This is a genomic window from Bacillus sp. Cr_A10 (assembly GCF_029222665.1).
In the GTDB taxonomy this organism is placed as follows: Bacteria; Bacillota; Bacilli; order Bacillales_A; family Planococcaceae; genus Psychrobacillus.
Genome location: NZ_JARHXR010000009.1, coordinates 807,402 through 922,744 on the forward strand (window position 1 = coordinate 807,402; position 115,343 = coordinate 922,744).

Sequence of the window (115,343 nt, forward strand, 5' to 3'; positions counted from 1 at the left end):
CTTATACACAAGACCGTAAGAGAAAAAGTAACTTACTGTCCCATAGGACAGCTTATCCGACTACCAAGGTGCAAATCTGAATAATAACTGAGCTTTCATTTAAAAAGCTGACCTATAAGGTCAGCTTTATTTTTACTTATTCAGAAGCTCCAAAACAACTTCTTTAGCTTTTTGTAATTGCGGATCATCTTCTAATACTTTTGCACGAAGTTTATCCATTAATAAATAAGAAGTTTCTCCTGATAGTTCACCAGTTGATTCAAGCTTGTTTTCAGCTTGGAATTTTTTCACTGCTATAGTCATTTGATTATCGAAGTTTTCGTTTATTTCACCAACTTCATATCCAACTGCTTTTAACATTTCTTTAGCATTTTGAATAACTTCTGAAGATTGGCCTTCTTTTAAAGTTTCAGCAGGATCTAATGGTGCAAGCATTGCATAGGTTGGGTATTCGACAGCATAATCAGGGGCAATCCCTTTCTCATGTATCCAATTACCGTCAGGCGTTAACCATTTAGCAGTCGTAATTTTAATGTTCGATCCATCTGGTAAATCATTAACTGATTGAACTGTACCTTTACCAAATGAATTTAAACCAACTAATGGGATATCTGCAGATTCACTTAATGCGCCAGCTAAAATTTCTGATGCGGATGCACTACCTTCATCAATGATCAAGGATACTGGTACCTTAACCTTCTCACCTGGGGAAGCTGAATAAACAAACGGTTTTCCTTTTTCTTGTATTTGGACGATTGACTTTCCATCTTTTAAGAAAAGATTAGAGATATCAATAGCACTATCAAGAAGACCACCTGGGTTTTGACGAACATCAATAACCAATGCCTTCATTCCTTGATTTTCCATCTCGCTAATAGCGGTCAAAAGTTCATCATATGTGTCTCTAGAGAAGCTAGAAATAATAATATGTGCAACATTATCACCAACCATTTCAGCATAAACCGTTTCGATTGGAATATCATCACGAACTATTTTAATATCCATTGTTTCACTTTCTCCACGTTGTATGGAAAGTGTAACTTCTGAACCTTTATTACCACGTATTAGAAGCACGGCTTCAGAAGCAGTATATCCTTTTATATCTTTTCCATCTACTGCAAGAATTTTGTCATTAGGCAATATCCCTGCTTTTTCGGCTGGAGAATTCTTAATAGGAGATACTACAGTTATCACACCATCTCTTTCTTGAATCTCTGCACCAATCCCTTGGAAGCTAGAAGATATACTCTCATTAAACTGGGAGGCTTCTTCTTTATTCATATAATCAGAATATGGATCTTCCAGTGCATCAATCATTCCATTAATGGCACCGTTAACTACTGAATCTTGATCAATATCTTTATAGTATTCTTCTTTTAACTTATCATATGCCATATAAAGTTTAGAGAACTCAGTTCTTTCTGATTCGGGTAATTCTTCGCCTAGGACATTACTTTTGCTAACATTTAAAATCATCATCGTTAGTGCAGCTGTTGCGACGATTAATGCTAAAATCATTACGAAAAAACCAAATGGCTTTATCTTTATATAACGTGATGCAGGTTTCTCTTCAGTAGATTCCACTTCATCATTTGATTGTTTTTGTTCGTCCAAATTTTTCACCCTTTTCTTCCAAAAATCTTATAAAATAGACTGTCATCTCCATGACAGTCTATTTATCAAGATAATCTAGTTAAGAAGTAAACTCTTCGAAAAGACAGGTTAGTCTTGAATAGCTGCTTCTAGCGCAACAACTACCATATCGTTAAACGTAGTTTGACGCTCTTCAGATGTCGTTGCTTCACCTGTAATAATATGATCGCTTACAGTTAGAACTGAAAGAGCTTGACGACCAAATTTAGCAGCTAGAGTATAAAGTGCAGCTGATTCCATTTCCACTGCCAATACACCATAACTTGCCCATTTTTCATTTTGTGCATTTTCGTTATAGAATAAATCTGCTGTAAAAACATTACCTACTCTTAAATTTAACCCTGCTTCTTTTCCAGCATTATATGCTTTATATAATAAATCGAAATCTGCAGTTGGAGCATAGCTTACATCATCTAATAAAACTTTGTTTAACGTAGAATCTGTTGAAGCACTTTGAGCAAGAATAACGTCACGTACTTTCACGTCTTTTTGAATTGCTCCACATGTACCTACACGAATCAATTTTTGTACATCATAATCATTCATTAATTCATGAACATAAATTGAAATAGAAGGTACGCCCATCCCAGTACCTTGTACTGAAATTCTTTTTCCCTTATATGTACCAGTATATCCAAACATGTTACGAACCTCATTATATTGGACAACATCTTCTAAAAATGTTTCTGCAATATATTTTGCACGAAGTGGATCTCCGGGTAGTAAAATTGTATCTGCAATTTCACCTTTTTTTGCTCCAATGTGTATACTCATTTAAATACCTCATTTCTATAACGTTTCGGCTTAATGATACCGTTTTTTTAGTTTAAATGCAACGATATTGCTAGCGTACCGCTTCATAATATGACTCCCAAAGTTCATCAAAAACTGTCGCACTCATATCAGGATGTGCAAGTTCTTCAATATACTTAGAGAGCTCATCAAATGAAGTCTCTGCTTTTGGAAAATCATGTTGATTAAACATCGTTTCTGCAAACAAACTCTTTTTATCCTTCTTTCCTCCTCCTCGGTATTTTAAAACATATAAATAAAATGATTGTTTCATATTACACCTCCAACTTTAGTCATGAAGTCATAGATTTCAAAAAAACATGTAGATAATTCTATCTAAAACAAGTAAACTTTAAAGTAATCAAAAAGCATTACAATTAAAGGGGTTGGTATGATTGTTAAAGAGGTTCAATAAAAAAATTAAACCTATGAATTCAACAAAAAAGAATAAAAAAGAAAAGAAGACCTTAAAGATTAAGAAAATACCTTCATTAAATTTATTTAGTAAAAACAAAAAAGCGAAAAATTTCACTTCCATCTCTTCCAAAAGGAATATTGTAAACTCAATTAGAGGTAGAGTAATTATTATCTTTTCAGTGCTAATAGTAATCTTAATATCCATGTTAGTATTGACCTCTAATAAAATGTATACATCTCAAAAAGCTCTCGAGAAATTTACGAACGTTGATATTAAAGAACAAATGATGGTAAATCAAATTTCAACGGAAATTGCTCAACTAGCTAACGCAGAACAGAGCTATATCATAACCGGTAAGTCAAATTATATGGCAAGTCATAAGAAATATAAAGATGCAATCATAACACACATTAAAGAATTGAATAAAACATATAGAAATCGACCAGAGGAATTACAAAAAATATTATCAATTGATCAGTTTTTTACAACCTACCTACAATATTCAGATCGTGTAATTAATATCCGAGATGAGCAAGGCATTGAATCTGCACAAAAACTAGTAAACGCAGGTAACGGGAAAACAGCAATGAATTATATTGATGTACATATAGCTGCAATGAACGAACTACTAGCCGAAAAAAATGCAAATCAAATTGCCCTTTTAAAAAAGGAAAATAATACTGCAATGTATTTGTTCATTGCTCTAACGGTATTCTCAGTAGCTTTAACATTATCTTTTGGTATTTACTTATTCTATTCCATCAAACGTAGTACGAATTCTATTAACCGATCTATATTAGATATAGCTCAAGCTGGCGGTGACTTGACTAGAAGAGTAAAAGTTAGATCAAAAGATGAATTTGCTGAAATTGCTGAAAGTACAAACGTTTTAATCGCCTCTATCGCAAATTTAGTAAAACGTGTAAGTTTACTGACTGAGAATGTTTCTGCAAGCGGACAAGAGCTCATGGCTTCTTCTGATGAAACGGCAATAACAATTCAATCGATAGCTGATTCTACGAACGAAATCGCTGCAGGAAGTGAACAAACAATACGTAGTATGAATGTTGCCATTCAAAAGATGAATTTACTAGAAGAAGCAACAAGATATTTGAACAATGATGCACAAGCAGTTAAAGATGCAACAGATCAAATGATGACAGCTGCACGTAAAGGTGGAGAATCAGTACAGCACTCTTCTAATGTGATGATGAGCATTGAAGAGACAATGGCCAACACTTCTCAAACTGTACAAGCACTTGGTACAAAATCGTATGAAATCACTTCTATCATTAAAACGATTACCGCAATTGCTGAACAAACAAACCTTCTTGCCCTAAATGCAGCTATTGAAGCTGCTCGAGCTGGAGAACATGGACGAGGCTTTGCCGTAGTTGCCGATGAGGTTCGTAAACTTGCTGAGCAATCTCAAAATGCTGCAAAAGAAGTTACAGGAATTGTTACCTCCATTCAATCCGAAGTTACTTCCATCGTAAAACAAAACCATGAAGGTGTAGAAAATGTAATTCGTGGTGTGGAAGTAGCAAATGAAACAAATGCATCATTAGAGCAAATAATGAATCAGACAAATGAAACGATTACAATCATCGATAAAATGGTAAAACAAATTGAAGAAACGCTTAACTTTAGTCATGAAGTTGCTGCTTCTTTCATTGAAGTTAATCAGATTGCTGAAAATACAGCAACTAATACAGAAACATCTGCCGCCGCAGCTCAGGAAGGTTCAGCTGCAATGGAAGAAATTAATGCTTCTGCTGTAGAGTTATCAAATCAAGCAGATGAGCTTAGAAATGTTGTCAATGAATTTAAGTTATAATAATAAAAGCACAGAAGATATTGCTCTTCTGTGCTTCTTTTTATTAGCGCTTGCCGCAAGATAAGTCGCTTCTTAGTCGCCACTTTATTTAAAATAATTTAACGTATTCTTCGTAGCCTTCTTCGATAAGCTTTTCTTTAGGAATAAATCGTAATGCAGCAGAATTAATGCAATATCGAAGTCCTGTTTCTTCTTGTGGACCATCAGGGAAAACATGTCCTAAATGTGAATCAGCTGTTTTACTTCTTACTTCTACTCTTCTCATACCGTGACTATCATCAAATTTTTCTATAACCTCTTGATCCTCAATTGGTCTAGAAAAGCTTGGCCATCCACACCCTGCATCATACTTGTCTTTTGAATGAAACAAAGGTTTGCCAGAGACAACGTCTACATATATACCTTCTTCAAAATGCTTATCATACTCATTTTGAAAAGGAGGCTCTGTACCATTTTGTTGTGTTACATAAAACTGCATGTCTGTTAATTTTTCTTTCATTATATTTACCCCCAATTTTTTTCTTTGAAAGCTGCTCTTCCAGATCCAACATAATAACGATTATAATGGGTAGGATTTTTTTTGTAATAATCTTGATGATAAGCTTCGGCTGGATAAAACTCTTTAGCCGGAAGTATTTTTGTAGCCACTTTTGTTTGAAACTTATTCGATGCATCTAAATCAGCTTTTGATTTCTCTGCTTGAACTCGTTGTTGCTCAGAATGATAGAAAATAGCTGTCTGATAGGAAGAGCCTCTATCGAAAAATTGACCATTATTATCTGTCGGATCAATATTCATCCAAAATATTTCTAATAATTTTTCATAAGGAAATATTTCTGGATTAAACGTTATTTGGACTGCTTCATAATGACCGGTTGCATTGGAACAAACTTGTTCATACGTCGGATTTTCAATATGGCCACCTGTATAACCAGAGATCACTTGTTCAATTCCATCATAAGTATCAAATGGCTTCACCATACACCAGAAACAGCCTCCTGCAAATGTTGCTTTTTCCATTTCTTTTTCCTCCTTACTCAGATGGGATAATTATTTCTAAAGTAATGATATCTTCCTCTAGATTTAATTCTTTTGCTCGAACACGGACTCCTGAAGACATCGGTATGCTGGCTAATTGGATAAGAACTTCCTCTTCTTCCGGTTTTACGATCATCCATTGTGGCAGCTGAATTGAATCTTTTAATACTTTTAGCACTGTTTCTGGAGGAAGCTGTAGTTGCCCAATTTCTACAGAAGATTGCTCCAAACGAATATTCCCATTTTCCTCAACAAAAGGTTCAAAGAATAATTTTACAGGAAGAACAGTTGAGAAAATTGTTAACTCTGAGGAAAGTATCACCTGATCTTCTATAGTCAAATTCACCGGAAGCGGTTTTCCCTCCATAGCTTTCTTCATAAAAGTATTAGCAAGTCCTTCAAAATCCTCTTTTGTCGCGTTAACTGTAAGGACATTTCCTGTAACATTTGGAGTTTCTAATAGGACATCTGATGATTCAGATGGAGTAGAAATCCAATAAAAAAGTCCGATTATTGACCCTACTATTAATAGTATTAATAAAAAAAATGCAATCTTCCATTTGTTCATCTCTCTCAACTCCCTAAAACAACAATTCCCTATTTTGCTCATCAATAAAACCACAATTATTTAAGGAGCTTATGATAGAATCTTTCATTAATTGATATCCCTTACTATTGGGATGAAAAAAGTCTGTATGATACACTAAATTGGCATTTGTATCAAAATGCTTGTCAATAGGTATGTAACATGCATTTTTGTCCTCTTTTGCTATCATTTCGATAGTACTATTCCATTCCTCAATTATTGTTTTAAATTCATTCTCTTCATTCGATACGACGGTTAGAGGGTTATAAATTCCTATTAAAACTATTTTACCATTACTATTAATCTCTCGAATCTTCTTCATGATTTTCACATAATTATTCTCGAATGCATCTAATCCCTTTTGGAATGGCTCAACTTTTAAATCAAATAATTCTTTTTTAACGATTTTCATCAAATCGTTTCCACCGATCGTAAGAGTTATTATATCTGCATTTCTAATAGCATAATCAAAGTCACCGTTATTCATAAGTTTTAATAATTGGTCGCTTCTTCTACCTCTTAATGCAGTATTGGTTAAAATAACATCTTCTATTCCTTTATATTGTAATAGTTCTGTCTTTAATCTTCCAATATATCCATCTCTTTTCAATTCATCTCCAACACCTTTCGTTAGAGAATCTCCCATTCCGACTAATTGTATAGTCCTAGGAAAAAAAGTATAAGGAATTACATACTCCTCGAATTGAATCGCTTCTTTTTTGGTAAATTCTATAGCAAATTGTTCCTTATTTGTACAACCGGTTAAAAATATAATAATACAGAATAAATATAGGACGTACTTCATTCCTATCCCCTTTCGATAAAATAAAAGCAGGGACAAATCCCTGCTTTTCCTACGTAAGTTAATCAGTCATATACATAAAACCAATAGCTCCTGGACCTGTATGTGTACTTATTACAGGGGAAGTAAATGATACTTGAATATTCTTAAAACCAGTTTCCTCTATTAGTTTCATTAAAGGTGTTGCCATCGAAAATCCATTTGCATGCGAAATCCCAACAGCTTTTACTATTTTTCCTTTTGTATCTTCTGTAAATTGTTTAAACAAATGACTAACTACTTGTTTATGACTTCTTACTTTTGCAATTGGTGTATATACACCATCTGTTAAATTAGCAATCGGTTTTATAGAAAGTAGTGACCCTATTATTGCGGTGCCTTTACCAATGCGACCACCTTTTACTAAGTTATCTAATGTATCAACTACGACATATAAATTTGTGTTTGACCGTATTTTTTCAATTCTATTTAAAATAACTTCTAAACTTTCACCATTTTTAGCCATTTTAGCAGCCTCTTCAACTTGAAAAGATAAAGCAAAGGAGATAAATTTAGAATCAAAAACTGTTACATCAGAATCAGTCATTTCAGCAGCAGCTTGAGCGGATTTAACTGTTCCACTCATTCCACCTGTCATATGTATAGATAATATTTGATCTCCATTTTCTCCTAACCTATCATACAGCTCTTTAAAAATACCTACTGCAGGTTGAGAAGACTTTGGTAAATCCTTTGATGATGCCATTTTTTCTAAAAACTCTTCTGGATTTATATCTACACCATCGGTATATGATTCACCATCAATTTGTATCGTTAGTGGTACTACATGAATATTGAAGGCTTCAATCAGCTCTTTTGATAAATCAGCTGTTGAATCCGTTACAATATGAATTTTAGACACATGATCCCTTCCTTCCTATATATCTTTATTATAAGAAGAAGTGAAGTGTTATGTAAACTATTTGCTATTTAAATTCATTTCAAAGTAACGTTTATTAATAATAGAATGAACCTCTTCTAAGACAATTTTAGAATCCTTCATTTGAATACTTTCTACACTATATGATGGTAGTATAGAAATTTGAACTTTTGCTGCACGAATTTTGTTGTTATTTTTCTCCATAATATATGAAGTACCTTGTATAACAATTGGTACAATAGGTACTCCTGCATCCTTAGCTATTCGAACAAATCCTGATTTAAATTCTCCGAGACCATTACCTTTGTTTCTCGTCCCTTCTGGAAACATTAAAATAGAATGGCCATTTCTAAGATGCTTCACTGTATCATTTATAGACTGATAAGCGCTTTTTCTGTCAGTTCGGTCCAAAAAAATGCAGTTCATCTCAGTCATCCACTTTGCTATTAATGGAATTTTCTTCACTTCTATTTTGGATATAAATCCAAAAGGTTTAGGTATATAAGTAATTAATGCTGGGATATCAAAATTTCCTTCATGATTGCTTATAAAAAGTACTGGTCCTGTTGGAATATTTTCTAGACCAGTAACTTCGAATGTACTTTTTGTTCTTTTTAATATTCCAGAAGCCCATCTTTTTGGTGTTTGTTGCACAAGTTCATCATACTTTTCGATAGACAATTCGTTTTTTTGAGCTTTTACTTGATGAAGTATCGGCATACTTGCAGGTAAGTAAGCAAATAAAAACCCAAATGTTCTTAAAGAGGTAAACAACTTAGTCATTTACCTTTCTTTCGTAAACTAAATAGGCGAATGTAATGCCTTCAGGCGTTTGAAAATCCTCCGAAGTATCAACAAGGTCCCATTCGTCAGAACTATACGTCGGAAAAAAAGTGTCCCCTTCAAAAACATTTTGTATAAATGTTATATAGAGTCGATCCGCTTTTGGTAAAACTGCTCTAAAAATTTGTTCTCCACCAATTATCATAACTTCCTCGTGGAAATCCTTCGCAATATTAATCGCTTCTTCGATCGTACTTACTACATCTGCACCTCCTACTTTATAAGAAGGATTTCTTGTAATCACAATATTTTTTCTTCCAGGAAGAACTCTTCCTATCGATTCAAAAGTTTTTCTACCCATTACCATTGCCTTGCCCATCGTTTTATTTTTAAAATAAGCTAAATCTCCAGGAATATGCCAAGGCATCTCGTTGTTTAAACCGATTACTCTGTTTGGATCATGTGCTACGATTAATGAAATCATCATTTTATCTCCTTTACTCCCTTACACCGCAATAGGTGCTTTAATACGAGGATGTGGATCATATCCATCTAAAGAAATATCCTCTACTTCAAAGTCAAAAATAGAATTTTTATCATTAGAAAGTAATAGTGTAGGTAACTTTTTTGGCTCACGTTGTAGCTGCGTTTCGACTTGATCCATATGATTTAAATATAAATGAGCATCTCCAAGTGTATGAACGAATTCTCCAACTTTCAATTGACATTCTTTTGCTATTAAATGTGTTAATAATGCATACGAAGCTATATTAAAAGGAACACCTAAAAATACATCTGCACTTCGTTGATACAATTGACAGGATAGCTTCCCATTCGCCACGTAGAACTGCATGAAAGAATGACATGGTGGTAGTGCCATATCATCTACTTCTGCAGGGTTCCATGCTGTAATAATATGTCTTCTCGAATCTGGATTGTTTTTTAACTGATTAATAAGATTTTGAACTTGATCTATCGTTTGTCCATCATTACCTGGCCACGATCTCCATTGTTTTCCGTAAACTGGACCTAAATCACCAAATTCATTTGCGAATTGATCATCAGAAAGTATTTTAGAACGGAAAATCTCCATTTGTTGTTCTACAATTGTCTTAAATGTATGGTCATTCTCTGCTCTTACACCAAAGTTGGTCATATCTGGCCCTTGGTAGTTTGGACTATTTACCCATTTCTCAAAAGCCCATTCATCCCAAATATGATTATTTTCCTTCATTAATGTTTTCACATTTGTGTCCCCTTTAAGGAACCATAATAATTCACTCACAACTAATCGAAATGCTGTCTTTTTCGTTGTTACAAGTGGAAAACCTTTCTCTAAATCAAAACGCATCTGATAACCAAAGACACTTTTCGTGCCAATACCTGTTCGATCTTCCTTTATAACCCCATTATCTTTAATATATCTGCATAAGTTTAAGTACTGTTCCATTGGAATTCCCCTTTTTTTAATTTCTATTCATTCTAAGCTTCCTATTATAATAAAAAAGCTCTCATTTATGAGAGCCACTTAGGAGGTGTATTTTTTGACCAATAAATTTCTCCTAATGCATAATGCTTTGAATATTTGTCTTCTGCAAGATGATAATGAAAATTAAAATAATACCCATCTTGTGGTTTTTTATCTGTTCTCACATGAAATCGGATTAAATCTTTTCTAGTTTCATTATTATAAATGTTAAATATTTTCTCGTGATATTCTCCTGATGGCTGCTCGGTTATAGCCAAATTTATGACTTTATCTTGAGCCACTTTAGCAACCGTTGTATCAATCACTTCCTGTATACGTGGGAAGATGATTTCATCAAATTCATTTTGGATTACAGGACCTATACGCTCGCCAAACTTTATGTATGATTGTTCTCTTGCTGCTGTGGAAATAGAATCCGTTAATGCTAGACCCTCATCAATTTCTACCTGTTCATAACCGATGTTCTCTACATTTGAATGAAAAGACTTTTCTGGATTTTTGTTGTCTAATAAATGCTCCCAAATAAGATGATCCGGAGAGATTAGACCGAATGTTAGCAATGCTACCGTAATAATAATTGATTTTTTAATCCATTTCTTCAACAAATATCACCTTCAATTTTGACCATTTTTTAAAGACCCATTATGATTATAAACGTTTTGGAGAACAAAAGGTTTCTAAATCCTCTCTTTCATTGTACAATAAATGTTGTAAACATACAGTACGTTTTTTGAATAAGGAGGAGAATTTATTATGAGTACAAGCTTAGTAATTGGAATTGGATTTTTATTTTTATTAGGATATTTAACTTCTCTAAACTTTACTGACTAAGTTCAAACGTTCTCGGTTTGTTTTGGACAGATTTTTCCGCGTGTTTTTTATAAAAGAGAGTCGTGACGATAGTCACAACTCTCTTTTTTTCGATACATATATGGCTACCACGTATACAGACAACAACTAAAAAGAAACGCTTTACGTTTAGCAAAGCGTTTCTTTATATTTCAATGATGCCATAATGAAATTTAGAGGTCTGTCGGGTAAGTCTATGAAATCCAAATCTTTCAAATAAATCCGAACGGAAATGAGCTTTTACAACTACTCTTTTCTTTGCAACTCTTTTGGCTTCTTCCACCCACTCCAGTGTTAATAAGTGATGTTGCCCAATTGCTCGGAGTGGTTGAAAGTTTGAGGACTCCTCAATTAACTCTTCAAACATCGGGTCCATATATACTACATCAAATGAGTTGCTTTCTGTTGCTTTTAATGCTTCCACAGCATTCACATGTGCTAATTTCACATTTCTCATACATGTTTTTAACTCAACAAAATCAGTCTCATAATTTTTTAAACCAACTGACACAATATAGGCAATGATTTCATTTACTTCACATGCATATACAGTACCCATATCCCCAGTTGCATAAGCAGCAATTATGCTATCCGAGCATAATCCAGCAGTTGCGTCGAAAAAACTATTCCCTCTTTTCAGATTTGTTGCTTCTAAAAAGGAATCAGATTCACCTTTTAGAAGCCTTTTCAACCGAAATGCAGCGGAATTTGGATGAAAGAAAAAAGGAATATTTGAGCCATTAGCGTAGAACTCTAGTCTTTCCTTGCTAACTACTAATAAATCCGAGTCATATTGTTCATGCATAGCTCTTACAGATTTCTTACTCCGATTTACATAAGATATAGAAAGCTCAGTTGCAATAGTTTGTGCTTTTTCAATAAATGATTCATTTGTTCTTCCAGCTGTAGTTACGATTGTTTTCATGAAGAAACGATTTGGGTAAGCACACCAGACAAATGATCTTTAATAGTTTCCATCGAATTACTTTCTATTTGTTCACGTGGGATAAAGTATGCCAATTCTTTATCTTTCCATATTGCAATTGAAGGTGAGCTTGGAGGAATCTCCTCGAAATAACTTCTCATAGTCGCTGTAGCATCTTGGTCTTGTCCGGCAAATACTGTTACTAGATTATCCGGTTTTTTGTCTAACTCATTAACTGCGGCAACTACTGCTGGTCTTGCTAAACCTGCAGCACATCCACACACTGAGTTAATCATTATTAAGGACACTCCCTCAGCGTTAGCCATATGATTCTGTACATCCTCAGGGGTTACTAATTCTTTAAACCCAGCATCTGTTAACTCACTTCTCATTGGTTTTACTACTTGTTTCATATATTCATCGTACGCGTTCATCTATTCTCCTACTTTCGTTGATTCTCAATTTCCCTTTAACTTAAGGGATTTCTAATTTATATTCTACTCATGTTTTCTTGTTTTTTCACTTTTTTTCACTTATTATTTTTATTTTCGTACAAAATCATTTTTAATAGAGCCAAATAAAAAAACACCGTTCAGTTTTGAACGATGTAATTTACTACCCTAGTTAATGGATAAACTTTTATTGACTATTATCTTCTTGCTGTTCTGTTGGTTCTTCACTTGGATCTGGTTCATCTTCATCTACACCATTGCATCCAAACATTAAACCTGTTGATAAAATAACAGTCATAATTGAAAGCACATATTTTTTATAATTCATTCTAAACCCTCCATACTTTATTTACTCTTGTTAATGTTCTCTTAAAACTGAAAAATATGCATAATACATTTAAAAATTTCGAAATGTTTATGATTCATCATTTCTTTCTTAATGGAACTAATAACCCTATACCAAATAAAGTATAAAAATAAATACAAAGAAAAAAAATGATAGCAAAATAACTTCGTGATTTGCTATCATTTTTTAAGTTGGTTCAAAGATTATTTAGAGAGTTCCTTATATGCTAATACTTTTAATGCTAACATTTCTTCTTCTGTTAAAGTACTTTCAAGTTTATTAAAAATCTCCTGTTTTTCCTCTGCTGACATACCATCTTGTGATTTTGCTTGAATATCTTGAATATCACTGATTTTAAACTTTTTGGCTAATACTCTAGTTGCTTCTTCTTTTGTTTGGAATGGAAGTTTGCTACTATCTACATTTTTACCTTCCTCAATAAACGCCTGTAACTGAGGATCATTGCTGATTTCTTGTTTAATATTCTCGAGCTGACCACTATTTTCTAATTCTACTGCTACCTTATCCATTACTTGATCGGCAACTAGTTTTGGAGCAAAATAGTATGCAGCAATAGCTATTATTCCTACAATAACTATAATACTTAAAAGAACTTTAATAAATTTCATCCTTATCCCCCATCTACATTAAGAATTTTCACTTTCGAACACTGTTATTTATACAAATAGACCTTCAGTTCCTCATTGCTATCAATCGTTGCTAATAGTATATCATGTATAGGTACATTTAGTGTTATCGCTCTATTCTCTAACCAAGTAATATCCTTACCTGCTTGTTTTAAATACTTGTACTCAACCTTACCATTTTTTATAACTGTTAATGGTAAACAAAAAGGATTTTTAACCATCTTCATATCAGATGGAGTTAAAGGTTGAAATTGCGGTGACATGAAAAAAGAGATTGTTCCATCGGGCTCCCAGATTGCTAGAGCGACTTGGTCAATTTCTTCTATACTTGCTTTTCTTGCTTCGGATAATAAGTGGTCCAATGTAATTCTTGCTTTCGTCAGACCCTTATACTTTATTTCTCCATTTTTTATTAAAGGAAAAGGATTCGGCTCCAGCCATTTTCTAAAAGTATTTGATTTTAAACTCAAAAGTACAATAGTCAAATACAAAATAGTTAATACTGCTGTAGTAATAAGGGATCCTTCTAATCCTAATTTTTCGTCCGATAGTGGATGTGCTAATATGTTTCCAAGTACTAAAGCAATAGTGAAATCAATTAATCTTAACTGAGAGATAGATCTCCTTCCCATAACTTTAGTTGCTAGTAACAAGAAACCGAATGAAACAATTGCTCGCAATATCCACTGGATTGCTGTCAGAGACTCTTGTGCATAAAAAAAATCCATTTTTACTCCCCACTTCATATCCAACGACTTAATTTATTATAGAACTTTATTGTTTTTTGCTTTATATTCTGAAACTTTATAATCTAAAAATGCACCACTAAGACCTAAAGGGAGTCCTCCAGCTGTTATCGAAAGAACAATAATAAATAAATTTAAGCTCTCTACTTTATTGCTTAACAATAAGAAAATAAACAGACTTCCTAGAATAGTGAACAATACGGAGAAATGGTAGGTGATATGAAGTTCATCCTTAACTAATTGTTCTTCTTTTTCATTTTGCTCATTCATATACTCCCTCTTCTCCGTCTAAGTCTTTTTATTATTAGCTTATTTTCAATTATTTACTCATTTTTTTCCTAAATTGTAAAAACACCTTCAAATGTTCGAAGGTGTTTCATTTTAAGCATATTTGTAAATAGAATCCGACCAAGCTGCTTGATTTAAAAATTCGTAGACATCCTCGCATACTTTATCTTTTTCTTTTCCTACAGTAATAATATGTCCAGACTCTTTATACCAAATTATATTTTTTTCGTTTGCCTCCACGTGTTCATGGATAAACGTTGCACTTTCTTTATAAATTTGATCATCTAATGCTCCTTGAAGAACAAGTGTTGGTGAAGTGATGGAGTTCAATTGCTCACATGTAATTTCTGTTAGCTCTGTAATTCCATTTAATGAATCGAGCGGTCTATTTTTTAATTCTTCTATTTCTTCTATAATTTCATCTCTTGATTTGCCCTCAAAAGACTTATATATCTTCGCATAGTTATATAATCTTTCAAACAAACCATTTGAACTGTTTCTCTTTATAGGTGCACACATAGTGACAACTGCTTTTACTGGAAATTCCTCCGCAACTTTTAATGAAAATACACCACCTAATGAAATACCAGCTACGGCTATTTCATCATATCCTTTATTTTTTAAATGATGATAACCTTCAACAGCGTCTTTCCACCAGTCTAACGGACTAGTTTGTAACAATTCTTCAGGCGTTACCCCGTGCCCGCTATACATTGGAGCATGGCAAGTATATCCCCTTTTTTGCAGATATTCCCCTAATCTTTTTACATCTTTTGTGCTACCAGTAAAACCGTGAAGTAATAATACAGCTCTCTTTCCTCCTTCAAACGTTAAAGATTTAGGTGCGACTACTTTCATTGGAATTTCCCCTTTATCAAGTTAAAGTGTTAAATTATTAAGATAATACTATCATTGACAACCAATAAAGTATAATTTATTATTTGTATCAAAATGATGCATAAAATGCATTAATTACTGGAGTCGATTTTTTTGGAATGGCAACGTTTAGAATATTTTCATACACTAGCAAAAATACAACATATGACACATGCAGCTGAAATGTTATCTATTTCCCAACCAGCTTTGAGTCGCTCTATAGCGGGACTAGAAGAGGAAATAGGTGTACCGTTATTTGATAGACAAGGTCGGTCTATTGTATTAAATCGCTATGGTCATATGTTTCTTCTTCGGGTGGAGAGAATTTTGAAGGAGATGAACGAGGGATTAGAAGAAATAAAACAATTGATTGATCCGGAGGAAGGAGAAGTGTCCCTTGGATTTTTACATACACTTGGTACAAGTTCCGTTCCAAATATTATTCGGGCATTTCACGAGCAATTCCCAAAGATTACATTTCAATTTACACAAAATCATACACATACACAATTAAAACAACTACTTACAGGAGATTTGGACCTTTGCTTACTCGCTTCGATGGTTGAAGAAAGTTCAATAGAATGGACAGAGTTATGGCGTGATGAACTTTATGTTATTGTACAAACTAATCATCCACTTGCTAATCGAGAAAGCATTACGCTAAAAGAAATAGCAGATGAATCATTTATTTCTATGAAAAAAGGGTATGCTCTTCGAAAAACAACAGATGAGATTTTTCAAGAAGCAGGTGTTACTCCAAATATTTCTTTTGAAGGGGATGAAGTAGCTACTATTGCTGGCTTCGTTGCCGCAGGGCTAGGTTTTTCTATACTTCCTGATGGTGGAGAAATAAATTCAAATAAAATAGCTAAACTACGTGTAAAGGAAGTTACATGCGAGAGGATTATTGGAATGGCGGTAGTAAAAAATCGTTATTTATCTCCTGCTGCCAAACAATTTCAGCATTTTGTACTTAATTATTTTCTGTATCAATAAAAAAGAAGCTCTTCTCTTGAGAGGAAAGCTTCTTTTTTTCTATCGTTTTTATTATTTTCGAGCATCATTCATTTGCTTCCAAACGGAACCTTTTGCTTCTTCCCCTTCTTCAATTCGAGCAATAGCCATTCGAATTTGGAGTTTAACTTCATATTCCTTGTCATCAATTGCTTCTTTAAGTGTCTGCAGTGCATCAATAGTACCTACTTCATAGAAATACATTGCTGCTCTCCAACGAACTAGTTTATTTTTGTCGAATAGAGCAACCTTCATCGCATCTGCAAATTGGTCAAATCCTAAATCACTCATTGCATCTCCAGCAGTTCTTCTAACAGCTGCACTTTTATCCTTTAACGCTATTTCTAAATAAGGAATTACTGCCTCATCCTCAATTAAACCTAGATAAACGGTAGCAAGTCTGCGAATGGACACCTGCTCGTCTTGAATTGCTTTAGCTAGTATTGGTAAATCTATTAATTCGGGATTGATCAAGTTATTAAGTAATTGGAATCTTTGTTCCCATTCGCTCGCTTCAAATTGTTCCAATGTAAATGGAACACGAATTGCAGATTTTTCATCACTAGGATGATCCTTCTCATCAATTAGTTGTTGAAGTTTACTTTGCGGAAATGTTGCTTCAAGCTCTTTAACTATTTGCTCGCCTATTTCTTTTTGCTCTCCGTAACGAACACCGAAATCTACCCACTTGCGTAATAAGATATAATTTTCTTTGTCACCCTCCATCGCGGTATCCAATGCATTTATGAATCGTTCGGATAAACCATAACGTGAATCAGATTCACTGTCAAAAACTTTTACTTGAAGAGGGATGCCTTTATATTGTTGTACATGTACATATACTTCACCGTAGTGGTCTATTGGCTTTTCACTAATAGTAGAATCATTTTCAGCACCAAAAACATTTTCAACAGAAGCTAAAATGGATTCCCAAGAAAACTTTGCGTTTCTTTCAAGTGCTAAGAAATCTGCAACATGGTAAACACCTTTCACACCTTCGATTTCCATAATTTTTTGGATTTCAATTGGTGCTCCATCGATATTATCTATTTTATAATTATGACTTTTGCCAAATGGTAGTTCTTTGTCGATTACTACTTTCATCGTATTCGGACTTGGTGTTGGTTCAATTGTTATTATTTTCACTTTGTACCCTCCAATTATCTTTTAAGAAGAAGCAAGCTCTTCTAAATAAGACCAACGTTCGATTAATTGCTCATATTTCTCATTTTCCTTATCCAATTGCTCCGTTAACTCTTGTAGTAAAGTAAAATCTGAGCCGGCTTTTGAAAGTTTTTCTTCTATTTCAGCTATAAGCTTTTCTACCTTTTCAATATCGACACTAATAGTTTCAAATTCACGCTGTTCTTTATAGGACAGTTTTTTCTTCTCTTTAGTCGTTGTTTTTATTTCGATTTCTTCTACTCTAACTTCCTCCAATTGTGAAGGATTCATTTTTTTTTCCTCTAAGTAATCCGAATATATCCCTAACCATTCTTTGACAGTACCATCTCCATTTAATATCCACAGCTTTTTCGCAATTCTGTCTAAGAAAAATCTATCATGGGAAATAGTAATTATTACGCCAGGGAAAGTTTCCATAAAGTCTTCTAAAACGGACAATGTTTGAATGTCTAAATCGTTTGTTGGTTCATCTAGTAATAACACATTAGGTTGTTCCATCAGCATTTTTAACAAAACTAGTCGTTTCTTCTCTCCACCAGATAGCTTGCCAATTTGTGTACCATGAGTATTTAAAGGGAACAAAAATCTTTCAAGCATCTGGGCAGCAGAAAATTTCTCTCCAGATCCCGTTTCGATTAAATTAGAAGACTCACGAACATATTCAATCATTCTCGTCTGCTCATTCATTTCAGGTAATTGTTGCGTAAAATGCATAAGCTTTACTGTTGAACCAACAATAATATCACCAGAATCCATTGGTATTTCACCAGCAAGCATTTTCAAAACTGTACTTTTCCCTACCCCATTTGGTCCAACAATTCCAATTCGATCTCCAGCTTGTAAAAGAAAATTAAATTCATCTACTATTTTTTTCGTTCCAAACTGTTTAGTAATAGAATTTCCTTCTAGTACTTGCTTACCTAATCTTGTCGTTGCAAGCTCCATTTCTAAATTCTGATTAGAATTGTCACGATCTATTTTTGATCCTATTTCTTCAAATCTATCTTTTCGAGCTTTTTGTTTCGTCGACCTTGCTTTTGCCCCTCTTCGAATCCATTTCAATTCGTTACGGTATAGATTTTGTAATTTTTGTTGAGAAGATGCATTCATTTCTTCGCGAATCGCTTTAGACTCTAAATAATCAGCATAATTACCGGAATGCGTGTATAGCGTTTTATCAGCTAATTCATAAATATGTGTTGCGACAGCGTCGAGGAAGTAGCGATCATGTGTAACAAATATAATGGCACCTTCTACCCGTTGAAGCATTTCCTGTAACCAGTCAGTAGACTCTTTGTCTAAATGGTTTGTTGGTTCATCTAATAGAAGTAAGTCAGCAGGTTCAATCAATACCTTTGCAAGTGCAACTCTTTTTTGCTGACCACCAGATAGATGTAAAACAGAATCTTCAAATTGGGTAATACCCAATTTCGTTAATGCTGTTTTCGCTAATGCATTTACATCCCAAGCTTGTAGGTCATCCATTTGTGATTGTAAATTCATCAATTTATCTTGTAATGCAGTTGAGTTGGAGTCTTCCATTAAAGCAACTAACGCTTCTTCATATTCACGGTTTATTTTTAATATAGGTGAATCTCCACCAAATACTGCTTGAAGGACCGTTTCCTCTTTCTCAAAGATAGGCTGCTGCTCTAAATAAGCAATTCGATATTTGTTTGGATTGTCACGCTCTATTGAATCCGCTTCTAACTGCCCCGCTATAATAGATAGAAATGTAGACTTGCCAGTACCATTTATCCCTATTAATCCTGCACGGTTCTGATTATTAATCGTAAATGCTATATTTTCAAACAGTGTTTTTTCTCCAACTGTTTTCGTTAAGTTTGAAATTATTAAATGACTCATATCGTTTCCCCAGTTTCTTTTCTTAAGTTTTGCAAAAAAGACTCCATAAAAGCATGTCTTTCTTGCGCAAGCTCTTTCCCTTTTTCCGTAAGCATTCCATCAGCAAGTAATAATAATTTTTCATAAAAATGAGTAACAGAAGCTGTTTCTGTTGATCGATATTCTTCAACGGACATATTTGCTCTAGGTGTTTCACGAAAGTCATAAAGCTTTCTACCTTTTGCTCCGCCATAGGCAAAAGTTCGAGCAATACCCACCGCCCCTATTGCATCCAACCTATCAGCATCTCGAACAATTTTCGCTTCTATTGTTTTAGGCTCTACTTCATTTCCACCATTAAATGAAATCGATCGAATTACTTCTTTTATATGGCTTACTTTATCATCTGGCAAATGTAGTAATTCGATAATACGATTTTCTTCGGATTTCTCATTGTCATTAGCATATTTAGGATCACTGACATCATGTAATAGTACTGCAAGCTCAACTATTTCTTGTTCTGCATGTTCACATGATTCTAAAATTTCTAATGCATTCTTTCTAACTCTTTCAATATGTTGAAAGTCGTGACTAGCATCAAAATGCTTGTACACTTCTTTGACTAATCGTTCACATTTTTCAATTGTATTCATCCTATCTAACTCCTTAAACGAACTCATCTTCTTATTATATACAATAACATAGTTGAACTGTATTAAGATGTATTATTATCGCTAAATCCTTGTAATATCAGGGTTACGAAGAGTAAAATAAGTATTTGAAATCAATTTATAAGGTTAATATAAATACAATAACGACGTATATACAAAAATAAGTGAGTATTGAAGGCAAAATATTAATATAAATGGTAATGATAGTTTATTAAAACCATTTTATTTTGTGTTGATTTTTTCTATTTAAATACACATATGAAAAGCGACTGACTCTATATAGAGAAAGTCGCTTTTTCTGAAGAGGAGATTTATAAAGAGATTGTATTGATATCATTTTTTATTACTTAATTAATAATATCTTTTAGTTCGTTTTGTAATTTAGAAAAAATATACCTTACGACTAAAATGAAATGTTGTACAAGCTTAAGCTTTCTGACCTAACTCCAACATACTTCCTTTAATAAATAAAAGATGCCCCAACAATTATAAGTAGGATAAACAATACAACTATTAAAGCGAAGCTGTTGTTTCCGTATCCACCATTTTCGCATCCACCATAACCGGACATTCTTAACCCCCTCCTTTCCTAATAATATTTATAAGTTATGAAAAGATTAAGAAATGGATAAGGTAATTTATCTCATATTAAAAATTAAATTTAAAATCTTTCTGCCCTTCTAATTAAGTATTGAGGTAATTACTCACAAATAAAAAGCATTAAAAAGTAAAAGTCTTTGAAGCCTTTTAGTAAAGCAAAGTTAGACAAGTGAATAAGAAATTAATTTTCGCATTGTTTAATCAGCTTTTAGAACCAAGTGCGGATACATTCGAGTAAATTACACTCGTAACCATTCGCAACGACGACATTCCATAAAAAAAGACTGCTAATTGAGCAGTCTTTTAAAAACGTTAAAACAATCCTATAGCTTCTCCTTTTTCATCAACATCCATGCTCAAAGCTGCTGGTTTTTTAGGTAAGCCAGGCATTGTCATAATATCTCCAGTTAAACATACTAGAAATCCCGCACCAAGTTTAGGTATTACTTCACGTACAGTAATTGTAAAGTCAGTTGGTCTTCCCATGAGCTTCGGTTGGTCGGATAAAGAATATTGTGTTTTTGCCATACAAATCGGTAATGCATCCCAGCCGAATGATTTAATTTGATCAATTTGTTTTATGGCTTCTTCCGTAAACACTACATTTTTCCCGCCGTATACTTTTTTTACAATAATTAAAACTTTTTCCTCGATTGTTTGTGTTACATCGTATAAAGGGGAAAAATGATTAGGCTTTTCCAATTGTTTTAATACGAGTTCTGCAAGATCTATTCCGCCCGCTCCCCCTTTTTCCCAAACTTCCGTTAGCGCAATAGCTATGTTCTTCTCTTTACACCAAGAAAGCATTGCATCTATTTCTGCTGGTGAATCTGTTATAAATTTATTTAATGCAACCACTGGTTCGATTCCAAATGCTTGTATCGTTTCAATATGCTTTTCTAGGTTTTTGATACCAACTAAAAGTGCATTTACATCTTCTTCCTTCAAGGCATCCTTTTGCTTTCCACCTTGCATTTTAAGTGCACGAATAGTTGCCACAATTACTACGGCATCTGGAGAAAAACCACCTTGTCTTGATTTAATGTGCATGAACTTCTCAGCACCCAAATCTGCTCCAAAACCAGCTTCTGTAATAACGATATCCGCTAAGTTTGTTGCTGTTTTTGTTGCAATAATGGAGTTACACCCATGTGCAATATTTGCAAATGGACCTCCGTGAATAATTGCAGGAGTTCCTTCTATTGTCTGCACTAAATTAGGTTTAAATGCATCTTTTAACAAAAGTGTGAGTGCACCTGCTACACCTAACGATCGAACTGTTACTGGTTCCTTATCATATGTATATCCGATTACAATCTGTGAAAGTCTTTCTTTCAAGTCTTCTAAATCCTTTGCAAGGCATAGCACGGCCATTATTTCAGAAGCTACAGTAATATCGAAACCATCTTCACGAGGAACCCCTTGTTTAGGACCACCGAGACCAATTGTAATATGACGTAATGCACGATCATTCATATCCATTACTCGTTTCCAAATAATCCTTCTAGGGTCTAAATTTAAATCATTTCCTTGAAAGAGGTGATTATCAATAAATGCAGACAAAGCATTATTAGCAGTAGTAATGGCATGAAGATCTCCATTAAAATGAAGATTAATTTGTTCCATTGGTAAAACTTGAGCAAATCCACCACCTGTAGCCCCACCTTTAATACCCATAACTGGTCCCAGTGAAGGTTCTCTTAGCGCAACAGCAACCGACTGACCTAACTGTTGTATTGCATCCGCGAGCCCAACAGTTACAGTTGATTTCCCTTCTCCTGCAGCGGTCGGATTAATAGCTGTTACTAATACAATTTTACCAGGGGTAGCTTTTTTAGAAATTTTAGTAGGATCTATTTTTGCTTTATAATTTCCATATAATTCTATAGCTTCTTTCGGTATTCCAATTTTTTCACTAATTTGATGAATTGGTTTCAATGTTGCATTTTTGGCAATACTTAAATCAGATGGTGTTTCTATTTTAGCATTCATATTTATCCCTACTTTTTTATTTTATTATATCCATATAAAAGTATATAAGAACGAAGCAAATTCGACATATTATTGACGATTCCTGGCATTTAATGGTATAGTTAAACTATCCATTCTCAGAATATTTAGTGGATCGAGGGAGGAACTATTATGCAACAGGGGAAAGTAAAATGGTTCAACAATGAAAAAGGCTACGGATTTATCGAGTACAACGATGGAGAAGACGTATTTGTCCATTTTACAGGTATTCAGGGAGATGGATTTCGAGCTTTAGAAGAAGGACAAGATGTATCTTTCGATATAATAGAAGGAAACCGCGGACCTCAAGCTGCAAATGTCATTAAAAACAGTTAATACAGTTCTTCCTGCGACAATTGGTCGTGGGACTTTTTTATTTAGAATTTAGTTTCTCTCCTACCTGTCTTATTTCTTCTCCCACTGTGCAAGAATGAATACAGAAATCATGGGCGACAGTCTTACCTTTTTCTTTGCGTAATAAGGTTTTTACAAAACAACCTTCGCAATAGGTATTTAATAAATAATCTATTTCATTTATTATTTGACTATATTTCATATTAATTCTCCTCGCTATAATAAATTTGATTGTACTATTTGAATGCTTCTATTTGCAAGTAAGCAACATGCAAACAAGTACATTCTGAAAAAAAATGATGAAAATCAGGTGATACAAATGCTTGAAGTGTATATTGATGGATCCACAACAGGAAATCCAGGGCCAAGTGGTATTGGTGTTTTTATTAAAGGGGAAGGTCATCATATTAAGATAAGCGAATATATAGGTATATATTCAAATCATACGACAGAATTTTTAGCATTGCTTAGAGGACTTGAAGAGGTACAAAAACTTACTTCGTCCATCATTTCAGTACGGACCGATTCACAAATTGTTTGTGCTGCGGTAGAAAAAAAATATGCTAAAAATGCAGAATTCGCAGCAATATTAGAAAAAATATTAAAGATCAGCGATACATTTGATTTTTTCTTTATAAAATGGATTCCAGATGAACAAAATAAAGCAGCGCACGCATTAGCTAGAGAAGCTGTATTAAAAAAACTGCCTTAAAAGGCAGCTTTTTTTCGTTTAATTGTACTTTCTTCTGATTCCTATAGTACCCCATTCTCAATTACTTTAACGGATCCAACATTTACCGTAGCCTGCTCTAATGTAAAATAATCAAACCGAAAAAATTTATGTATAACGAAAAATTGTAACTTAACTTTTTCTAAACATCACTTTAGGCTATATATTTTTAGCTGCTATTAAATCTTGTAACAAAGCCTATTACATCTATGCTTCTTCATTTTTATAAGCAGTTTCTATTTTCTCTTTAGTTCGAGACATGAATCTATCCACAACGTCAGAATTACCAAACAATTGAAATATACTTAATAAAATATTTTTAGGTTTGTTAATGGATGTGTATATAAATTTTGTTGATGTTTCATTTTGATTTTCCAATTCATATTCAATGGTCATACGAAATCGGTCATTGAGTAAAAAGCTCTCTTGATACGATTTGTAATTTTGTTCATTTATGTACTTTTTGATAGTTAATTCATATTGTTCATTTAAAGAACCATTTTGGTAGGTTTGTGTTATAACCGTCCCAACTACTTGGTCTGTTTGCTTAATGATATTTTCATCTATTACTTTTGGGAATATCATTTTCTTTTTATGTAAGTCACCGTAAAAAAATTGCCAAACATATTCAATTGGTGCATTGATTAGAATTTCTTTTTTCCACTTTTTCATTTAACCAACTCCCATTTCTAAGTAACAACACTATTGAATGTTATAACATATCATAACACAAAAAAACAGACTCCCTAATAGAGAGTCTGTTAAAGTTTTAGGTTTAAAATTAAGCTTTAACTACGTTAGTAGCTTGAAGACCACGTTGGCCTTGCTCGATTTCAAAAGTTACTTCTTGACCTTCGTCAAGAGATTTGAAACCTTCGCTTTGGATAGCTGAGAAGTGTACGAATACGTCGTCTCCGCCTTCGCGTTCGATAAATCCGAATCCTTTTTCTGAGTTAAACCATTTTACTTTACCTTGTTCCATGTGTGTTTCCTCCTCGCATGCAGTTGCTGCATACATTGTGTTACTATCCTTGCTCAACACTGTTAAGTAAAAGTGTTGCCACCTACTAACTAACCGAACAAAAATAATCCTCTTTAAATATAACATGCATCATTATTTATTGCAACACTTTTACTCAAAGAAATTAAATACTTTCCAGTAAAGCTCCAATTGCCCCACTATACCCATGTTTTTCTAAGAAAAATGGTTTTTTCTCTTTCAATACTGTATAGCTTTCCATTATATTCTTTAGTAATTCATTATTTTCTAATGTTGAACCAATATAAATAATGTTGTCAATAGAGTGAGCATCTGCTGCTTGTATACATAAAGATGCAACAACTTCACCAATTATACCTTGTACTCCTGATAAATAGTCCTCATACCTTCTATTTAAGTTCCCTTTAAGTGCTACACCACCAAAATTACTTGCTGTCAGAGAACCATTAATCGGTAATTTATTGTTTTCGTAAATATCACTTACTAGAATATCAATGGAAGATCTATTGCCTAAGTCGGATAGCTCTATCATCTCTTTATAATCGGTTATCCCAGTTAAAGCTTGTCCCAATCCAACTAGAGTTCCCCCACCAATTCCAGTACCACCAAGTCGACTATGTGAATTTTCTTTCATTATATGTATAGATGTCCCAGTTCCAATGTTCGCTATAATCGCTTTCTCACATTCAATATTTTCTTGTTTTAATTGATACATAACTCCAGCCATTGTAGCATCAAATTCAACTATGTATGGTATGTCCAATGAAGAAAGAAAATGTTTCTTTAATTGTTCAGCACGGCCACCGGTAAGACAAATGGAAGCTAACGAGTGATTAGTATCAATCCAATCCTTTACTGCTTGCATATCTGATGATAGGAAGCTGATTAATTGTAAATTCAAATGTTCATCAAAATAAGCTATTTTCGTTAACGTTCCACCTGCATCAATACCGATCTTTGTAGCCATTAAAAATTCCCCTTTTATTTAATCCAAGAACCTACTATAGGATAATTAAATGTACTTCCATTAACTGCTTTTACAATTCCGATAATTGGTACAACAAATGCCATTATACCAAAAATAATTATCATTGGTATACCGATTAAAAAAATAATTAGTATAGCAGAAATAAAAATTAAAGCACCGATTACTAATTGGAAAATAATTGCTTGAATGGATAGTTTTTTGATTTCTGCATCATCAATTACTAAATACAAAATAAATGGAACTAAAAATGGCGCAAACCAAGTACTAGCATGTAGCAATACTTTTAAACCTGTGTTTTCCATAAGACTCATACTCCTTTCGATGAATTTATAGTATATATACGTAGCAATTAATTATTCGTTTCATTTTCTACTAAACTATTATTTTTGTAGACTATCTCACCTGCGACAATGGTTTCTAAAATAGATGCTTTTAGAAAAGTCGTTTTGTTTAACTCTGTGCTTACTACAGTAAAATCTGCATCATAACCAGGTAATATTTTTCCTCTTACATTTTCTTTGCCAATAGCTTTTGCACTACCGGTTGTAAACAAAGAAATTGCTTCAAACGCAGAAAGAGATTGCTCGGGTAGATAGGAGTTATTTACTGCAGCGTCCATTCCTAAAAGAGGATCAGCCACTTCTACAGGAGAATCAGATCCACCAGAGCATTCAAACCCTCGATCAATTAGTGTTTTCCAAGCGTATGCCCATTTTAAACGATTGTTACCAAGTCGATCGATAACCCAAGGAAAATCAGAAGGTACAAAAATTGGTTGGAGATCAAGGACCACTGGTAATTTAATCATTCTTTCCATTAACTCTTCGCTTAGAACGTTCACGTGTATCAGTCTATCCTTCTTTCCAGCCGGAGCAGGATACTTTTCTATTAAGCCGACAATTATTTCTGTTGCCTTATCTCCGATAACATGAACAGCAATTGTTTCGTTAAATTTTCTTGCTAATTGTACCAATTGCTCCAGTTTACCTGGGTCATGGACTGCTACACCTTTATTTCCTGGATTATCGGAATAATCTTCCGACAATAGTGCGGTATGACCACCTAAAGAACCATCTACAAATATTTTCATAGCTCCAAATTCTATAAATTCGCTTGGTTTCTCTCCTTGCATCTTCTCGAAAGCGTCATGATGTCTTAAAAGATGTACTCTAAAATTTTTATCAATTGCTTCTCGATAGGCTTGTAAAGGTATTGTATAAGGTCCATAATACGCCATTTCTTCCGTATGTACACCAGTTAAACCTTTTGCTTGTAAGTCACTTACGCTGTTTTTAATCACATCTACTAAATACTCTGTTGTTGCAGGAGGTATTTTTGAAGTGATTAATTGTTGTGCTTCATCATAAAATAAGCCATTTAAGTTCCCATCTGAATCCTTGCCGATAATCCCTCCGGTTGGATTTGGAGTATCTTTTGTTATTCCAGCAAGTTCCATTGCTTTTGAATTTGCTACTAGCACATGTCTACATACTCTCTTTAAAACAATAGGCGTTTCAATAATATGATCTAAATCTGAACAATAAATCTGTCTTCCTTCTATTAATTTGTTGTCATTCCATCCTTCTGCAACGTACCATTCGTTACCATCAACTCGTTGAGCCACCTCTTTTACAATCTCATTAATAGAAGTAAAGGTAGACAAGTCTAAATAAGCTAATTTTTCCCCATGCATAACCAAATGAATATGACTATCAACAAATCCCGGGTACATAGTAGCTCCATTTAGAGAATTCACCTTATTTGCAAGTGGTAAAAGAGATTCTTTTGAACCCGTTCGGATAATTTTTCCATCTTCAACTAACACAGCTTCTATCTTTTGGTCTTCCTCATGCATTGTGAAAATATTTCCATCTGTCCATAAAGTTTTCATTATTTTTCCCCCTTTATTTTATTGTTTTCCAATAAATCATCTACTAGTATCTCAGCAGCTTTTCTATATGCATTACTTATATTAGCTAATGCTGAAATAAATAATACCTGTTTTAGTTCTTCATCAGTCGTTAGCTGTTCTATTTCTTGTTCTTGTCTCTTGATTTGATCCGTTATGTTATTAGTATTCTTTTGCTGCAATTCTATTAATGTAGAATAGAAACTTTCTAGTTCAAATTTTTCCGTTTCTATTCTTTCATTTACAGGGGCAAGTATAGCTTTAATATCATTTATTGAAAGCGCCCCTTTTAATTGGTAAATCATGCTTATTAACATAATATGCTCTTTCGAATATTTTTTATTTTTAATTGGAATAAAAAGCTTCCCTTTTGCATAGTTATTTATCATTGTTTTTGTTAATACTTTCTCTTCTGTATTTCGAAGAGATTTTTCAAACTTTGCGTCAAATAACTGTATGACTTGGTCCATATACAAATCAATATCGGGTATTTCTTCTTGCCTTATATTTGATTCGAGTGCTAGCTTTTGAAGTATATCAGCTGAATTAATCACTTAAGTCCCTCCGAAAAAGTTATTTCATTTATCGTATCGCAAATTTCACTATCAGTAAACATTGACTATTAAACGTGTTAGTTATATTATATTAAGTAGTTATATAAACTACATGGTGTAATAGGAGGAATTATTTTGAATCAATATATTAGAGAACCATTTAACGGATTATCACATTTATTTGGAGCTATACTGTCATTATTAGGTCTGACTGCAATGCTTGTTAAAGTAACGATAAATGGCGATTCCTTTTTAACAATTATTGCAATAATAATATTTGGAGTAAGCATGATTTTACTTTATTCCTCCTCAGCAACCTATCATATGGTAATAGCAAAGGATAGTATCATCCAGTTTTTAAGAAGATTAGATCATTCGATGATCTATTTATTAATTGCTGGAACATATGCCCCATTCTGTTTAATAACTTTAAAAGGAACTACTGGTTACATACTATTTATCATCATTTCTATTATTGCAATTTGCGGTATATTATTTAAAATGGTGTGGTTCAATTGCCCTAGATGGATATCAACTGCTCTATATATTGGAATGGGATGGATTATTATATTTTTAGCCTCGCCATTATCAGAAAAAATTGGTACTCAAGGAATCTTCTATTTAATTATAGGTGGAGTATTATATACAATTGGTGGTATAATCTATGGCTTAAAGCCTAAGATTGCATTTATTAAAAAACTTGGTTTCCATGAGATTTTCCATATATTTATTCTACTTGGTACGCTTTGTCACTTCATATGTGTTTTCTCATATGTCATATAAATTAAAACCGCCCATTTAAAATAGGGCGGTTACATTATTTTAATAATTTTTGAAACTCATCATTTGGTGAATCTATACGCATCTGTTCAAGTTGGAGTCTCATTTTTTCTGTTTCGATAATAAAATTATCATATTTTAATTTTTCTAATTCAAGTTCATCCTTTACTCTCGCACCTTTTATTTGTTCTTTGTTTTCAAAATGCGTTGTAATTAGTTTGATAATTGGAACGGAAAATATAAGAATAACAGCGATTGTGCCGGTCATGACCCATCCTCACTTTACAAGTATTTGAATATTTAAATTATACATCAAATAACATAAAAGCTATTCATTTATTGTTAAAATAGTAGGTTTAAGTTCAATTTCTACATTTCCTCTTAAAGCTTTACTGATCATACAGGTTTGCTCCGCTTTTACCACAATTTTTTCTGCTATTACTTTGTCTTTTTCATATGTTAAAACGATGGTTGGACGATGAATTATTTTTTTATACGTAAATATACCATTCGTCACATCAACAATTGCTGTGGAATCCATATCTAATCTCTCTTTTAAAATTTTACTTCTTTCCATCATTGCAGCTAGCGTTATAATATAGCAAGTAGCAGCTGCACCTAATAACATTTCGTCTGGATTAGTGCCTTCTCCAGGTCCTTCCATTTCTTTTGGAATAGATATTCGAGTTTGTAAATTTTCTGCTCGAATCTCCCCTATATCATTTCTGTTGCCTGGCCAATTGGCTTTTAAATGAAACAAATGCTCTGTCACTGTATTATCTCCTTCCTCATTTTAGCTTGTTGGAATATATTGATTTAAAGTATGATGTATTTAAGAAAGTGGGCGATTATGTTGTTAAGGAATTATGGGAAAATAGCTGGATTTACAGTTGTCCTTTCACTCTTTTTACTAATACTTGGAGTAAAATATGTACTTGGACAGGATTTAGTAATCCGTAATTTTATTGCATTTACTGTTATCTCCGTTTTAGTTGGGACAATTTCAGGAGCATTATTATTTTATAAATTGAAAATAGCTTATTATCTATTTACGGCCGGACTTCTAATTGGTTTCATTGAACTTTTCCGTTCCTTCATTTCTGGATTAGAAGGTTGGGGAGACCTAGTTGGTATTCTTTCTTTGTTTATTTTTACTGCATTTGGCTTAGTAGTAGGTCTGATTACAGAGGGCATTGTATATATGATAAAGAAAAATAAATAAAAAAAGAAGTTTTTCCGCTTTTTTGCGAGAAAAACTTTTTTTATTTAGAAATAACTGTTTTGTTTCTTCCCTCAGATTTTGCCATATAAAGTGCCACGTCAACTCTGTTCATTACATCAGTTATACTTTCAAAACTATTCCTATATTCAGCCACTCCCAATGAAATGGTTATTTTCTTATTTGTTGGTGGGATACTTATTTCTATATCTTTTCTTAGTTTTTCAGCAATCGTATATGCCTCTGAAAGAATACAGTTTGGAAGTAAGACGATAAATTCTTCTCCGCCAAGCCTAATACAAACATCATGATCTCTTGTAAAAGATTTCATTTTGCTCGCTAGAAACTTTAATACTTCATCTCCTGCATTGTGACCAAATTCATCATTAACTAATTTAAAATGATCTATATCAATCATCATTATTGAAAATTGCTGATTAGATTCTATTAAATCTGTAAAAACAAATTCTGAATACCTTCTATTTTTTAGGCCAGTCAAAGGATCAGTTAAAGATTGGTGTTTAAAGTCTGCGACAGTTTCTTGTTGCATTTTATGATAGTTATTAATCGTTTCTGTTAATTGTTTGGCCTCAAAATACCAAGTAGATATTTTAAAGTTTTCGATGCTTATATCTTCTTTATGAGAATTTAACGTAAACAAAGCTAACTTTTTTAAAGGGGAGGCTAAACGTTCTGAAATATAAAATGCTAATATGTAAAAAATTAATAAGAAAGGTAAGGCATACAATAACATTTTCAAAATAATACCTTTTAAAGGATTTAAACTGCTATCAAATGGTGTTTGAGAAACAACCCCCCACCCACTTGCTGCAATATAAGAATAGCCAGCTAAAACATGTTCACCTTTTGTATTAAAGATTTCTTTTGACCCATTTTCTTTATTCATTAAATTTTCTACTACCTTATTTTCACTTACCTTTTCGCCAATCCGATTTTTTTCAGGATGATAAATTAAAGTACCTTCCTTATCTACTACGAACACATAGGAACCATCTTCATTAAAATGCTCAGCTAATATATTTTGAATAAAGTTATCTTCTTGTAAATAAATTGTCCCGTTTAACATTCCTATGTAATTATTCGCACTATTAAATAAAGGAATAGATACTAAAACTAATAGACGCCCTGTAACTGCTCTATACGGAGTAGTAATTATACTCTCCTTCTTAGTTAAAGCTTCCTTTACTCCGTGGGAATCAATTTTATTGCCTGCTATACCAACATTCGGCGAGGTTGCTATAGCAATTCCATCACTCCCTATTACAGAAAGTGAGTTAAAATTCTTTCCACTTATAAGTAGTTGATCTAAAATCTCTGTAAGCACTTTTGAATCATGCATATTATCAATGACATCTAGTTTCCTTGATTCTAAATTAGCTTGCATTGATTCAAACACTTCTTCTGTCATTTGTGAAAGTTTTAAAGAATATACTTCATTTTGTTCTAATGAATTTTCTATTAAAGTTTTTTTCGTTACGATATAACTTGAAAATAAAGAACTACTTAATATTGCAACCATTGAAAATGTAATTAATGTCAATATCCAAAATCTTAGGGTTTTATTCATCTTTCCTCCAAAAAAATACATATTCATCTAGTATAACATGTAATATGTAAGTTTGAACTACACAAAAAAGCTTTCATTAGATACTAACTAATGAAAGCTTCTTTATATTAATGACCACCTAAATATGCCTGTCTCACTTCTTCACTTGTCTGTAATTCATGAGCAGAACCAGACAGCACTACCCTACCTGTCTCAATTACATACCCTCTACTTGCAACAGATAGTGCCATGTTCGCATTTTGTTCTACTAACAATACAGTCGTGCCATCACGATTAATATCTTCAATAACTTGGAAAATTGTTTTCACCATTAATGGAGCAAGACCCATTGATGGTTCATCAAGGAGTACAAGCTTGGGCTTCGCCATAATTGCACGACCCATTGCCAACATTTGTTGTTCCCCACCAGAAAGAGTTCCCGATAATTGTTTTTTTCGCTCAAGTAGTCTCGGAAAAATCTCATAAACCTTCTGAAGATCTGAATTAATGCCAGCTTTATCTTTTCTCAAAAAAGCACCAAGCTCAAGATTTTCTTCTACTGTCAAATTTGCAAATACTCTTCTTCCTTCAGGAACATGTGAAATTCCTGATTTTACAACTGCTTGTGCTTGTTTTCCCGCAATCGATTTATCAAGAAATTCAATTTTTCCTTTTTTAGGCTTTAGGAGACCTGAAATAGTTTTTAATAGAGTGCTTTTTCCAGCACCATTTGCACCTATAAGCGTAACTATTTCCCCTTCGTTTACTTCAATAGAGACCTCTCTAAGTGCTTGGATGTTCCCGTAAAAAACATCAATATTTTCAACCTTAAGCATTGTCATTGTGAACTTCCTCCCCTAAATACGCTTCAATAACCTTAGGATGGTTACGAATCACTTCTGGTGATCCTTCCGCAAGAAGTTGACCATGATCTAGTACATAAATTCTTTCACAAACACCCATAACCAAATTCATATCATGTTCAATAAGTAATATTGTCAAATCAAATTTATTTCGAATAAATCCGATTAAATCCATTAAATCTTTTGTTTCTTGTGGATTCATTCCCGCCGCAGGTTCATCTAATAAAAGAAGTTTAGGACCAGCTGCCAAAGCACGTGCAATCTCTAACCTGCGCTGCTGGCCATAAGGTAAATTTTTAGCCAACTCATCCTTATATTTATCCAAACCAAATATTTTTAAAAATTCTATAGATTTTTCTTCCATTTCTTGCTCGCCTTTAAAATGTGATGGTAAACGAAATATTGAACTCACCATCGTATGCTTCGCAAGTGAATGATAAGCAACCTTCACGTTATCTAATACAGATAAATCATTAAATAGACGAATATTTTGGAATGTACGACTAATCCCTTTTCGAGTAACTTTAAATGGCGGTAATCCATTGATTCTTTCCCCATCAAATAATATATCGCCTTCTGTTGGTACATAAACTCCAGTTAATAAGTTGAAACTAGTAGTTTTCCCAGCACCATTTGGACCAATAAGACCAACTAGTTCACCACGATTTAGTACCATATTTAAATTTTGGACTGCCTTTAAACCACCGAACTGAATACCAGCGTTTTTCACTTCCAATATCGGCTTACTTTCCATGTTGCCCGCCCCCTTTTGGCGTTCTCCATATCTTGAAGTAATCTGTAATTTCCATCGTACCCATCAAACCTTTTGGACGATATAACATTACCAAAATTAATACAAGACTATAAATAATCATACGAGTCTCAGGATATCCTTGCAGATAAGTAGAGACTACCGTTAGCAAAATCGCAGAAAGCACTGCTCCTGAAAGACTACCTAATCCACCTAATACAACGAATATTAAAATATCAAATGACTTTAAAAAGCCGAACTGACTAGGCTGTATAATGTAAAAGTTATGAGAATATAAAGCCCCTGCTACTCCGGCAAAGAACGAACCAATTGTAAATGCAACAACTTTATAATAAGTTGTATTAATACCCATAGCATCCGCTGCAATTTCATTTTCTCGAACTGATATAGCAGCAATTCCATGTCTTGAATTAGTAAAGTTAACAATCACTAAAATAGTAATGAACAAACTTACAAATGCATATGTCCAATTAGTTAAATGGGAGACTTGCATACCTGCTGCTCCACCAACATAATCAATATTCAAGAAAACTATTCGAATTATTTCAGCAAACCCAAGCGTTGCAATTGCTAAATAATCCCCTTTTAATCGTAAACTTGGAATACCAACAATTAAACCAGCTAGAGCTGCAACAATTCCCCCTACAATAATGGCCAATATAAATGGAAGTCCCAACTTCATTGTTATAATAGCTGAGATATATGCGCCTACAGCTAAAAATCCTGCATGCCCTATTGAGAATTGCCCCGTGATACCAATTACTAAATGTAGGCTGACCGCTAATATTATGTTGATAGCAATATAGATTAGCGTATTAGAATAGAATTGATTCATTATTCCATTGGATATGAGAAGTTGAACAATCACATAAACTAATACAGACGCTATAACAAATGGCCAAAATTGTTTAGACTTTTTCTTCATTATGTACCACCTACACTTTCTCTCGTGTATTTTTTCCAAAGATTCCTGCTGGTCTAAAAATTAGTATAAGAATTAAGATAATAAATGCAGCAGCATCTCTCCATAACGAGAACCCTAATGCACTAACAATCGTTTCAACTACTCCTAATACTAATCCACCTACCATAGCTCCAGGTATTATTCCAATACCTCCAAGAACTGCGGCAACAAATGCTTTCACACCAGGAATAACACCCATTAGCGGATCTATCTTTGTATAATACACACCAAAAATTACACCTGCTGCTCCAGCTAATGCAGAACCAATTGCAAAAGTAGCAGAAATAGTATTATCTACATTAATACCCATTAGCTTTGCAGCCTCAGTATCATGAGAAACCGCTCTCATCGCTTTACCAGTTTTCGTTTTATGAACAATAAATTGCAATAATATCATCAATACAACTGAAACAGACAAAATTAAAATAGACTGAACGCTTATTTGCGCTCCTAAGATATCAAAAGAACGATTTGAAAACACATCTGGGTAAGCTTCTGGTTGAGCACCTCTAATGTAAATTACACCGTATTCTATTAATAGAGATACACCAATAGCAGTAATAAGAGCAGCAATTCTTGTAGCATTTCTTAATCGCTTGTATGCAATGCGTTCAATAATTACACCAAAGAGTGCACAAGCTGCCATTGATAGAATAAGTGCTGGGAAGAATCCTAATCCAAACACAGTAATCGAATAGAACCCGATAAAAGAGCCTACCATGAACACGTCACCATGGGCAAAGTTAATCAATTTAATTATTCCATAAACCATTGTGTAACCTAGGGCGATTAATGCGTATATACTGCCGAGTGAAATACCGTTAATCAATTGTTGTAACCATTCCATAAAGTTTCACTCCTTTAATTCAAAGTTTCTAGAAATAGAAAAGGAGGGATATAATCCCCCCTATATAAAACATGTTAATCTTAAGGATTAACTTTAGTGTTAAACACTTGCTCACCATTTACGAATTCGATGATAGTTGCTGATTTAATAGGATGATGAAATTCGTCTACAGAATACAATCCTGTAACTAGTTCTAAGTTGTCTGTAGCTTCAAGCGCTTCTTTAATTTTTGTTCCATCTAATGAACCAGCACGTTCAATCGCATCTTTCAAAAGATAAACTGTATCATATCCAAGTGCGTGGAATGAGTTTGGTGCTTCTCCATACTTTTCAGTAAACTTGTCAGCAAATTCTTTCGCTTTACCATCTGGATCTTCAGCAGAATAAGCAGTAATAATAAAAGTATTATTTAATGCATCTGCTCCAGCTAAGTCCACAATAGTTGGTGAATCCCAACCATCAGCACCCATTAATGGAACTTCTATTCCCAATTCACGAGCTTGCTTTACAATTAAACCAACTTCTTCATAATATCCAGGAATAAAAACAAAATCCGGATTAGAACCTTTAATACGAGTTAGTGTAGAACGGAAATCAGTATCTTTTGCTACATATGATTCTTCCGCAACAATAGTACCTCCTGCTGCTTCAAAGTCTTTAATGAAAGATTCTGCAAGACCTTTCGCATAATCACTCGCATTATCTGCATATACTGCTGCAGTTTTAACTTTTAGTTCGTTTGCAGCAAAGTTTGCTGCTACAGTACCTTGGAATGGATCGATAAATGCCGTACGGAATGTAAATGGATTTACTTTTCCATTTTCTCCAACAGTTACTGTAGTACTAGTCCCAGAAGGAGAAATCATAGGAGTTTTATTGTCCGTCGCAATTTGTACTTGAGCCACTGAGTTCCCGCTAGTTGCAGCACCGATTATAGCTGTAACTTTGTCTTGACTAGTTAACTTAATAGCTGCACTTGTTGCTTCTGCAGCATCAGACTTGTTATCTACTTTAATAAGTTCAATTTGTTTTCCATCAATACCACCGTCAGCATTGATCTCCTCAACAGCTAATTCTATTGCGTCTGCCTCGGATGAACCATAGGAAGCTACAGCTCCAGAAAGTTCTAAGTTGGCACCGATTTTTATAGTATCTCCCCCATCGGAACTACTACCCTCTTCTCCACCTGAACATCCAGCAAGCACTCCTGCTAAAAGGGATGATGCAAGGAAAAGTGAAGCAAATTTTTTTGACTTCATAAATATTTTACCCCCTGTTTTTTGATAGTTCTGAAAATATAAGCTATACTACTTTTCTTTTTTATAAGTATTCTCTCAGACTATCAATATATTGTTTAGAACAATCTCATTGTAAAACAAACTTCAAATTCAGTCTATACTAATTTTTCGATTAATTCTCAAATTTCTATCATTAGGTTAATATAGTATTTTGACTCACCTCAAAAGTCCTTGATAATACTACGTTTGCTTTATTTCGTAACCCTCAATATAATACTTTCGAATCATTTATATTATTCATTTATTATTAAAATTTCTATCATTCTCACTAATAAATTCTTTAATTCACAGAAAAATTTAAATAAAATGATTGTTTTTACTTTTTCATCTCTGTTCGTTATACTATTAATTAGTTCGACATCCGTAATATTAAGGAGTGATAAAATGGTTAAAAGTTTACCAATTAGATCAGATGTAAAATTAGAAGAAACATGGAATTTGAAAGACTTGTTTAAAACAGAAGAAGATTTTAACGATTCTTTAAAGGAAATAGAGAAACTTGCAGATTATTTTGAAGAGAAATATAAAGGAAAAATCAATCAGCCGTCTATTATTTTAAAGGCTTTAAAAGATTATTCTGCTTTATATGAAAAACTAACACCAGCTGGAACTTTTGCAAGTTTGTCTCTTAGCACAGACCAGACAAATACAGATGCACAAATGCGCGGAAGTAAATTCTCTTCCCTAGCTGCAAAAATAAGTAGCAAGCTTTCATTTTTAAATAGTGAGCTTGTGGAGTTACCTGACGAAGTTTTACAAGAAGCAATAGCGGAGGGTGCAGAATATCAAAATTTTTTACAAAAGCTTCTTACAAAAAAACAATATCAATTACACCCTGAAGTAGAAAAGACTCTAGCAGCATTTTCTTCAACCTTTAATGCACCTTATAAATTGTATGATACAACCAAAATGTTAGATATTTCCTTTAATGATTTTGAAGTGAACAATTCCTCCTACCCTCTTAGTTATGTTCTATTTGAAAATGATTGGGAAGCAGAATCAGATACAAGTGTAAGACGCGCAGCTTTCAAAGCTTTTTCGAGTAAATTAAAGGATTATCAACATACGACTGCAAAAACATATGATATGCACTTACAAATAGAAAAAACAACATCTGATTTAAGAGGTTATAACTCTATTTTCGACTACTTATTATTAAACCAAGAGGTCGATCGTAGTTTGTACGATCGACAAATCGATTTAATTATGAAAGAACTTGCACCACATATGAGAAAGTATGCAAAGCTTCTTCAGCAAGTTCACGGATTAGATAAAATGACTTTTGCAGATTTAAAAATCTCACTTGATCCTTCTTATGAGCCTAAAATCTCAATTGAGGAGTCAAAAAAATATATAACAGATGCTTTGGAAGTAATGGGTGAAGAATATATACAAATGGTGGAACGTTCCTACAAAGAGAGATGGATCGATTTTGCACAAAATACCGGCAAATCAACTGGGGCCTTTTGTTCAAGCCCATATGGTAACCACCCCTATATTCTTATTTCTTGGTCTAGCAGAATGAACGAAGTATTTGTTCTTGCACACGAACTAGGGCACGCCGGTCATTTCTATCATGCAAATAAAGAGCAAAATATATTTAACGCCCGCCCTTCTTTGTATTTTATCGAGGCTCCTTCTACAATGAATGAAATGCTCATGGCCAATCATTTATTAGAAAACTCAAATGACCCTAAATTTAAAAGGTGGGTAATTTCTTCAATAGTAGCTAGAACATACTATCATAATTTTGTTACGCACTTATTAGAGGCAGCTTATCAAAGAAAAGTTTATGAAAGAATTGATGAAGGACTACCAGTTAATGCACAGATTTTAAATGAATATAAAAGAAGTGTATTGGAAGAATTCTGGGGCGATGCAGTAGAAATTACTAAGGGTGCTGAATTGACATGGATGAGACAACCTCACTACTACATGGGGCTATACCCATATACTTATAGTGCCGGCCTTACAATCTCTACACAAGTATCTAAGCGCATCTTAGATGAAGGTAAAGCTGCGGTAGATGATTGGATTAACGTATTAAAATCAGGAGGAACGAAATCCCCTGTTGAATTAGCAAATATGGCCGGAGTTGATATTACAACAGAGAAACCGTTAAAAGATACGATCGAGTACATCGGTTCCTTAATTGATGAGTTAATAAAATTAACAAATGAGATAGATAAATAATAAAAAAAGCTAAACCTTATAAAGGTTTAGCTTTTTTTTGTACATCTACTCTTTTTACAAAGAAAGCCAGTATTAAAGCGACAACTGTAACTAGCGTAGCTATAAAGAAGGTAAAGTTAATACCCTCCAACATCGCCTTCATACCCAGCTCTGCTTGGAATTGCACTAAGCCTTCCGTATTGGTAGGCACTTTCCCTGCTGCTGCGGCTTCGGTTGCAAGCACTTTAGCTGAAGACTCCATCTTTGCATTCATAATTGTTAGGAATATGGCAGACCCGATTGCACCTGATACTTGCTGTAACGTATTGTTCATCGCAGTTCCATGTGGGTTCATATTCATTGGCAACTGATTTAATCCATTAGTCATTATTGGCATCATAATCATAGACATACCAAACATACGGATTGTATAGACTGCCATTATATAATAATAATCTGAGTCTTGCGCTAAGTCACTCATTAAATATGTTGCGATGGTTGTAATAATCAGACCAGTAATCGCTAAAACTCTAGCACCGTACTTATCAAATAGCTTACCGGTTATTGGTGACATTAATCCCATTGCAATAGCACCAGGTAGCATGAGCAGACCCGAATGAAATGGTGATATTCCTCGAATAGTTTGAACATAAAGAGGTGTTAAAATCATCCCCGAAAACATTGCAGCTGAAACAACAATCGAAATTACGGATGACAAAGCAAACATTGGATATTTATAAATTCTAACGTCCAACATTGGTTCATCTAATTTTAATTGTCTCCATACGAAAACAATTAATGAAATAAATCCAACAATAATAGTTCCGTAAACAATTGGTGCGTCCCATCCTTTATCCCCAGCAGTACTAAATCCATAAAGCAATGCACCAAAACCGATACTGGATAGTATCAATGAGAATACATCCAGATTAACTTTACTATTAGGAGTAATATTGCGTAATTTAAATATAGCAAACAATAATACTATTATCGCAAACGGCAAAATAATCTCAAATAATACACGCCATTCATAATGCTCCAAGATAAATCCTGATAAAGTAGGTCCGATTGCAGGTGCTAATATCATTACTAAACCGAACATACCCATTGCAGATCCGCGTCGTTCAATCGGAAAAGCAGTTAACATAACATTCATAAGTAAAGGCATCATCATTGCTGATCCCGCTGCCTGTATCATGCGGGCCAAAATTAGTACCCAAAATTCTGGTGCAAACGCGGCAAGCGCTGTACCTGCAGTAAATAATACCATTGCTGTAATAAATAATTTTCTATTCGAAAATCTTTGAACAAAAAATGCACTAGCCGGAACTAAAATCCCGTTCACTAACATATACCCTGTCGTTAGCCATTGTACAATGGAAGGTTTCACTTTAAACTCTGTCATAATGGTTGGTAGAGCTACATTGAGTAGTGTATTATTCAAAAAAGCGATGAACGCGCCAACAAATAGAATCGCGATCATGGCATATGGTGGTTTTTGTTGCTCGTGGTTCATTATTGTTGTTCCCCCTAAATTTCTTTCTTCTCTGTTATGACACTTTGATTATTTTATACTCCTAGTTTAAAAAAATCAAACATAATATACTTGTACAATCAAAATGGTTTGATAAATCCTTATTTAACAGTTAAAATAGGAATTATACTATTAGTCTAAAAGGTGAAAATATGAATACAAAAAAAAGAAATGTATTACAAGCAGCAAAACATCTTTTTATTGAAAAGGGTTTTAGATCTACATCCGTTCAAGATATTATTGATGAAGCAAATATTTCAAAGGGGACCTTTTATAATTATTTCTCCTCTAAAAACGAGTGTATTGTAGCAATAATAGAGAGCGCTAGAGAAGAAATCTTGATAAAAAGAAGAGAGTTGCATACTTCACAAAATGGATCTGATTTAAATGTATTGATCGAGCAATTGACTGTTCGAATGAATATATATAGAGACCAAAAACTTTTTCCACTTTTTGCATCTATTATCCATTCACAAGATATAGAGTTACGAGATCTAATAAAGAAGAATTATTTTGAAGAAATCAATTGGTTGTCGAAGAGATTTGAAGATATTTATGGAGAGAAAACAAGAAATGTCTCTACAGATTGTGCTGTATTGGCCATTGGCATGATTCAACAATTGCAACACCCATGGATTAATCAAATAGCAAATATTTCACTTGATCATTTAGTCAAGTTTGTCATGAGAAGAATTGAGTCGATTATTTATGAGATGACGAAGACAAACGACTCTTTATTGAACAAGTCACTCTTTGATTTAAATACAGTTGATGAAATTAAATCAAAACAACAGGTTGTAGAGCAACTAGAAAACTTTTATTTAGAAGAAAAAGAAAAAATGAATCAAAATGATCTGCAAGCACTTGAATTTGTTTTAGAAGAATTTTCGAAAGAAAAGCCACGCCTATTTTTACTAGAAAAAATCATTCCCACATTAACGGAATCGTTTTCCGGAACAACTTTGGAACAAAGATCTTTACCGATTATTTTTAACTTGTGGCAAATGATAGACAAATGGGGAGCTGATAAAAATTGAACGATAAAGTTATTGAGCAATATCAAAATGATGAAAAAATGATGATAAACTTATATGCCCAATGGTGCGTAAACCATGAAATAGATGCCGTTAAATTATATAAACAAGCTTACCCTTCCCAACAGGACAACGAATTACTTGTATCAATAATAGACGATACTGAAAAAAATAGTCTACAAGTCAATACGGATACATTACTGCAAGTTTTACAGCTATTCGGAAATGACGATTTAGCTTTAGAGGTTTCCCAAGCAGCTCTAAAGCAAAAATAACCACTATATAGTGGTTATTTTAATTGGAGTATATTCAGTTTTGTAGCATTATCAAGTAATTGTTCCTGACTATTAATTTTTAAACCATCTGTTTCCCTATAATGATAATTACCATTGGAATCTTGTATTCTCGCTTTTGCTGTGTCATTTATTTCTAACTTTAAAATATCAATTACTCTTTTTTTAATGGATGGAGACAAAATTGGAAATAAAATTTCCACTCGTTTTACCATATTTCTAGTCATCATATCTGCAGAGGATAAATACAACCTAGAGGCCCCATTTCGATGAAACCAATAGATTCGTGAGTGTTCTAAAAATCTTCCAACAATGCTTATGACAATAATATTTTCACTTACGCCTTTAATCTGTGGTCTTAAACAACAAATCCCTCGAACTATCAACTCAATTTTCACACCAGCTGCCGACGCCTCATACAATTTTAATATTAGATCCTTATCAGTTAACGAGTTCATTTTGAGAATTATATGACCGTTATGAAAAGCTTTATGATATTCTATCTCTTCATCAATTAAATAGAGAAATTTATCGCGAATATCATAAGGAGAGACTACTAATTTTTTATATTCTGGCTTATCTGTATAACCGCTTAAAAAGTTAAAAAATCTGGTTGCATCCTGCCCTATTTGTTTATTTGTCGTAATAATCCCCATGTCAGTATATATATTGGCAGTTTGATCATTATAATTACCTGTTCCTAAATGGACAAATTGTTCTATTTTTTTATTCCTTCTTCGAACGACTAGCGTTATTTTGGAATGAGTTTTTAAATTATGCATCCCGTATATAACTAAGCATCCTGCTTTTTCCAATTCTTTCGCCCAATGAACATTCTTTTCTTCATCAAAACGAGCTTTAAGTTCAACTAAAACGGTAACTTGTTTTCCATTTTCCGCAGCTCTTTTTAAAGCTCTTATTATTGGTGAATTTCCGCTTACGCGATATAAGGTCTGTTTTATAGCTAAAACAGTTGGGTCATCTGCAGCTTTTTCAACAAAGTCTACAATTGGTTGGAAGGACTCATATGGATGATGAAAGAATAAATCTTGTTTTAAGGCTTTCATATATATATCCTCCTCCGTTGCAATATCCATGGGAGGTTGAGGTATAAATGACTGATAAAATAAATGATCATATTTACCTTCAAATACCTTAATAAATGAAAATAAAAATGTAATATCCAACGGTCCTTCTATTTTATAAACATCTTCAAAAGATATTTCTAGCTCACCTAACAGATAGTGTAGAATTTTCTGCTTTAATTCGGTTGATTTAACCTCAAGTCTACTTACAGCTCCCCATTTTCGTTTCTTTAATTCTTTTTCAATCTCAATTAATAAATCACGGGCACCTTCCTCATGGATGGTTAAATCAGCATTACGGGTTATACGAAATGGATTGGCATATTTAATATGGTATCCATGAAATAATTTATGTATGTTTTCAATGATTACATCTTCTAAAAGCACAGCAGCAAATGAACCATCTTTTGTAGTAACCTGAATGAATCGATTTAAGACAGATGGAACCTGAACAATAGCAAACTTAGATTGTTCTATCGATATATTATTTTCATCTTCTATCATAACTAAAATATTCATCGTCTTACTCAGCAAAATCGGAAATGGTCGGTAAGCATCTACAGCAACGGGAGTTAAAACTGGAAAAATTTGCTCTTCAAAAATTGTATTTAATTCTTGTTTTTGTTCATGTGATAATTGATTAAAAGTTAACAAAGAAATTCCTTCATTAGGTAACTTCAACTCGATTAAATCTTTATAAATCTTCATTTGTCTAGTTACAAGATTTCTTGTAATAATCGAAATTTGCTCCAGTTGTTGTTTAGCTGTTAGACCCGCCTTATTTTCAGGTTTATTAAATCCAACTCTTACTTGGTCCTGTAATCCAGCTACTCTTACCATAAAAAATTCATCTAAATTTGAACTAAATATCGCTAAGAACTTTAATCTTTCAAGTAAAGGATTGGTTTCATCCTCAGCCTCTTGTAAAACCCGTTCATTAAAGGCAAGCCAGCTGATTTCTCGATTATTATAATAAGCATAGTCATCAAATCGATGATCTTCTGTACTCTCCAAGCTCATGTAGTTTATTCCTCCAAAATCATAAATTCTATCTGTACGTCTTTACTACATATTTTTCCTACATGTTTTTTTAATTTTTCTGCTTGATATTTTTCCAACATAAAATTATTAGAAACAATAAAAGTTATTATTACGTTACTTGCTAAATTTTCAAGAAAAACATCCATAATCGTTGATCTACTCAGTATATCTAATCCTTTTATAAATCTAAATAACGCACCAATATCACGTAGTTGTTTTATTTCTCTCTCATTCAAAAAAGTTGGCAATGAATTTACGTACCGTTTAAAAGTCTCTCTATTTTGATAGGAAGCAAGTAAGGCAAGCTTTAATCGTTCTTCGTTAGATACACCATTTATGGATAGATTTGTTATTAGGTAAAATGTATGTTGGCTGGCAGCATCTTGATCTATATGTTTTCCGATATGATAAAGCTGATACGCATAATATAAAAGTTCTTCATTTTCTAATGGTTGAATATTTTTCCATTGTACAAAGGACATGTATATCTTTTGAAATATTTTATATAAATGAGAAACTTCCAATTCATGTACATGAAACTTTCCTAATATATGACGAATGGATTTTCTAATCACTTCATTTTTATTAAAATCTTCCGGAAATTTTTCTACCAACTGAGAAAAAATTATACCTTCGCGTAAACCTTTTTTACTATAAACCATTGACGGAGCATCCACTACTTCCATTAAAGTACGAAATGTTTCTAACGCATGGATAATAATGTCTGAACGATCACTTGAAAGTCCGTCTATTTTTTTCAACCCATCCGCTGAACATTGCGCTAACATAAAACTAATTTCTTGTATGTCTTCTTTCTTTAATTCATATTGGTGAATTCCATTTAAAGGAAAGCTTTTCCGTTGCTGATCAACAAGCGCTAAATTTCGCGCACTTCCTCCAATTGTAATAATCGGTACTTGTAATTGGTTTAACCACCCTAAAGAACAGAACTGTTCACTCACATAATTTATAAGTTCTAACTTTTCTTCATCCGTAATGGTTGTCCCTTTCATAAACTTTCCTTTTAATGAGACTGTTCCAAATGAAAAACTATGAAAACGAATAAGGTTTTTATCTTTAAAATACGTAACCTCGGTACTTCCACCACCCATATCGATTGTTACTGCATCGGAGATATTAGTAGAATGAATTACTGCAAAGTACCCATAATATGCTTCTTGCTCCTCTGATAAAATTTGTAGATTTAACCCTACTTCAGACTTCACAATTTCTAAAATTTCTTTCTGGTTTTTTGCTTGCCTGATCGCAGCAGTAGCTGCAGCAAATACATCATTTACTTTTATATCTAATAATATCTCTTTAAATTTGGTAAGTGTTTCTATTAATATGTTAATACCTTCTGTACTTAAATTTCCATTTCTCAATATGTACATGCTCAATCTTGCTACTGTTTTGAAATTATGATGTTCAACAAGGCCTTGAGAGGAATTGTAGCTATATACAACAAGTCGAATAGTGTTTGACCCAATATCAATAATTGCTTTTTGATCTGTTTTTATCGTCATAAAACTCTCACTCCTCTATTACTAATTTTATCCGATTTTGCTCAACTAAATGTTAAGCTTTTGTAAATAATGTATTTTCAAATTTCTGAATATATTTTATTGTACAATATCCATTTCTATTGTAAAAATTAAGTAATTTTTCCTTCTTATATACCGTAATGATTTTTGTTAATGTACAATATTAGTAATAAAGAGGGGGAATAATAAGAAATGGGGAAATTTACAAAGCAAGAAAATAGTTGGGCTCTTTATGATTGGGGTTCTTCCGCTTACTCGATCATTATTACAACTGCAGTATTTCCAATATTTTATAAATCTTCTGCGACAGCTGCTGGTGTAGATGGGGCGGATTCAACAGCTTATCTTGGTTATACAATCGCAATATTCACTTTTATTTTAGCTATGCTTGGTCCAATTTTAGGTTCAATCGCAGATTATCGTGGCATGAAAAAGAAATTTTTCACTTTTTTCTTTGTACTAGGAGTTACATTTACTGCATTACTAGCATTTGTTCCCTATGATAATTGGTTACTATTATTAATTTGCTATACTTTAGCTGCACTCGGAGCAACTGGCGCAAATGTTTTTTATGATGGATTTATTGTTGATGTAACCACGGATAAACGAATGCACAAAGTTTCAGCAAGAGGATACAGTTTAGGCTATATTGGTAGCACTATCCCCTTTTTAATTAGTATTGTTATTATTTTATTAGCAGGCAAGGAAGTAATTCCTCTTTCAAGCATTAATGCTAGTCGGATTGCATTCCTAATTACAGCTACATGGTGGATCGTGTTTTCTATTCCTTTATTCAAAAATGTCCAACAGATACACTTTATTGAACGTGATGGTAACCCGGTTATTCAAAGCTTTAAACGCTTAGGTAATACATTTAAAGAAATACGAAAATACCGAGCATTGTTCTTATTTTTACTAGCGTACTTTTTCTATATTGATGGAGTCGGAACAATTATTAGTATGTCTACTGCATATGGTACAGATCTAGGACTTGACACTACCGGGCTATTACTAGTGCTTTTCGCGACTCAGGTAGTAGCTGCACCATTCGCTATACTGTTTGGCAAACTTGCAGGAAAATTTTCCGAGAAGAAAATGCTTTATGTCGGCATAATCATTTATATCATTGTATGTATTTACGCAGTTTTCTTAGAAACAATTGTAGATTTTTGGATATTAGCAATGCTAGTTGCAACTTCCCAAGGCGGTATACAGGCTCTCAGTAGATCATACTTCGGGAAATTAGTACCAAAAGAAAATTCAAATGAGTTTTTTGGATTTTACAATATTTTCGGCAAGTTTGCTTCTATTATGGGTCCACTATTAGTAGCATTTACTGCTCAACTTACAGGAAAATCAAACTATGGCGTGTTTAGTTTAGTTGTCTTATTTATTATCGGCCTTTTCATTCTATCGAGAGTCCCTGAACCAAAAGAAGCAGCACCAGTTGATGAAGTTGTTTCCACATCATAATAAACAAGAGACATGCTAAGCATGTCTCTTCAGACTGTAGACAAACTCAAAGAAATTTGAAATAGTCTATAGTCTTTTTTTATCTACAATACATAGTAAGAAATCGTCAATTTCCGTTTCAGGCGCTACGCTTTCCACGGGCACGGCCTCAGCCTTCTCCCTCGCACCTGCGCAAGCTCGTCGCAAAAATTAATTTCGCTACGCTCAGTCCGGGTGCTTCGGCTCGTGCTGTTCCCGAAGGAGTCTTCGCGCCTTCCACTCCAATCGACTAGTGTTGGCTAATTTAAAAAGTGTTGAGGTTCTAAATCTTCTAAGAAGTTGAGGTGTTGAATATCATGTTGACCAAAAACCAAATCAATGAACGTGAACAACTTGAAATGCTAACATTGAGAAACTTGTACCGAAACACCATTTGGTTCGTAAATTAGATGCCATGTTTAGCATAATGAAAGTTTTGGAAAACTAAAAAAAGTGTTTTAGCACTATAGAATACTTGAAACACGGATGTGCACTTGCCGCACGCTTTGCATGAGACTCCTCAGGATGAGTCGCTTTTTTTAAGGGTCTCATTCTTCGCGGTCTTGCGGCGTGGGAGGCGCACATCCTATTTTCCACTGTTGATAAAAAAATCCCTTTTTATAAGTCATTGATTATAGTATTTAAGTTCAAGAAAACCTTTTAATCGTAATCGCTGACAACTGCATTCGCGCCTCCCTAGCCGCATGACGTCAGTATGAGACAGAGGGATACATCACCTAGCGCAAACAGTGGCTCAAGCTAACGTGCGGCAAGCTTCGAATGCACATAGATATGTAGTATTCCATATAACCTAAAACCTAGTTTAATTTGCTCTTATTGGACCAAAATCTACTTTATTGAAATTTTGTTTTGAATGAGTTCTCTTTTAGTCCAAATAAGAGTGAAAATGAGAAATAACTCAAATGCATTGGTCACTGCCCCACTTTCAACATTTATAGGTATCGCACTTCCAATCGTCATGATAAATACACCTATAAAAAACAGCACCCACTTTGTTTTTACCCATAGAACAACACTACATAAAATTAGTATCAGTGTTACAAACAAAATCATTAATGGTGGTCCAGAAACCTCTTCTATTGTTCCGTACCTTAGAACACCAAATTCCTGTATTGGTATTAATTTGATTCCAATTGTTTCAACAATAAGCTCTAATCCAATCATACCTAGTGTATAAATAATAGTTGCAGCTTTTGCCCAAGTCTTTTGAGCCCATTTGAGCCCACTTTCCTGAAGTGTACCTACTGAAAATATAACTAAGAGCGGAGTAAAAAAAGCATGAAACCAGAACCTCGCTAAATTTAAACTTTCTAAGAAAGAACTTTCTCCAATCCATCTACCAATTGCAATGATAAAATTATCATAAACAAGTGCTATTACAATTATATAGATAACATTAGTCCACTTATGAAGACCTTCCTTTCTGATTCCTTTTAATCCAACTACGAGAAGTATTAAATAAGCAAGTGTAAAAACAATATATAAAATTGTATCCAGTTTCTGTCACCTCCTCGTATTCTATATCCCCTTCTTTGTTCTTACTTAATCCGGTTATTCAGTCTTCTTAATATTTTTTGGCTAAAAGAGTAGTGGTAATACCAACAGAAACTACAGTGATGCAAGAATACAATAATGATACAGAATCGACTAGGAGACTCCCCATGACTACTACTAATATATCAATCGATAGAATCCCTAATCCCGGATTAATGCGTAACATTTTAGAGATCATCTGAGCAAGTAGATCTGTTCCACCAATTGTTATGTCTGATCGAAGCATTAAACCAATTCCTAGGCCAACAAAAATCCCACCACTTATCGCTCCAGCCAATTCATTCGTAATTAATTTCTGCCCTGCAATATGTAAAGGATAGAAGAAATCAATGATTACTGAAGAAAATAATAATCCATGAATACCATTATAAAAAAATGTTCGATAGTTCATCCAAGCTATTAAAAATATCGGCAAACTGACACAAATAATAGCAATCCCAACTTTTACATTAAATAAATAATGAATGATTAAACTTATGCCAATGGCTCCACCGTCCAATAGATGATAAGGAACAATAAAAAAATTGATTCCGATTGCTATTAAAATACTTCCTAAAAAAATAATAAGAGACTTTTGTAAAAACATGATCATCACCTTTCCGCATATAAAAATATATGTTTGAGGAATGAAAAAAACACAGGAAAAAAATAATCCTGTGTTCGATAATCTTATGTTATTTTGATTGGGCAAAAGTTGACGGCATTACAACTGCAATTACTTCTCCTTTAGCACAAAGTACGTCACCTGCAAATACTTCAGTTGTCACTTTCCATTTCTTCGGATGAATCTCTTCTACTGTGCCTATCGCTTTAAGCAACACATTTTTCGGAGTAGGTTTTAAGAAATCGACATGCAATGAGCCTGTTACGAAACGAGGTGGTGTTTCACCGCTTCCTGGCTCATGACCATTCTTCCGATGTAAAGCAAGAGATGCTGATCCTGTCCCATGGCAATCTACTAGTGCACCAATTAATCCTCCGTACACAAATCCAGGTATTGCAATATGTTCTTCTCTTGGCTCATATACAGTTTCCGTCTGGTCCCCATTCCAGTACGTTCGTAAATGATACCCGTCTTCGTTTAATCTACCACACCCATAACACCAAGCAAAATCATCTGGATAGTCATCCTGAATAGCGCGAATATTTTCTTCCATCTCTCAAATCCCCCTTGTTTTTAAAGATACTTATATAATACTTCTCTTCTATCTTGAAATATAGGAATTCTTTTTCGAACATCTTCAATTTCATTTATATCAATATCCACTAGTTTAACCTTTTCTTCATTTTCGCCTTCCCACAATACTTCTCCCCAAGGGGCTATTACCATCGAATTACCATCAAATGAATTGTTTGGATCACTTCCTACACGGTTTACAGCAACAATAAAAATTTGATTTTCAATAGCTCTTGCCTGCAACAATATTTTCCAGTGATCAATTCGTGTATCTGGCCATTGAGCTGGAATAAACATTACCTTTGCACCACTTAATGCATGAGCTCGTGTCCATTCAGGGAAGCGTAAATCATAACAAATAATTCCACCCATTTTGACACCATCTAATGTAAATAGATTCTTTTCATTACCTTCTTCCAAATAATGGTGTTCATCCATTAATTTAAATAGGTGTGCCTTGTTATATTCAGAAATTATCTCTCCATGAGAATTTGTAACGTACATTGTATTGTAAAACTGCTCCCCTTTTTTGGTAGAAACAGATCCCCCAACTATATGAATGTTTAATTCTTTGGACAATCGAGAAAATAATTTTTTCGTAGTTTCGCCTTCCAAGTCCGCGATTTCTTTTAATCTCTTTAAATCATACCCTGTATTCCACATCTCTGGTAATACAACAATTTTAGCTCCTAAAGAGGCTGCTTCTCTTACTTTTTCTTCAACCTTCAAAAAATTTTCTTTTGGCGCTCCAAACGCAATATCTAATTGAACACATGCAACTTTCATTTCGCCACCACCTATAGACATAATACTAAAAAGATTATAAGATTTGTCTAATCTATGCAACTATTTAGAAAAAGAGGTATCACACATGGAATTTTCAAATCTACTAAAAAATTTACCTACTCAATTTTTTGCAACACTTGTTCAAAAAGTAGCATTAGCTGTGTCAGAAGGAAGAGATGTCATAAACTTAGGCCAGGGCAATCCAGATCAACCTACTCCTGAACATATAGTTAGAGCATTGCAAGATGCAGCAACAAATCCTTTATCACACAAATACTCCCCTTTTCGAGGAATAAATGAGTTAAAACAAGCAGCTGCAGACTTTTATAAACGCGAGTACAATGTAGAAATAGATCCATATACCGAAGTTGCAATAATGTTCGGAACGAAGATTGGTCTAGTTGAATTACCATTAGCAATGATGAACGAAAATGAACTAATGCTCTTACCAGATCCAGGTTATCCAGATTACTTATCAGGTGTGGGGCTAGCAAGTGTTCGATTTGAAACAATGCCTTTACTAGAAGAAAACAACTTTCTTCCTGATTACAGTAAATTAACAGAAATACAAAAAGAAGATGCGAAGTTAATGTACTTAAATTATCCAAACAATCCTACTGGGGCAACTGCAACAAAGGATTTTTTTGAAGAGACTGTTGCACTTGCAAAAGAAGCAGATATAGCGATTGTTCACGACTTTGCCTATGGAGGAATTGGTTTTGACGGTCAAAAACCAATCAGCTTTTTACAGGTTAAAGGTGCAAAAGATGTAGGTATAGAGATGTATACCCTTTCCAAAACTTATAATATGGCGGGTTGGAGGGTTGGCTTCGCAGTTGGAAACCCAAAAATAATTGAAGCGATCAATATTATTCAAGATCATTTATTTGTTAGTCTGTTCCCCGCAATCCAAACTGCTGCCGCTGCTGCACTCAATGAGAGCCAGGAATGTGTCGATGAACTTGTTTCTTTGTATGAAGGTAGAAGAAATGCATTAGTAAATGCTTGCTCAAGAATAGGATGGAATGTCAAAGCACCAAAAGGCTCCTTTTTTGCATGGTTACCAGTTGCAAAAGGTTACACAAGTCAAGAATTTGCAGACTTACTTTTAGAAAAAGCCGATGTAGCTGTAGCTCCTGGAAATGGTTTCGGATCCTTTGGTGAAGGCTATGTCCGTGTTGGCTTATTAGTGGATGAAATTCGATTGGTAGAAGCTATAAATCGTATTGAAAAACTAAATCTATTTTAATAAAATATCGATTTACTTTTGTAAATTGCTCAGATTGTAGAATAAAGGCAGTTTGCTAACTGAACGTTCATTATTTTTGATTTTTTGCGGTCATTTTCTATTACCTCAATATTATTCTTCCTAAGTATATAGAAAATAATAGGGTAGCAATTTATTAGTTTGGAGTAGCGTCCACTCGACTCCTGCGGGAAAGCGAGACAGACGAGACCCCGCACGTAGCGAGAGCTGCGGAGGAGGCTCGGCGCTCGCCCGCGGAAAGCGAGGGGTAAGCTTCGGAAAACCTTATTTATCCTTTATAAAATAATTCGAGTTTGTCATAACGAACTAGAGTTAGCAAACTTCTTTTTGTCTACAACCTACCCGACCGATTTACTTTTGTAAATCGGGTTTTTTATTACAGTTTATTTGTTGAAGTTTTATTAGAATCCACTGGGTAAAATTGGTTTGCTCCTGTTTCCTCATCAAACTTACGATGAAACTCCATTCCAGTAACTTCAGCTAAAACTACATCAACCGTAATAACAGGGTTTTCTCCTTTGATAAAATGACCTCCAAAAATGTTGCCATGTTGGTCACACATGGATCCGTGAAAATGAGTTTCGTATTCCCCTTCCCTTTTACATACAACACCTGTCCCCTGTAAAAATTCTATTGGTCCCTCTTTTACTATAAGGTCGTTATATCCAACACCAATTTTAGAGTTTTTATTCGGAACAAGATAAACAAAACCACTTCGTTGAAAACTTCCAAAACAGCTTATAATTGTTGCATATTCAATACAATTTACTTTACATAATTGCTCAATTCCTTCTAGTAAATCTGTACCATAAACTAGTCTTGCACCAACAGTTTTACCTAACTGACCAGTGGCATAATTTGCTCTTGTTAAAGACATAAAATTCATCATCCCTGCATATTTATTTATTGATAATAACTTTAAACTAATCCGACTGAAAATTTCAACTAGAAAAAATTTGTTGACTTTAATAAGTTGATATAGTAAATTAACTTTTATGGAATAGCTGAAAAATTAAATAGCTTTTATCTCTTATCAAGAGTAGCTGAGGGACTGGCCCGTTGAAGCTCGGCAACCATCTACATTTTTTATGTAGAAAGGTGCTAAATCCTGCAAAACATTTGTTTTGACAGATAAGAGAGGACAATCATATTTTTGTGTGCCTCTCTTTCTGTGAAAGAGAGGCTTTTTATATTTATTCAACAGTACTAATAAATTATAGGAGGAAAAGAAATGAAAAAATTTGGTTTACTTTTATCAACAGTACTTTTATCTGGAGCACTTGCAGCATGTGGGGATAGCTCTAGTGAAGGAGAAAAAACGGAAGCGTTAAATGAGAAAAAATTAGTAGTAGGAGTTACAGCAGGTCCCCATGAACAAATTGTTGAAGTTGCAAAAGAAGTAGCTGCAAAAGACGGTCTGGAAATTGAATTAAAAGTTTTCTCTGATTACATACTTCCAAACACTGCACTATCTGAAGAAGACTTAGATGCAAACAGTTATCAGCATGAGCCCTTCTTAAATACTTTTAATGAAGACCATGGAACAGATTTAGTACCTGTTGGGAAAACAATTCTAAATCCTATGGGAGTCTACTCAGACAAATTTGACTCAATAGATGATCTTCCAGACGGAGCAACTTTTGGTTTACCTAACGATCCAACTAACGGTGCTCGTGCACTATACATTTTAGAAGAACATGGACTAATCAAAATAAAAGAGGATAAAAGAGAAACTGCTTCCATCTATGATCTAGAAGAAAATCCAAAAAATTTAAAATTCATTGAGCTAGAAGCAGCACAAATTCCTAAACAGTTAAGCGAAGTTGATGCAGCAGCAATCAACACTAACTTTGCTTTAGATGCGGGTATTAATCCAAAAGAAGATTCTATTTTACTAGAGTCATCTAATTCACCTTATGTAAACTACATTGTTGTACGCGCTGAGAATAAAGACGACCCAACGATTCAAAAGTTTGTAAAAGCATATCAATCAGAAGAAGTTAAAAAATTCATCGAAGAAGAATTTCAAGGTTCTGTATTACCTAGCTGGGAAGAGTAGATAATATTCGAAAACGTTACCGACCTTGGTAACGTTTTCTTTAGAAAGGAAGACAAACAATGATTGTATTAGAAAATATATCGAAAGAATTTAACAGCAAGAATGGCATTGTAAAAGCAGTGAAAAATGTCAATATTCATGTAAAAAAAGGCGAAATTCATGGAGTAATAGGATACAGCGGTGCCGGAAAGAGTACACTCATTCGTTGCGTAAACCTGCTTGAAAAACCTACTCAAGGCAAAGTTATCATTAACGGCAAGGAAGCTACCTCCCTTCCCCTTCCTAAACTAAGAAAAGTCCGAAATAAAATCGGAATGATTTTCCAAGGATTCAACTTATTAAAAACAGCTACTGTTTACGATAATATAGCCATCCCTCTAAAACTTCTTGGGTATGATCCAACAGAAGTAAAAACGAGAGTAAACAAATACTTAGAAATTGTAGGGCTGACAGATAAACATCATAACTATCCAAATCAATTATCAGGTGGTCAAAAGCAAAGGGTCGCAATTGCACGTGCTCTTGCACAAGAACCGGAAGTGTTATTAAGTGACGAAGCAACTAGTGCGCTTGATCCTGAAACAACCGATTCTATCTTAGAACTATTATTAAAAATTAATAGAGAACTTGGAATAACAATTTTACTGATCACGCATGAAATGAATGTGATTCAAAAGATTTGTGATTATGTATATGTAATGGAAAATGGAGAAGTGGTTGAGCAGAACACTGCTATTAATCTATTCACTAAACCAAGTCATCCAACTACTAAAAAGTTTTTAAGTACAATTAGTCAGCGAAATCTCTCTGCTACTTTGATCACTCAGTTAAATGTTACAGGAGCTGTTACACGTTTAACATTTGTTGGAGAAAGTACAGGTAAGCCTCTACTCGCAGAAGTTAGCCAAAAATTCAATGTTCAGCCAAATATTTTAACTGCTAATATTATTGAATTAAAAAATGGGATCGTTGGAAACATTGTCGTTCATTTAATTGGTGTGAAGGACCAAGTAACTGCTGCACTAAAATTTCTAGAAGACCACGGAGTTGGTACTGAAGATTTGGAGGGACAATCATGAGCAGATATGAACAGTTTACAGAGCAATGGTTACCGATTATCGGAAAGTCAGTGATTGAAACCTTCCAAATGGTTGGAATTTCACTGTTTTTCTCTGTCCTAATCGGAATTCCTTTAGGAATTTTAATCGTATTAACTAGACCAGGTCAGGCATTACAAAATAAAGTTTTATATCAAATTAGTAATTTATTTATTAACATAGTACGTTCAGTTCCTTTTATCATTTTACTCTTTTTTATACTTCCTTTTACGAAAATAATTGTTGGTACGACAATCGGTGTTAAAGGAGTTATAGTTCCATTAGTTATCTATACTGCTCCCTATATCGCACGTTTAATGGAGTCTGCCTTACTTGAAGTAGAGAATGGTGTAATCGAGGCCTATACAGCGATGGGGATAAAAACTAAATCGATAATTTGGCATGTACTTTTAAGAGAAGCACGCCCTTCTATCATTTTAGGATTAACTATTTCAACAGTTAGTTTAATTGGCGCAACTGCCATGGCTGGAATGGTCGGAGCTGGTGGACTTGGAGATTTAGCCTACCGTTTTGGACATTTACGTTACGAAGTTGATGTAATGTACGCTACTGTCTTTATTTTAATTATCCTCGTACAAAGTATTCAATCCATCGGCAATAGATTAGCAGCAAGATTGAAGAAAGATTAATCGGAGGTTTTCATATGACTAACTATTTGTATGTTGAACGTAACGGATCAATCGCTACTCTCATTATTAATCGGGCAGAGAAGAAAAACTCTTTTTCACTCGCTATGTTTAAACAGCTAGGTATTATTTTGGATGAGCTCGAAAGTGATTCTAAAATAAAAATATTAATTTTAAAAGGTGTGGACGAATCAGCCTTCTCTTCTGGAGCTGACATATCAGAATTCCTTGAAAATCGTTTTTCCGCACAAAAAGCAAAAGATTATAATGATGCAACTTTGGAGTCTATTGAGAAATTGTATCGTTTTCCAAAACCAACAATAGCTCTTATTAAAACATTGGCAATTGGTGGTGGGTTAGAGCTAGCTAATTCTTGTGATTTTAGATTTGCTACCTCAGGAAGTAAACTTGGTATTACCGCTTCAAATATCGGAATTATTTATAACTTAACAAGTACTAAGCGTTTAGTGAATTTAATCGGTCCTTCAAAAGCAAAAGAATTACTTTATACTGCTTCGTTAATCTCTGCTGAAGAAGGAAAAGAATTAGGTTTAATCGATTATGTATTTCCTATGGAAGAGATTGAAGAGAAATGTCTTGAGTTTGCCGAAAAAATTACACGTAAATCTTCTGTAGCAAATAATGGCATCAAGCAAGTAATCCAATCGATTATAGACGGTGAAAATGCAGAAACGAAAGAAATTGAACAACTAATTTTAGATTCATTCAGTTCAGATGATTATAAAGAAGGAATTCAAGCATTTTTAGAGAAAAGAAAACCTAATTTTTCTTAAGAGGTGAGCTCATGTCAACTATAAAAAATAATGATTTGTTACTAGATAATATTGGTTCTAATGAAAAATACCCTATTAATTTTAGTGAATTAGAACAAGCTGCACAGGAAAAATTAGATGCAGGTCCATTTGGTTACATCCGGTCATCTGCTGGCGGTGAAGAAACATATCGTAAAAATAGCAATTCATTTGAAAAGTATTCTATTGTACCAAGATTTCTTACTGATGTTTCTACTTTAAATACAGAAGTAACTATCCTTGGACATACATATCCTCATCCCCTTTTCATAGCTCCTGTAGGAGTAAATAAAATCGCACATGAGGATGGAGAAATTGCTGTTGCTAAAGCAGCGGCAAAATTTAATTATCCATATATACAAAGTACCGTATCTAGTTATTCCATCGAAGAAATTGCAGATGCAACTAAAGGCAGTTCGAAATGGTTCCAATTATATTGGTCTCAAAACAAAGAAATTTCATTTAGCATGGTTAGAAGAGCAGAAGCTGCCGGGTATGAAGCAATTGTGTTAACGGTAGATACAGTTATGCTTGGCTGGCGTGAAGAAGATGTTCGAAATCAGTTCTCCCCACTTAAACGTGGTTTTGGTCAAGGAAATTATACTTCTGACCCTATTTTTATGGCTGCCCTTTCAGATCATTCGGTGGATGCCATTATTGATAGTATGATAGAGAACATCTATCATCCTACTTTAAATTGGAACAATATCGAAGAATTAAGAGAGTATACTTCATTGCCGATTTTGCTAAAAGGTATTCTCCATCCAGAAGACGCAAAGCTAGCAATTGAAAAAGGGATAGATGGAATAATTGTTTCAAATCATGGTGGTCGTCAGTTAGATGGGGTTATCGCAAGTATCGATGCCCTTCCAGAAATAGTAGAAGTCGTAAAAGGGCAAATCCCTGTGCTATTTGATAGTGGCGTAAGACGAGGTTCAGATGCTGTAAAAGCTCTAGCACTAGGTGCAACTGCAGTTTGCATCGGACGTCCTTTTGTTTGGGGGCTTGCTAGTGGTGGGCAAGCTGGTGTGGAAAGGGTTCTTGAAAATTTCCTTCAAGAAACAAATGTGTCTATTTCTTTGAGTGGAGCACGTAATTTAGAGGAGCTTCGCAAATTAAAAATTGTTAGAAGCTAATGGCAGATTTAAAGGTGGGAAGTTGGAAATGGAACAAGCTTTAAAAGGAATGAAAGTAATTGATTTATCACAAGTTCTTGCTGGTCCCTATTGCACAATGGTGCTAGGAGATATGGGTGCTGATGTTATTAAAGTGGAAAAGTTTCCTAAGGGCGATGATACCCGAACAATGGGTCCATATATTAACGAAGAAAGTTATATGTATATGATGGTAAACAGAAATAAACGTGGGATATGTCTTAATTTGAAGACAGAAGAAGGCTTGAAAATATTATATAAACTTATAAAAGATGCAGATGTCTTCATCGAGAATTATCGTCCAGGTGTTACGAAGAAACTTGGTATTGATTATGATTCGTTAAAATCAATTAATCCTGCTATTATTTATTGTTCTATATCTGGTTATGGCCAAACTGGACCTTACAAGAATAAAGGTGGCTTTGATATTATGGCTCAAGGTCTCTCCGGTTTGATCGATATGACAGGAGAACGCACTGGAAAGCCTGTGAAGGTAGGTATTGCAATCCATGATATCGCTGCAGCTCAAACAGCAGTTCAATCTATTTTAGCTTCATATATTCATCGATTGAAATCAGGAAATGGTCAGTATATTGACGTTTCGTTAGTAGATTCCGGACTTGCTTGGACTGTTTGGGAAGCTGCTGCATACTTTGGAAAAGGCGAGGTGCCAAGAAGGAATGGTACTGCACACCGAGTTTCTGCACCCTATCAAGGTTACAAAACGAAAGATGGATTTATTTTAATCGGTGCAGCTAATCAAAAGCTTTGGGAAAAATTTTGCTTATTAGTAGTAAATAAACCAGAGTGGATATCGGATGAACGATTTTTAACAAATAGTATACGTTCACTTCATGTCGATGAATTAGAAGTTGAAATTGAAAATATTTTAAAAGAACACGACTCATCCTATTGGCTGAATCTGTTAGATGAGCACGGGATTCCTTCAGGACCAATTTATTCATATGACCAAACTCTTTCAGATGAACACATACTTTCTAGAGAAATGATTTTAGATTATGAACACCCTGTAGCTGGTCCGATGAAGACACTTGGATTCCCTGCAAAATTCTCAGAAACACCTGGACAATTCAAGAGCCCTGCTCCCCTATTAGGACAACATAATAGTGAAGTGTTGAATGAGCTAGGATTTTCAGTAGAAGAAATTAGTGACCTTTTAAGTAAACAAATAATTAATAAATAGGACCGAGTTCACAATCGGTCCTTTCTTTTTACATATTAGACATTAATCTTTTAGCAATTGCTGCATATTCATCAGGTCCTATGCCAGGTGCGAATTCTTCAGGTTTTGACTCTAAATCAGGAATATCATATCCTTTTGGACTACCTTCTTTTACAAAGAGCTGATCCCCACTTACTGGATTAGTCCCTTTCCAAATATATTTTATATCTTTATAGTCGCCTACATTATTCCATGTGAATAATACGTTTCCATATCCACGTTCCTCATACTTTCTTGCTTGATCAAAAACGCGATTATCTAAACTTGGAATAGGAAGCATCTTTGTCACATCTGTTCCTGTTGCCATTTCTATCGCTTTTGCATACGCAAGAATATGTGTACCTCCACGAACAAGTAAATAGCCAATTAATTCTCTAGCAGCAGGGTGGTCTGTCATCTCATATACACGCATTTTATGTGTACGAGCGCCACATTCTAAGAAAAAGTTATGAAGCAAGTCTAGTACCAAGTTTCCACATGAAAACACATAGTCTCCTCTCCATGGATTCCCCATTGAATCTCCAGCTAAAGAAGTCTGTGCATTTGCAATGAAGGAATAGGTGTTCCGTTTATCTGTAGCATTTTGAAGCGGAGTTATATCTGGGTCTCCGGCAAAAGAAGTTCCTTTATGCAAAAGATTAATTGTATTGGAGACAAGCTCTACATGACCAAATTCCTCTGCTGTGATACTGGCAACCAAATCATAAAAAGGCTTTAATTTTGATTTCCCTCTGAAGTTAAAGGATTGGTACATATAATTATTTAATGTGGACATTTCACCAAATTTTCCACCTAACAGCTCTTGGACAGCCGAAGCTGCATTTGCATCACCATATTCTACGTTGGGAAGTTCTATTAGGAGCTTGTTTACACGATTAAACATTTAGTCTCTCCTTCCCTCATAGCGCTTGTGTAACCCAAACAATTTGCTGGTTTCGTATAAAAAAAGGAGTGCCGCTAACATCTAATACAATGTGATCCGGAGTTAAAATTGTTAATATTCCTTGAAGTGTACTTCTAGTAGTTTGAACTGCAATATGTTGTCCATTCAATCTCATAAGTTGTTGGTAAAGATAAGATTCAACATTACTGACAAACTCAACATTTGGCTGTGAATTTGGATTAACTTTAACTATCCTTTCTAAACAATCACACTAGTGTATGAGATGAATATTTATATGGTGACAATTAAGTGGTATGATAAAATGTAGATGTAAAACAAAGTAGGTCGAAAAGAATGACAAAACGTTTAGTTATAACTGGTTATAAAGCACATGAATTAGGTATTTTTAATGATTCACATGCAGGAATACCTATTATAAAAAGAGCTATATACAATCAATTGCTTTTACTAATGGATGAGGGTCTTGAATGGATAATATTAAGTGGTCAACAAGGGGTTGAAACTTGGGCTGCCGAATTATTACTCGAGATGAAAGTCGATTTTCCACATTTAAAATTAGCTATAATAACCCCTTTTCTGGAGCAAGAAAAAAATTGGAATGAGCAAAAACAAGAAAAGTATAGAAATTTGCTTTTTCAAGCGGATTATCATACAAGTATTACTAAAAGACCTTACGAGGCTCCATGGCAATTCATCGAAAAAAATAAATTTCTACTTAGAAATTCGGATGGAATTCTTATTGTGTACGACGAAGAAAACGAAGGTTCACCCAGATATTTTAAAAAACTTGCACAACAATTTGCTGAAAAAGAAAACTACTCTTTATTCATTATTGATGCATATGACCTTCAAGTGATAGCAGAAGAAATCGCAGAGGAAGAAAGGAATAATTATTTATGATAACCGAAAAATTGTCCAAAAAAATCAACGAAGCAAATGGCGTGGAAATTAATTTATTGATAGAAGAAAAAGATTATGCTGAAAGACATCAATTGCTTTCTGCCGAACAAAAAGTAGTAATAACTGAAAAAAATGAACAGTTTTCTGAAGCTATAATTGAACGATTCGTTAAAGAAACAGACGAAACGGTTTCTAAAGGTACTAAGGAATTTTTTCAATCTCCACTTTCCCATGTCAAAGAAAACCAAACTGAATATGTATATGTAGAATCTAAAAGCTTTGATATTATTAATGTAGATGCTATTGCATTAGAATTCGACGAAGTATTCGAAGTATACACAGCAATGTTTGGATTAGCATTACAAAAGAAATTTGGTGGGTCTATACGAGATTACTTAAATCAACATTTTGATTCCGAAAAGATGAACTATAGCTTAATGTTTTCTGGTGAAGATGGATTATGGGAAGTAAACTTACCACTAAATTATATGGCAGGATTTAACGAAGACACTACAATTGAACAAACTTATCAATTTTTGTATTCCTTTATCTTCTCATTAGTAGAAGCAGTAGAAAATAATAAATAATACTTTACAATCATGAATTCAACTATTCATGATTGTTTTATTTTTTCCGTTTGTTTCTGGTGCCTGGCACTTGTAATGGATTTGTAACATAGATTTTCTTGAATGTTTTAATTTCCCCTGTTTTATGCATATGAACGAATAATGTGGTCAAACTAATGAGGATGGTTTCATCACATTTTCTACAAGGAGGAATTATTGAATGACTCAAAACCCATTTGGTCAAGCTCAAGGTCAAGCTCAAGGTCAAACTCATCAAAATATGCAAACCGGAAATATCTCTCAACAAATGAATCATGGTGGTCATGAAGTATTTGATGTTCATGAAGTTTTATCAACTGTTTTATCTGGTTTAAACTTGAAAACAATTTTACGTCCACATGTAAAAGACCAAGAATTGTTGAACATCTTGGATCGTCAATATGCATTTGCACTTGATGAATATAATATTACGGTTGAATGCTTTAAAACTGGACAAGACCCTTCACATCCAACAACAAGCTATAAAATGCAACAAGGCAATGACTTTGTATATGGAACGAAGCCTTCTCAACCGAAAAAGCCTATGCAAAATGCAAATGAAATTAATGACGAAATGATTTCTGGTTATTTACTGGGAGCTGCAAAAGCTGCTGCAACAATTAAAACTGGTGCTGCTTTAGAAACTACAAACCCAGTAGTGCGTCGAGTTCTTGCAGATTCAATTCCAAACTGCATCGAAATGGCTTATGAGCTTTCTATTTATCAAAACAAGCATCACTACTACCAAGTACCACAACTTGATCAACAAAGCATGCAAGCAATGTTAAACGCATATGCTCCTGTACAAGGAAAAATGATGAGTTGATTCCCTTTCTCGTCCCTTCTGTGGGGACGAGTTTTTAAATACATTGTTTCTATTCCGAAATAACGTATAATTTACCTTAAGTATATTATTACAAATGAAAAGGGTGAATTATATGCGTGTCGCAATTTTTGACTTTGACGGAACATTATATGCCGAAGAAACATTTAAATTGTTAATGAATCATTTAAAAGAACACCCCATTTATAAAACAAATTATAAACGCTTTTATAGATCAATCGTCCCTCCTTATATTGCGAATAAACTTAAACTTTATCCTACTTCAAAAATGAAAGCACGTTCCATGCAATTGTATTTAGAAGCTTTCAGCGGAATATCTACTGCTGAAATGGATGCTTATTTTGAAGAATTAAAAGATAAAATGCAAAAAGATTTTAATCAAGATGTGGTAGAAAGATTAGAAAAGCATCAATCGGAAGATGTACATATATTACTTGTCTCGGGAGCATATACACAGTTTTTACAACGCGTTACTGCAGGGATGACCTTTAACCAAATTATAGGTACAGACATACATTACAAAGAGGACAAAATAGACATCCATTCCCCCATTACGCACGTAAATGGACCTCGCAAAACAGAAAATATCTTGAAAATTTTAAAGGATAAACAAATAGATTGGGAAAATAGTTTCGCATACGGGGACAGCTACTCAGACTTACCGGTGTTAGAGCTCGTAGGAAACCCCGTTGCGGTAAAACCAGAAGAAAAGCTGAGAAATATAGCAAAAGAACGAGGCTGGGAAATATTATAGAAAGTTAACAAAAAAAGAACTATCTTTCGTTCCACTTTAGGCATTTGGTATAAAAAACTATGGAGAATCCCACTTTTTATCGTATATTTAGCGGAGAAAAATTCCGATTGCCTCAGATAATTACATTAAATGGCGACCAACTCAATTATAGAGAAGGTCGCCTATTAAAATGCAATTTACTTTTTTCTACTTTCTTCTCCAAAAATAATGAAAAATGCATTAAATTAGTGATTAGTTAAACTTAGTTAATTCTTGTTCAATGGCATTAATACAATCTTTACACCACGACTTTATAATGTCACTATTATCAATCGTACCAAATGGCATCTCATTTTCTATAAATTGGGGTTGAGACTTAATATTTCCACCATTTAAAGTAATCATTAGGTTGAAAATGTCATTTAAAAAATAGTGTAGATATGCCATATATACTACTAAGAAGTATCTAAAGTAGTAAACGTTCTTTTCATATTTTAAATATTCCAGGTCATTAATGATATTATCAAAATTTAAATCAAAAATTTGAAAGATTATTTCGGTATCATGCTTAAATACCATGCAATTACTCCCCCCATGAACTAAACCATTTCTATAGTTTGCTATATCTTTAAACCACAAACTACTTTTGAGTAAAGGATAATCTTCTAATTGGTGCTCTTCTATTTTTTTATTGAGAATCTCAAATATCTCCCATAAATTTTTTCTAGGCTTAGGTGGGATCTCGAAATACAATTTAATGGATGCGATAATGTGGTCAATCACTGTTCGATATTTAACAAAAAACAATTCAATATCTAATGATGTATATCGAAAATCTGTTTGATTAATTTTACCTTCTTGCATTCTTCCAACTAAAATATAGATTTTAGCTAATTCTTGTCTAACGGCTTTTAAATGGTCATCTATAATTTCATTATTATTAATAGCAATAAACTTGTACATAGCTTCATGTATTACTTGGATTTCTCCGTTTCCCTTTTCAAATAATTCTTCCAGATATTGAACTAAAGTCAAATCATCTTTTAACTGCACCATTTCTTTTTCCATGTATTATACTCCCCAATAAAAGACTAGTCTTTATAAAATTCATTATAAATTATTGCATTTAAATCGACTGTACCCTTAGAGTTTACCCAATCTATCATAACTTAGTACTTCTTCCCCTTTATTGAGATTATATAGACATTGTGACTAGCAAGCATATGGATAGATTTGTTATACGGGATATTAAAGAATGAACTTATTCTTTTAGGGTAAACTATTTACCATACAATCTAATTATCAAAACAATCATCATTTGTTGAAATGAGGTTTAATAAATGAAACAATCCAATTGTGACTTTTCACCTCTAAAAGAACAATTAAAAATAGAGTTGGAAACTATCTCGGTTGAAATCAATAAAGGTTTAACTACATTAGATAATGACAACTTTTGCCTTTTAGGAGGGCTCGCTACTATTAAAGGACAATTTGAAAAGGCAGAAGCAGTTGCCGCTTCTTTTTATTTAAATTGTTATTTATCTCCATTCACTGATATGTATTTAGATATTTCTAGTGCTATTCAACATCTATCACACCAAAGACATGGTGCATTAATTGTAATTGAGCGTAATGATATACTTAATCCATTTTTAAGACCAGGTACTCCCATCGGCGCAAAACTAACACACTCCTTATTAGAATCTATTTTTTACCCTGGTAATCCACTTCATGATGGGGCGGTCTTAGTAAGAAGCAATCAAATACATTCTGCATCAAATGTTCTTCCTTTGTCGAGTATATTTGTAGGAGACAAGAAACTAGGTACACGTCATCGTGCGGCAATTGGTTTATCTGAAAAAAGTGATGCACTCGTAATAGTTGTTTCGGAAGAGACAGGAAGAGTATCTTTTGCAATTGACGGGGAGCTACATCCTGTCGTGACAAATAGCTCGTTAATAGTTAATTAGTCTATTGGATAAAATTAAAGGAATCGCTAATTTCTATGGCGATTCCTTTTGTATTTATAAACGAACATTAATATTATTGTTTTGTAAATAGGCCTTAATTTCAGAAATTGTATAATCACCATAATGAATCATTGAAGCAACAAGTGCAGCATCTGCTTGGCCAGCTGAAAATACCTCTTCAATATGTTCCAACTTTCCAGCACCGCCAGACGCAATTATTGGTACATTTGTCTTTTCTGAGAGTAATTTAATTAGCTCTACATCATAGCCATTTTTCATCCCATCTTTGTGGATGCTTGTACAAATAATCTCTCCAGCACCCAGTTCTGTCGCTTGCTGAGCCCATTCGACAACATCCATCCCTGTTTTTTCATGACCAGAGTGTGTATAAACTTCCCAACGGATTATTTCTTCTTGATCATTATATATTGGCATCGCATCTAGCCCTAATACTACACATTGTTTTCCATATATATCTGCTGCTTCCCTTAAAAGCTCAGGTCTTTGTACTGCTGCAGAGTTCACTCCAACTTTATCTGCTCCTGCTCGAAGCAAGTTTTTGAAGTCATCAACTGTTCGGACACCGCCGATTACTGAAAATGGAATGTACACCTGTTCTGCTACTTTACGAATCCATTCAATTTTTAAGTCTTGGTTTTTTAGTGAAGCCGTCGTGTCCAAATAAATTAATTCATCTGCACCATCTTCCGTATACTTCTTCCCAAGTTCTGCAGGATCACCGATAATAGTAGGATTTCTAAATTGTACATACTTAACTGCTTTGTCATTTAATACATCGATTGCAGGAACTATTCTTTTTCTTAGCATATATATGAACTCCTCACTTACAGTAGTTATCTAATAATTGGATCCCGAATTTCCCACTTTTTTCAGGGTGGAACTGAACACCCATTACTTGCTCATTTCCTATTACACTTGCAAAATCTATCCCATATTTAGTTGTTCCTAGTACATCCTTTTCTTCTAATGGATTTGCAAAGAAAGAATGTACAAAATAAAAATCAGTATTATCTGGGATGTTGTTGAATAAGAAATGTTGCTGAACATCTTTCACTTGATTCCAACCCATATGTGGAATCTTTTCGGCATCCACTTTAAATTCCGGTACTGTCCCTTTTAAGAGACCTAAACAAGGAACGTCCCCTTCCTCACTTGATTCTAAAAGTAGTTGCATACCAAGACAAATTCCTAACAATGGAGTTCCTTTTGCGACTTCACTCTTTAAATAATCACTTAAACCCGATTCATTTAATATTTCCATAGCAACTTTTGCATTACCCACTCCAGGTAATATCAACTTTGTAATCGATTCATCATGATCGGATGGTTTCGTAATTAGCTTTGTATCATATTCTAAACGAGCAATTGCTTTCATCACACTATGTAAATTTCCTGCTCCGTAATCAATAATGCCAATCATTCTCATGCCTCCACTTTTAGTATGCTATTATTATGCCATCTATCTATTAAAATTAAAACAAAAACTTTAGTACACTAGCAGACTAAAACCAGTCATTTATAAAATGACTGGTTTTTTACTTACATATTCATTTACTTTTTTCGCTACTTCTCGCCCTTCTTTAATTGCCCAGACGATTAAACTTTGCCCTTTTCTAGCATCACCTGCAGTGAAAACTCCCTCAATATTAGTGGAGTAATCCTTCGTAGAAGCAGCAATTTTTTTATTTACAATATTTACTCCAAATTGTTCCGCTAATGAAGTTTCAGGTCCTTCAAATCCAATAGCAACAAATACGTATTGTGCTGGCCAGACTTTTTCTGTTCCAGGTAGCTCTTTAAAATAGAAAAATCCATCTTCTCCTAATACTTTTTCCATTTGTATAGTGTGAAGTTCTTTTAAATTTCCGTTTCTATCAGCTACCATTTTTGTAGTCTGTATTAAATATTCACGTGGATCTTTCCCATATTTTGCAGCTGCTTCTTCATATGCGTATTCTAATTTATATATATTCGGATCAGTTGGCCATTGATTATCTTCAGCTCTTGATACTGGCAACTGAGGATGCTTACCAAACTGAACGATACTTCGGCATTTTTGTCGTATCGCAGTAGCCACACAATCTGCTCCAGTATCTCCACCACCAATAACAATAACGTCTTTACCTTTTGTATTAATAAACTGACCATCTGTAAAATTGGAATCTAGTAAGCTTTTTGTTGTAGTTGTTAAATAATCCATCGCATAATAAACACCTTGGCAAGTGCTACCTTCCATATGAAGCTCTCTATGCTTATGAGCTCCAATACATAAAATAACTGCGTCGAAGTTTGCTTTTAATTGTTCCGCAGAAATATCCTTCCCAACCTCTGTATTCAAAACAAAATCGATTCCCTCTTGTTGTAGCAAATGAATTCGGCGTTGCACTATCTCTTTTTCCAGTTTCATATTCGGAATACCATACATTAATAGTCCGCCTGCTCTGTCTGACCTCTCAAAAACAGTAACAGAATGACCTGCTTGATTTAACTCATCAGCACTTGCAAGCCCAGCTGGACCTGAGCCAATTACTGCAATCTTTTTTCCAGTACGTTTAGTCGGAATTCTCGGTGTAATCCATCCGTTTTCGAATGCCTTGTCTATAATGGTACGCTCGATATTTTTAATCGACACTGCTGGATCTGAAATAGCAAGTGTACATGATCCCTCGCATGGGGCTGGACATACTCTACCTGTGAACTCCGGAAAATTATTTGTCATTTGTAATCTCACTAGAGCTTCTTTCCATTTTCCTTTATAAACTAAATCATTCCACTCAGGAATTAGATTATATATCGGACAGCCTGCTGTCGCTCCTCTTATTTCAATTCCCATGTGACAGAAAGGGGTTCCACAATCCATGCATCTAGCCCCCTGTCTTTGAAGGGATTCATCCGTTAATTTTGTTGAGTATTCGCTCCAATTTTTTACCCGTTTGAGAGGGGCCACCTCTTTACCTTTTTCACGTTCGTACTCCATAAATCCTGTAGGTTTACCCATAAGTTACTCCCCTCTCCACTACTTTTTCAATAGTTCTAGTTCTTTCTTATCTTTGTTATTTGAAGTAGATAAAAATGCTTTCATCGCTGCTGCATCATCCGTTAAACCTTCCAATTTAAATGCTTGGATTTTTTCTAGCATTATTTTGTAATCATTTGGCACTACTTTTACAAATCGATCAGACATTTCTTCCCATCTGTCTAAAATGTTCATCGCTTTCGAACTCTTTGTGTAATAGTAGTGATCCATAATCAATTGGCGTAAAGAATGCAACTCATCTGAAGAACTTATTTTCTCAAAGTCAATCATTTCCATATTACATTGTTCTTTCAACCCGTTCACATCATCAACAAGTACATACGCAATACCACCGGACATTCCTGCCCCAAAGTTTTTTCCTACATCCCCTAAAATGACTGCACGACCACCAGTCATGTATTCACATCCATGATCCCCTATACCTTCTACTACAACATCTACCCCACTATTTCGAACTGCAAAGCGCTCCCCAGCACGTCCATTGATAAATGCAGTTCCACTAGTTGCTCCATATAATGCAACATTACCTGCTATAACATTTCCTTCTGCAGCTCCTTTAAGTGGTGCCGTGACAATTAGTTTTCCTCCAGATAATCCTTTCCCAAAGTAATCATTAACATCACCTGTTACGTACATGGACATCCCCTTCGGAACAAACGCACCAAAGCTTTGGCCAGCTGCCCCAGTAAAGCGTAAAATAATGGAATCGTTAGCTAATCCTCTTTCTCCATGCTGCTTAGATATTTCGCTTCCGATTATAGTTCCTACTACTCGATCTGTATTCGAAATAGGATATTGTAAATCAATTTTTGTTTGATTCGTAATTGCCTTCCCAACTTTAGGAAGTAGTTCACGTAAATCAAACGAAGCATCAATCTTATGATTTTGTGGAGTTGAGTATGTTCTATTTCCTTGAACCTGGAATAACAAGTTAGCAAAATCTAGCTGTTTTGCTTTCCAATGTTCTTTGGCACGTTTACTCACTTCTAATACATCCGTACGTCCAACCATTTCTTCCACTGTTCTAAATCCTAGATTTGCCATATATTCGCGCATTTCTTCAGCAACAAAACGCATGTAATTTACTACATAATCTGCACTTCCTGTAAACTTATCACGTAGCTCTGGATTTTGAGTGGCAATACCAACCGGACATGTGTCTAAATGACAAGCACGCATCATAACACACCCTAAAACAATTAAAGGAGCGGTCGCAAATCCAAATTCTTCTGCACCTAATAAAGCAGCCATTACTACATCTTTTCCTGTCATGAGCTTACCGTCCGTCTCTAACCTCACTCGATCACGTAAGCCGTTTAACATGAGTGTTTGATGTGCTTCTGCTAGTCCTAGCTCCCACGGAAGGCCAGTATGTTTTATACTCGTTTTAGGTGATGCTCCTGTCCCTCCATCGTAACCGCTGATCACAATGACATCTGCTGCACCCTTTGCTACTCCTGCTGCAATTGTCCCTACTCCAGCTTTCGCTACTAGTTTGACGCTTATACGAGCTGTACGATTAGCATTTTTCAAATCATGTATTAATTGAGCCATATCCTCAATGGAATAAATATCGTGATGTGGTGGGGGGGATATTAAACCAACACCAGTCGTAGAGCCACGAACATCCGCTACCCAAGGGTAAACTTTATTACCTGGTAATTGTCCGCCTTCCCCTGGTTTTGCTCCTTGTGCCATTTTAATTTGTAGTTCGTCTGCCTGAACAAGATAATGACTCTTCACTCCAAATCTTCCGGATGCAATTTGTTTGATAGCGCTTCTTCGGTTATCCCCATTTGCATCAAGTTCATAACGACTAGGATGTTCACCACCCTCTCCACTATTACTTTTTCCACCTAATCGATTCATTGCTATCGCAAGAGTTTCATGAGCTTCTTGGCTTAAAGAACCAAACGACATAGCGCCAGTTTTAAATCGTTTTACGATGGAGTCTACGGATTCAACTTCATCAAGTCGTACTCGCTTGTTTTTTTGTTTAAATGTAAATGAATTACGTAAAAAGCCTATTCGTTCTTCATTTGCCATTTCCGCATATTGTCTGTATAAACCATAGTCTCCTTTACGTGTAGCCCATTGAAGCGTATGAATTGTTTTAGGATTAAAAGCATGGTGCTCTCCTGTACTTCTCCACTGGAAATCACTTCCTGATTCTAGGGAAACTTGTGTAGAGTCAATCGCTTGATTATGACGTCTTTTTGCTTCTTCGGCGATTGTCCCCAAATCAATTCCACCCAATTGAGAAACTGTACCAGTAAAGTGACGTTCTATAACATCTTTGCTAATGCCAACAGCTTCGAAAATTTGCGCTCCACGGTAACTTTGCACTGTAGAGATACCCATTTTTGACATTACCTTTACTACACCCTCTGCAATTCCTTTACTATATTTAGAAATCGCTTCCTTATAACTACTATCTATATGACCATTCTGAATTGCTTCACCAATGGTTGCAAAAGCTAAATAAGGATTAATGGCATCTACACCGTATCCTATAAGCGCTGCAAAATGATGTACTTCACGCGCTTCCCCTGATTCAACTATGATACTCACTTTTGTTCTATTTCCTGTACGAACTAAGTGCTGATGAAGACTACTAGCTGCAAGTAATACAGGGATAGTGACTTGTTCTTTATTGATCATTCGGTCAGATAAAATTAAAATGGTTTTATCTTGTTCCATAAAACGGTCCGCCATTTTAGAAATATTCTCTAAGTCAAAGTCTAAATCTTCTGTCATTTCTAAACCGATTAAACCATATTGGAAATTAGGATCTTTCATTTCTAGTAAATTTTTTAATTGATTGTTCGTTAAAACTGGATTATCTAAAAATATTCTTTTAGCATTTAAGGCATTTGGTTGTAGCAAATCACCTTCAGCACCAAGCAATGTCATCGTCGAAGTAACTATATGCTCACGAATAGAATCAATGGGAGGATTCGTAACTTGTGCAAAGTGCTGCTTAAAATAGTTGAACAATGATTGTGGACGTTCTGATAAAACTGCAAGTGGTGTATCGTTCCCCATCGAACCAATCGGATCTTTGCCATCTAAGGAAATTGGAACAATATACTTTTGAATATCTTCATACGTATAGCCAAATGCTTTTTGTTGAAATAAAAGATTATTTAATTGCTCAGGCTTCTCATGAACGGTTGTCAGAGTAAGTTTGTTCTCATCTAACCACTGCTTATACGGAAATGCTATTGCCATTTCCTGCTTAATTTCTTCATCAGAAATAATGCGTCCTTGTTCTAAATCGATCAGCAACATTCTTCCAGGACTCAGTCGCTCTTTATATAAGATATTACCCTCATCAACATCTACAACTCCAACTTCTGAAGAGAAAATGATGTAGTCATCCTTCGTTACGTAATAACGAGCTGGTCGTAATCCATTTCGATCTAAAATTGCTCCTATTTGCTTCCCATTTGTAAATGAAATTGCGGTTGGACCATCCCAAGGCTCCATTAAAGAACTGTGGTAAGCATAAAATGCTTTTTTCTCTTCACTAATGTGAGGATTTTCTGTCCATGGTTCCGGTATGAGCATCATAGCAGTATGAGCAGGCGTTCTTCCTGCTAGTACGAAAAATTCAAATGCATTGTCAAGCATTGATGAATCACTACCGTTTGTATCAATGATCGGCAATACTTTTTCCAAATCTTTCCCAAACGCGTCAGAAACAAATTGTTTCTCCCTAGCTTTCATCCAGTTTACATTACCGCGTAAAGTATTTATTTCACCGTTATGGACAATGTAGCGATTAGGATGCGCTCTTTCCCAACTTGGGAACGTATTTGTACTATATCGTGAATGCACAAGTGAAAAAGCCGATGTGAATAATTCATCTTGCAAATCAATATAAAATAAATCTACTTCATCAGGAGTTAATAACCCTTTGTATACGATAGTTTGGCTTGATAAGCTTGCACAATAAAATTTCTTTGATTGTTGTTGTGCCCAATGCTCTACTTGTTTTCTTATTACAAACAATTTTCGTTCAAAAGCAAGAGAATCCATTTCGTTCAACGATTTTATAAAGACTTGACGAACTACTGGTACTGTCTCTTTTGCTGTTTTACTTAACGCATTGGCGTTAATCGGAACTGTTCTCCATCCAATTAGTTGCTGTCCTTCTAATTGGATTGTCTCGTTAAATTTTTTTTCGATTTCTTCACGTTCTTTGTCATCATCTGTAAAGAATAACATTCCAACCCCATAACCGCCTTTGGCTGGTAAATCCCATTCATTACACACTACTCGAAAGTACACATCTGGTATTTGAACCATTAAGCCTGCGCCATCTCCCGTTTGACCATCACTTCCTCTTCCAGCACGATGATCGAGGCGACATAGCATCTCTAATCCTTTTTTAACTATGTCATGCGTAGCTAAACCTTTTATATGTGCATATAAACCAATCCCACAAGCGTCGTGCTCAAATTCAGGTTGATATAGCCCTTGTGCTTTTGGTAGCTTATGAAAAGTCATATTAAATCCCTCCAATTTACCTTACAAGTTACTTATGAATATTGTAGGTTTTCAAAATAATATAAACAATATATAATTTGGATATAAATCATCTACTTTTTAGATTGATTAGAGGAGTGAGAATATGGAACTACGTCAATTGAGGTATTTTATAGAAGTTGCAGAACGTGAACATATTTCGGAAGCAGCCATTAATTTGCATGTCGCTCAATCAGCTGTAAGTAGACAAATTGCAAATTTGGAGGAGGAACTTGGGGTAGAATTGTTCGAACGCGTGGGGAGGAATGTTAAGTTAACACCTATCGGGAAAATATTTATGCAACATAGTATATTCGCATTGCAAGCAATTGACCATGCTAAAAAACAAATTGATGAATACTTAAATCCTGAAAAAGGAGTTATTAAAATTGGCTTTCCAACCAGTTTAGCTGGCCACTTATTGCCAACAGTTATTTCTGCTTTTAAAAAAGAACATCCAAATGTAGCCTTCCATCTACGCCAAGGATCTTATAACTATTTGATTGATGCTGTAAAAAATAGAGAATTGAATCTTGCGTTTTTAGGTCCTCTCCCCCCAAAGGACGAATTGATAAATAGCACCATTTTATTTACGGAAGATTTTTCAGTACTCTTACCAAGCCATCATCCTTTTGCCAATAAAAATAGGATTCCTTTAATTGATTTACGAAATGAAAATTTTGTTTTATTCCCTGAAGGCTATGTATTAAACAAACTTGTCGTTGAAGCATGTAATTCTGTCGGATTCACACCCAAAGTTACGTCGGAGGGTGAGGATATGGACGCTATTAAAGGTCTAGTTGCAGCAGGTATAGGAGTAAGTCTACTACCCGATAGTACGTTTACCGACTCCACTCCGAGATTTACCACAAAAATCCCAATAGACTCACCTGCCATCCGAAGAACGGTCGGTATCCTAAGCCCAGCTTCAAGAGAGTTGTCTCCTTCAGAAAAAGTATTTCACCATTTCGTTATCCGTTTTTTCTCCTTACTAGGACAATACCAATAATTATTACAAAAGTATTACAGGTGCCAGGCACCAAAATAAAAACAAACATGAAAACGTGTATTTCACGATTTTCATGTTTGTTTTTAAATGGCATTCATTTGTTTGTTATAATACGCTTAATTTTTCGTCTTTCAAATCACTGATGAACATGCAGCCCGGAGCATGGGTAATAATGATGGAAGGTTTACTCTTCATCGCAACCGCTTGTGGTGTAACACCGCAAGCCCAAAACACAGGGATCTCACCTTCTTTGATTGTAACAGCATCGCCAAAGTCAGGTTTATGGATGTCATTGATACCAATAATGCTCGGATCCCCAATATGTATCGGAGCTCCGTGCACTCCTGGAAAGCGCGAAGTAATTTGTATCGCTCGAATGGCATCTGATTGTGACATTGGACGCATACTTACTACAGTTGGACCTTCGAAGACACCTGCTTTTGCACACTCAATATTTGTTTTGTACATCGGTACATTGCAGTTTTCCTCAATATGTCGAATTGGTATGCCTGCTTCAATCAACGGCGTTTCGAAGGTAAAGCTACAACCAATTAAAAAAGCTACCATATCATCTTCCCAGTAATCCTTAATATCAGTCACTTCTTCTGTAAAAACACCGTCTTTATAAATACGATATTTTGGAATATCCGTTCGAATATCCGCCCCATTTGCAATAGTACTCGGATTATATGAACCTACTTCCGTAACATCTACCAATGGACAAGACTTTGGATTTCTTTGGCAAAATAATAAAAAGTCAAAAGCATATTCTTTTTTCAAAATAGCTAAATTTGCTTGTGTATATCCTTTAGCCATACCAGCTGTCGGACCTGTAATTTGCGCAGAACTTATTAGCTTACGGATCTCATTTGGAGCCATTGTTCCATAATTAATCATTGGTCAACTACCCCTTCCTATTTAAAAAGCAATGGAATTTGTTCAATTAGCGTCATGATTCCTAACACACCCATGATAATAGTTACGATTGCCCCAGTAATTGTTAACCAAATAGGGTGCTTGTAATCTCCTACAATTTCTTTCTTGTATGCTCCAACTAATAACGTACCTAGTGCTATTGGTAAAATTAGTGCATTTAGAGCACCAACAAGAAGAAGAATATTAACTGGTCTTCCTACTAACGCAAAAACTATAGTTGATGTAAGAATAAAAACGATAATAATCCAGTTATGGTATTTCTCTATCAAAGGATGGAATGAACGAATAAATGATACGGATGTGTAAGCCGCACCAACAACAGATGTAATTGCAGCTGCCCACATAATTACACCAAACATACGATAACCAATTTCGCCAGCAGCAAGTTTAAAAACAGAAGCTGGTGGATTTGCAGGATCAATTTGTAATCCTTGTGACACAACCCCTAGTACTGCTAAAAATAATGCAACACGCATTATTCCCGTTACTACAATACCTGTTACAGAACCTTTCGTTACATCAGGTAATGACTCCACACCTTTTACTCCTGCATCTAAAAGTCTGTGACCTCCTGCAAAAGTTATATAACCACCAACTGTTCCACCTACTAGTGTTACAATGGCAAAAATACTAATTTCTGAAGGAGCAAACGTATGTACAATCGCTTCGCCAACTGGTGGTGAAGTAGAAAAAGCAACATAAACCATTAAAGCAATCATAACAAATCCAGCAATTTGAGCAACCTTATCCATTGCTTTTCCTGCTTCTTTCACAACAAATATAAAAATCGCAAATGCCGCACTAATAATTGCGCCAGTGATCGGATCCAAACCAAGCATCGCATTTAAACCAAGGCCTGCTCCAGCAACATTCCCAATATTAAATGCAAGTCCACCCATTACTATTAGAATCGCCAATAGCACCCCTAAACCCGGCAATACTTTATTGGCAATTTCTTGTCCACGAAGCCCTGAAACAGCAATAATTCTCCAAACATTTACTTGAGCAACAACATCTAGTAAAAGTGAAATCAAAATGACAAATCCAAAACTAGCTGCTAGTTGTTCAGTAAATACAGTTGTTTGTGTTAAAAATCCCGGTCCTATAGCTGAGGTCGCCATCAAAAAAGCCGCCCCTAGTAAGACACTTTTCCCTACTGTCTTTTTAGTACTGTCTTTTGGTATTAATTGTTCTCCCACATGTTCTCCCCCTTAATCAACGAAAGCTGAAACGCTTACATTATTATTTTTTAAAGTTTCTTTAATATTTCGGGCAAATGAAACAGCATGTTCTCCATCTCCATGAATACAAACTGTATCTGCTTTTATTTGTACTTCTGTATTTTGTTGTGAAATTACGATTCCTTCCGTCACCATTTTCACAACTTGGGCTATCGACTCGTTAGTATCTATTATTAGAGCATTACTCTGTTGACGCGAAGTTAATGAACCATCTGACTGATATGTACGATCCGCGAATACTTCATGAGCTATTCTTAAGCCCACTTTTTCTCCTGCCGCAGTTAATTCACTATTAGCTAACCCAAATAAGACAAGTGAAGGAGATACATCATATACCGCTTGAGCTATCGCTTTGGCCAATTCAAAATCTTTAGCAGCCATATTAAATAATGCACCATGCGGTTTTACATGTTGCATCTGCTCACCAAAAGTAGCTAAGAACCCATTAAGCGCACCAATTTGATAGACTACCATATCATATGCCTCTTGGGGAGTTATTTTCATCTCTCTTCTACCAAATCCATTTAGATCAGGCAAACCAGGATGTGCACCAATTTTAACGCCATTTTCAATAGCTAACTTGACAGTTTCCCGCATTACACTTGGATCTCCAGCATGAAATCCACATGCAATATTCGCTGATGTAACATATTTTAGTATTTCCTGTTGCTCTCCTAATTTGTATCGACCGAAACTTTCCCCTAAGTCGCAATTTATATCTACTCGAAACATTTTATCCCCCCTAAACTTCTATTAGCATCACAATACTCTAGTTCCGAATTATGAAACCGATGTTTCGAAACTTAAACTTAATATTAGCACAATCGTTTTTTTCTGAATAGATATTATTTTGCAATTGTTTATTTAATTATTTTTTAAACTATAGCTTGTATTTTGATTTTAGAGAATTATAATAATTGTTATATTTCATTTTTAAGAACTTCATTACCATATTTCGAAACTAAAGGAGCTGTTTGTATGCCTAATTCCTATTCTGATTGCATTATAAAACCATTGGGAGATTCCGCATTAATTGTACAGCTCGGAGAAGGTATAGATAAAGCTATTCATCAAAAAGTTAAAAATCTATCCGAACTACTAGCTAATAGTCCATTTGAAGGATTAACAGAATTTGTTCCAGCTTATAACAATATAACGGTGTATTATAATCCATATATTGTTCATACTTCCCAGAAAAGTGACTTAAATTCCTTTGAATTTGTTTCTATTCATATGGAAAATTTAGTAAAAAAAATGACGAAAAATAAAAACGAGTCTGCTAGGGTAATTTCTATCCCTGTTTGTTACGGAGGAGAATATGGACCAGATTTAGATACAGTCGCTCAATATCACAACATTTCATCAGAGGAAGTTATTCGCATTCATTCAGAGAGTGAATGTTTAGTTTACATGCTCGGTTTTGCACCTGGTTTTCCTTTTATGGGTGGAATGGATGAACGTATAGCTACACCTAGAAAAGAAACACCTAGATTATCAATAAGACCCGGATCAGTTGGAATAGCAGGTAAACAAACTGGTATTTATCCACTAGAGACTCCTGGTGGATGGCAGATCATTGGACGCACCCCGCTAGATTTGTTTCTACCTCAAATGTCCCCCCCTACCTTATTGCAAGCTGGCGATATTATACGCTTTGTGCCGATTTCTTCCAGTGATTATTTAAATTATAAGGAGTTGAAGAAATGAGCATACGAGTGTTGCATTCCGGACTATTAACCTCGATTCAAGACATAGGTCGATATGGATCGCAAAAGTTTGGAGTTATAGTTAGTGGTGCGATGGATAGCTATTCTTTAAGACTGGCAAATCTTTTAGTTGGAAATAAAGAAAATGAAGCCACACTTGAAATTACTTTATTCGGCACAACACTTCAATTTGATGAAGATACCTTAATTTCAATAACTGGAGGAGATTTTCTCCCTACAATTGATGGAAAGAAAGTTTTATCTTGGCGGCCAATTTTTGTAAAGAAAAATTCTGTCTTAAAATTCAATTCAGCTATAAAAGGAAGTAGAGCATACGTTGCTTTTGCAGGTGGAATAGATATCCCGGAAATTATGAAGAGTAAAAGTACCTATTTACGTGCAAATATTGGTGGCTTTAAAGGGAGAGCGTTGCAAAAAGGAGATATTTTTTCAGTAGGAGAAGTAAGTGAAATTGGCGAAAAGCTTATTGAACAGTTGAAAAACAGTGATGCAACTTGGTCTGTAGACTTTAATAATTTGATAAGATTTGAACAGAATCAGTATATTCGAGTGCTAAAAGGAACTGAATTTAACCGTTTTGATCAGGAAAGCCAAAACATTTTTTTCGAAAAACCTTATACCCTTACAGTCCAATCCGATCGAATGGGATACAGATTAGATGGTCCTACCCTATCATTAGCTGAAAATTTTGAGCTCTTATCTGAAGGAGTTACGTTTGGAACTGTCCAGATCCCATCAAATGGACAACCAATTATCCTGATGGCAGACCGTCAAACTACTGGGGGCTATCCTAAAATAGCACAAGTGATAACTGCTGACTTACCAAGTCTCGCTCAGATTCAACCAACCGGAACAATACGCTTTAAGGAAATCACGCTTGCTGAAGCTGAAAATGAAATATTTAAAAATGAGCAGCAGATAAAAAACATAAAAAATGCAATCCATTATAAAATAGTTAGTAATTAAAAATAATCCTCTATTCACGTTGGAATAGAGGATTTTTATTTACAAAGCCTAATCTTTCAGAAATTATATTCGCAGCATCTATTGCTTTTTTTGCAAAGAAATCGACCTGATCTTTTTGGTAGTTTGCTTCAATTCCAGCTATACTAATTCCACCTATGATTTCTCCTTTATTGTTGAAAATAGGAGCAGCAATAGCTGAGGTATGGTCTTCTAATTCGGAATGACTAATCGTATAACCATTTGTTCTTGCGTTTTTTATACTCTCTAACAAAATCTCTTTATCCGTAATTGTTCCCATAGCAAAAGACTTTAATTCTACATTTTCTAAATAAGAATTGATTTCATCATCTTCTAAAAAAGATAAAATGACTCTTGAACAAGCTCCAGCATACAAAGGGCTTCTTCTTCCAATAGCAGTGTATAATCGGACTTTTTGATATACATCTACTTTTTCAATGTATATGGCTTCGTCACCTTGCCGTATAATTAAATTAATCGCTTCTTTTAATTCGTTATGTAATTCTTGCATGATAGGATATGCGATTTGTCGTATATCCAATCTAGAAGAAACGAGATTTCCATAAGTAAGAAAGAGGAGACCTAACCGATATTTAGAATCAGCGCCTTTTACGATAAAACCCATTTCCTCTAAAGATATTAACATTCGATAAACGGATGATTTAGGAATCTTCGAAAGTTCAATTATTTCTTGAAATGTCAAAGCCGCATGATCTACAAATAAATTTAAAATATCCATCGAACGAACTACTGTTTTATTTTTCATATACTCTCCTTTAACAAGTAACTCTCTTATTCTTTAACAAAATTAATAAGCTTCTTTTTACTTCTAAAATTAACGATAAAAATACTAGCACCAACCATGATTAACCCAATAATAAGCAAGTAGGTAATTGGTTCATCTAGGAAAACAGCACCTATAAAGACAGCAATAATCGGTACAAGAAACGTATATGAGCCTACTTTGCTTGCTTCTCCTTCATTAATTAACTTGTAGTAGATAATATAAGAAATAGGAATCCCAAAAATTGCGCCATAGCTTAAACCAAATATGTATGTACTATTCCACTGAATTTCAGACCAACTTTCAAAGTATGTCCCTGTTCCAAGAAGAACCGCTCCCCCAATGATACATTGTAAGGAAACCATCCAGTAAGCATCTACTCTATCCCTTATACTTTTGACGTAAATCACACCAAATGCCCAACATATTGCTGTGACAATCCCAAGAACTACCCCAATTACGGACACATGAAAAGTTAACCCATCTAAACTAACCATTAATATTCCTAGGAATCCTATCAAGAGACCAATAATTTTAACTGGGGTCATAAATTCCCCTAACCAAATCCATGCGAACAAACCTAATAACACTGGTTGAAAATAAACAAGTATCGAAAACAAGCCTCCAGGTAAATAATTTAACCCTACTGTTTGTATTCCAAAAAATAATGTTGTATTAAATAAAGCCGAAATACAATATAACTTCCAATTTTCCCGCCAATTAATTTTATCTAACCTATTCAACAATATTAATCCTAACAAGACCCCGCCAATCGTCGCTCGCATTCCGGAAAATAGCAACGGAGGTGTGTAAGGTAACGCTAATTTATAAATTGGCCAACTAGCACCCCACACTAAAATAAGCACTAATAGTGCCATCGTCGATTTCGTAAATACCTTACTCAACATTATAACTTCCCTTCAAAACTAAACCAAGTCTATGAATCCACTATACACCCAAAGAAAAAAACCATCTATCAAAAAAACAAAAAAATTGAACCCTCTCATATATTACAAATAGATTACAGGTGCCTGGCACGACAACAATCGTGAAATTCGTGAAAATGAAAACAAACATGAAATTCGTGAAATTCACGTTTTTCATGTTTGTTTTATTAATTACTAAAATTATTTAACTTTATTGTAAAATTCAACAAAATTGTTAACTACAGAATCAAGGAAATCACTAGTACCTTGGTCAGTAATTTCATTTTGTTCATTCAATTTTGTATGAATTGAACCAATGTATACTTCATTTCCAGGAAGTAGTTTTGGTTGTAGTGTTGGATTCGAGATGATTTCTCTTAAATGCAATTGAGCACGAACACTACCAAGTACGCCCATAGAAGAACCTACGATAAAAGTTGGTTTATCTTTTAGGTCATGTCCGCTACGAGACATCCAATCAATTGCATTTTTCAAAACTCCTGGGATTGAAAAGTTATATTCAGGTACTGCGAATAGCACCGCTTCCGCATTACGAACTTTCATTTTGAAATCCATTGCCCCTTTTGGAGGATTCTCTTCAATATCAGCACTAAACATCTCTACATCGTTGATTAATACGATTTCAATGTCTAATTTGTCTGCATAGCGTTTTTTCATGTACTCCACTAGTTTTAAGTTGTAAGATTCTTTTCTGTTACTACCAATAATTGCTGCCACTTTAATTGCCATTTGTAAATCTCCTCTTTCCTTATAATCTTTAGTTATCGAATGTACAATATTCGACAAGTCAACACGTTTTTTAGTATAGCACTGCAATCCCAAAAAATGCATAGACTATGTTTGCAATCTCTTTTACAAATACAGGAACAATATTCTTTATATTCAGAACATATTGACATCCAAAAAATAAAATATATAATTAATTTTAATATTTCCGAATATTGAAAACGTTTTCCGTATACCGGAAAAATTAAAGTGATTCTTCCAAAACTCTAACTTCTGAAAGGATTGCTACATTAATAAGGAAATTAACGACAAACTAGGGGGAATTGTATTGGCAAAAATCATAGAAAAAGGAAATTTAAAATCAAATGTAAAAAGTAAATTAACGAATGAAATATCTATCGATGCTTTTGTACTAATGTTTTGTGTAATATTAATAGTGGCTATATTAACGTATATTTTTCCCGCTGGACAATACGATCGAGTGGAAGTAAATGGACGACAAGTAGTGGACCCTTCCACATTTCATTTTGTTGAAAATGCACCTGTTGGTTTTTTTGATATATTTAGTAATGTTCATGTTGGTATGACTGAAGCCGCGCCTATTATACTTTTTGTACTACTATTTGGTGGAGCACTTGGAATAATACAAATGACTGGTGCATTAAATTCTTTTATTCAAATAGTATCCTTGAAATATTCTTCTAAAGAAAAATTGCTTATACCAATTATGGTTTTAGTATTTTCTTTATTAGGCACTTTAATTGGTTCGGCAGAAGATTCCCTTGTTTATCTAGCAATCCTTGTACCTATGACTATTTCTTTAGGATTTGATGCGCTTACTGGATTTGCTATAGTCATGCTTGGTATTATGGTCGGTTTTCTTACAGGTATTACAAATCCATTTAACGTCGGTGTAGCTCAAGGTATAGCTGAGCTTCCAATATACTCAGGTATTGAGCTGAGAATTGCACTATTTGTTGTAATGTATCTAGCAACAGTTTTATATATTTACCGTCATGCAATGAAAGTTAAAAAGAACCCGGAGTTAGGTGTGTTTGGAAAATATACTAGACAATCCACTGATACCATTGAAGAAAATTTCAAACTTTCTATGAGACATAAAATCTCTTTGTATGCTTTGCTTTTAAATTTCATTATTCTCATGTATGGGGTTATCAAACTTCAATGGTATATTTCAGAAATCGCTGGGATATTCTTGTTATTTGGGATTATTATAGGTTTTATTTGTAAGCTCCCCCCTAGCGATATGTCTAAAGGATTTATTGATGGTGCAAAGGAAATGATTTCTGGGGCTTTAATTATTGGAGTCGCTCAAACTATTCTAGTAATCGTACGTGATGGATTGCTGTTAGATTCCATTTTATATTATGCGTCAAGTCTAATTGGGAATCTCCCTCCTGCTATTAACGCACTTGGTATGTTCTTTACCCAAATGTGTATGAATTTTATCGTTCCATCTGGAAGTGGACAAGCAGCACTGACGATGCCTATTATGACACCTCTAGGAGATTTGATTGGTGTTACAAGACAAACAGCCGTGCTTGCCTTTCAAACTGGAGACGGTATTTCCAATCTCATTTTCCCAACATCAGGTGTTTTAATAGCAGCACTAGCTTTAAATGGTATCCCCTATACGAAATGGCTAAAATGGGTCTTCCCGTTCATAGGTATATTAATAGCAATTTCCATTTGCTTTTTAATGTTCGCACAATTCACGAATTATGGTCCATTCTAATTAAAGGAGTTAATGAATAATGACAATAAAGGAAACAACAATTAAAGAAGAAGTAATTAAATGGAGAAGGCAACTTCATGAGAATCCTGAGCTCGGTTTTGAAGAAGTGGAAACATCGAATTACATTTATCAACTGTTGCAATCATTTTCTGGTTTAGAAATATCAAGGCCAACTAAAACAAGTGTGCTAGCAGTACTTAAAGGATTAAAGCCTTCTGCCTCCCCTCTTACTATTGCTTTTCGAGCAGATATCGACGCACTTCCGATAGTAGAAGAAGCAGACGTTCCTTTTAAATCCAAAAAAGAGGGTGTCATGCACGCATGTGGACACGATACACATACTGCCATGTTACTTGGTGCAGCAAAAGTACTTTCCTCCAAAAGAGAAGAAATTAGTGGAGAAATTCGTTTCATCTTCCAACACGCAGAAGAAGTAAGCCCTGGAGGAGCGTTAGGACTAGTAGATGTAGGTGTCGTTGACAATGTTGACCATATATTTGCATTACATGTGGATCCATTCGTTAAATCAGGTACGATTACAATGAAGGATGATGTCTTATGTGCAGCAATTGACGATTTTGAAATTACCATAATAGGTAAAGGCGGACACGCATCAATGCCCGAAAAATCTATAGATCCAATTGCAATTGGAGCAGAAGTAGTTTCCAATCTCCATCAAATAACAGCTAGAAAAATTTCAGCATTAAATGTTCCTGTTTTATCTGTTGTTGTTTTTCAAAGCGGCAATGTACTAAATGTTATACCAGAAACTGCCTATATCGGGGGAACACTCCGCTCCCTTGATAGTGTGAGCAGAGAAGAAGCAAAAAAGTATGTCAATCAGATAGTTAAAGGAATCTCAGAAGCACACGGAGCATCCTTTAAGATTAATTGGATGGAAGGATACGATCCTGTTATTAACGACAAAGAAAGTGTTACGATTTCAAGAAAAGCTGCTATTGAAGTATTTGGGCAAGAAAATGTCATTCATATAGATAAACCTTTCTTTGGTGGAGAAGATTTCTCAGCATATCTACGTAAAAGTCCTGGCTCTATGCAATTTCTTGGTATTTACAATGAAGAACTCGGAAACAACTACCCTCTTCATCATCCAAAGTTCATGGTAGATGAAGAAGCTCTACAGTATGGTACAGAGTATTTCGTTAAAATAGCTGAACACTTATGTATGAAGTAAAAATATAAAACTTACAGGAGGAGGTCGCCATACATTAGGTAACCTCCTCCTATATTATTACAGAGGTGTTACTGGTGCCTGGCACCAGTAACACCTCTGTAATACAACCACTAATAACATTCTTGATAAAGAATATAGTTGTTACATTATTTCGAATTCTTCGAAAGAATAATGGCGATTTACTACTGTAGTGTGTTAAAATATATTAATCTTTAAATTGGAGGAGTCATTATCTATATGCAAGTAACAGATACGAAAACCATTCAAGTAGAAAATGTGCTAATAGCACATCATTTTTTGAAAGATGTAGTTATTCATACACCTTTACAAAAAAATGAGTATTTATCAGAAAAATATAATTGCACAGTATATTTCAAAAGAGAAGATTTGCAGCATGTTCGCTCATTTAAACTCCGTGGAGCTTACTATAAGATTAAAACAATTGAGAATGATGCAAGGGAAAAAGGAGTGGTGTGTGCTAGCGCAGGTAATCATGCTCAAGGAGTCGCTTATGCATGTGCACATTTGCAAATTACCGCAAAGATTTTCATGCCTCTTACTACTCCAAAACAAAAAATCGACCAAGTGAGAATGTTTGGTCGTGAATATGTTGAAATAATTCTCGCAGGTGATACTTTTGATGACTCTGCTACTAATGCTATCGCTTATGCTGAAGCTGAGAACCGGATTTTTATCCACCCATTTGATGACCGAGAAATTATTTCTGGGCAAGGTACTGTAGCTGTGGAAATAATGAATGACATGGAAGAACCGATTGACTTTGTTTTCGGAAGTATTGGTGGTGGAGGATTAATATCTGGAGTTTCTACTTATATAAAGAACATATCACCAAAAACTAAAATTATTGGAGTCGAACCTGCTGGGGCCGGCAGCATGAAAGCTGCCTTAGAAAACAATGGACCAGTAGCTTTAGAATCTATCGATAAATTTGTAGATGGTGCTGCAGTAAAATGTGTTGGTAATCTCAATTATGATGTATGCCAAAAATATGTAGATGATATCGTTCTCGTTCCAGAAGGCAAAGTTTGTACAACCATTTTAGATTTGTATAATAAACACGCTATTATTGCAGAACCTGCAGGAGCACTTCCTGTGACCGCTCTCGACTTATATAAAGATCAAATTAAAGGAAAGACTGTTGTCTGCATTATCAGTGGTGGAAATAACGATATTGGTAGAATGCAAGAAATTAAAGAAAAGTCATTAATGCATGAAGGCCTACTTTATTACTTTATTGTAAACTTCCCCCAACGCGCTGGGGCGCTGCGACAGTTTTTAGATAAAGTACTTGGACCGGACGACGACATTACGACATTTGAGTATACTAAGAAGAACAATAAAGAAAGCGGACCAGCTCTTGTAGGAATTGAATTGAAAAATAGCTCGGACTATAATGGTCTAATTTCCCGTCTAAGTGAGAATGGCTTCTCTTATAAAGAAGTGAATAAAGACAGTACTCTCTTTGAGCTTTTAATATAATAATCACTGTTTAAACACTTGTGAAATCTAGGTTTCACGAGTGTTTTCTTGTCTCAAAAGTAGAAACAAATAAAAAAATTAAATTTCTCTCAGTAGATTCCTAGCAAAATATTTATTCCTTTGATATAATCATTCTTGTATTATAAATATTCTAATCTAGGGGGAAATAGTCAATGACAGAGAATCAAAATAATAACAAATTGACAACTGCAGCTGGAGCACCTGTAGTAGATAATCAAAACTCCATGTCAGCTGGACCAAGAGGACCATTATTACTTCAAGACGTGTGGTTATTAGAAAAATTAGCTCACTTCGATAGAGAAGTTATTCCCGAGCGCCGCATGCATGCGAAAGGTTCTGCTGCTTACGGTAAATTTACTGTAACTAATGATATTACTCAATATACAAAAGCTAGTATTTTCTCCGAAATCGGAAAAGAAACAGAAATGTTCGTTCGTTTCTCCACAGTAGCTGGTGAACGTGGGGCTGCTGATGCAGAACGAGATATCCGTGGTTTTTCAATGCGATTCTACACAGAACAAGGTAACTGGGATTTAGTTGGTAATAATACTCCAGTATTCTTCTTCCGTGATCCACTTAACTTCCCAGATTTAAACCATGCTGTTAAACGTGATCCACGTACGAATATGCGTAGTGCAAATAACAACTGGGATTTCTGGACTTCTTTACCGGAAGCACTTCATCAAGTGACAATTGTCATGAGTGACCGTGGTATCCCTTCAACATACCGTAATATGCATGGATTCGGTAGCCACACTTTCAGCATGATCAATGCAAACAACGAACGTGTTTGGGTTAAGTTCCACATGCGCTCTCAACAACCTATCGAAAACTTAACAGATCAAGAAGCAGAATTGCTAGTTGGTAAAGACCGTGAAAGTCATCAACGTGATCTTTTCGATAGCATCGAGCAAGGCAACTTCCCGAAATGGAAAATGTATATCCAAGTTATGACAGAAGAACAAGCTAATAATATGCCTTATAATCCTTTTGACTTAACAAAAGTTTGGTATAAAAAAGATTTCCCACTAATTGAAGTTGGTGAATGGGAATTAAATCGTAACCCAGAAAACTATTTTGCAGAAGTGGAACAAGCTGCTTTCACACCAGCGAATGTAGTACCTGGTATTAGCTTCTCCCCTGATAGAATGTTACAAGGACGCCTTTTCTCATATGGAGATGCTCAACGTTATCGTTTAGGAGTTAACCACCACCAAATTCCGGTTAACCAACCAAAATGTCCTGTTCATTCTTTCCATAGAGATGGTGCTATGCGTGTAGATGGCAATAAAGGCGGAACACTTCACTATGAACCAAACAGCTATGGTCAATGGAAAGCACAACCTGAATTCAAAGAGCCACCGTTAGCAATAAATGGCGAAGCATCAATTTGGGACTTCCGTGAAGACGATGACAATTACTATGAACAACCGGGTAAATTGTTCAATCTTATGAGTCCAGAACAACAACAAGTATTGTTTGAAAACACTGCTCGTAATATGACTGGCGTAGAAGAACATATTAAAGTTCGCCACATCATTCATTGCTACAAAGCAGACCCTGCATACGGTAAAGGCCTTGCAGATGTAATGGATATCCCATGGGGCAACATCGAAGCTGCTATGGCTTAATAGTAATTAGAAAGAGCTGTCTTGTAGAAAGACAGCTCTTTTTATAAGAAGAAAGCTACTCCATAAGTCAATAATGACTTAGGAAGTAGCTCTTTTTTAAACTGATAAAAGTGTTCGATCACTCGTTAACTTTTCACCGCGAATCCTTTGGAATTCATCCATAAGCTTTTCAATTGTGAGTGACTTTTTCTCTTCTTCATTTACCTCTAAAATAATTTGGCCTTTATCCATCATAATTAAACGATTTCCTAAATCCAAAGCTTGTTGCATATTGTGCGTAACCATTAGTGTCGTCAGTTTATCTTTCTCCACAAGTTGCTTTGTTAGGTTAGTAATTAACTCCGCTCTAGATGGGTCAAGTGCAGCGGTATGCTCATCTAACAATAAAATGGAAGGATTCGTAAATGTCGCCATCAATAAAGAGAGCGCCTGTCTTTCCCCTCCCGATAGTAATCCAACTTTTGCATTCAATCTATTTTCTAAATTTAAATGGAGCATTTCTAACGATTGTACAAAAAACGCTCGTCTTTTTTTATCAACACCAGTTTTTAACCCGCGCTTTTTATTTCTTGAGTAAGCAAGAGCAAGATTTTCTTCAATCGTCATCGAAGGCGCAGTCCCAGCCATTGGATCTTGGAATACACGACCAATAAACTGAGAACGTTTATATTCTGCGAGTTTAGATACATCTTTTCCATCTATCAAAATACGTCCAAAATCTGGTGTTAATGCACCAGAAATCATATTCATCATCGTTGATTTTCCTGCCCCGTTACTTCCGATGACTGTTACAAAATCCCCTGCTTTTAGTTCTAAATTTATTTCATCAAGTGCAATTTTTTCATCTGCAGTCGCTTCGTTAAATATTTTATTTATCGATTGTAGTTTAAGCAAGGTCATTCCCCTCCCGCTTTATCACATTTACATTGGAAATGGCACGCTCAGCATGACGCTTAGCTTTTCTACTTTTTTCTCGTCGCTTATCAAAATATTGAGGTAGAATTAATGCACAAATAACGATAACTGCTGTGATTAGTTTCATATCACCGGTATCTAATAATTCCACACGAAGTGCAAGTGCAAGTACAATACGATAGATTATCGCTCCAGCAATTACCGCTAAAGTAGTTCGTACAATTGTTTTTGTACCAAAAATTGCTTCACCTATAATAACGGATGCTAAACCTATGACAATCATTCCGATACCCATTCCAATGTCCGCAAATTTTGCATATTGTGCTATTAGTGCACCAGAGAGAGCAACAAGACCATTTGAAATACCTAGACCTATAATAACGAGAGTATCAGTATTAGCTGAAAAACTTCTGATCATTTTTTTATTGTCTCCCGTTGCACGGATAGCTAGGCCCACTTCTGTCTTCAAGAACCAATCTACTATTAGTTTAATAGCAAGAACTAAAACTGCAACGATAACAATCGTTCCCCAAGTTGCAGGAACAAACTCTATTCCTATACTTCTCAAAAAATTATTTATCGCTTCATCAATTCCTAAACTCCCCCACCAACTATAAAACTGACTAAACAATGTTTCAGAGTTTAGAAGAGGAATATTCGGTCTTCCAATCGAATTCTCAACTGTTAGCCCCATAATCCGTAGATTAATGGAGTAAAGAGCAATCATCATTAGAATACCTGACAGCAAAGGATTAATCTTGCCCTTCGTATGTAATAAACCAGTTATACAGCCAGCTATAAAACCAGCTAGTATTGCTACCAAAGTTGCGAGTGCCGGATGATATCCTAATACGATCATCGTAGCTGCTGTTCCAGCTCCCGTAACAAAACTTCCATCTACCGTTAAATCCGGAAAATCAAGTACTCGGAATGTAAGATACACTCCGAGTGCCATGATTGCATAGATGATTCCTTGCTCAACAGATCCAAAAATAGCTGAAAACATAAAGAATCAATCTCCTATCTATTCTGCAAATTCTGCTTTCCACTCGTCTTTAATATCTAAGCCAAGCAAATCAGCAGTTTCTTTATTCATTACAAATCTTAAGTTTTGAGGATATTGGACTGGTAGATCAGCTGGTGTGCTTTCTCCATTTAAAATCTTAACAGCCATTTCACCTGCTTCATATCCGATATCAAAATACTCAAAACCATAAGCACCTAATCCACCACGTTTTACCGAGTCGAATTCACCAACCATCATAGGTAACTTATTATCATTTGCGACTGACACAACTGATTCAAGCGCGGATACTACCGTATTATCCGTAATAATATATAGTGAATCTACTTTTCCGATTAAGGATTCCGTAGCTTGTTTAACCTCAGCTGATGTGGAAACTGAAGCTTCCACTACATTTAATCCTACCTTGTTCATCTCTGCTTTTACTGCGTCTACTTGTGCACGTGAATTTTGTTCCCCAGAATTAAATACCATTCCTACATTTTTAGAGCCTAGTTCTTCTTTTAAAAATTTTACTGTACTAGGAATCGCTTCTGGTTGAGTATCTACAGTACCTGTAACATTTGCTCCTGGTTTTTCCATCGATTGAACAAGTTCAGCGCTTACTGCATCTGTCACAGATGTAAAAACGATTGGAATGTCTTTCGTTAAACTTGCTACTGCTTGAGCACTTGGCGTAGAGTTTGCAAATATTAAATCAACACCAGAACTTACTAAGTTATTTGCAATCGTAGTGTTGGCACTATTGTCATTTTGAGCATTTTCAATTTGATAGTCTGCTTCTATGCCTGCATCTTCCAATGCTTTTTGAAATCCTTCAAAAGCCGCATTTAGAGATGGATGTTCTACAATTTGAGTCACACCTATTTTTACCTTTTTAGCATCCCCATTTGAGCTTGCTCCTTCACTTGAAGTAGCGGTTGAACCTGAATTATCTTTTCCTCCGCATGCCGCTAAAAGAAGAACAACCCCAATAAGAATAAATGCTAATCTCTTTATACTTTTTCTCATCTTTCTAAAACCCCCTAATTAAATCATTCACACTACCGATTCAACTCGCTAAAGTGTCAATTTAAAGATATGTTACACTGCAATTGACTGATAGTCAATAACATTAAAAATATTTTGATAAATATATGAAGATATTAATCCTTAAATGAAATCTTTACATTTTCTTTACATGTTCTTGACATTACTTTTTTATAATATAAATTGACGAGAATTTGCTCATTGTAGGAGGATAAAGTTAGATGGCAATTGAGGAAATAGATTACGGAGATTTACTTTCTTATATAATTGAAGAAAAAGCAATTCAAACTGTTTTCCAACCAATTATCTCGCTTCAAAACGGCCATATTTATGGATATGAAGCATTATCTCGAGGTCCCGAAAATACTCCTTTACAAAACCCAGAAGTACTTTTTGATTATGCTATGAAAAGTGGAAAACTATGGGAGCTCGAAAATTTATGTCGAGGAAATGCATTAAAATATGCACATCACTTAAAGGCAGAAGGAAAATTGTTTATTAATGTGAATCCTAATATTATGAATGACCCAAAGTTCAAACAAGGATTTACGAAAGAATTTCTAAGTAGATTTAATATGGACTCGGATTCAATTGTTTTTGAAATAACGGAAAGAGAAGCGATTAATAATTTAAAGGATTTTATTAGTACTGTTGAACATTATAAAAAGCAGTTTTACCAAATTGCAATTGACGATGTTGGCTCTGGATATTCAGGGTTAAATGTCATAACAGATGTACGTCCACACTTTATTAAACTTGATATGAAGCTCATTCGTGATATAGAAAAAGATCGAACTAAACAACTTCTCGTGAAAAGTTTAAGTGAATTTGCAAATTATTCACAAATACATATTATTGCCGAGGGAATTGAAACACAAGAAGAGCTGCTTACTTTAATTGATATAGGAGTTCATTATGGACAAGGATACTTCATACAGAAACCAAATAAACAACTCTTCCCTGTTAGAAAAGAATTAAAAAAACTTATCGAGTTAGAAAGTGTTCGAAAAAATAAAATAAGCTCCAATCGTTTAACGGACACATCCATTGAACAAATCGCTACTCCCTTACGTACTATTGCAAGTCATACATCTATTTCTAAAGTTAGTAAATTGATGGATTCTAACGATGCCTTACCAGGTTTTTGTATAAAAGATGGAAATAAATTAATTGGTGTTATTACAAGAAACAAGTTACATCTAAAATTTAGTGGCCCGTACGGATACAGTCTTTATAATACTAAGCCAGTCACCGCAATTATGAGTAGAAATTATATGAAAGTGGATGCATCCACACCTATTGATGTAGTTGCTAAAATTGCCATGAAACGTGATCCGATTCATTTATACGATTTCATAACGATTACAAAAGAAGACGAATACTTTGGAGTTGTAACGGTAAAAGATTTACTTGAAAAAAGTATGCAGTTAGAAATTGACTATGCCAAGCATTTAAATCCACTTTCTGAGTTGCCTGGTAATATAATGATTGAAAAAGAATTACAAAACTGTATCGATAGCTCTGATGAGTTAACAGTTCTTTATCTTGATATTGATAATTTTAAGCCCTATAACGATGTATATGGATTTGAAAAGGGCGATAAAGTCATTATAAGATTAGCAGAAATATTAGAAAAAAATGCACCAGAGAATGGCTTTGTAGGACATATAGGTGGTGACGATTTCATCATGATTGTCCATACCCATAAAAGTAAGGAATTATGTGAAAAAGTTATAGAGGAATTCAATTCTTCCGTTGAACACTTCTATCATTCGCATGATCTTCTAAAAGGAAGTATAATCTCTAAAAACCGTCATGGAATTGAAGAGCATTTTCCACTTTTGACTATTTCCATCGCAGGTGTTACAAACAAAACTGTTTTATCTATTTATGAACTTTCAGAAAAAGCAAGTTATTTAAAAAAACAATGCAAACAACTCGCTGGAAGCAACTCACTCCTAGATATATGAAAATGAAATTTGTATAAGCCTCTAATCCCATGTGCTATGATAATGGTTGAACATGATTTAGGAGGAGAAAAGATGGTTTGGGTTTTGATTTTGACAGTATTTATTTTTATTCTTGTTATGTGCCTTTCTTTTTTCACAATAAATAAAGGTTACGCATTTAAACATACAATTGATGAAATACCAAAAGAAAAAAATGAAAAAACGCATCAACCATAAGGTGATGCGTTTTGTGTTATACAGTAGTTTTTTGTTTTTTTATCTGTTTGCTTCGTAGTTGCCCGCAAGCTGCGTCAATATCAGTTCCTTGCTCCATACGAACACCACAGTTAATTCCTTTGTTTTTCAACGTTTGGAAAAACGCACTAATGGATTCCTCCGAGCTACGTTGATATTGGCCATGCTCGTCTACTGGGTTGTAAGGAATTAGATTCACATAAGATAAGTGACGTTTGTTTTCCAACAGTTTTGCTAATTGTTGTGCTTCCTCTACATGATCATTTACATCTTTAAGCAGAATATATTCAAAGGTAATTCGGCGATTCGTTTTTTCTAGATAGTAATCAACTGCAGCCATTACCTTCTCAATAGGGAATGCTTTATTGATGACCATAATACGTGAACGAAGCTCATCATTTGGTGCATGCAATGAAACAGCAAGATTCACTTGAAGATTTTCATCAGCATAATCATAGATTTTCTTAGCAAGTCCACTTGTTGAAACAGTAATATGTCTTGCTCCAATCGCAAGTCCTTTTTGATCGTTCACGACGCGTAAGAAGCTCATTAAGTTTGTATAGTTATCGAATGGTTCTCCGATACCCATTACTACGATATGGCTTACTCGCTCACTCTTACCTAAATTATCCAAATGCTCTTGCACTTTCATAATTTGCCCTACAATCTCACCTGCGTCTAAATCACGACTTTTCTTAAGCAATCCACTAGCACAGAAACTGCAACCAATGTTACACCCTACCTGTGTCGTTACACAAACAGACAGTCCATATTTAAAACGCATTAACACTGTTTCAATAAGATTCCCATCCTGCATTTGAAATAAAAACTTAATGGTTCCATCGGCAGATTCTTGCTTTACAGATTCTTTCAACGTCTGAATGACAAAGTTGTCTTTCAACAATTGAAGACAATCCTTGTTGACATTATTCATCTCATCAAAGCTTTGCACTCTTTTAATGTATAACCAATCCCAAACCTGTTCTGCTCTAAATTTCTTTTGACCATGTTCTAATAACCACTCTATTAACTGATCCTTTGTTAGACCATAAATTGATTTCTGCATTAATATTCCTCATTTCATTCGTGTACAATTTGCCCATTATACTATAAATGTTTACATTCTACAATTAATTATACAAAAAAAAAGAAATAAAAGATATAAATTTAGCTTTTTCCCTAAATAAAACACTCTTGTCCGTATTTATTGGAATGGCTCTGTTAAACTTCTTTGTTGTTTTAGAAAGAAATCTGTTCATCTAGCGTTGCCAATCACTCGGACGTGCGCTTGCCTCACGCTACGCATGGTGAGTCATACGTTTCACTCACTCCCACATCCTTACGCGGAGTCTCATTCTTCACGCTCATGCGGCGTATAAGGCGCAAATCCTGATGACACCTGCGGATATAGTTTCGTATTCATTTCATCAATGCATGGAGTTTAAAACCACGGTTTTGAAAGTTTGTACTTTTTAACTAGTAATTAACAACAGTATCAATTAACAAGTCTTAGAAAAAAATAAAGCGCCTGAATTTCTCCATTTCAAATGGAGGTTTCAGGCGCAATTTTCAACTTTTTAATTAGTTCCTTTAAGACTACTTTTTACTTGTTTCTACTTCATTTTCTCGAATCCAATCACTGTAACTGCCTACATATAATTGGACATTTTCATACCCGGCTTCCTTCAAACTTGCATAAAGTGGTGCAGCAGTCACCCCACTACCGCAATAAGCAACGACAGGCTTTGATTTATCAGTTAATCCTGTTAGTTTTTCATGTAAATCCTCTTGTTGCAGAAACTTACCATCACTTATAAGTTGTTCCCAATCGAAATTTAGAGCAGTCGGAATATGACCAGCAACAGGATCTATTGGTTCCATTTCTCCACGATATCGATTTGCAGATCGTGCATCAATTAACTGTGCATCCATTTCACCACTAACAATTTTTTTCACCTTGTTTACATCTACATAAATTTCATCTTTCCAATTTGGGGAAATAGACGAAGCATTAATTTCAATTTCTTCATTGGAAACAGGCAATTTCTTCTTCGCCTCTTCATATCCTTCACGAAGTACATGAACATGGTTAAAGCCTGCCCATTCCAATAAAAAGTATGCTCTTAAAGCAAATGGTGAACCTCCTTGATCATAAATGACGATATGATCATCTAAAAGCAATCCTGCCTTTTGAATTAGATTTGTCATCTTATCCTTTGAAATCATTGGATGGCGTCCATTTTCACTTCCCATGTCGGACAAATCATTTTCCAAGTCCCAATAGATTGCTCCTTCTAAATGTTCCATCCTAAACATTTCTTTTCCTGCATTCACATTTCCTAAATCAAAACGAGTATCAATAAATCGAACATTTTTTCCAATTATTTTATCCAAATCAATAAAAATATTGCTCATGTTATTCTCTCCCTTCAATTAAATTTTGGCATAAATCTCTTTCCATTTGGCAAGGGTTTCTTCTTGCTCTAAAAGATTTCGTTCGGCATCAATTTGAATAATTGACTCGTTTAACCACTTTAATCGAACTGCCTCTGTCTCGATATCTACATATTGATCTGCCCATTTTGTAAGTCGATCATGCTCCAGCTTTAAGTAGCTTTCCGCTTCGATTTTCGTTTGCTCAGATAAGGAATCACGAAGCTTCTCTTTATCGTTTTTCTCGAAAAAAGACTTATTGTTTTTAAAATAAGATTTTACGTTTTCATATTTTTGAATTTCCTCAAAAGGACCAACAAATTCTAATAAATCACGGTCTTCACTCTCATGAGGTGTAAAAGTAAAACTTTCATTCCATTCTTTTAGCACACGTATTTCTTCTTTTTCTAACTGTTTAATTTGTTTTTGGATAAACTGCAGTACTCGAAAGTTTGTTACACGCATTTCCTGCTCCAAGTCAAAACGAAGCATACTTAACAGTTCTTTCAATGCAATTCCAAGTGCTGTATTTGCTGATTGATTACTAAACAAAGAAGGATTATATGCCTCTTTAAAGAATTCATTGAAACGATAATATACTCGTTGTAATACATAGTACAACAAAGTTTCTAGTTCTTGCTTAGCTTCCTTCGCTATTACAGAAGACATGGAATTTGAGTAACGTTTGCGAATTTTTTGTTCTTGCTCACGTAATTCTTTTAACCTTTCATCTTTTCTAGCTAAGTTCTTTTCTGTTTGCTCTATTAATGTTAATAATTTATTTTGTTGGCGAGACGCCTCTTCATCTAGTGATGAAACCGCAATTTGCTTTAAATCTTTTTCCAAGAAACGATGGAAGGCTTCTTCAAATTGCACCATTCCTTCGTGTACAGGTAAATGTCCTACTTTTTCTTTAAGTGCTTGTAAGCTTGAAATACCATATACTCTTGGGAAACGAATGCCAAATCGTTGAAGCTCATTTTGCACATATTGTTTCACAAGGTTTGCTTCTTCCTCTGTTTCTGCAAGGTCAATGGCATTAACGATAAAGAACATTTTATCCATTTCAAAGGCATCTTTTACTCGACCTAGTTGTATTAAAAACTCTCTGTCAGCCTTAGCAAATGCATGGTTAAAATAAGTCACAAACAATACTGCATCCGCATTCCGTATATAGTCAAATGCAACCCCTGTATGTCTTGCATTGATAGAATCTGCTCCCGGAGTATCAACTAATGTAACTCCAAGTCTAGTCAATTCACAATCGTAATAAAAATCAATGAAATCTACAAAACAGCTTTTAGCTTCTTCCGCCACATAACTTTCAAATTCTTCGCCATTCACCCGTAACACATTTCCAAGTTGACTTTGAAATGTTGGATACCCTTTATGAAAAGCGGAAATAAAAGATTTATGAACCTCTTCTGAGACTGTTTGATTTATTGCCCCACTTGCTTGATCGAATGCTTCATCTAAAGACATAATAGTTATTCCTAATTGTTTATAAGCAAACGATACATCTTCTAATAATTGCTCTTTTGTTTTAAATGTAACATCAGCAGTATTATGTGGATGTTTTTCTGATATTGGGCGTATTTTATTTATTGCAGCAGTTGTTGGGTTTGGTGAAACTGGCAATACATTAGCACCCATTAACGCATTAGAAAAACTAGATTTCCCTGCACTAAAAGCACCAAATAATGCAATTGTAAATTGTTGATTTTCAACTCTTTTAGCTTTTCGTTTAATAATCTCAGCTTCCTTTTTAAAAGCTGGTAACTCTTTTAATACCTCACCAATTCTGTTTGCTCGCTTTAAGACTTGCTCGGGAGATAGTATACTATTTTCTTCTTCTTGTTCTATGGGAGCTATTGTTTCTAATTCTTGTACCTGTTCTTCCAAGCTTGGATCATATTCGGCAATAGATTTTTGAAAACTATTTCGTTCCTCATCCCATGCTATTAATAATTGATCCCGTTCTTTCCTTATAGTTAAAGCCGGAGTCTTTGTTTCCTGTTCAAAACCATGTATTCTTTCGTCAATTTCTTCCAATGATTGGATAGCTAGTATTTTTTCATTGAGAACTTCAGTTTTTTGATCTGCTTTTTCTGTGTCTTCCACCGGATTTTCATTCATTGCGGTGATCATTTTTTCTTTCCAAATATCTGTCTCACGTACAAAAAATCGGTTGACTGTTTCTTGAACCCTGTTTGCATAATGAAGAATAGAATCTCCGGTTATACCAGCACCTTCATGTAAGGAATCTGCAATAAACAATGAGGATATTTCGAAATCCAACCCATCAATTTCATTGGCTCTTTCATTGCTTAACAAAGAAACATCCTTTAGCATACTTTTCATAAGCTGTTTCAGATGTACGGTAATATTCGTTAGTACAACCTTCTCAAGTAGAATTCTTGCATCCTCAAGGCGTTTAGATCGCTCTTCTTCTGTTTTCTTTTTGCTTCCTATAAAACCTACTTTAAATGAACTTTGCATGCTCTCAGCATAAGTCTTAAGTGAGTCTCTCACCTCATATGGCATAATTACAGCGTTTTCTAAGATTTCTTTTCGTTGTTCTTCAAACGTCTTTTTCCATAGACTTATATCTTGTAATGCAGATTGCTTTTGAGCTATTTCAAGTTGCTCTTTAATATCTTCTTTATTATTCCATTCCTCTTCTGTTAGTTGTCCATCAAAAGTTTCTAGACATGCTGCTTTTTCATTTTCTAAATACTGTTTATGCTCATCCGCTAGCTTCTCTAATGTCGCATGTGCAGATGTAATAAAATATTGTTCTTTGTTATTAATAGAATTTAGAACAATTTCTTGTACCTTCTTAAAATCATTATGTATAAACTGTTTATCTTTTAATGAGGTAAAAAATATATCCTTCGGTTCAACGGACCATGCTTTGAAAGCATTTGCAACGGATTGCTTAAAAGCGTCGAAGGAAAGCTCTTCTTCTCGATGCTTATCCACTTGGTTAACAATTAAATAAACATTTTCGTTATAGTGAAGCAATTGCTTTGTAAATTGGAAATTTAGCTCAGATTGGACATGGTTATAATCCATTACATAAAAAACGATATCTGCCAGATGAAGAGCTGACTCAGTTGATATCCTATGTGCATCATCTGTTGAATCCACTCCTGGAGTATCCATAACAGTAATACCTTCTGGTAAACTGGAGGTTGAATGACCAATTTCTATTTGAGATACTTTACTTCCGTCTTTTGAGTATTTTTTTACAAGTTGAATATCATATTCACCTGAGAATCTTACAGGTGCTCTATCAACAAAATGAACGAGGGCATAATTATTATTTGTCTTTTTTACAGTAACAATATTTGCCGAAGTAGGTATTGGACTTGTTGGAAGTAACTGCTCATCTACTAGAGCATTAATCATGCTAGATTTTCCAGCAGAAAAATGTCCTGCAAACGCAATAGTGAATGTGCCATTTTCCAGTTTATCTGCAAACAATTTAGCCTTTGCAAAACGTTCCTCATCTAAATTTCGTTGAAAAAGAGTAGCAAGCAAAGCATTTTTCTCTTTTAATAGTTGTATATTTTCTAAATTCTCCATTTGAAAAAAAAATCTCCTTTATAATTCGACAATTATGTATATCATAGCAAAAAACAAAGGAACGCAAAAGCGTTCCTTTGTTTTTCTGCGACGAGCTTTGCGCAGGAGCAAAATCTTTTGTTTTTCTGCGACGAGCTTTGCGCAGGAGCAAAATCTTTTGAAGTTCTGCGACGAGCTTGCGCAGGAGCAAAATCTTTTCAAGTTCCACGACGAGATCGCGCAGGAGTATGTGTTTTATTTCCGCTTCATAAGTAAAAAAAGCTGGCTTCATCTGTTCCACTTATATTGAACAAATCAAGCCAACTTTAGAAAGTTATTTTATTTAACTTGGGGGGAAGTTGCACGTAACACATAAGCTGTGACCCCACTATAAAGTAAAATAGTTGATCCAATTAATAACGCTAACATACATATCGTCCTCTCAAGTGAATTTGAAATTCATTCTCATTTAAATAATAGCACAATGTTTCGACATTTTCTACATATAGTATTCTTTTTGTGATACTTTTATGCTAAAATTAAGCCATCTTTACTATTCGGAGGGATAAAATGAGTGCGTCTAAACACATACAAACTATACTAAATGGCACGATTCAATCGTTAAAGTCCGTTATCCCTCTTCCTATGGATATTAAATCACCATCTTTGATGGTTCAACCATATGATCAAAAAGAGATGGGTGTACTAATTGGGATTATAGGGGATATAAAAGGTCGTATAATTATAGATTCGACATCTAATTGTTTTTCATCGATTGGTGCAACTATGTTTGGTATGGCTTTAGAAGGAGAAATGCTTGAATCATTTACAGGTGAATTAGGAAATATGATAGCAGGTAATTTATGTACTACTGTTGCAGGTAACAACTTAGAAATAGACATTACGCCACCTACTGTCATTGTTGGTACGACCAAATTATTTGGATTTCAGCATGCTTTTAGACTACCAGTCGTAATTAATGACATTGATAATTTAACGATTATACTCACGATCGATGAATAATGAGACCTAAGAGGACTTTCAACTTATGAAAGTTCTTTTTTTATTCCTCCAACTACCCCTATCTCTTTTATTCTTCACATTAATTTCACATTATCCCCTTTCTTGTGTGACTTTTCTCACATCATTGCACTTCAATACTATTTATTATTAAAACTATACAAGAACTACTTTTGTAGGAGGTGTAGACAAATGTCGAAAAAACGTGAAAAAGAACCAGATTTGAAAGGAACATTATATTCGGTTGGATTTCTTGGGGTATTCATATTAATTACATGGTTTATGGCATTTTACTTGTTTATTGATAGATTTTAATAATTTGGAGGTTTAAAGCGATGCATATTCATAAGTACGAAAAATGGTGGATAACATTTGGAGTTAGCTCATTGGTCTTATTTTTAGTCATTGTTGGTATTAGTGCATTCCACTTTGGATCACATCCACCAAGCTCAAAAATTTATATTGATCCGGAACGTGTGGACGAGATAGCACCATTTAATAACCCAGGAGTGCATAAAGTGGAAGGAAAAGATTGGGACTATGAAGTTGTATTTGTAGCTTCTGCATTTTTTTATAATCCACCTGAGATTGAAGTTCCCTTAGGGTCTAAAGTGAAATTTATAGCAACAACCAAGGATGTAGTTCATGGGTTCCAAGTAGCTGGCACAAACATTAATATGATGCTTGAACCAGGATATGTTTCTGAATATGTAACTACCGTTGATAAAGCAGGAGAGTATCTAATCTTATGTAATGAATATTGTGGTGTTGGACATTCGTCCATGACATCCATGCTAAAGGTGGTTGAGTAATATGACAACTATTACAGAAAAAGCGAAAGACTTAGTAAAAGTAGATAAAAGAGACGGAAAACTAGCACTCGCCCATATATATGTTGCTTTCATCGCATTAGCGATTGGTGGGCTTTGTGGTCTTTTACAAACATTAGTGCGCTCTGGTACATTTACACTCCCTTGGGGAATCGGCTATTATCAAGTTTTAACGGTTCATGGTGTTTTACTAGGACTAATTTTAACAACCTATTTTATTTTTGGTTTTCAAATTGCTGCCGTTAGCCGTACTGCTGGTACATTAACTAATAAACAAAGATTGTTTGGATGGATCGGTTTCTGGACAATGACAATCGGTACAACTGCTGCTTCCGTTATGGTTTTGTTAAATGAAGCATCTGTACTGTATACTTTCTATGCTCCACTACAAGCTCACTGGATTTTCTACGTAGGAATGGCTTTAGTAGTTGTGGGATCATGGATTGGTGGAGCAGGCCAGATAATGAAATACATCGAATGGAGAAAGGCTAATCCTGGTCAACCTAGTCCATTATTAACTTTTATGGTTGTAGTGAATTTGGCAATGTGGATTATTTGTTCACTTGGTGTAGCGGTGGAAGTTGTTTTCCAACTGATCCCATGGTCATTGGGTTGGGTAGATAAAGTGGATGTTCTGCTTTCCCGTACATTATTCTGGTATTTCGGTCACCCATTAGTATATTTCTGGTTATTGCCAGCATATATGGTTTGGTATGTTATAATCCCTAAAATTATTGGAGGAAAAATTTTCTCTGATGCACTCGCTAGATTGTCATTCATGTTATTTTTACTTTTCTCTATTCCAGTAGGATTCCACCATCAGTTAACTGAGCCAGGAATCAGTTCTTTCTGGAAGTTCCTGCAAGTTGTATTAACATTAATGGTTGTTATCCCTTCTCTATTAACTGCATTTTCTATGTTTGCAACTTTTGAGTTACGTGGGCGTGCATTAGGTGGAAAAGGTATATTTGGATGGTTAAAAAAATTACCATGGGGAGATGCTCGTTTCTTAGTTCCTTTTATCGGAATGGCTGCATTTATCCCTGCTGGTGCTGGTGGAATAATTAATGCCTCTCACCAGATGAACCAAGTAGTTCATAATACTATCTGGGTAACTGGCCACTTCCATTTGACAGTAGCTACAACTGTTGTGTTAACTTTCTTCGGTGCAGCATACTGGCTCCTCCCACATCTAACAGGGAGAGTATTAACAAAGCAAATGAACAGACTTGCTATTATTCAAGGTATTGTTTGGGCATTTGGAATGAGTATCATGTCAGGTGCAATGCATATTGTCGGTTTATTTGGAGCACCTCGTCGTTCGGACTTCTCTACTTATGGAGGTTCTGAACAAGCGGCAGAATGGATTCCCTATCAAATTGCACAAGCAGTTGGTGGCACCATTCTATTCATAGGGATCATATTAGTCCTTTATATTGTTATAAACTTAATATGGTTTGCTCCAAAAGGAGAAACTGAATTCCCTATCGGTGAAGTTTCTGAACATGCTGAGAAAACACCTATGGTACTGGAGAATTGGAAAATTTGGTTAACCATTTGTATTGCTTTAATTTTATTTGCTTATACAGTTCCCCTAATCGATATGATTCAAAATGCACCACCTGGATCAAAAGGATATAAATTCTGGTAATCGGTATCGTGAATAAAGTAATTTACAAAATTTACAGATAATTGAGCGAGGAGGAAGTGAATAACACACTTCCCTCCTCGCCTATTTTTGTAAATGGCCCATTTTAGATTTGTTAGTGATTGCATAATCTATTTTTCTTTCATAAATTTATTTCTAAGTTCAATTAGGGCATCTTCATGACCCTGATGAAACACACTTATGGCCATCTGGGATGAAACATAATCCAATGATTGCTTCAGAGACATAGTCTGTGATTCTTTCACAATTCGTTTTGTCATTTGGATTACTTCTTGAGGTTTCTTTAGTATCCCTTCACAGTAGTTTTGAATAAATCCATACAATTCATCATGAGGGACAACGTGACTCAACATTTTTAACTTTAGTCCTTCTTCGGCACTTAAAACTTTGCCTGTCCAAAGCATTTCCAATGCCATGTCCATTCCGATAATTCTTGGCAAATAATATCCTCCGCCATCACCTGGGACGATTCCGGCGTTTATATAGGTTTCACCTAATTTTGCCTGGTCAGAGGCGATTCTTATATCGCACATCAAAGCCATGTCAAGCCCAGCCCCCATTGCATGACCATTGATTGCCGCAATCATCGGTTTATCTATCTCTTCCATTAAGAGTGGAATTCGTTGGATGTTCTTCCAAAGGCTATTTTTCACATCCAATGGTGTACTTCTAAAATCAGTCTCATCTAATTCTTTCTTGGCTAAAAATCCTTTCTGATTTATCATTGACTTCACATCACCACCTGCACAGAAGGCACGTCCATTACCAGTAACTACTCCGATATGAATATCTGGATTATTCCTTATCTCCTCCAACGCCTTAATCCATAAATCAATCCTTTCTTTGCTAAAGGCATTCATCTGGAGCGGTCGATTCAAAGTAATCGTAGCGATATGATTTTTCACAAGAAATATTAAATCAGCCATAAAATACTCCCCCATATGTAATAGAGTCGGCACTAATGATGATAGCCGACTCTTCTTATTTATTTCCCGTCTTTATCCCGCAACTGAAGTCCCTTTAATAACTCTTCATTATGTTCTCCCAAGTTCGGTGCATAGCGGCTTAATTCGACAGGAGTTTCCGAGAATGTTACTGGGAACTTCATATCTCTTATTTCTCCTTCCGTCGGATGATGGACAGTTCTAAAGAAATTAATGTCATTCAAATGAGTATCCTTAAATAGGTCATCAGGTGTATTGATATTTGTGCAAGGAATATCAGCATTCACTAATAAGTAGAGCCATGTTTCAGTCGTTTTCTCAGCTATTATTTCCTCAATCATACTGTAAACATAATCTATATTTTGTGTCCTAACCTCCATATCAACAAATCTTTCGTCTGCTGCCAACTCTTGGTGACCCGACACTTCAAAGAAAGATTTCCATTGTTTATCATTGTAGATCATTACACCTATGTAACCATCCTTAGTCTTATATGGCTTTCGGTAAGGAGAAGTAACACGTGAATAATAGGTTGAGCCTTTTGCTGGAATAAATGTCTCCCCATACATATGCTCAATCATATTGTATGAAACCATCGTCTCAAACATTGGCACTTCAATTTCCTGACCGACCCCTTTTTGCTGGCGATAAAGCAATGCAGCCAAAATCGAACTGAGACCGACAAGCCCGGCAGTCTTGTCAGCCAAAACAGTTGCCAAGTATTGGGGAGATCCTGAAACCTTCCCTTGGGCAGACACAATTCCTGATGCAGCCTGAATAATGTCATCGTAAGCAGGCTTGTCACCATACGGCCCTTCTTTACTAAACCCATACATCCCACAGTAAATTAGTTGACTATTTACTTTCCTGAGGTGTTCATAGGAAAGGCCGAGTCTTTCCATCGTTTTAGGTCTCATCGTATGAACGAGAACATCTGCATCTTTTACAAGGGCCATCATCGTTTCCAACCCATCTTTACTCTTTAGATCAAGAGTAACGCTCCGCTTATTGCGGTTTAAATGGAGAAAGAGACTTCCCATTCCACGGTTTTTCGATGGTCCGAGATACCGTGTCGTATCCCCTGATGGGCTTTCAATTTTAATGACATCAGCCCCCATATCTGCTAACATGAGTGTGCAATATGGACCCATTACAACTGAAGTAAGATCAAGTACACGAATACCTTCCAACGGTCCACTCATCTGTTCTCCTCCTAAACTTTTAAATAAAATGATTAATTATTTACTCGTACTTGGTTTTTTTAACATAAGACCCGCTCGCTTTGTCTTTACCACCAACTCCCCATGCTGGTTATAGCCTCTTTGTTCAAACCAGACGATTCCAGTGCCAGCACGTGATTTTGACTCACGTTTACCAACAATCTCCGTCTCAGCGCGGAGTGTATCCCCGATTCGAACAGGTGCAGGAAACGTAGTCTCTTCAAAACCTAAATTACCTAGCGTTGTCCCTTCTGTTAATTCTGCAACTCCTACTCCTACGACAAAAGATAAGGTGAAAAGGCTATTAACGATTCGTCCTCCATGAATTGTCCCTTTTGAATACTCCTCATCTAAATGTAGTGATTGCGTATTATGGGTCAAAGTTGTAAACAACAAGTTATCCGTTTCTGTAACTGTACGTCCAGGCAGGTGTTTATAGACATCACCAATCATTAATTCCTCATAATATTTTCCGCCTGACATGGTTTCTCCTCCTTACTTGCTTGTCTGATGTAGGTGTTGATAGATATCCAATATTTCCCTTGCTGTTTTCACATGGGCATAATCAATATGCTCGCCCTGGTACATGATGGCCGTTTCGCCATTGCTTTCTGCTAACTCAAATGCATCCACCAAACCACGATAGTAGATGATTTCATCCTCTGAAGGAGAGTAAATTTCATTTACAATCGAGACATTAGATGGATGTAGAATCAGCTCGCCAGCAAACCCCAACTGTCGATTGAACGCTGCACTTCTCTTTAACCCATCTAGATTATGAACATCTTGCCAAAGACCACCAATTGGTAGGATTCCTGCAGCACGTGCAGCCATCACAACTTTAGAACGCATATATAAAGTCTCCAAGCCTTCATTCGTCCATTTATATCCGAGTGCACGAGCTACATCCCCATTTTTGGCACTTAAACCCGCTATTCCTATAACGCGTTCACAAATAGCAATTTCATACGCCATCTGCATCGATTTTGCTGTTTCAAGGATAGGTAGGAGTTTTACCGTCCCTCTAGGGATTCCTTGATCGTGCTCCAAATTTTCCAGAACTTTCGAAATCGATTCAATGTCATCAGGACCATACAATTTTGGCAAAACAAGACCTTTAATACCCTTCACTACGACAGCCCTTAAATCCTCCAAATCGAATTCTTCCTCTTTATTGATTCGGACAAATACATTTATACCTTTAGAGCATAGATGAGGAATCGCTTCAGCTACATAGCCCCGTGCCTCACCTTTCAAATGCAATGGAACACTATCTTCCAAATCGAGAATGACACCATCCGCTCCAAAGGTAGGAATTTTATCAAACCACTTTTGCTTAATCCCTGGTACAAAAAGAAACGTTCGATAGTTATTCAATAGAATCCTCCCTCCTTTCCACTTTCCTATAACCTAATTTATAGGAAATATTAAGAGCAGCCTCTTTTATTTTTTCTATATACGAACCTTCGAACTCTTTTTGATAATCACCTATAGGAATTACACAAATTATGCTGCCTATTACCTTACTACCAGCATCAAAAATTGGTGCTCCAATACTGAGAGCTCCTTCTTTCCGCTCATTAGCTGTAATTGCATACCCTTGGCTTTTAATTTTTTTAAGTTCCTCTTTAATTTCATTTCTTTTATCTTGTGATTCTCCTTCTTTATCAAATACATCTTCAATTTCAGAATCTGAAAGATATGCGAGTATCGTTTTACCACTGGCTGCAATGTGGACCGGCTGTAAAACACCGATTTCTAAGACATACTGGAGTGCAAATGAACTTTTAACACTATCAACAAACGAAAGCTTTGTATGTTGCGGATAATAAAGTCCAAAATATACGGAGTGCCGTAATTCTGATGCCAGACTTTCCAGTTGTGGACGAGCTACTCGTTTCACATCTACATTAGTAGAAACGATTGATGCCATTCTGATGAAGTCAGATCCGACTCTATATTTATTAGTTAACTCCGAATACTCTAAAATATGCTCGTCCTTTAACATGGAAATCATTCGATGGGTACTACTTACAGGCATCTTAAGATATCTGGAGAGTTCATTCACTCCCCACTCGTTTTGTATATCAGTAAATGCTCTAAGTATAGAAAAAGTTTTAGAGATGACATTTGAATTCATATTAATTTCCTTCCTAATTTTGCTTTATTTAATCATTAATTCGGGAAGCCATAATGTAATGAATGGCATTAAAATTAACAATACTAGTATAAACAGATCCATGATGACAAACCAAGTTACCCCTTTAAATCCTTCCGCAGTCTTAACTCCTGCAGCTCCTGTTGCAACAAAGACGTTCATACCGACTGGAGGTGTTACCAATCCTATTTCTACAGTTTTCGTCACAATAATTCCAAACCATACTGGATCGAAACCAAGCGATGTGATGATTGGGAATGTTAATGGAAGTGTCAAAATAAGAATTGCTATTTGGTCCATAAAGAATCCTAAAATTAGATAGATGATGATAATAATTGCCAATATCCAATATTTAGATGTATCCAACCCTTCAACTATTCCAACAATTCGCTGGGTAGACTGAGTCAATGTTAAGAAGTAACTGAAAATATGTGCCCCAATGATAATCGTCATTATCATCGTAGTAGATTTGATAGTATCAGTAAGTGCTTCTCCAAATTTGTTAAGATTCATTCTTCCCATGATAAATACAACGACTAATGTAATAAAAGCACCCATCGCTCCTGCTTCCGTAGCTGTTACTAGTCCGCTATAAATTCCTCCAATAACAGCAAGGATAATGATAAGCATCGGCCATATATTCTTTAGTGCAACAAACTTCTCTTTTATGGTAGGATTGATTTCAATTTTTGGTGCAATTTCGGGCTTAAATTTTACCCAAACGAAAATGACAATAATATAACCTAGAGCTGTAAGAACCCCAGGTATAATTCCAGCAATGAGTAGGGACCCAACACCTGTTTCAGTTAAAATTCCATAAAGGATTAAGATAATGCTTGGTGGAATCATGACTGCCAAGGTTCCGGCCATACTAACAACGCCCATAGTAAAAGCTGTATCGTAGTTGTATTTTTTCATTTCTGGTGCAGCTGCTTTCGACATGGCTGCGGCAGAAGCCTGACTCGAACCTGAAACTGATGCCATCATCGCCCCTGCAAACACTGTCGCAATTCCAAGTCCTCCTGGCAATTTTCCAAGCCATTTGTATGCAGCCTGAAAGAGATCCTTCATAATTCCACTGACTGTCATTAATGAAGCCATGAGAATGAACATTGGAATCGAGGTCATTATGAAACTTTTAACACTGTCATAAGGTGCTGTCTGCATAATTCCTAAAAATGAATCCCATCCGCTGTTCATAAGTAATCCAATAGATCCTGCAATTCCTAAAGCAAAAGCAATAGGCATTCCGAAGGCTAAAAATAGTAAAAGTAAAATAAGCGGTATTGCAACACTCATAGCATTTCACTCCCATCAGAAGGATCTGTTTCACTGTATTTACCTTTTCCTATAGCGAGAAGTAAAGCCAGTAATATCAACCTAATAACCAATAAGAATGAACCAATCGGAATCCATATATAAGATAGCCATAAAGGTAAATTGATAAGGCCAGCCGCAACATAATTAAATTGCAATGCTTCTAGTGTCATATTGAACCCTTTCAAACCGATGAAAAAAAACATCACTGCCGCGAACACGTAATAGATGATATTCAGAACATCCTGCACTCGTTTCGGAAATCGATCGAATAGAATGTCAAGGCGGATATGTCCGTCTATTTTCTGTACAAAGCTCATGCTTAAAAACACAAGTGCCACCATCAAATACAATTCAATCGTTTCATAAGCTCCTATAATAGATTGCTTTAAAAAATATCGGCTTATTGCATCTGCGGTCGTTAATAACATCATGATCACAACAGCTACTTGTGAAAGCCTCAATGAAAGAAATTCTAACTTGTCAAACCATTTTTCAATGAAGTCCATACTTCCACCTCCATAGGGACAGCGCTCTCGTTACAAGAACGCCTTTTATTTATTTAAACTAGCTTGTATTTCACGATACTTTTTGATTGTTTCTTTAGCATTGAAACCACGGCTTTCCAAATCTTGTGCCCAACGGTCCCATGAAGGTTCAAGAACCTTATCCCACTGGGCGGATTCTGCTTCACTTAACTCGTATACTTCCATTTCTTCGGCATATTGTTCTGCCAATTCCTCGTTTTTCTCATCCAGGAATTTCGATAAGTGTGCGACAGTTTCGTCCCCCGCTTGGGATATCGCTTCCTTCACTCCTTGAGGTAAAGATTGATAGACTTCATCATTAATGGAATAAACTACAGCAAAACTACCTAGATTGGCACCTTTAGTTGTGTACTTAGCAATTGCCTCAATTTGATAGGCGGCAAAACTTGTGAATGGAAATGTGACCCCATCGACAGTACCTCGCTCCATTGCTGTATAAGCTTCCGTAGCTGGCATGAAAATCGGGGAAGCGCCAAGTTCGTCAAAACCGAACTCCATTGTCCCTGTTACACGTGCCTTTGTACCTTTGATATCTTCAATACTTTTAATCGGCTTTTCTGCTGTCACGTACTGATATTGAGGTAAAGCAACTGCAAAGATTGGACGTACATCATGTTTCAAATACTCTTCTTCCGTTAAATAGTCTTTCATTAGCTTCCAAAAGATTTCGGAACCCTCTTGGGACGAACTATAAGCACCTGGCAGAGTTGCAACTTCTGTCAAGGGTAGACGCTCAGTAGAATAGGATGTATATCCGATGTCCACTGTTTTAGACAATGTCAAATCAAGATAACTGCTCGCTTTTCCAATCTGTTCGGCAGGATAATGTTCGAATTCTACTTTACCGTCTGTTAATTCCTCTACACGATTCATGAAGAACAAAGTACCTTCTGACGAAAGATAATTTGTAGTAGGAAGTGAATCCGCTATCTTCAGCTTAATAACCCCGTCTCTTTCATTGCCCTGAACTGTATTTCCACATCCTGAGACGAGTATTAAAATAGAAAGACTTAGCAAAGCTACTACTTTTTTCATTTCTTTCATTGCACCCATTCCCTTCAGTTATTATTTCATCCCTTCACTTTTTGAGGGGAATACATGAGGACAAAACGCAAAAGACTTTCTCCTATATTTTTCACTTCATGCATCGCCATTTTAGGAATCCAAATTACATCTCCTTTAGACAGGACTCCCTCCTTTTCATTGATGACAATATGCATCTTACCTTCCAATATGTACATGATTTGCTCCATATCCTTATGGAAATGTGGATCTGCTAACCCGCCTGGTTCCATCTCTCCAATAATGACCTCCAAATTCTCAATACCCTCAGCCGGTCCTACTAGACGACGGTTGTATGTTCCTTCATGTCCAGGTGGTGAATAAATCTCAACATCCCTCTCGTTCTTCCAATAAACCATTACCATTACCCCTTTCAAATTCTCTTCTGAATACGCTTACATTAAATTCAAAAAATAAACATCATTCCATTATTCGGAATACCGTTCCATTTACAAAATTAGTTTAACATAAGGAATTTTATAAAACAATATGTTTTCTGAAAATTCCTTCTAATGAAAAAGTATGATTTTTGTAACATGACTATTTACTTAAGTTGCTTTTATTATGACTGAACAATAAAAAAAGTATCCAAAACTGTCAGAGTGACAATTGGATACCTAGAAAGTTAAATGTATTTTACTGAAGCGGATGAAAAAACTATAGACAACTCGTTTTTAAGTTTGTCTACAATCTTGTAAAAAGTAGCAGTATTTTATAATTGATAAATTTTAGTATATTTATCTTCTAAATAATCTGCCAAGTAATTACCATTAAGCCCTTCACCTGTTGCATCTTTTAGTATTTCCAACGGTTTTTTAAGTGCACCGTACTGATGGACATTTTGGGTGAGCCAAGATTTGATAGGAGATAAATCCCCTTGTTCAAATAGTTCGTCAAAATTCGGGATATCCTTTAACATAGCCGCCTTAAACTGTGAAGCATACATATAACCTAAAGCATAGGAAGGGAAATATCCGAAGCTTGCTCCCGCCCAATGAACGTCTTGCAGTATTCCTTCTGCATTAGTAGAAGGTCGTACTCCTAAATATTCCTCATATTTCGCGTTCCAGATTTCAGGCAGTTCTTCAACCTTTAAATCTCCATTAAATAGACCTTTCTCGATTTCGTAACGAATCATTATATGAAGTGCATACGTAAGTTCATCTGCTTCAATACGAATAAGGGAGGGCTTGACTTCATTTATTGCACGCAAAAATTCCTCCATTGATACATTTCCGAATTGCTCTGGAGAATAGCTTTGTAACTTTTCATAGTTTTGTTCCCAAAACTTCGGGTTTCTGCCAACAAAGTTTTCATAAAATAGAGACTGTGATTCATGAATTCCCATGGATGCACCACCTGCTAGAGGTGTCCCCGTTAATTCTTCCCCAACATTTTGCTCATAAATGGCATGACCACACTCATGAATAGTACCAAATACAGCAGAACGAAAATCTGATTCATCGTATTTCGTTGTAATTCGGACATCTCCACGATTTAATCCGGTTGCAAATGGATGAACTGTTTCATCTAGTCTCCCCGCTTCAAAATCATAACCAAGTTGTTTTAATACATCTAAACTAAATGACTCCTGCTGCTTTTTATCGAAGTGCTTATATAAGAAATCTGTTTTCGGTTGATTTGGAGATTCTGAAATTTTCTTTAATAAAGGCACAATACGATTTCTTAAATCTCCAAATACTTTATCTAGTATTTCCGTAGTCATTCCAGGCTCGTATTGATCCAACAATACATTATATGGATTATTGTCTTTTACTCCCCAATAAGTCACAAATCTCTTTAAAGTGTCCACCATTTCTGTCAAATATGGCATGAACATCGCCCAATCGTTTTTGGACTTTGCTTCTTCCCAAACAGATTCGGATTTAGATTGAAGTATAACAAATTTTTTATATTCATCTGCAGGTATTTTTTTACTCAAATCATATTCTTTTTTCACTTCTTCAAACACACGCTTCGTTACAATATTTGCTGAAGAAATTGTAGGTTCTATTTCATCTAATAATTTCTTCAACTCGTCTGATGTGGAAAGATTAAATACATCTGTTGCAAGTACACCTACAACTTCAGAACGCTGGTCTATTCCTTTTTTCGGTGCCCCTGTGCGCATGTCCCAATATAATACACCTAATGCTTCATTGTACGCACCAATCTTTTTTACATAGTCTAAAAATTGTTGTTCTAACGTCAAAATAAATTCCCCCTTTTTTCCAACTCCACATTATCGTACCATATGACTATTATTGATGAATAGATGTTGGCAAGATTTTAACAAATCGACTTTGTAAATTTGCTTCTTCTGGGTTAAGTAGAATATGAATTTCTCCGTAATCGTTAGATGTTCTAATAAGTCTTCCGATGCCTTGTTGCAATCTTAGTAGCATAAATGGTAAATCAACTTCTTCAAATGGTTCGTTTGAAAAATTACGCTTTGCATCAAACAAAGGATCTGCTGGTGGAAACGGTAAATCTACAATAATAACTCTTGTTAAAGCTTTTTCAGGTAAATCTAGACCTTCCCATAAGTGGTAAGAGCATAATGTTGAGAAGTTACCTTCTTGAAACTCCTTAACTATTGTGGAAAGCTCTCTCTCCCCTTCAAAAACAATATCTTTAGTTAAAGGGATAGAATTTCGAAATTGGTCCATTGCTGCTTTTGATTTAAATAAAATTAATGTTTGCTGCTTATCTTCCAATAATTTAGCCACATGTTTAGCTTTGTCTTCTTGTTGTAGTTTTGTTACATTGATTTTCATCACTTCATCATAGTCAAATGGGGAAGCTACCGAAAACGATTGGTATTTTTCAACACCTAGTGAATCCGCTATATACGTAAAATCTTTTTCAATAGAAAGTGTGGCGGAAGAAAATACGATTGGCATTTTAGAAGTAAACAGTTTTTCATTTAAAATGTCTGTTACTAAACGCGGCATAATAATTAACGTTTCATGGCCATCAATAATTTCAAGCCACTCTACTCCATCCCCTTTTTCCGTGAACAAACGTAAAGAATAAACATACTGCTCTAAAAATTCTTCTACCATTCGAAGCTCATACTCAGGAATTGTAAATAATTCTGACTCAAAGACAAATTCTTCGAGTAGATCATCCGTTAAACTAATAGCTTTCTTGCATGTTTGAATAAGTAAATCTGATTTATTGATCGTCATTCGGTCTGAATCTCTGGCGATGCTATTTTTTCGAATTAAACCAAAAATCTCATCATGCGTTTCTTGTAGTTGCTCCATTAAATATAATGTTTTCTCTCTAATTCCATCTACCATGATTCTTTCTAATAAACGAACTAATGTCTCACTCTGTATTTCATACGTAAGCGCTTTTTGTGCAGCAAATTCTAATAGATGTCCCTCATCCAATACAATCATTGATACTTCTGGCAATAAAGGAAGCTGTCCCTCACGAACTCTCGATTCTTTTGTCCAAATATGTTCCATTAAAAATTCATGAGAACATATAAGCAAATCTGCCGATTCTCTATAATTTTGACGATGAATAGTTTGACCACAACGATTACGCAAATCACAAACCATACACTGCTGAGTCGGATGAAAATTTACTTTTTGCCAATCTTCATCACTTACCCCAGAAAATTGGCTTCTTTCTCCATAGGGAAATATTTTCTGAAGAGAGGAATGACCATAAACAAAATCCGGAATTAGATCCTCTATTTCCTCTATGAAATAATCATTATCTAAATCTTTTTGAGCATCCTCTAATCGTTTTAAACAAAGATATTGATTTCTTGATTTTGCTAGACGTACATCAATCTTAATATCTAAATAATTTTGCAGTTTAAAAATATCGCCTGCTTCTTTAACTAATTGTTCAATTAACGTTTCATCTGCACATGCGATTAAAGCAGGTTTTCCCGTATATCTTGCATAAGAAATTGCAGGTAACAAATAAGCAATAGTCTTCCCTGTACCTACTCCCGCCTCGGCAAATAGCACATTTTTTTCTTTTAGAGCTTTTTCAATTTGATAAGCCATAAATATTTGTTCATCACGGCACTCAAAACCTTTTTCTGGTAATTCATCGTATAATACATCTCCCATCCAATCACCTAATGATTCGAAGAAAGAGCGGTCCTTGGATAATTGAAATGGTAAAGCTTTTTTCATATATGAACTCCTCCAAAATAAAATAAGAACGGAAAGGAGTTCCTCCCTTCCGTCAAACTAATTTTTAATCTACACAAATAATCCTCTACTTAAGAACGTTTACCCCAAAATTGGTAATAATCTGTTCGAATAAATCCGTTAAATAATTTACGTTTTTTTGTTGCACGTTTACCATACAATTGTTCAAAGTTTTCCATGGATGAAAGCATATAAACAGACCAGGTAGGATACTTTTCCATTAAATATCCTAAATCGCTAATTGCTTTCTCTATTACTTCAACTTCTCCAATTCTCTCCCCGTACGGAGGGTTACCAATCATAACGCCGTCTGTAACCGTAGTGGAAAAGTCACTAGCTTGCATTTGTTTAAATGTTATAATGTCTCCAAAACCAGACTCAAAAGAATTCTGTTCCGCTACTTGAATCATTTTATGATCGATATCAGAACCTATAATTTGAAGCTCTTGATCATATCTCGCAAGATCTTCCGCTTCATTTCGTACATCATCCCATATAGTTTTAGAAATCCATGACCACGATTCACTATGGAAATCACGATTAAAGCCTGGAGCTATATTTTGTCCAATCATAGCAGCTTCAATCGGAATTGTTCCAGAACCACAAAACGGATCAACAAATGGGCGATCTGGATTCCATTTAGAAATTTTCACTAGTGCAGCAGCAAGAGTTTCTTTTAATGGAGCTTCTCCTTGTTCTTGACGATAACCGCGTTTATGCAGACCAACACCACTAGTATCAATTGTGATCGTTGCTATATCTTTTAAAATACTTATTTCAATTTTATATGTTGCTCCTGATTCATCTAGAAATCCTATGCGCTTATACGCTAGCTTAAGACGCTCTACAATTGCTTTTTTTACAATAGCTTGACAGTCCGGAACACTAAAGAGAGTAGACTTAACTGATTTTCCTTGTACAGGAAATGCAGCATCTACTGTTAAAAACTTTTCCCATTGAATTGCTTTTGTTTTTTCAAAAAGCTCGTCAAATGTTTTAGCTGGAAATTGTGCGACTACAATTTTCACACGATCTGCAACACGCAACCAAATATTTGCTTTGGCGATTGCTCTTTCATCACCTTCGAAATAAATTTTTCCATTTTCAGTAGTTGTTTCATAACCTAGTGCCTTTACTTCATCTGCTACAATCGATTCTAACCCCATTGCGGATGTTGCTACTAATTTAAATTTTGTCATTATACATTCCTTTCTTGCTTATGAATTTCCCATAATTCGATGAAATCCAAAAGCTCTGAGCTTGGAATTGGCCTGCTATAATAATATCCTTGGATGATATCACAATCCATTTCCTTTAAAAGCTTAACTTGATCTTTCGTTTCTACACCTTCAGCTACTACTTTTATATGTAAACGGTGGGCCATCATTATAATACAATCTACGATGGCTTGTTTATCTTTTAAAGAGGTAATTTGTTGAACAAAACTACTGTCTATCTTCAAAAAATTTAGTGGAAAACGATTTAGATAACTTAAAGAAGAATAACCTGTTCCAAAGTCATCAATAGAAATTTTGAATCCCATATTTTTTAGTTTGATTAATTTGTTGACTATATCTTTCGCGTCTTTCATAACCGTCCGTTCTGTCAACTCTAATTCTAATTGGCTTGGACTACAATTATATTGCACAAGAATTGCATTTATTCTTTCCATAAAATCATCTTGTTGGAAATGTAATGATGCAATATTAATTGAAATTGGCAAGTGGAGAATCCCTTTACTTCTCCAATCCATTATATCTAGGCATACTTTTTCCAGTATCAATTCACTTAATGGAATAATTAAACCAGTATCCTCTGCGTAAGGAATAAATTCTCCTGGTGAAACGTTGCCTAACTTATCATTTTCCCATCTAACAAGTGCTTCAACACCTATAATTTCTTGGTTACCAACTGATATTTTAGGTTGATAATAAATATGGAATTCTTTTGTTTGAATGGCTTTTCTAAGTTCTGCTTCTAAAAGAAGTAACCGTTTAGAATCTTTTTTTAACTCCTCGAAATAAAAAGCATATTGATTTCGTCCATTCTGTTTAGCAAAATACATTGCTTTATCCGCTTTATGAATAAGTTTTTCTGCATCTATACCATCTTGCGGAAAAATACTAATTCCTATACTTGAAGTGATATATATTTCGTTTCCATCGATATAAAAGGGTTTGTTTAAAGATTTAATAATTTCTTTAGCTTGACGAGCTGCATCTTTTTGATGGTGAATATCATTTAAAGTCAGTAAAAACTCATCTCCACCATATCGAGCAAATATATTTTTCTCTTTTACGATTAATTTAATACGATTGGCAACTTCTGTTAATATTAAATCTCCAACATCATTTCCTACTGTCTCATTGATATGTTTAAAACGATCTAAATCAATAAAAAGTAATGCATGTTTATGATTAAGTGATTGAGGAAAACTAATTAATTCATTTAATGATTCTTTAAACGTCGATCTATTAGCTAAATTCGTTAATTGATCCGTAAGGGTCAACTCTTCTAACTCTCTTTCTATTACTTTTTTACGAGATATATCTGAAAAAACTCCAAAATAATTGGTAACCTCTCCAGCGCTATTC

Annotated in this window: 115 protein-coding genes and 1 riboswitch (1 of these 116 only partly in view); of the genes, 35 read left to right on the plus strand and 80 right to left on the minus strand. The window is 34.9% G+C overall.

Annotation, left to right across the window (positions count from 1 at the left end; genetic code table 11):
- Positions 1-132: 132 nt before the first annotated feature.
- The 3 genes from P2Q73_RS11260 to P2Q73_RS11270 form a co-directional block, all read right to left on the minus strand.
- Entirely contained in the window at positions 133-1,614 is a 1,482-nt protein-coding gene (locus P2Q73_RS11260) for a S41 family peptidase (RefSeq protein ID WP_275787049.1), read from the minus strand.
- Positions 1,615-1,722: 108 nt separating this feature from the next.
- On the minus strand, positions 1,723-2,427 hold the full coding sequence (deoD, locus tag P2Q73_RS11265) for a purine-nucleoside phosphorylase (RefSeq protein WP_053589630.1): 705 nt from the start codon (positions 2,425-2,427) through the stop codon (positions 1,723-1,725).
- Between the two features lie 70 nt (positions 2,428-2,497).
- Entirely contained in the window at positions 2,498-2,719 is a 222-nt protein-coding gene (locus P2Q73_RS11270; RefSeq protein WP_275787052.1) for a YozE family protein, read from the minus strand.
- Positions 2,720-2,873: 154 nt separating this feature from the next.
- On the opposite strand from P2Q73_RS11270, the gene P2Q73_RS11275 reads away from it, so the two are divergent.
- The gene (locus P2Q73_RS11275; protein WP_275787477.1) at positions 2,874-4,700 is read left to right on the plus strand and encodes a methyl-accepting chemotaxis protein; all 1,827 of its coding nucleotides are present in this window, start codon (positions 2,874-2,876) and stop codon (positions 4,698-4,700) included.
- Between the two features lie 88 nt (positions 4,701-4,788).
- Here P2Q73_RS11275 and msrB read toward each other — a convergent pair whose 3' ends face one another.
- The 16 genes from msrB to P2Q73_RS11355 all read right to left on the minus strand — a co-directional run bounded on the left by msrB (position 4,789) and on the right by P2Q73_RS11355 (position 15,428).
- On the minus strand, positions 4,789-5,199 hold the full coding sequence (gene msrB / locus P2Q73_RS11280) for a peptide-methionine (R)-S-oxide reductase MsrB (protein ID WP_275787054.1): 411 nt from the start codon (positions 5,197-5,199) through the stop codon (positions 4,789-4,791).
- Between the two features lie 5 nt (positions 5,200-5,204).
- On the minus strand, positions 5,205-5,720 hold the full coding sequence (gene msrA, locus P2Q73_RS11285) for a peptide-methionine (S)-S-oxide reductase MsrA (RefSeq protein WP_275787057.1): 516 nt from the start codon (positions 5,718-5,720) through the stop codon (positions 5,205-5,207).
- Positions 5,721-5,733: 13 nt separating this feature from the next.
- A complete protein-coding gene (locus P2Q73_RS11290) occupies positions 5,734-6,306 on the minus strand; it encodes a YpmS family protein (protein ID WP_053589634.1) in 573 nt (190 codons plus the stop codon).
- Positions 6,307-6,319: 13 nt separating this feature from the next.
- On the minus strand, positions 6,320-7,129 hold the full coding sequence (locus P2Q73_RS11295) for a GDSL-type esterase/lipase family protein (RefSeq protein WP_275787060.1): 810 nt from the start codon (positions 7,127-7,129) through the stop codon (positions 6,320-6,322).
- Positions 7,130-7,187: 58 nt separating this feature from the next.
- The gene (locus P2Q73_RS11300) at positions 7,188-8,027 is read right to left on the minus strand and encodes a DegV family protein (protein WP_275787063.1); all 840 of its coding nucleotides are present in this window, start codon (positions 8,025-8,027) and stop codon (positions 7,188-7,190) included.
- Positions 8,028-8,084: 57 nt separating this feature from the next.
- On the minus strand, positions 8,085-8,828 hold the full coding sequence (locus P2Q73_RS11305; RefSeq protein WP_275787065.1) for a lysophospholipid acyltransferase family protein: 744 nt from the start codon (positions 8,826-8,828) through the stop codon (positions 8,085-8,087).
- Positions 8,821-9,312: a dihydrofolate reductase gene (locus P2Q73_RS11310; RefSeq protein ID WP_275787067.1), complete on the minus strand. Its 492-nt coding sequence runs from the start codon at positions 9,310-9,312 to the stop codon at positions 8,821-8,823. The genes P2Q73_RS11305 and P2Q73_RS11310 overlap by 8 nt, the downstream gene beginning before the upstream one ends.
- Before the next feature lie 21 nt (positions 9,313-9,333).
- On the minus strand, positions 9,334-10,278 hold the full coding sequence (locus P2Q73_RS11315; protein WP_275787070.1) for a thymidylate synthase: 945 nt from the start codon (positions 10,276-10,278) through the stop codon (positions 9,334-9,336).
- Between the two features lie 65 nt (positions 10,279-10,343).
- Entirely contained in the window at positions 10,344-10,919 is a 576-nt protein-coding gene (locus P2Q73_RS11320) for a YpjP family protein (RefSeq protein ID WP_275787072.1), read from the minus strand.
- Between the two features lie 392 nt (positions 10,920-11,311).
- On the minus strand, positions 11,312-12,091 hold the full coding sequence (locus P2Q73_RS11325; protein WP_275787075.1) for a class I SAM-dependent methyltransferase: 780 nt from the start codon (positions 12,089-12,091) through the stop codon (positions 11,312-11,314).
- The gene (locus P2Q73_RS11330; RefSeq protein WP_275787078.1) at positions 12,088-12,525 is read right to left on the minus strand and encodes a BrxA/BrxB family bacilliredoxin; all 438 of its coding nucleotides are present in this window, start codon (positions 12,523-12,525) and stop codon (positions 12,088-12,090) included. The genes P2Q73_RS11325 and P2Q73_RS11330 overlap by 4 nt, the downstream gene beginning before the upstream one ends.
- Before the next feature lie 205 nt (positions 12,526-12,730).
- Complete coding sequence (locus P2Q73_RS11335) at positions 12,731-12,871, minus strand: hypothetical protein (RefSeq protein WP_172794332.1); 141 nt, start codon at positions 12,869-12,871, stop codon at positions 12,731-12,733.
- A 221-nt stretch (positions 12,872-13,092) separates the two neighbouring features.
- Complete coding sequence (locus P2Q73_RS11340; RefSeq protein ID WP_275787082.1) at positions 13,093-13,518, minus strand: hypothetical protein; 426 nt, start codon at positions 13,516-13,518, stop codon at positions 13,093-13,095.
- Between the two features lie 44 nt (positions 13,519-13,562).
- Entirely contained in the window at positions 13,563-14,264 is a 702-nt protein-coding gene (locus P2Q73_RS11345) for a DUF421 domain-containing protein (RefSeq protein ID WP_275787085.1), read from the minus strand.
- A gap of 36 nt (positions 14,265-14,300) precedes the next feature.
- On the minus strand, positions 14,301-14,552 hold the full coding sequence (locus P2Q73_RS11350) for a hypothetical protein (RefSeq protein ID WP_053589653.1): 252 nt from the start codon (positions 14,550-14,552) through the stop codon (positions 14,301-14,303).
- 111 nt (positions 14,553-14,663) lie between these two features.
- Entirely contained in the window at positions 14,664-15,428 is a 765-nt protein-coding gene (locus P2Q73_RS11355; protein WP_275787090.1) for an alpha/beta hydrolase, read from the minus strand.
- Between the two features lie 132 nt (positions 15,429-15,560).
- Here P2Q73_RS11355 and P2Q73_RS11360 point away from each other — a divergent pair, with 132 nt between their 5' ends.
- On the plus strand, positions 15,561-16,442 hold the full coding sequence (locus tag P2Q73_RS11360) for a LysR family transcriptional regulator (RefSeq protein ID WP_056829674.1): 882 nt from the start codon (positions 15,561-15,563) through the stop codon (positions 16,440-16,442).
- Between the two features lie 51 nt (positions 16,443-16,493).
- On the opposite strand, the gene P2Q73_RS11365 is transcribed toward P2Q73_RS11360, so the two are convergent.
- The 5 genes from P2Q73_RS11365 to P2Q73_RS11385 all read right to left on the minus strand — a co-directional run bounded on the left by P2Q73_RS11365 (position 16,494) and on the right by P2Q73_RS11385 (position 22,753).
- Complete coding sequence (locus tag P2Q73_RS11365; protein WP_275787096.1) at positions 16,494-17,606, minus strand: conserved virulence factor C family protein; 1,113 nt, start codon at positions 17,604-17,606, stop codon at positions 16,494-16,496.
- Positions 17,607-17,627: 21 nt separating this feature from the next.
- On the minus strand, positions 17,628-19,511 hold the full coding sequence (locus P2Q73_RS11370) for an ABC-F family ATP-binding cassette domain-containing protein (protein ID WP_056829670.1): 1,884 nt from the start codon (positions 19,509-19,511) through the stop codon (positions 17,628-17,630).
- Positions 19,508-20,143 (minus strand): HD domain-containing protein, encoded by a 636-nt coding sequence (locus P2Q73_RS11375; protein WP_275787099.1) that lies wholly within the window; start codon positions 20,141-20,143, stop codon positions 19,508-19,510. The genes P2Q73_RS11370 and P2Q73_RS11375 overlap by 4 nt, the downstream gene beginning before the upstream one ends.
- A gap of 478 nt (positions 20,144-20,621) precedes the next feature.
- Positions 20,622-20,732 (minus strand): YjcZ family sporulation protein, encoded by a 111-nt coding sequence (locus P2Q73_RS11380; protein ID WP_082460860.1) that lies wholly within the window; start codon positions 20,730-20,732, stop codon positions 20,622-20,624.
- A gap of 341 nt (positions 20,733-21,073) precedes the next feature.
- Positions 21,074-22,753 (minus strand): formate--tetrahydrofolate ligase, encoded by a 1,680-nt coding sequence (locus P2Q73_RS11385; RefSeq protein WP_275787103.1) that lies wholly within the window; start codon positions 22,751-22,753, stop codon positions 21,074-21,076.
- Positions 22,754-22,903: 150 nt separating this feature from the next.
- On the opposite strand from P2Q73_RS11385, the gene P2Q73_RS11390 reads away from it, so the two are divergent.
- Positions 22,904-23,107, plus strand: coding sequence for a cold-shock protein (locus P2Q73_RS11390; RefSeq protein ID WP_053589680.1), 204 nt, complete (start codon positions 22,904-22,906; stop codon positions 23,105-23,107).
- Between the two features lie 37 nt (positions 23,108-23,144).
- Here P2Q73_RS11390 and P2Q73_RS11395 read toward each other — a convergent pair whose 3' ends face one another.
- On the minus strand, positions 23,145-23,327 hold the full coding sequence (locus P2Q73_RS11395) for a zinc-finger domain-containing protein (protein WP_275787107.1): 183 nt from the start codon (positions 23,325-23,327) through the stop codon (positions 23,145-23,147).
- Between the two features lie 117 nt (positions 23,328-23,444).
- Between P2Q73_RS11395 and P2Q73_RS11400 the strand changes: the two genes are divergently transcribed.
- Complete coding sequence (locus tag P2Q73_RS11400) at positions 23,445-23,837, plus strand: reverse transcriptase-like protein (protein WP_053589682.1); 393 nt, start codon at positions 23,445-23,447, stop codon at positions 23,835-23,837.
- 225 nt (positions 23,838-24,062) lie between these two features.
- Here P2Q73_RS11400 and P2Q73_RS11405 read toward each other — a convergent pair whose 3' ends face one another.
- From P2Q73_RS11405 to P2Q73_RS11430, 6 genes are all read right to left on the minus strand, one after another.
- Positions 24,063-24,527, minus strand: coding sequence for a hypothetical protein (locus tag P2Q73_RS11405; RefSeq protein ID WP_275787110.1), 465 nt, complete (start codon positions 24,525-24,527; stop codon positions 24,063-24,065).
- 109 nt (positions 24,528-24,636) lie between these two features.
- Positions 24,637-24,837 (minus strand): cold-shock protein, encoded by a 201-nt coding sequence (locus tag P2Q73_RS11410; RefSeq protein ID WP_053589685.1) that lies wholly within the window; start codon positions 24,835-24,837, stop codon positions 24,637-24,639.
- 163 nt (positions 24,838-25,000) lie between these two features.
- Positions 25,001-25,822, minus strand: coding sequence for a type II pantothenate kinase (gene coaW / locus P2Q73_RS11415; protein ID WP_275787118.1), 822 nt, complete (start codon positions 25,820-25,822; stop codon positions 25,001-25,003).
- Positions 25,823-25,836: 14 nt separating this feature from the next.
- Positions 25,837-26,145, minus strand: a complete 309-nt coding sequence (locus P2Q73_RS11420; RefSeq protein ID WP_053589687.1) for a DUF4870 domain-containing protein — start codon at positions 26,143-26,145, stop codon at positions 25,837-25,839.
- Between the two features lie 47 nt (positions 26,146-26,192).
- Positions 26,193-27,734, minus strand: coding sequence for an amidohydrolase (locus tag P2Q73_RS11425; protein ID WP_275787122.1), 1,542 nt, complete (start codon positions 27,732-27,734; stop codon positions 26,193-26,195).
- Complete coding sequence (locus P2Q73_RS11430) at positions 27,734-28,306, minus strand: DUF1836 domain-containing protein (RefSeq protein ID WP_275787125.1); 573 nt, start codon at positions 28,304-28,306, stop codon at positions 27,734-27,736. Before P2Q73_RS11430 ends, P2Q73_RS11425 begins: the two co-directional genes overlap by 1 nt.
- Positions 28,307-28,441: 135 nt before the next feature.
- On the opposite strand from P2Q73_RS11430, the gene trhA reads away from it, so the two are divergent.
- Positions 28,442-29,089, plus strand: coding sequence for a PAQR family membrane homeostasis protein TrhA (trhA, locus tag P2Q73_RS11435; protein ID WP_056829656.1), 648 nt, complete (start codon positions 28,442-28,444; stop codon positions 29,087-29,089).
- 34 nt (positions 29,090-29,123) lie between these two features.
- On the opposite strand, the gene P2Q73_RS11440 is transcribed toward trhA, so the two are convergent.
- Positions 29,124-29,354, minus strand: a complete 231-nt coding sequence (locus P2Q73_RS11440; RefSeq protein WP_275787130.1) for a hypothetical protein — start codon at positions 29,352-29,354, stop codon at positions 29,124-29,126.
- A 60-nt stretch (positions 29,355-29,414) separates the two neighbouring features.
- Positions 29,415-29,858 carry an OsmC family protein gene (locus P2Q73_RS11445; protein ID WP_275787133.1) on the minus strand — a complete coding sequence of 148 codons (444 nt, stop codon included), beginning with the start codon at positions 29,856-29,858 and terminating at the stop codon, positions 29,415-29,417.
- Positions 29,859-29,936: 78 nt separating this feature from the next.
- On the opposite strand from P2Q73_RS11445, the gene P2Q73_RS11450 reads away from it, so the two are divergent.
- On the plus strand, positions 29,937-30,308 hold the full coding sequence (locus tag P2Q73_RS11450) for a hypothetical protein (RefSeq protein ID WP_275787136.1): 372 nt from the start codon (positions 29,937-29,939) through the stop codon (positions 30,306-30,308).
- A gap of 40 nt (positions 30,309-30,348) precedes the next feature.
- Here P2Q73_RS11450 and P2Q73_RS11455 read toward each other — a convergent pair whose 3' ends face one another.
- From P2Q73_RS11455 to P2Q73_RS11480, 6 genes are all read right to left on the minus strand, one after another.
- Positions 30,349-31,893 carry a sensor domain-containing diguanylate cyclase gene (locus tag P2Q73_RS11455; protein ID WP_275787138.1) on the minus strand — a complete coding sequence of 515 codons (1,545 nt, stop codon included), beginning with the start codon at positions 31,891-31,893 and terminating at the stop codon, positions 30,349-30,351.
- A 107-nt stretch (positions 31,894-32,000) separates the two neighbouring features.
- Positions 32,001-32,708 carry an ABC transporter ATP-binding protein gene (locus P2Q73_RS11460; protein ID WP_053592132.1) on the minus strand — a complete coding sequence of 236 codons (708 nt, stop codon included), beginning with the start codon at positions 32,706-32,708 and terminating at the stop codon, positions 32,001-32,003.
- Positions 32,701-33,489, minus strand: a complete 789-nt coding sequence (locus P2Q73_RS11465; RefSeq protein WP_056829654.1) for an ABC transporter ATP-binding protein — start codon at positions 33,487-33,489, stop codon at positions 32,701-32,703. Before P2Q73_RS11465 ends, P2Q73_RS11460 begins: the two co-directional genes overlap by 8 nt.
- Complete coding sequence (locus P2Q73_RS11470) at positions 33,479-34,432, minus strand: branched-chain amino acid ABC transporter permease (protein WP_056829653.1); 954 nt, start codon at positions 34,430-34,432, stop codon at positions 33,479-33,481. Before P2Q73_RS11470 ends, P2Q73_RS11465 begins: the two co-directional genes overlap by 11 nt.
- A gap of 10 nt (positions 34,433-34,442) precedes the next feature.
- Positions 34,443-35,318 carry a branched-chain amino acid ABC transporter permease gene (locus P2Q73_RS11475; RefSeq protein ID WP_056829652.1) on the minus strand — a complete coding sequence of 292 codons (876 nt, stop codon included), beginning with the start codon at positions 35,316-35,318 and terminating at the stop codon, positions 34,443-34,445.
- Positions 35,319-35,398: 80 nt separating this feature from the next.
- The gene (locus P2Q73_RS11480; RefSeq protein WP_275787144.1) at positions 35,399-36,577 is read right to left on the minus strand and encodes an ABC transporter substrate-binding protein; all 1,179 of its coding nucleotides are present in this window, start codon (positions 36,575-36,577) and stop codon (positions 35,399-35,401) included.
- 423 nt (positions 36,578-37,000) lie between these two features.
- On the opposite strand from P2Q73_RS11480, the gene pepF reads away from it, so the two are divergent.
- A complete protein-coding gene (gene pepF / locus P2Q73_RS11485; RefSeq protein WP_275787147.1) occupies positions 37,001-38,809 on the plus strand; it encodes an oligoendopeptidase F in 1,809 nt (602 codons plus the stop codon).
- A gap of 16 nt (positions 38,810-38,825) precedes the next feature.
- Here the strand turns inward: pepF and P2Q73_RS11490 are convergent, their stop codons facing one another.
- Positions 38,826-40,304: a DHA2 family efflux MFS transporter permease subunit gene (locus tag P2Q73_RS11490; RefSeq protein ID WP_053589700.1), complete on the minus strand. Its 1,479-nt coding sequence runs from the start codon at positions 40,302-40,304 to the stop codon at positions 38,826-38,828.
- Positions 40,305-40,474: 170 nt separating this feature from the next.
- On the opposite strand from P2Q73_RS11490, the gene P2Q73_RS11495 reads away from it, so the two are divergent.
- Positions 40,475-41,359: a TetR/AcrR family transcriptional regulator gene (locus tag P2Q73_RS11495; protein WP_056829644.1), complete on the plus strand. Its 885-nt coding sequence runs from the start codon at positions 40,475-40,477 to the stop codon at positions 41,357-41,359.
- Positions 41,356-41,631, plus strand: a complete 276-nt coding sequence (locus P2Q73_RS11500; protein WP_275787152.1) for a hypothetical protein — start codon at positions 41,356-41,358, stop codon at positions 41,629-41,631. Before P2Q73_RS11495 ends, P2Q73_RS11500 begins: the two co-directional genes overlap by 4 nt.
- Positions 41,632-41,645: 14 nt before the next feature.
- On the opposite strand, the gene P2Q73_RS11505 is transcribed toward P2Q73_RS11500, so the two are convergent.
- Complete coding sequence (locus tag P2Q73_RS11505) at positions 41,646-43,754, minus strand: RNA degradosome polyphosphate kinase (RefSeq protein ID WP_275787154.1); 2,109 nt, start codon at positions 43,752-43,754, stop codon at positions 41,646-41,648.
- A gap of 5 nt (positions 43,755-43,759) precedes the next feature.
- A complete protein-coding gene (locus P2Q73_RS11510) occupies positions 43,760-45,301 on the minus strand; it encodes a Ppx/GppA family phosphatase (RefSeq protein ID WP_275787156.1) in 1,542 nt (513 codons plus the stop codon).
- A 210-nt stretch (positions 45,302-45,511) separates the two neighbouring features.
- Here P2Q73_RS11510 and P2Q73_RS11515 point away from each other — a divergent pair, with 210 nt between their 5' ends.
- Positions 45,512-46,792, plus strand: coding sequence for an MFS transporter (locus P2Q73_RS11515; RefSeq protein WP_056829638.1), 1,281 nt, complete (start codon positions 45,512-45,514; stop codon positions 46,790-46,792).
- 867 nt (positions 46,793-47,659) lie between these two features.
- Here P2Q73_RS11515 and P2Q73_RS11520 read toward each other — a convergent pair.
- The 4 genes from P2Q73_RS11520 to P2Q73_RS11535 all read right to left on the minus strand — a co-directional run bounded on the left by P2Q73_RS11520 (position 47,660) and on the right by P2Q73_RS11535 (position 50,348).
- On the minus strand, positions 47,660-47,995 hold the full coding sequence (locus P2Q73_RS11520; RefSeq protein ID WP_275787159.1) for a hypothetical protein: 336 nt from the start codon (positions 47,993-47,995) through the stop codon (positions 47,660-47,662).
- Positions 47,996-48,395: 400 nt separating this feature from the next.
- The gene (locus P2Q73_RS11525) at positions 48,396-48,971 is read right to left on the minus strand and encodes a YitT family protein (protein ID WP_331457310.1); all 576 of its coding nucleotides are present in this window, start codon (positions 48,969-48,971) and stop codon (positions 48,396-48,398) included.
- A gap of 88 nt (positions 48,972-49,059) precedes the next feature.
- On the minus strand, positions 49,060-49,542 hold the full coding sequence (locus P2Q73_RS11530) for a PaaI family thioesterase (RefSeq protein ID WP_053589706.1): 483 nt from the start codon (positions 49,540-49,542) through the stop codon (positions 49,060-49,062).
- A 20-nt stretch (positions 49,543-49,562) separates the two neighbouring features.
- Complete coding sequence (locus P2Q73_RS11535) at positions 49,563-50,348, minus strand: carbon-nitrogen family hydrolase (RefSeq protein ID WP_275787162.1); 786 nt, start codon at positions 50,346-50,348, stop codon at positions 49,563-49,565.
- Positions 50,349-50,433: 85 nt separating this feature from the next.
- Here P2Q73_RS11535 and P2Q73_RS11540 point away from each other — a divergent pair, with 85 nt between their 5' ends.
- Entirely contained in the window at positions 50,434-51,597 is a 1,164-nt protein-coding gene (locus tag P2Q73_RS11540) for a pyridoxal phosphate-dependent aminotransferase (RefSeq protein WP_275787165.1), read from the plus strand.
- 394 nt (positions 51,598-51,991) lie between these two features.
- Here P2Q73_RS11540 and P2Q73_RS11545 read toward each other — a convergent pair whose 3' ends face one another.
- A complete protein-coding gene (locus P2Q73_RS11545; protein ID WP_275787168.1) occupies positions 51,992-52,492 on the minus strand; it encodes a PPC domain-containing DNA-binding protein in 501 nt (166 codons plus the stop codon).
- Positions 52,493-52,642: 150 nt separating this feature from the next.
- A riboswitch (SAM riboswitch) is annotated at positions 52,643-52,753 on the plus strand.
- A gap of 93 nt (positions 52,754-52,846) precedes the next feature.
- Here P2Q73_RS11545 and P2Q73_RS11550 point away from each other — a divergent pair.
- Genes P2Q73_RS11550 through P2Q73_RS11575 form a run of 6 tightly spaced genes read left to right on the plus strand, consistent with a single transcriptional unit; the run spans position 52,847 to position 58,588 of the window.
- Entirely contained in the window at positions 52,847-53,674 is an 828-nt protein-coding gene (locus tag P2Q73_RS11550; RefSeq protein WP_056829628.1) for a MetQ/NlpA family ABC transporter substrate-binding protein, read from the plus strand.
- Positions 53,675-53,733: 59 nt separating this feature from the next.
- A complete protein-coding gene (locus P2Q73_RS11555; protein WP_275787172.1) occupies positions 53,734-54,753 on the plus strand; it encodes a methionine ABC transporter ATP-binding protein in 1,020 nt (339 codons plus the stop codon).
- A complete protein-coding gene (locus P2Q73_RS11560; RefSeq protein ID WP_275787175.1) occupies positions 54,750-55,421 on the plus strand; it encodes a methionine ABC transporter permease in 672 nt (223 codons plus the stop codon). The genes P2Q73_RS11555 and P2Q73_RS11560 overlap by 4 nt, the downstream gene beginning before the upstream one ends.
- A gap of 14 nt (positions 55,422-55,435) precedes the next feature.
- Positions 55,436-56,212 (plus strand): enoyl-CoA hydratase/isomerase family protein, encoded by a 777-nt coding sequence (locus P2Q73_RS11565; RefSeq protein WP_056829623.1) that lies wholly within the window; start codon positions 55,436-55,438, stop codon positions 56,210-56,212.
- An 11-nt stretch (positions 56,213-56,223) separates the two neighbouring features.
- Complete coding sequence (locus P2Q73_RS11570; RefSeq protein ID WP_275787179.1) at positions 56,224-57,366, plus strand: alpha-hydroxy-acid oxidizing protein; 1,143 nt, start codon at positions 56,224-56,226, stop codon at positions 57,364-57,366.
- Between the two features lie 28 nt (positions 57,367-57,394).
- Entirely contained in the window at positions 57,395-58,588 is a 1,194-nt protein-coding gene (locus tag P2Q73_RS11575; RefSeq protein ID WP_275787182.1) for a CaiB/BaiF CoA transferase family protein, read from the plus strand.
- A gap of 28 nt (positions 58,589-58,616) precedes the next feature.
- On the opposite strand, the gene P2Q73_RS11580 is transcribed toward P2Q73_RS11575, so the two are convergent.
- Both P2Q73_RS11580 and P2Q73_RS11585 read right to left on the minus strand, forming a co-directional pair.
- On the minus strand, positions 58,617-59,510 hold the full coding sequence (locus P2Q73_RS11580; protein ID WP_275787184.1) for a manganese catalase family protein: 894 nt from the start codon (positions 59,508-59,510) through the stop codon (positions 58,617-58,619).
- Positions 59,511-59,526: 16 nt separating this feature from the next.
- Positions 59,527-59,763, minus strand: coding sequence for a DUF2642 domain-containing protein (locus tag P2Q73_RS11585; protein ID WP_275787481.1), 237 nt, complete (start codon positions 59,761-59,763; stop codon positions 59,527-59,529).
- A gap of 101 nt (positions 59,764-59,864) precedes the next feature.
- Here P2Q73_RS11585 and P2Q73_RS11590 point away from each other — a divergent pair, with 101 nt between their 5' ends.
- The 4 genes from P2Q73_RS11590 to P2Q73_RS11605 all read left to right on the plus strand — a co-directional run bounded on the left by P2Q73_RS11590 (position 59,865) and on the right by P2Q73_RS11605 (position 62,634).
- Positions 59,865-60,431, plus strand: a complete 567-nt coding sequence (locus P2Q73_RS11590; RefSeq protein WP_056829615.1) for an SLOG family protein — start codon at positions 59,865-59,867, stop codon at positions 60,429-60,431.
- Positions 60,428-61,018 (plus strand): branched-chain amino acid aminotransferase, encoded by a 591-nt coding sequence (locus P2Q73_RS11595; protein WP_275787189.1) that lies wholly within the window; start codon positions 60,428-60,430, stop codon positions 61,016-61,018. The genes P2Q73_RS11590 and P2Q73_RS11595 overlap by 4 nt, the downstream gene beginning before the upstream one ends.
- A gap of 199 nt (positions 61,019-61,217) precedes the next feature.
- The gene (locus P2Q73_RS11600; protein ID WP_275787192.1) at positions 61,218-61,862 is read left to right on the plus strand and encodes a spore coat protein; all 645 of its coding nucleotides are present in this window, start codon (positions 61,218-61,220) and stop codon (positions 61,860-61,862) included.
- A gap of 112 nt (positions 61,863-61,974) precedes the next feature.
- On the plus strand, positions 61,975-62,634 hold the full coding sequence (locus tag P2Q73_RS11605; protein ID WP_056829609.1) for an HAD family hydrolase: 660 nt from the start codon (positions 61,975-61,977) through the stop codon (positions 62,632-62,634).
- A gap of 231 nt (positions 62,635-62,865) precedes the next feature.
- Here the strand turns inward: P2Q73_RS11605 and P2Q73_RS11610 are convergent, their stop codons facing one another.
- Positions 62,866-63,681, minus strand: a complete 816-nt coding sequence (locus tag P2Q73_RS11610; RefSeq protein WP_275787195.1) for a hypothetical protein — start codon at positions 63,679-63,681, stop codon at positions 62,866-62,868.
- Between the two features lie 272 nt (positions 63,682-63,953).
- Between P2Q73_RS11610 and cdaS the strand changes: the two genes are divergently transcribed.
- Positions 63,954-64,583 carry a sporulation-specific diadenylate cyclase CdaS gene (gene cdaS, locus P2Q73_RS11615; protein WP_056829606.1) on the plus strand — a complete coding sequence of 210 codons (630 nt, stop codon included), beginning with the start codon at positions 63,954-63,956 and terminating at the stop codon, positions 64,581-64,583.
- A 54-nt stretch (positions 64,584-64,637) separates the two neighbouring features.
- Here the strand turns inward: cdaS and hisF are convergent, their stop codons facing one another.
- The 4 genes from hisF to gltB form a co-directional block, all read right to left on the minus strand.
- Positions 64,638-65,411, minus strand: coding sequence for an imidazole glycerol phosphate synthase subunit HisF (gene hisF / locus P2Q73_RS11620; RefSeq protein ID WP_275787199.1), 774 nt, complete (start codon positions 65,409-65,411; stop codon positions 64,638-64,640).
- A gap of 13 nt (positions 65,412-65,424) precedes the next feature.
- Positions 65,425-66,024: an imidazole glycerol phosphate synthase subunit HisH gene (gene hisH, locus P2Q73_RS11625; protein ID WP_056829601.1), complete on the minus strand. Its 600-nt coding sequence runs from the start codon at positions 66,022-66,024 to the stop codon at positions 65,425-65,427.
- Between the two features lie 96 nt (positions 66,025-66,120).
- On the minus strand, positions 66,121-67,602 hold the full coding sequence (gene gltD / locus P2Q73_RS11630; RefSeq protein WP_275787204.1) for a glutamate synthase small subunit: 1,482 nt from the start codon (positions 67,600-67,602) through the stop codon (positions 66,121-66,123).
- Between the two features lie 18 nt (positions 67,603-67,620).
- Positions 67,621-72,153 carry a glutamate synthase large subunit gene (gene gltB / locus P2Q73_RS11635; RefSeq protein WP_275787207.1) on the minus strand — a complete coding sequence of 1,511 codons (4,533 nt, stop codon included), beginning with the start codon at positions 72,151-72,153 and terminating at the stop codon, positions 67,621-67,623.
- 124 nt (positions 72,154-72,277) lie between these two features.
- Here gltB and gltC point away from each other — a divergent pair, with 124 nt between their 5' ends.
- Entirely contained in the window at positions 72,278-73,180 is a 903-nt protein-coding gene (gene gltC / locus P2Q73_RS11640; protein WP_056829594.1) for a glutamate biosynthesis transcriptional regulator GltC, read from the plus strand.
- A gap of 105 nt (positions 73,181-73,285) precedes the next feature.
- Here gltC and P2Q73_RS11645 read toward each other — a convergent pair whose 3' ends face one another.
- From P2Q73_RS11645 to P2Q73_RS11655, 3 genes are all read right to left on the minus strand, one after another.
- Positions 73,286-74,059: a putative hydro-lyase gene (locus P2Q73_RS11645; protein ID WP_481747156.1), complete on the minus strand. Its 774-nt coding sequence runs from the start codon at positions 74,057-74,059 to the stop codon at positions 73,286-73,288.
- Positions 74,060-74,094: 35 nt separating this feature from the next.
- Positions 74,095-75,237 carry an NRAMP family divalent metal transporter gene (locus tag P2Q73_RS11650; RefSeq protein WP_375218745.1) on the minus strand — a complete coding sequence of 381 codons (1,143 nt, stop codon included), beginning with the start codon at positions 75,235-75,237 and terminating at the stop codon, positions 74,095-74,097.
- A gap of 90 nt (positions 75,238-75,327) precedes the next feature.
- A complete protein-coding gene (locus P2Q73_RS11655) occupies positions 75,328-76,089 on the minus strand; it encodes a LamB/YcsF family protein (RefSeq protein WP_275787217.1) in 762 nt (253 codons plus the stop codon).
- Positions 76,090-76,335: 246 nt separating this feature from the next.
- Between P2Q73_RS11655 and pxpB the strand changes: the two genes are divergently transcribed.
- Together pxpB and P2Q73_RS11665 are read left to right on the plus strand one after the other, a co-directional pair.
- Positions 76,336-77,064: a 5-oxoprolinase subunit PxpB gene (pxpB, locus tag P2Q73_RS11660; RefSeq protein ID WP_275787220.1), complete on the plus strand. Its 729-nt coding sequence runs from the start codon at positions 76,336-76,338 to the stop codon at positions 77,062-77,064.
- Positions 77,061-78,050, plus strand: a complete 990-nt coding sequence (locus P2Q73_RS11665) for a 5-oxoprolinase subunit C family protein (RefSeq protein ID WP_275787223.1) — start codon at positions 77,061-77,063, stop codon at positions 78,048-78,050. Before pxpB ends, P2Q73_RS11665 begins: the two co-directional genes overlap by 4 nt.
- Positions 78,051-78,060: 10 nt before the next feature.
- On the opposite strand, the gene P2Q73_RS11670 is transcribed toward P2Q73_RS11665, so the two are convergent.
- The 3 genes from P2Q73_RS11670 to P2Q73_RS11680 form a co-directional block, all read right to left on the minus strand.
- Positions 78,061-78,834, minus strand: coding sequence for an IclR family transcriptional regulator (locus P2Q73_RS11670; protein ID WP_275787225.1), 774 nt, complete (start codon positions 78,832-78,834; stop codon positions 78,061-78,063).
- Positions 78,835-78,860: 26 nt separating this feature from the next.
- Entirely contained in the window at positions 78,861-79,757 is an 897-nt protein-coding gene (locus tag P2Q73_RS11675) for a DMT family transporter (protein WP_275787484.1), read from the minus strand.
- Between the two features lie 222 nt (positions 79,758-79,979).
- Positions 79,980-80,528 carry an NADPH-dependent FMN reductase gene (locus P2Q73_RS11680; RefSeq protein ID WP_172794330.1) on the minus strand — a complete coding sequence of 183 codons (549 nt, stop codon included), beginning with the start codon at positions 80,526-80,528 and terminating at the stop codon, positions 79,980-79,982.
- Between the two features lie 325 nt (positions 80,529-80,853).
- On the opposite strand from P2Q73_RS11680, the gene P2Q73_RS11685 reads away from it, so the two are divergent.
- From P2Q73_RS11685 to P2Q73_RS11700, 4 genes are all read left to right on the plus strand, one after another.
- Positions 80,854-82,281, plus strand: coding sequence for a YfcC family protein (locus P2Q73_RS11685; RefSeq protein ID WP_481747148.1), 1,428 nt, complete (start codon positions 80,854-80,856; stop codon positions 82,279-82,281).
- A 19-nt stretch (positions 82,282-82,300) separates the two neighbouring features.
- Positions 82,301-83,476, plus strand: coding sequence for an amidohydrolase (locus tag P2Q73_RS11690; RefSeq protein WP_275787229.1), 1,176 nt, complete (start codon positions 82,301-82,303; stop codon positions 83,474-83,476).
- Positions 83,477-83,713: 237 nt separating this feature from the next.
- The gene (gene ilvA / locus P2Q73_RS11695; protein WP_275787232.1) at positions 83,714-84,976 is read left to right on the plus strand and encodes a threonine ammonia-lyase IlvA; all 1,263 of its coding nucleotides are present in this window, start codon (positions 83,714-83,716) and stop codon (positions 84,974-84,976) included.
- Between the two features lie 173 nt (positions 84,977-85,149).
- Complete coding sequence (locus P2Q73_RS11700; RefSeq protein WP_275787234.1) at positions 85,150-86,628, plus strand: catalase; 1,479 nt, start codon at positions 85,150-85,152, stop codon at positions 86,626-86,628.
- Positions 86,629-86,724: 96 nt separating this feature from the next.
- On the opposite strand, the gene P2Q73_RS11705 is transcribed toward P2Q73_RS11700, so the two are convergent.
- The 3 genes from P2Q73_RS11705 to P2Q73_RS11715 are packed head-to-tail and all read right to left on the minus strand — an operon-like array spanning position 86,725 to position 89,578.
- Positions 86,725-87,522, minus strand: coding sequence for an ABC transporter ATP-binding protein (locus P2Q73_RS11705; RefSeq protein ID WP_275787236.1), 798 nt, complete (start codon positions 87,520-87,522; stop codon positions 86,725-86,727).
- On the minus strand, positions 87,515-88,549 hold the full coding sequence (locus P2Q73_RS11710; protein WP_275787239.1) for an ABC transporter permease: 1,035 nt from the start codon (positions 88,547-88,549) through the stop codon (positions 87,515-87,517). The genes P2Q73_RS11705 and P2Q73_RS11710 overlap by 8 nt, the downstream gene beginning before the upstream one ends.
- An 18-nt stretch (positions 88,550-88,567) precedes the next feature.
- Positions 88,568-89,578, minus strand: a complete 1,011-nt coding sequence (locus P2Q73_RS11715) for an ABC transporter substrate-binding protein (RefSeq protein ID WP_275787242.1) — start codon at positions 89,576-89,578, stop codon at positions 88,568-88,570.
- Positions 89,579-89,817: 239 nt separating this feature from the next.
- Here P2Q73_RS11715 and P2Q73_RS11720 point away from each other — a divergent pair, with 239 nt between their 5' ends.
- On the plus strand, positions 89,818-91,566 hold the full coding sequence (locus P2Q73_RS11720) for a GGDEF domain-containing protein (protein ID WP_275787245.1): 1,749 nt from the start codon (positions 89,818-89,820) through the stop codon (positions 91,564-91,566).
- A gap of 72 nt (positions 91,567-91,638) precedes the next feature.
- Positions 91,639-91,782: a YtzI protein gene (gene ytzI, locus P2Q73_RS11725; RefSeq protein WP_156316774.1), complete on the plus strand. Its 144-nt coding sequence runs from the start codon at positions 91,639-91,641 to the stop codon at positions 91,780-91,782.
- Between the two features lie 16 nt (positions 91,783-91,798).
- On the opposite strand, the gene rlmN is transcribed toward ytzI, so the two are convergent.
- From rlmN to P2Q73_RS11745, 4 genes are all read right to left on the minus strand, one after another.
- Complete coding sequence (gene rlmN, locus P2Q73_RS11730; protein WP_056829566.1) at positions 91,799-92,866, minus strand: dual-specificity RNA methyltransferase RlmN; 1,068 nt, start codon at positions 92,864-92,866, stop codon at positions 91,799-91,801.
- Between the two features lie 530 nt (positions 92,867-93,396).
- On the minus strand, positions 93,397-94,215 hold the full coding sequence (locus tag P2Q73_RS11735) for a sulfurtransferase (RefSeq protein ID WP_275787250.1): 819 nt from the start codon (positions 94,213-94,215) through the stop codon (positions 93,397-93,399).
- An 18-nt stretch (positions 94,216-94,233) separates the two neighbouring features.
- The gene (locus tag P2Q73_RS11740) at positions 94,234-97,821 is read right to left on the minus strand and encodes a dynamin family protein (RefSeq protein WP_275787252.1); all 3,588 of its coding nucleotides are present in this window, start codon (positions 97,819-97,821) and stop codon (positions 94,234-94,236) included.
- On the minus strand, positions 97,742-98,092 hold the full coding sequence (locus tag P2Q73_RS11745) for a hypothetical protein (RefSeq protein ID WP_275787255.1): 351 nt from the start codon (positions 98,090-98,092) through the stop codon (positions 97,742-97,744). The genes P2Q73_RS11740 and P2Q73_RS11745 overlap by 80 nt, the downstream gene beginning before the upstream one ends.
- 278 nt (positions 98,093-98,370) lie before the next feature.
- On the opposite strand from P2Q73_RS11745, the gene P2Q73_RS11750 reads away from it, so the two are divergent.
- From P2Q73_RS11750 to P2Q73_RS11765, 4 genes are all read left to right on the plus strand, one after another.
- Entirely contained in the window at positions 98,371-98,823 is a 453-nt protein-coding gene (locus P2Q73_RS11750; protein ID WP_275787257.1) for a chemotaxis protein CheX, read from the plus strand.
- 189 nt (positions 98,824-99,012) lie between these two features.
- Positions 99,013-99,135 carry a cytochrome c oxidase subunit 2A gene (locus tag P2Q73_RS11755; protein ID WP_082460852.1) on the plus strand — a complete coding sequence of 41 codons (123 nt, stop codon included), beginning with the start codon at positions 99,013-99,015 and terminating at the stop codon, positions 99,133-99,135.
- 20 nt (positions 99,136-99,155) lie between these two features.
- Positions 99,156-99,632 (plus strand): cupredoxin domain-containing protein, encoded by a 477-nt coding sequence (locus P2Q73_RS11760; protein ID WP_053589745.1) that lies wholly within the window; start codon positions 99,156-99,158, stop codon positions 99,630-99,632.
- A gap of 1 nt (position 99,633) precedes the next feature.
- On the plus strand, positions 99,634-101,301 hold the full coding sequence (locus P2Q73_RS11765; RefSeq protein WP_056829557.1) for a b(o/a)3-type cytochrome-c oxidase subunit 1: 1,668 nt from the start codon (positions 99,634-99,636) through the stop codon (positions 101,299-101,301).
- A gap of 128 nt (positions 101,302-101,429) precedes the next feature.
- On the opposite strand, the gene P2Q73_RS11770 is transcribed toward P2Q73_RS11765, so the two are convergent.
- The 13 genes from P2Q73_RS11770 to P2Q73_RS11830 all read right to left on the minus strand — a co-directional run.
- Positions 101,430-102,245 carry an enoyl-CoA hydratase-related protein gene (locus P2Q73_RS11770; RefSeq protein ID WP_275787263.1) on the minus strand — a complete coding sequence of 272 codons (816 nt, stop codon included), beginning with the start codon at positions 102,243-102,245 and terminating at the stop codon, positions 101,430-101,432.
- Positions 102,246-102,304: 59 nt separating this feature from the next.
- The gene (locus P2Q73_RS11775; RefSeq protein WP_056829553.1) at positions 102,305-103,465 is read right to left on the minus strand and encodes a CaiB/BaiF CoA transferase family protein; all 1,161 of its coding nucleotides are present in this window, start codon (positions 103,463-103,465) and stop codon (positions 102,305-102,307) included.
- A gap of 36 nt (positions 103,466-103,501) precedes the next feature.
- Complete coding sequence (locus tag P2Q73_RS11780) at positions 103,502-103,966, minus strand: MaoC family dehydratase (protein ID WP_056829551.1); 465 nt, start codon at positions 103,964-103,966, stop codon at positions 103,502-103,504.
- Positions 103,967-103,978: 12 nt separating this feature from the next.
- Positions 103,979-104,860 carry an HpcH/HpaI aldolase/citrate lyase family protein gene (locus P2Q73_RS11785; RefSeq protein WP_275787266.1) on the minus strand — a complete coding sequence of 294 codons (882 nt, stop codon included), beginning with the start codon at positions 104,858-104,860 and terminating at the stop codon, positions 103,979-103,981.
- Complete coding sequence (locus P2Q73_RS11790; RefSeq protein WP_275787268.1) at positions 104,853-105,623, minus strand: IclR family transcriptional regulator; 771 nt, start codon at positions 105,621-105,623, stop codon at positions 104,853-104,855. Before P2Q73_RS11790 ends, P2Q73_RS11785 begins: the two co-directional genes overlap by 8 nt.
- Positions 105,624-105,647: 24 nt before the next feature.
- Positions 105,648-106,940, minus strand: a complete 1,293-nt coding sequence (locus tag P2Q73_RS11795) for a TRAP transporter large permease (protein WP_056829544.1) — start codon at positions 106,938-106,940, stop codon at positions 105,648-105,650.
- Positions 106,937-107,467: a TRAP transporter small permease gene (locus P2Q73_RS11800; RefSeq protein ID WP_275787269.1), complete on the minus strand. Its 531-nt coding sequence runs from the start codon at positions 107,465-107,467 to the stop codon at positions 106,937-106,939. The genes P2Q73_RS11795 and P2Q73_RS11800 overlap by 4 nt, the downstream gene beginning before the upstream one ends.
- Positions 107,468-107,512: 45 nt before the next feature.
- Positions 107,513-108,550, minus strand: a complete 1,038-nt coding sequence (locus P2Q73_RS11805; RefSeq protein WP_056829540.1) for a TRAP transporter substrate-binding protein — start codon at positions 108,548-108,550, stop codon at positions 107,513-107,515.
- A 26-nt stretch (positions 108,551-108,576) separates the two neighbouring features.
- Positions 108,577-108,927, minus strand: a complete 351-nt coding sequence (locus tag P2Q73_RS11810) for a cupin domain-containing protein (RefSeq protein WP_056829538.1) — start codon at positions 108,925-108,927, stop codon at positions 108,577-108,579.
- A gap of 353 nt (positions 108,928-109,280) precedes the next feature.
- Positions 109,281-110,780 (minus strand): carboxypeptidase M32, encoded by a 1,500-nt coding sequence (locus P2Q73_RS11815; protein WP_275787273.1) that lies wholly within the window; start codon positions 110,778-110,780, stop codon positions 109,281-109,283.
- Positions 110,781-110,829: 49 nt separating this feature from the next.
- Positions 110,830-112,731, minus strand: coding sequence for an ATP-dependent DNA helicase (locus tag P2Q73_RS11820; protein ID WP_056829534.1), 1,902 nt, complete (start codon positions 112,729-112,731; stop codon positions 110,830-110,832).
- A gap of 89 nt (positions 112,732-112,820) precedes the next feature.
- On the minus strand, positions 112,821-113,948 hold the full coding sequence (locus P2Q73_RS11825) for a THUMP domain-containing class I SAM-dependent RNA methyltransferase (protein WP_056829532.1): 1,128 nt from the start codon (positions 113,946-113,948) through the stop codon (positions 112,821-112,823).
- Positions 113,948-115,343, minus strand: partial view of a putative bifunctional diguanylate cyclase/phosphodiesterase gene (locus P2Q73_RS11830; protein WP_275787278.1) — the 3' portion only. It continues 332 nt past the right edge of the window; only the last 1,396 of its 1,728 coding nucleotides appear in the window; its start codon lies beyond the right edge, outside the window; the stop codon is at positions 113,948-113,950. Before P2Q73_RS11830 ends, P2Q73_RS11825 begins: the two co-directional genes overlap by 1 nt.

What these genes read in the sequence shown, in the direction of transcription:
- deoD (WP_053589630.1), bottom strand. Translation starts at nt 2,427, where the DNA reads ATGAGTATACACATTGGAGCAAAAAAAGGTGAAATTGCAGATACAATT.
- P2Q73_RS11270 (WP_275787052.1), bottom strand. Translation starts at nt 2,719, where the DNA reads ATGAAACAATCATTTTATTTATATGTTTTAAAATACCGAGGAGGAGGA.
- P2Q73_RS11275 (WP_275787477.1), top strand. Translation starts at nt 2,874, where the DNA reads ATGAATTCAACAAAAAAGAATAAAAAAGAAAAGAAGACCTTAAAGATT.
- msrB (WP_275787054.1), bottom strand. Translation starts at nt 5,199, where the DNA reads ATGAAAGAAAAATTAACAGACATGCAGTTTTATGTAACACAACAAAAT.
- msrA (WP_275787057.1), bottom strand. Translation starts at nt 5,720, where the DNA reads ATGGAAAAAGCAACATTTGCAGGAGGCTGTTTCTGGTGTATGGTGAAG.
- P2Q73_RS11290 (WP_053589634.1), bottom strand. Translation starts at nt 6,306, where the DNA reads ATGAACAAATGGAAGATTGCATTTTTTTTATTAATACTATTAATAGTA.
- P2Q73_RS11295 (WP_275787060.1), bottom strand. Translation starts at nt 7,129, where the DNA reads ATGAAGTACGTCCTATATTTATTCTGTATTATTATATTTTTAACCGGT.
- P2Q73_RS11305 (WP_275787065.1), bottom strand. Translation starts at nt 8,828, where the DNA reads ATGACTAAGTTGTTTACCTCTTTAAGAACATTTGGGTTTTTATTTGCT.
- P2Q73_RS11310 (WP_275787067.1), bottom strand. Translation starts at nt 9,312, where the DNA reads ATGATTTCATTAATCGTAGCACATGATCCAAACAGAGTAATCGGTTTA.
- P2Q73_RS11315 (WP_275787070.1), bottom strand. Translation starts at nt 10,278, where the DNA reads ATGGAACAGTACTTAAACTTATGCAGATATATTAAAGATAATGGGGTT.
- P2Q73_RS11325 (WP_275787075.1), bottom strand. Translation starts at nt 12,091, where the DNA reads ATGAAAACAATCGTAACTACAGCTGGAAGAACAAATGAATCATTTATT.
- P2Q73_RS11330 (WP_275787078.1), bottom strand. Translation starts at nt 12,525, where the DNA reads ATGAACGCGTACGATGAATATATGAAACAAGTAGTAAAACCAATGAGA.
- P2Q73_RS11335 (WP_172794332.1), bottom strand. Translation starts at nt 12,871, where the DNA reads ATGAATTATAAAAAATATGTGCTTTCAATTATGACTGTTATTTTATCA.
- P2Q73_RS11340 (WP_275787082.1), bottom strand. Translation starts at nt 13,518, where the DNA reads ATGAAATTTATTAAAGTTCTTTTAAGTATTATAGTTATTGTAGGAATA.
- P2Q73_RS11345 (WP_275787085.1), bottom strand. Translation starts at nt 14,264, where the DNA reads ATGGATTTTTTTTATGCACAAGAGTCTCTGACAGCAATCCAGTGGATA.
- P2Q73_RS11350 (WP_053589653.1), bottom strand. Translation starts at nt 14,552, where the DNA reads ATGAATGAGCAAAATGAAAAAGAAGAACAATTAGTTAAGGATGAACTT.
- P2Q73_RS11355 (WP_275787090.1), bottom strand. Translation starts at nt 15,428, where the DNA reads ATGAAAGTAGTCGCACCTAAATCTTTAACGTTTGAAGGAGGAAAGAGA.
- P2Q73_RS11370 (WP_056829670.1), bottom strand. Translation starts at nt 19,511, where the DNA reads ATGAGTCATTTAATAATTTCAAACTTAACGAAAACAGTTGGAGAAAAA.
- P2Q73_RS11375 (WP_275787099.1), bottom strand. Translation starts at nt 20,143, where the DNA reads ATGAATACAATTGAAAAATGTGAACGATTAGTCAAAGAAGTGTACAAG.
- P2Q73_RS11380 (WP_082460860.1), bottom strand. Translation starts at nt 20,732, where the DNA reads ATGTCCGGTTATGGTGGATGCGAAAATGGTGGATACGGAAACAACAGC.
- P2Q73_RS11385 (WP_275787103.1), bottom strand. Translation starts at nt 22,753, where the DNA reads ATGAATGCTAAAATAGAAACACCATCTGATTTAAGTATTGCCAAAAAT.
- P2Q73_RS11390 (WP_053589680.1), top strand. Translation starts at nt 22,904, where the DNA reads ATGCAACAGGGGAAAGTAAAATGGTTCAACAATGAAAAAGGCTACGGA.
- P2Q73_RS11395 (WP_275787107.1), bottom strand. Translation starts at nt 23,327, where the DNA reads ATGAAATATAGTCAAATAATAAATGAAATAGATTATTTATTAAATACC.
- P2Q73_RS11400 (WP_053589682.1), top strand. Translation starts at nt 23,445, where the DNA reads ATGCTTGAAGTGTATATTGATGGATCCACAACAGGAAATCCAGGGCCA.
- P2Q73_RS11405 (WP_275787110.1), bottom strand. Translation starts at nt 24,527, where the DNA reads ATGAAAAAGTGGAAAAAAGAAATTCTAATCAATGCACCAATTGAATAT.
- P2Q73_RS11410 (WP_053589685.1), bottom strand. Translation starts at nt 24,837, where the DNA reads ATGGAACAAGGTAAAGTAAAATGGTTTAACTCAGAAAAAGGATTCGGA.
- coaW (WP_275787118.1), bottom strand. Translation starts at nt 25,822, where the DNA reads ATGGCTACAAAGATCGGTATTGATGCAGGTGGAACGTTAACGAAAATA.
- P2Q73_RS11420 (WP_053589687.1), bottom strand. Translation starts at nt 26,145, where the DNA reads ATGGAAAACACAGGTTTAAAAGTATTGCTACATGCTAGTACTTGGTTT.
- P2Q73_RS11425 (WP_275787122.1), bottom strand. Translation starts at nt 27,734, where the DNA reads ATGAAAACTTTATGGACAGATGGAAATATTTTCACAATGCATGAGGAA.
- P2Q73_RS11440 (WP_275787130.1), bottom strand. Translation starts at nt 29,354, where the DNA reads ATGACCGGCACAATCGCTGTTATTCTTATATTTTCCGTTCCAATTATC.
- P2Q73_RS11450 (WP_275787136.1), top strand. Translation starts at nt 29,937, where the DNA reads ATGTTGTTAAGGAATTATGGGAAAATAGCTGGATTTACAGTTGTCCTT.
- P2Q73_RS11455 (WP_275787138.1), bottom strand. Translation starts at nt 31,893, where the DNA reads ATGAATAAAACCCTAAGATTTTGGATATTGACATTAATTACATTTTCA.
- P2Q73_RS11460 (WP_053592132.1), bottom strand. Translation starts at nt 32,708, where the DNA reads ATGCTTAAGGTTGAAAATATTGATGTTTTTTACGGGAACATCCAAGCA.
- P2Q73_RS11465 (WP_056829654.1), bottom strand. Translation starts at nt 33,489, where the DNA reads ATGGAAAGTAAGCCGATATTGGAAGTGAAAAACGCTGGTATTCAGTTC.
- P2Q73_RS11470 (WP_056829653.1), bottom strand. Translation starts at nt 34,432, where the DNA reads ATGAAGAAAAAGTCTAAACAATTTTGGCCATTTGTTATAGCGTCTGTA.
- P2Q73_RS11475 (WP_056829652.1), bottom strand. Translation starts at nt 35,318, where the DNA reads ATGGAATGGTTACAACAATTGATTAACGGTATTTCACTCGGCAGTATA.
- P2Q73_RS11480 (WP_275787144.1), bottom strand. Translation starts at nt 36,577, where the DNA reads ATGAAGTCAAAAAAATTTGCTTCACTTTTCCTTGCATCATCCCTTTTA.
- pepF (WP_275787147.1), top strand. Translation starts at nt 37,001, where the DNA reads ATGGTTAAAAGTTTACCAATTAGATCAGATGTAAAATTAGAAGAAACA.
- P2Q73_RS11490 (WP_053589700.1), bottom strand. Translation starts at nt 40,304, where the DNA reads ATGAACCACGAGCAACAAAAACCACCATATGCCATGATCGCGATTCTA.
- P2Q73_RS11495 (WP_056829644.1), top strand. Translation starts at nt 40,475, where the DNA reads ATGAATACAAAAAAAAGAAATGTATTACAAGCAGCAAAACATCTTTTT.
- P2Q73_RS11505 (WP_275787154.1), bottom strand. Translation starts at nt 43,754, where the DNA reads ATGAGCTTGGAGAGTACAGAAGATCATCGATTTGATGACTATGCTTAT.
- P2Q73_RS11510 (WP_275787156.1), bottom strand. Translation starts at nt 45,301, where the DNA reads ATGACGATAAAAACAGATCAAAAAGCAATTATTGATATTGGGTCAAAC.
- P2Q73_RS11515 (WP_056829638.1), top strand. Translation starts at nt 45,512, where the DNA reads ATGGGGAAATTTACAAAGCAAGAAAATAGTTGGGCTCTTTATGATTGG.
- P2Q73_RS11520 (WP_275787159.1), bottom strand. Translation starts at nt 47,995, where the DNA reads ATGATTGGATTAGAGCTTATTGTTGAAACAATTGGAATCAAATTAATA.
- P2Q73_RS11525 (WP_331457310.1), bottom strand. Translation starts at nt 48,971, where the DNA reads ATGTTTTTACAAAAGTCTCTTATTATTTTTTTAGGAAGTATTTTAATA.
- P2Q73_RS11530 (WP_053589706.1), bottom strand. Translation starts at nt 49,542, where the DNA reads ATGGAAGAAAATATTCGCGCTATTCAGGATGACTATCCAGATGATTTT.
- P2Q73_RS11535 (WP_275787162.1), bottom strand. Translation starts at nt 50,348, where the DNA reads ATGAAAGTTGCATGTGTTCAATTAGATATTGCGTTTGGAGCGCCAAAA.
- P2Q73_RS11540 (WP_275787165.1), top strand. Translation starts at nt 50,434, where the DNA reads ATGGAATTTTCAAATCTACTAAAAAATTTACCTACTCAATTTTTTGCA.
- P2Q73_RS11545 (WP_275787168.1), bottom strand. Translation starts at nt 52,492, where the DNA reads ATGTCTTTAACAAGAGCAAATTATGCCACTGGTCAGTTAGGTAAAACT.
- P2Q73_RS11550 (WP_056829628.1), top strand. Translation starts at nt 52,847, where the DNA reads ATGAAAAAATTTGGTTTACTTTTATCAACAGTACTTTTATCTGGAGCA.
- P2Q73_RS11555 (WP_275787172.1), top strand. Translation starts at nt 53,734, where the DNA reads ATGATTGTATTAGAAAATATATCGAAAGAATTTAACAGCAAGAATGGC.
- P2Q73_RS11560 (WP_275787175.1), top strand. Translation starts at nt 54,750, where the DNA reads ATGAGCAGATATGAACAGTTTACAGAGCAATGGTTACCGATTATCGGA.
- P2Q73_RS11565 (WP_056829623.1), top strand. Translation starts at nt 55,436, where the DNA reads ATGACTAACTATTTGTATGTTGAACGTAACGGATCAATCGCTACTCTC.
- P2Q73_RS11570 (WP_275787179.1), top strand. Translation starts at nt 56,224, where the DNA reads ATGTCAACTATAAAAAATAATGATTTGTTACTAGATAATATTGGTTCT.
- P2Q73_RS11575 (WP_275787182.1), top strand. Translation starts at nt 57,395, where the DNA reads ATGGAACAAGCTTTAAAAGGAATGAAAGTAATTGATTTATCACAAGTT.
- P2Q73_RS11580 (WP_275787184.1), bottom strand. Translation starts at nt 59,510, where the DNA reads ATGTTTAATCGTGTAAACAAGCTCCTAATAGAACTTCCCAACGTAGAA.
- P2Q73_RS11590 (WP_056829615.1), top strand. Translation starts at nt 59,865, where the DNA reads ATGACAAAACGTTTAGTTATAACTGGTTATAAAGCACATGAATTAGGT.
- P2Q73_RS11595 (WP_275787189.1), top strand. Translation starts at nt 60,428, where the DNA reads ATGATAACCGAAAAATTGTCCAAAAAAATCAACGAAGCAAATGGCGTG.
- P2Q73_RS11600 (WP_275787192.1), top strand. Translation starts at nt 61,218, where the DNA reads ATGACTCAAAACCCATTTGGTCAAGCTCAAGGTCAAGCTCAAGGTCAA.
- P2Q73_RS11605 (WP_056829609.1), top strand. Translation starts at nt 61,975, where the DNA reads ATGCGTGTCGCAATTTTTGACTTTGACGGAACATTATATGCCGAAGAA.
- P2Q73_RS11610 (WP_275787195.1), bottom strand. Translation starts at nt 63,681, where the DNA reads ATGGAAAAAGAAATGGTGCAGTTAAAAGATGATTTGACTTTAGTTCAA.
- cdaS (WP_056829606.1), top strand. Translation starts at nt 63,954, where the DNA reads ATGAAACAATCCAATTGTGACTTTTCACCTCTAAAAGAACAATTAAAA.
- hisF (WP_275787199.1), bottom strand. Translation starts at nt 65,411, where the DNA reads ATGCTAAGAAAAAGAATAGTTCCTGCAATCGATGTATTAAATGACAAA.
- hisH (WP_056829601.1), bottom strand. Translation starts at nt 66,024, where the DNA reads ATGATTGGCATTATTGATTACGGAGCAGGAAATTTACATAGTGTGATG.
- gltD (WP_275787204.1), bottom strand. Translation starts at nt 67,602, where the DNA reads ATGGGTAAACCTACAGGATTTATGGAGTACGAACGTGAAAAAGGTAAA.
- gltB (WP_275787207.1), bottom strand. Translation starts at nt 72,153, where the DNA reads ATGACTTTTCATAAGCTACCAAAAGCACAAGGGCTATATCAACCTGAA.
- gltC (WP_056829594.1), top strand. Translation starts at nt 72,278, where the DNA reads ATGGAACTACGTCAATTGAGGTATTTTATAGAAGTTGCAGAACGTGAA.
- P2Q73_RS11645 (WP_481747156.1), bottom strand. Translation starts at nt 74,059, where the DNA reads ATGGCTCCAAATGAGATCCGTAAGCTAATAAGTTCTGCGCAAATTACA.
- P2Q73_RS11650 (WP_375218745.1), bottom strand. Translation starts at nt 75,237, where the DNA reads ATGGCGACCTCAGCTATAGGACCGGGATTTTTAACACAAACAACTGTA.
- P2Q73_RS11655 (WP_275787217.1), bottom strand. Translation starts at nt 76,089, where the DNA reads ATGTTTCGAGTAGATATAAATTGCGACTTAGGGGAAAGTTTCGGTCGA.
- pxpB (WP_275787220.1), top strand. Translation starts at nt 76,336, where the DNA reads ATGCCTAATTCCTATTCTGATTGCATTATAAAACCATTGGGAGATTCC.
- P2Q73_RS11665 (WP_275787223.1), top strand. Translation starts at nt 77,061, where the DNA reads ATGAGCATACGAGTGTTGCATTCCGGACTATTAACCTCGATTCAAGAC.
- P2Q73_RS11670 (WP_275787225.1), bottom strand. Translation starts at nt 78,834, where the DNA reads ATGAAAAATAAAACAGTAGTTCGTTCGATGGATATTTTAAATTTATTT.
- P2Q73_RS11680 (WP_172794330.1), bottom strand. Translation starts at nt 80,528, where the DNA reads ATGGCAATTAAAGTGGCAGCAATTATTGGTAGTAACAGAAAAGAATCT.
- P2Q73_RS11690 (WP_275787229.1), top strand. Translation starts at nt 82,301, where the DNA reads ATGACAATAAAGGAAACAACAATTAAAGAAGAAGTAATTAAATGGAGA.
- ilvA (WP_275787232.1), top strand. Translation starts at nt 83,714, where the DNA reads ATGCAAGTAACAGATACGAAAACCATTCAAGTAGAAAATGTGCTAATA.
- P2Q73_RS11700 (WP_275787234.1), top strand. Translation starts at nt 85,150, where the DNA reads ATGACAGAGAATCAAAATAATAACAAATTGACAACTGCAGCTGGAGCA.
- P2Q73_RS11710 (WP_275787239.1), bottom strand. Translation starts at nt 88,549, where the DNA reads ATGTTTTCAGCTATTTTTGGATCTGTTGAGCAAGGAATCATCTATGCA.
- P2Q73_RS11715 (WP_275787242.1), bottom strand. Translation starts at nt 89,578, where the DNA reads ATGAGAAAAAGTATAAAGAGATTAGCATTTATTCTTATTGGGGTTGTT.
- P2Q73_RS11720 (WP_275787245.1), top strand. Translation starts at nt 89,818, where the DNA reads ATGGCAATTGAGGAAATAGATTACGGAGATTTACTTTCTTATATAATT.
- ytzI (WP_156316774.1), top strand. Translation starts at nt 91,639, where the DNA reads ATGGTTTGGGTTTTGATTTTGACAGTATTTATTTTTATTCTTGTTATG.
- rlmN (WP_056829566.1), bottom strand. Translation starts at nt 92,866, where the DNA reads ATGCAGAAATCAATTTATGGTCTAACAAAGGATCAGTTAATAGAGTGG.
- P2Q73_RS11735 (WP_275787250.1), bottom strand. Translation starts at nt 94,215, where the DNA reads ATGAGCAATATTTTTATTGATTTGGATAAAATAATTGGAAAAAATGTT.
- P2Q73_RS11740 (WP_275787252.1), bottom strand. Translation starts at nt 97,821, where the DNA reads ATGGAGAATTTAGAAAATATACAACTATTAAAAGAGAAAAATGCTTTG.
- P2Q73_RS11745 (WP_275787255.1), bottom strand. Translation starts at nt 98,092, where the DNA reads ATGAAGCCAGCTTTTTTTACTTATGAAGCGGAAATAAAACACATACTC.
- P2Q73_RS11750 (WP_275787257.1), top strand. Translation starts at nt 98,371, where the DNA reads ATGAGTGCGTCTAAACACATACAAACTATACTAAATGGCACGATTCAA.
- P2Q73_RS11755 (WP_082460852.1), top strand. Translation starts at nt 99,013, where the DNA reads ATGTCGAAAAAACGTGAAAAAGAACCAGATTTGAAAGGAACATTATAT.
- P2Q73_RS11760 (WP_053589745.1), top strand. Translation starts at nt 99,156, where the DNA reads ATGCATATTCATAAGTACGAAAAATGGTGGATAACATTTGGAGTTAGC.
- P2Q73_RS11765 (WP_056829557.1), top strand. Translation starts at nt 99,634, where the DNA reads ATGACAACTATTACAGAAAAAGCGAAAGACTTAGTAAAAGTAGATAAA.
- P2Q73_RS11770 (WP_275787263.1), bottom strand. Translation starts at nt 102,245, where the DNA reads ATGGCTGATTTAATATTTCTTGTGAAAAATCATATCGCTACGATTACT.
- P2Q73_RS11775 (WP_056829553.1), bottom strand. Translation starts at nt 103,465, where the DNA reads ATGAGTGGACCGTTGGAAGGTATTCGTGTACTTGATCTTACTTCAGTT.
- P2Q73_RS11780 (WP_056829551.1), bottom strand. Translation starts at nt 103,966, where the DNA reads ATGTCAGGCGGAAAATATTATGAGGAATTAATGATTGGTGATGTCTAT.
- P2Q73_RS11790 (WP_275787268.1), bottom strand. Translation starts at nt 105,623, where the DNA reads ATGAATTCAAATGTCATCTCTAAAACTTTTTCTATACTTAGAGCATTT.
- P2Q73_RS11795 (WP_056829544.1), bottom strand. Translation starts at nt 106,940, where the DNA reads ATGAGTGTTGCAATACCGCTTATTTTACTTTTACTATTTTTAGCCTTC.
- P2Q73_RS11800 (WP_275787269.1), bottom strand. Translation starts at nt 107,467, where the DNA reads ATGGACTTCATTGAAAAATGGTTTGACAAGTTAGAATTTCTTTCATTG.
- P2Q73_RS11805 (WP_056829540.1), bottom strand. Translation starts at nt 108,550, where the DNA reads ATGAAAGAAATGAAAAAAGTAGTAGCTTTGCTAAGTCTTTCTATTTTA.
- P2Q73_RS11810 (WP_056829538.1), bottom strand. Translation starts at nt 108,927, where the DNA reads ATGGTTTATTGGAAGAACGAGAGGGATGTTGAGATTTATTCACCACCT.
- P2Q73_RS11820 (WP_056829534.1), bottom strand. Translation starts at nt 112,731, where the DNA reads ATGAAAAAAGCTTTACCATTTCAATTATCCAAGGACCGCTCTTTCTTC.
- P2Q73_RS11825 (WP_056829532.1), bottom strand. Translation starts at nt 113,948, where the DNA reads ATGACAAAATTTAAATTAGTAGCAACATCCGCAATGGGGTTAGAATCG.